This window comes from Bilifractor sp. LCP19S3_H10 (assembly GCF_052119185.1).
Lineage (GTDB): Bacteria > Bacillota > Clostridia > Lachnospirales > Lachnospiraceae > Bilifractor.
Genome location: NZ_JBQKFT010000008.1, coordinates 1 through 115,343, shown reverse-complemented (window position 1 = coordinate 115,343; position 115,343 = coordinate 1). Strand labels below are relative to the sequence as shown.

Here is a 115,343-nt window from a genome sequence, read left to right as displayed (position 1 = left end):
AGTAGCAGAGAATCAGATGAATAAAGAGCAATTTGAAACAACAGACGAAACAGAAGACGTCGATAGTGAAAGCGTACCGCTGACGTTTTCTTTACAAGAGGGGATTGATCGGACATATTTTGTTGATCCATTCAATGAGATCAAGGAATTAAACCTATCTGATGAAACGGTAGAAAAACTTCGGAAGGAAATTGGTACATATGAATACAAGACAATAAAGAATTGGTCACCATGGTATGCCATTTCTGTAGCTTCGGATATTGTTCCGGAAAATGGTTATAAGATCGTTTATTTATCATCAAATTATGATGCAGGATATGAACTGAAAGTTTTTGACAACTCACAGAAATATGAGTGTAAACCAATCACGCAAGATGCTTTGAATGATGCACTGGGAAAATATGGAAATTATCCAGATCCGGATGAAGCATTTGAAAATGCGTACAGCAGTTCAGCCGAATGAGGAGAAAACTATGCGGGAGAAAACAGCGAAGATTCAATGGAAGAGCGTTAAGATCAAAATCGGCATCATTTTGTTTGTTTTTGTGTATCTGGCATCATGCATCCTGCTATCTCCGACGCAGGTACAAGCATCTACAAAAAAACTTGGTGGCGCATTGAGCGGGATGACCTTCGATGATGGATATAAAGAAACATCAAAGATGAAGTTGAGTAATGGTGCACAGGCTGTGGAATGGGTAGTTGGCAGCAGACCGAAAGACATTTCTAAAGCTGGCTGGATTAAATATGTTGTACACAATAAAAAGACAAATAAAGATGTCGATTTATATGTAAGATACGATATCAAAGCAGCATCGAACTATTATGATGGAAATAATAGTCAGATTAACCTTTCAAATGATCCTACGTGGGAATATCATAACCTGATTTATGCCGGGTGCGCATACAATGCGAAAAAAGCGAATACATCAGATAGCTTTGTTCTGAAATCAGCTGATCTGTATTCTGACAGACACAGCGGAACAGTAACGACAGATTCAGAAGGGCATGTGCGGTGGAATACCGCCAGCGAATTAAATGACGCTACTGCCGGACAGATATGGGCAGGAACAGCAAAGCCGATAACCATTGTGTTAAATCGCGATCAAAATGAAGAAGCCAGGACGAATGAGGATGGTGTAATTGATACAACCACAGACGGTTTTAACGATTATAAAGAAGCAGAAACAGAAGATCCTGATGATCAAGACAGTCTGCTGCAAAAAGCCGCTGCAAAACTTTTTAATTTTCTTCTTACCCCAATATGGGTATTAAATAATGCGATTGTGGATTGGCTTACGGTAGGCATATCGGAGGGCTTTCGACTGCATCCAAGACCAGAAAATGGAATTGAAGATCCGAATAATCCGTCTTTTGTTGGAATGGTAGCTACAATGGCCAAACGAAGTCTGCAATCATCGCAAGTATATTATTTCTTTAACGCTTTTCGAATTGTTGCTTTAACATTTCTTGCATTTGATATGATTATTGGACTTTATCTGTGTATGGTAAAACAGGATAGCAACGATGATTCGCCACTGAATATCGTATTTCGTGGGGTAGCAGGGACGGGATTGATTATGCTGATCTATCCTTTGCTGGATCGTGTGATATGGCTGTTTTTCGGACGAAATAGTGGAATGCAGGCGTTTTTTATCCCTGGGAATGGCGTAACCATTGATCCGGATGCACTAAAAAGTCTAACGAATGTAGATTTAAGTGGTCATTTAAATGCAACTGCGGATAATCTGCCGATCATAAATAATTTGTTTATGATCGTGTTGCAGGTATCTCTTATCTTGACTCTCTTGCGATTGTATTTGGAAATTATTGAACGATGGCTACTTTGTAACCTGATGTATATTATGGCTCCTCTTGCCATGGCTATGTTGCCCTCCAAGAGCACCTCTGGTATTACGTCAAAGTTTATTCGATCCTTCATTGCCGAGTGCCTGATCATGGTATTTAACACCTGGTTGGTTCAGTTGGCAATCATCATGTTAAACAATTATTCCTCAGATGCGAATCCCTGGAAGAATCTTAATGATGGATATGGCGGAAACCTTGTATATATTCTTGTTGTGATTGGAATTCTTCTTGCAGCAACCAAAATCGACGATTATCTGAATAACATGGGTCTTTCTGCACTGAAAACGGGAATGGGTCTTGCATCTGCTGTTATGGGTGCAGTTGGATCAACAGTAGCTATTACTCGTGCAGGTGCAGGCCTTGCGAAAGCTGGATGGAGTGCGGGGAAAGCCGCTGTCAGCATGACAACAGGTAAGGCATTGTATGCAACAACAGGAACTGGAAAAGGGCCGAATATTCTTTCTTCTATGACAAGATCCGGTCATAAGGTGGATAAAGCAATGAATAATGTCGGACGAGCAGAACCGAAAAACAATGCAATTGTTTTTGGAGAAGCAAAGCGTGGTCTGACACCGGAGGAATATCAACGCAGAGGCGGCAAAAGCCATGTTCTTACTGGGCGGACCGCTGCGGACTTTCTTGCTAAAACAACTGGTAATGAAAAAGGACAAAAGTGGAAGTGGGATAAAGGCACAACCTATAATCCTGTCACAGGAGAAGGCCATGCGGTTGGTATCGTTGGTGGAAAGAAAGTTTCCGGAAATATTTCCAAACGGCCCGGTCAGGACGCAGTTGATATTGGTGGAGGATTATTCCTGAGACAGGATAATGGAGATAAGCATATTGGCGGTGAGTTGGATAAGGGTATGTATAAAGGAGAGGTTCGTCAGATTGGAACATATAATAATATGAATTCGAATCTTTCTAAGGAGGAGAAGGCAGCGCTTAAACAAGAGAGTGAGCAAACATCAATACCGAATTACAATGAAACTCATTATAATGCACTGAATCAGGATAATCTGAGAGCCATAGGAGCTGAAAATGCTACTCATGTGAGGAGTGAAGGAAATGGAGAGATTAGCCTTTTCCATTATGATAAAGACGGAAACGAAGTGGTTGATGCCGGATTATCCTATTCTCCAGAAACATATGGTAATACAGAACCTCTGAAATATCAGAAACAAACAGAAGATCATAATATCGGAGATCCTGTAAAGATTAATGGAAATACAGTATATGGTTTAGTTAATGGCGAAAACGGTGAGCAAAAGCTTAATAATTCAGAGGAAGGCTTACAGGAAGCTGCATATAACCTTGCAGAAAAGCTGAATCAGGATGATAAGACAAATAGCTGGAAAGCCATATATGGAAAAGACGATTCTGGCAAGTATCTGGTAGAGAATGAAAAGAAAGGTGAACAATACAAGATTCAGAAACCAATTGGTACATACCAAAAGGGAACTTCGGTAATGGAAATTAAAAATCCAGGTGATAATGAGTCTTCTGCAAAGGGACAATATATTCGTATTCAGCATAGTCAGATGCGGGATTCTAAAAATCATGGATCATTTTCAGAAGATACAAACAAATCAGCAAGATCGATTACGACACCAAGAACTGAACCGAGTTCTTCTGCGAGTCCATTGCCGACACAAGGTCAAACACTGAATAGTTCTTCTATTCCAAAGCCAACGCCGGCAAATTCGCCAATATCAATTCCGACCAATAATGCTGCTTCTCAAACACCTGCAAATAGTTTGCCAAAAACAGCATCTGAATCATCAGGAATGAATGGAACGTCATATCAAGGAAGCAGAGATAGTTATCGTGACGGAAACCGAGGGAAAGAAAAACCCATTAAGTACGATACTGCTGGAAAACCAGTTCCGACGAGTAGAAGCAAAGGAACTAAAAAAATGAAGTGAACTAATATTGTTTTTTGTCAAATTAAATGTATAATATTATTAGATATGTAATATATCATACATGAAAGGAGAAAAAATGATGAACAGCAAAATATGTGCTGCACAGACGAGCGTAAAACGGTCGGCTGATCGTACAATTGATGAATGGAACAATTCAAAAATTGGGAAGATTGCCGGCGGGATTATGATGCTATCTGCTGTGGCAACATCGATGTCCCCGGTTTTTGCATCCGGTGATATTAAGAGCGCATATGTGGATCTCGCAAATACATTTTTTCAGTTGATCCAATCGCTTTTTGGTGTCACTTGTTGCGTGGTTGTTCTGGTATCGTTATTCCTTATGCTGATTGCAACGGATGATCGTGGTGTTCAGTCTGGAATTCACAGAATCAAAATTGCGGTTGCTTGTCTTGTGATTGCTTATCTCGTACCATTCATTATCCAGAAGATTTTGGATGCTCTGAAAGGAAATAATAGTACAACGATCAACAACCTGGATCTTCCGACCTGACTTTTGACTGGGAGAAACATAAAAGGGCAGGGATTCGTCCCTGCCCCATATTTTTATAATTCTTTCATGTGTGATTTTTACCAAGACAAAGTTAAGAAAAACACAACATTTTTGAGGTGTAAAAAATGGCAGACACAAACAATGACCTGGTCTTGCTGACGATGCCGGTGTCAAGCATGTATGGTGCTTCGAGCGGAAAAATATTCGGAATCAGCATGTTTAATGTACTGGAAGCAATCCTTATGACAGGGATTACATTGCTGATTATTACATCAACTCCTCTTACCGGGATGTTAAAAATCATTGCTTCTCTGTTCTACGGAATCCCGATTTTTGCTTTCAATATTGCCGGGATACATCATGAGGATTTTATCCGCTATACCATAGGGCTTGTGAAGAGAAAGCGGAAAGGGTCAAAAAGAAAATTATATACGCCAATAAAATCCGTGATTGAAGATGAAAAGAAACAGAATGAAAAGGTAGCTGAAGTTACAAAGCGCGATGTGAAAGAGTCAATATTATGGCGATTAGCAGAAAAACTGGAACAGTAGATAAAAGTACGCAGGAATGGCTGCCGAAAATGACAGTAAGAAACGGGATGGTCATTTTGGACGACGAAATCGGTGCCAGAAAGTACGTAAAGGTTATCGATGTCAGACCGATTCCATTTTACACCCTGCCGGAAGAAGAGAAGGAACGAATTTATACTGCGTTTAATGAGTGGGTTCGTACTGCGCCGAAAAACTGGGGTATGTGCGCTACAACCATGGAAACAGATATTGAAGGGCTTGTACGCTATATCGAAAATCAGTCGGAAAAAGAAAACAGCGAAAAGGTAAAAGAAGAGATTGATAAATATACAGATTGGATGCGATCGATTTCGAGAAAGCAAACGGTAGACAGAAAAACGTATATTTTCTTCGAATATGAAGCTACAGAAGATGAACAGGCAGAGAGTGAAGAAGAGATTGCTTACTATCTTTCGGACAGAGTAGAGCAATACTCTGTGGTCTTTTCCGGGATGGGCATTGGAATTAACGAGCATAAAGATGATTATGATGAGTTTCTGATGGAGATGCTCTACCGGTATATGAATCGAAAAACATCAAAGAATGTCCCGTTTGCGGACAGACAAGCATTTATGGAGAACGATGCCTGTATCCTTCAAAACTCATATAGTCCAAATGTGGATATCCGAAATTACCTTGCTCCGAGTTATGTTGATGACAGACACGAGCAATATGTAGTGATTGATGGAATTTATTACACCATGTTGTATATGCAACCGCTTACCATGCCTTTGTCCGCTGCTATTGGATGGTTGGATGGTATTACTGCATTTGGCACATCGGTTTCGTTTAGTATTCAGTTCGAAAAGATGTCGCACGATTTTACGCTGAATCGCCTGGAACAATCGGAAAGAATCACAAAAGCCATGATCCGGGATTCCCGTAGTGGGGGGATTCAAGAAGACAGACGACGACGGGCAAACAATATCCAATATGTCACCGATCGTATGAGAAGCGATGAGGATCTATGGAAAACAGTACTGGTTGTTGCACTGTCTGCGAATACTCTGAAAGATTTAATGAGCTTGAAACGGAACTTCATACAGGCCATGCGGCGAGGGCATATCCGAATGATTGAATGTTACAATCGGATGTCAGATGCTTTTTTTATGACGATGCCGATTTCATACCGAAACAGGCCAATATGTTCCTACGCAGAGAATGATTTCCTTACGAGTGCGGTAGCAACCACGTTCTTATTTACAGACTATAACATCAATGATCCGCACGGGGCCGTGCTGGCAATCGATGAAGCAGGTAAACTCGTTCGATTTGATCCATTTAATACGGATGCACGAACTAACGCGAATGGGATTGTTGTCGGTATTTCCGGATCCGGAAAAACATTCGCGATGAACGTTCTTTTGAGACATATGCGATTGATGGGAATGAAAATGCGGTTGATTCTTCCAATCAAGGGCGATATCGACTATCATCGATCCACAGATTCGGTTGATGGGGAGTTCGTATCACTGATGCCTGGATCACAATCTTGTGTCAATATTTTCGAAATCCGATTGCAGGATGACGCAGATGAGAGTCTGATTGCTGGCGGCGCATTTACTCATAAATCTTTACTGGCAGCAAAAATTGAAGAAATCCGTGCATGGCTGGTGCTGCGATCTCGTCAGACGATGAAAATGGACGAGAAAAACATGGTGGATCAGGTCCTTTATGACATGTATGAGGATTACGGAATCACAGAAGACAACGCTTCCGTCAAACGATTTGTAGAATCCGGAAAACCTTTTCCAACATTCTCAGATTTTGACCGATATCTTGCCGAGGTCGAGGAGCTCAAAGTCGTCAGAAACTCTATTCAGATGTTCGTCCACGGCCGATGCAAAAATTTGAACGGACAAACAAATGTTGATCTTAATAACAAATGGATCGCATTTGATGTTGATAAAAATGTGTGTGGCGATATGTTGGCTGAATATTACTTCATTGCAATGAGTATTTGCAATGCAGATGCTCATCGAAGTCGTACAGAATATGTACTTCTGTTTTATGACGAAGTGCAGGAGGTGACAAGAGTTCCGGAAACAGCAGCTTCTATTGATGAACAATACGCGACAATGCGAGGATATGGTTCAGGTGTATGGTGCGCAACGCAACAGGTTGGAAAATTGACACAGATGGATATGGGCGGTGAAGTATCGCATACCATTGTTTCAAATGCGGCAACAAAAATTATCATGCAGACCGATCCATCGGAAGCAAAAGAAGTGAACCGGATGTTTGATCTTTCGCCTGATGAGCTGAAATATGTGACGCAATCGCATAAAGGAAGTGGACTGTTTATCGCAGGTGGCGCTCATTCCCGGATGAAATTCATTGCAACGCAGGATGAATTCTGGACGTTTAATACGGACCCGAAAATGGAAAAAAAGCGTCAGGAATACCTGGGTCTGACAAGACTGGAACAAAGTTGATGATTTGCTTCCGGCGTAGGGCGAATTTTACTATCACGGTGATAGTAAACAAAGAATCACAGAAGAGCGGGGCTAAAAAGGGGGATAAAAGATGTCAGTTTTCCATCAGGTCTACCAACAGACCATATTTGATATTGTCAATCATTTCCAGACAATCACTGTAGAACAAATCATGGAGATTATGCATCCGGAAAACTCAGAAAAGGATTCCAAAATACGATTTGCTCTTTTCCAAATGATAAAAAGCGGACTGATTAAATGCAGCGATGATGGTACGGTCATTAAACTTACAGATCGGACTCCAGTAAGAGATACCTTATTGGATTGTATATGGGTTGCCATGGAATTGGCTTGCGCGAATGATGACGAAGAGGATGTATCGTTGAAAGATAAATTCCAATGCATCACAGCCGCAGCTCCTTTTTCGAGACCATTAAAAATTGTATATGCAAGTCCGGATAATAACAGCGTGTATTATATTGCCGCTATAAAAGAAAACCGGGCAAACGAAGCACATGTATTGCATGAACACCTGCGAAATGCCCTGAATGATTATGATGGTCAGGGAGCAGCAAAGGTAAAAGTAATTATGGTCACCTGGGATCATGAAACCGCACAAGCCATCCCGCCAATGCCTGAATTTGATGTCATGACAGTTGTACTTACCCGCCCATTTGCAAGGGAATTAGATCATAATGTAAAGCCGGACATTGAAGTTTATAAAGTTACGAAGGCTTCGCAATCCATAAAGAAGGAAATTGAAGATAATAAATGATAAGCAAACTAAAAAAAGATGTACAGCAGGTAAATCATTATTTGGAACTACTCGAGGGTAGTGGAACCGAAGAGGAAAAAAACGAGATTTGTTATCGGTTAATTACTCGTATGGAAGAAATGACGGTGGATGCCAGAAACCAATTTCCCGTGCAGGCTTATCAATATACGAGCGATCATACTTGTGAGTTTGAAGATATTGATAAAAATGAAAAGTTTAGTATCTGCTATCACATAGATAATGGGGTACTCCATTTGATGATTCCACGTATGATCGCATGGAAAAGAAGTGATCATAAGCTCGTAAAAGCATATTATGGAAGATTTCGGGAAGAATTTCTTCATATTGTTCGATTATCAAGATTTACCCTTCCAGAGCAGTTTGTTATCTGGTACAGGCATTGCTACAAAGGTAGTCTAAATGGACGCGATGTTCTTGACCATGACAATATTGAAACAAAGATCATGACGGATCTTCTTTGTCGGTGTTTTGGCATGGATGATTCACCAATGCATTGCGAGACATATGTATCCTCCATAGGAAACCGAGAGGATTGCAGCGAAATATTTTTAATCCCAAAAGATAAATTTATGGAATATTACAGGAGAATTAATACCAAATGAGTAGCGGACGAAAGTTCTTTTTGCCGGGGAGCCCTTCAAGAACCATAATGAACCTTGTATTCTATTGTGGTTGCCTGCCGTATCGCTGCCTAAGCCTTTTCAAAGATAATGCAAATACATTCCGCCGTTCTGCGTTAGAACTTGTAAATAATGGATATCTGGAAGAAGTACGCTATAAAGGAGATACGAGAGTAGGTATCCGCACATTGATCCCAACAAAAATGGCAATATCAATGGGAAATTATTCAAAAGAGTTTTTTCAGGGGCAGGAATTTTTTGTAGCTCATGGGACAAACCGAATGCGGACAGATTCAGGCGAAAGACAAACACAATCAGAAATAAAAAGAGAACAGTTGATTCAGAGAAATCTAACAACGTCAGAAGCAGCAGCTTTTTTTGTTTCGACAGCCGGGTATGCAGATGATTGTATATTATCAGACAAGGATATACAGATTCTCCCTGGATTTAAGGCCGGGTATGAAATCTTATCGGATAGCGCAACAATCAGCGTTAATAAAGCGGAGTATTTCAGACCAAACGGACTAAATATTGAACCAAACACATGCGCTTTTTATACGAGCTGGGAATTGAAAATGGGACTTCCGGATGCTCAGGCAAGGGCGTGCAATGGTCGGATTCAGGGAATGATATTCAATGGTGGTCATGTATATTCGGTTTTGAACATGCCAGGAAAGTTTCCTGTTCTGATCCGTGGCAGTGCCGAACTGGATACAAGGCTGACTTTAACAAATGCTATGCAGAAGTTTTGTACGGAGGAGGTGCGGCTGGAAAATCAGTCTACTGTCATTCTTGCTGCAAGACAAGACCTGATCTGGAATTTGCTAAAAGGATCTGATGGAGGACGGGATAAGGTAAAAACATATTATTCGATTGATGAAGGATCTATTTTTCCAAGAGAGTCTTTGTATTTTCCATTATCGAGAGAAGGTGCTATGGCTTTTTCCATGATTCTGACAAGCGGAGGACGCCAGCGATTGATTACTCTTTACGCACATGCTCCGAAGAAGACAAGTGGAAATATTACCTGCGACTATGAAGAGGACAACCTTCATGTTTTATGTTTCCTGATTCCCGATTTATATCGGTTACGAATGTTTACGCAATCTGCTGCTTACTATAAGGATCAAGGATTTGTAATCTACTGTTACTCATTTATGGAACAATTGGTTCTTCGATATATAAAAGCGTATTCGAACATCAAGGTTATTGGGATTCCTGTCGAGCAGGTTTTTGCAGATTTTAAGACTTCTAAGCGAGGATTCTCGGCCATTTATAGCCGAGAAGGTGACAAAAGCATCGTTGGAGAACACGTATGAGAAATTTTTATGAAAAACTCTTGTTTTTGCGTAGGGAGCATAAAAGAGGGCTTATTCGTGGCTGTTTGATCCTGATTGCAGTTGATGTGATGATATCAGCAGAAATATTTGGGGCATCCAGCGAAATTATGGATGGGGAAATGCACGTTAGTTTTTTCGAAAAAATTCTTTCAGCCTTTCAGCATCCACTAGCTATGCTCATTTTGTACTTCATTTTGTTTTCTCTCATGTATTGGGGAATGACAAAACTATGGTATGAAGAGGACACAGATGATGATCCGCGCGAGTTTGCCGAATCTGGAGAGCATGGAACAGCAAGGCAGATGAGTGATACGGAAGCCGAAAACTACTATTTAGTCAAGGATATTGACGATGAGAATACGAAAAATACTATCATCGGATGGCAGAATAAAAATCTGCGGAAAGTTTATACTTTTGATCCGGAATACACTGGATTGAACGAACATATGACAGTATGTGCTACATCTGGTGCCGGCAAAACGAAATCGGTAGTATTTCCTCTGATTTTTCAAATTTTACGCAGAGGAGAATCTTTTGTAGTTACAGATACATCCGGCGAGGCTGCCGAAAATCTTCAGGGGATTTGCAGAAAAAAAGGGTATGAAGTACGGATTATTAATTTCATAGATCCGATTCATTCAGATGGGATTAATCCATTGACGTTATTCGATTATTCCAGAGATCCGGTGCAGACTGCCGAAACAATTGCAAATCTGATTGCTGCGAACTGTGCAGAGGAAAACTATTTCTCACAGGCTACCGAATCTTTTTTATCATTCCTTCTCGTTTATGTGGCAAAGCCCTGGGCAGATAAAAGTGAAGGCGGATGCAGCAATGATAAAAATATGCGTAATCTTCCAGCGCTGTATCAACATGCATTGAAATCTGCCTCTGAATTAAAAAAGCTTCTTAGTACTATCGACCGGCAAAATCCTGCAAGGATTGCAGCAGCGTCTTGGGCAGAGTCGGACAGTAAGCATCAGGAACAGACAAGGATGACAGTGCAGGCATGGATGTCAGCTTTGTCAATCCCATCCGTAGTGGAAATGCTTTCGCATAATGACACCAGCCTTATTGCGCCAGGATTAAAAAAATGCGCTTACTTTATTTCTGTTCCTGCGAATGTCCATAGTATGAACTGGCTGGCGGCAGTGATCTACAGCTGCATGATTGATGCACTGGCAAATGGAGTTGCTTATAGTCAGCCGGGACAGAGACTTCCCGTTCCGGTCAACCTGATTATGGATGAGTTTCCTTCGATTTTCCATATGGTGAACTGGTCCGGCGTATTGAATAACGTACGAAAGAATCGAATCCATATTTCGATGTTTTTTCAATCTCTGCAAGACATTATGCGTACTTATCCATATGAATATCGAACGATTTTCAATGTATCTCATCTAAACATCTTTATGGGAACGAATGACGCAGAAACAGCAAAGTTCTATTCAGATTGGACAGGCGAAGCTACCGCATACACAGAACGTAAAACGACCTTTGCAAGAGGTTTGCTGCAGGCTCCGACTACGGCAGTATCCACGACATCAACGAATGCGCTGACGCCTGATATGATAATGCGGCTTAACGAAAAGCGTAATTCGCATTACGCACTTATCTTTGCGTACGGGCAGCACTACAAGAAAGTATCAACCGTCTACTGGGCGGATCATCCATACTATAAGGAATGTGATTCCGAACCGGTAATCAATCATATACCGCAGTGGAAAATGGACAAAGGGAAGGCGGATATTGAACCTGAACCTCCAGTATTGGATTCAGGGCCAAAAGGTATCCCCGAAGGAAATGATAATCAGCCTGGGCAAAATCATAACCACAACAATCCAGGAGACGACGGACAGGCAGGAAAACCTTATGGGGACGACAATGGAAAGAAACCAAAAACCAGAGACAATACGCCGAAGCATCATTCGCCAATGTCCGGTTTTTGATTTTTGTAATTTAACTCTTATTTATCAGAACACGAAAGGAGTCTAGGTATGAGTGAGCAGGATAAGGTAGGAATGGATATGGCACTGGGAAGCACAGATTCTATGGAGAAGCCCGATAGCGCAGAGGAAACGGTAGAAATGAAGGTGAATGCCGGGGATTCTGATCTTGAACTGGACGAGGCTGTTATTTCAGATGAGGGGGACATGGAAATCAAGGAATCTAAGGACATTGCTCCCGAAGAAATGACAAAATTTAGTAAAAGCGAAATCAAGAAGATGGCAGAAGAAAATGAAAAGGAAATCGAACAGGAGGAACAAGCTGCAGATGCGGCTTCTGTATCTGTCAATGACAACCGCACACTTGATGAAAATGGAGCACAAGTGGTTACCGGCAGCAGACGGAGCATCCGAAAGACATATTCCGCTCCCCGAATTCGTGCGATTGACGGATTGAATGGAACGGAATTCATGGATACCACGGCTATCCTTCGTAAGTATCTTGCGGATTATACCTATGCTGCGAGTTCATTCCATGATGGCCACGGTCTTATTATGAAAGGCACGGTTGCGTCCGTAACCAATAACATGGTACTTCGTAATAAAAAAGGCGAACAGCGCAGAATGCCGATGCTGGTCGTTGCGGATGGGCCTATCGCCGTTTATATTCCGATCAGTAAGTTCACGAGAAGAAGAGTAAATGAGGATGGAACAGCGCAGGAAGATGGACGTAATAATGAGATTAGCGTAATTGCTAACCAGCGTATCGGTTCCGAAGTGGAATATATGGTACAGCGTTTTGATCAGACAAAGCGGATTGCTCTCGCGACCAGGCTTCCTGTTCTCGATCGGAAAGCGACAAGATATTATATGACACCTGTTCGTGGCGGCGGATATATGATAAATGAAGGCGACATTGTAGAGGCGCGAGTCATCTATATGACTGCAAATTATCTTGGTATAGAGGCATTCGGCGTTGAAGCGTCCATTCCGGTAGGCGAGGTTACATGGTCACGAGTGTATAACCTGTATGATTATTACAGGGAGAAGGGCATCAGTAATATGGTCGGAAAAACAGTGCCCGTAAAAGTCATGAAAATTAATCGAAATCCTCTCGAAGTTACATTTTCTGTAAAAAGAGGATCATTCGATGAAAGAGCGCTTTATGTTGGACATCTTCATCCCAGGGATAATGTCAAAGGTACGATCTCCGTTGTGGAAAATGGCCGGATTTTTGCAAAACTGAATGGACTGCCATTTGACTGCCTGTGCAATCTGAACCGTGACTTTTTTAATATTCCTTCTGTGGGAACAACTGTTATGATCAATCTGCATGAAATCAACGTAAAGAAAGACGAGTATGGTGATCCGAAATATGAAATTAACGGTTATATCACGAATATCCTTGGTTGATTTTTTGACAAAATCATAATGTATAAATAATTAAGATATATTATATAGACATCAGAGGAGGGACTTATGGGAAAGAAGCGGATTACAGCGATTGCTGCGGTTCTCATTATTTCCATCACTACATTAAGTGGATGCGGAGACAATATCATATTCAAAAATAAAAACGTTCAGCAGACAAAGTATTCTGTAGCTACGTTGGATACTCTCATGAGTGACCTCTTCTATGTGAAGGATGGAACAAGATTTTACCCAATGCATACGTTTGGCGGGGAGTCTGCGCAATACGCTCCGGATCCGTCTAACGATAACATCCTGCTGTTTGCAAAACAGGAAAAGAATATTCCGGTTTTGTATCAGAATGAAACGGTATGCGTAAAAAGCGGGGATGATTCCGTATACCAAACGCTGCTTGTAGAACGATACAAACCGGTAGGATGGACACTTGGCATCCGCGCAATGACGTATAACGATTCCGGTGATTATTTTACGGCCAGCAAAAATAACCTGAAAGACAAGTCGTCTATGTCAGCGGTCACGGACAAATACATAAACGGGGATAATTTCAATATCCGGACCATTGATGGCAAACGATTTTCCCTTACTAAAGCCGGTACGGTAAATAATCTTACCAAAGGCAAAGATTATACCCTAGGTGTGTTTGTGGGTTCGGAATATGCGGATATGAAAGCTTATGCAGACAGCCATCTCTATGAATCATCAGAAACCTTTAATCTTGATCCATTGGAGCTTACGACGATCGGATATGTGGAATATCAGATGCCGGAGGATGCAAAAAGCGGGCTTTATCTGTTGGGTGACGCCGGCTATTTTCTTTACATTGCAGATCGAAAAGCGAGTGCGAAAGATCTTGAAAGCTATGATCTTACGGAACCGAATTTGTTTGATGGTATTACACATTCCATTGATGATACGTTGAAGAAAACGGAGAATACGAAAAAATTCAGAATCAAAAGCAATGTAAATCAAACCTCTGTACGTCTCTCCTATTCCGAGGACTTTATTCAGGTCGATTCCGCCTATATTCTGACGCCCAATGGCAGGAAGATAGAAATTGATATGAATACGGGTTCAGCAGATATTAATAATCCGGAAGAAGGCGAATATAAGGTTGTAATGTATGGCTATAACACAATGGATGTAGATGTTACGCATTCCGATGACAACGAAGAAGTGAAAGAAGAAGAAGATACAAAACCAACACCAACTCCGACACCCACTCCGACGCCAAGTGCATCTCCAAGTGTGACGCCGAAAGCAGAACCTTCAAAGGAAACACCCATCGAGGCACAAACAGTAACACCGGTGCCGACACAACAGACTTCGCAGAAGGATGTATCCGGTGGGGGCACGGTTCAGCAGATACAACCACAGGTACAACCACAGGTACAACCACAGGTACAGACACAGCAGCCGGTACAAGAACCACAATATACGTACACGCAGCCAAACACAACGGAACAAAACAATGATGAATACTATTACACTCCGGAAGAAGATCCGCTGGAGGAAGGAGAAATTGGTGATACCACACCGGGCTAAGGGAAAAAGAATGATAAAAAAGAAAAAAAGATGCCTTACGCCGATCTTGCTTGTTGCGTTCCTGCTTGCCGGCTGCGGATCAAACGAAACCGATGTGTACCTGAGTAAGGTGCCGGAGGGCATGCAATACGTATATGGATTGAAGTCGAGTGCCTTTTGCATCCCAAGTGAATATGCGGATTTTATCGATGTGAAAACTCCGGATGACATGCTGAATCTTAATGCTGGATATCATCTGGAAACGGATAAGGCAGATGCGTATGTTACACGGGATTATGGAATTTATGGAGAATGTTTCCTGGACGGCACGTATGCAGATGTAGAGAAATTACAGGATGCCATTGAATTAGCTTCTAATATCCGGCTTTCTGATATTTCATCCGTATCTTATTATCACGATTCCTATAGAGATATGTCAAAAGGAATTTATACATGTCATATGGAGGCGTTATACAATACGACGTATTTTTCAGATTTTGACGGATACCTGGCATTGATCGCCAAGGATAGTAAAACGATGGTGTATTATGCCGGGACAAAAGGAGAAGTATCAAAAAATGAAATGTTAGCGGCAAAATCACTTGTGTATAACGAATATGCTTTCCATACAAATAAGGGACAAACGGATAAGCCAAAACGCGATCTTTCTGCAGAAGAGGGCTCAATCGGAGATTATGTAAAAACGGAGGTCTATTATCGGGGACAGACTACAGAAAAAGTGGCAATGGGTTTGAAGCTTGACCGGTTGGAAAAGGCAGATCCGCAGGAGGTGGATTTGTCAGAAACTCCATTAAATGGCAAACGGCTGCCGGAATTAGATAGTGACCATGAATATGTGAGAGCTGTGTTTGACATAGACAGTCAGGGATACGACATCAGTGAAGACGTTCCGGATTTCCGTATAAGGCTCTGCGAGCCTTCAGGAGACGATTTAAAAGATAACCCTTATACATATTGCCTTAATACAGAAAACGGCAAAATAACGCTTCTGTGCGTTGTACAGAGAGAAAAAACCGTAAACTTTGCCGTTGGACTTAACCATGCGGTGATTACGGGTGGGACTATAAAAAAATGAGAGAAGAGGGGAGGGCTGCATATGACCGGACAAAAGCTGAAGATTGTGCTTTCGTCGCTGGAGAAATATACAGGGTATGAGGATGCGTCGGATCCTTATTTTCTTCGAATGGTCAATCGAAATAAAAAAGCCATGAATGGAAGGTATCTTCCACAGACCGGAAGAGATTCGGCAGTGATCGAAATCTTTAATCTGAACCGCACGGGAATGGAAATAGCTGTAAGTGGGATTCACAACCTGGCCCATCATATCATTTTTTGTAAATATGGCAGTGAAAAACATTCCAAGAGTTTTTATCGTTGCATGTTTCAGCTGCTGTCTGTTGCAGTTCGACTCGGATACATCCAGTATCAAAAGGTTTCTTACCTGCCGGAGATAAAGCAGATGGCAATGATAACAGGACCGGTTACTGATGCATACAGCTGCGAAAAAGCAGTCAATGCGGATCTTGTGACATTGGTTGTTGATAATTCAAAGTGTAAGACCGGAACCAGGGATATGTTGCGTGAAAACGGGTTTACTTACAGTCCAGTTGAACAGCTCTGGGAAAAGAACGCATATGCAGACGATGGAAGAGAACTAGAGACAAGATTTAAGAAGATTGAACGCATCCGTGTTAAAAGCTATCCCTTCACAGATCTTGTACATGACCCGATTATAACCGTCAAAGTTGAGGGTAAAACATATGAATATCGAGATTATTTAGCAAAGAACGGCTATCGCTATTCGGGAATTTGGAATAAGAAGATCAGAGCAAAATACTATGTTACGGAGAAGAAAACCGTGGAAAGCCATCGGGGTCTCTTTCTTCGTGAAATGGAGGCTGATAAAAGTGAGCATTGAAATCTTCGGATTCGAGCGGTGGACATTACTTGGCCCGGATATAGAGAACACCAAACAACCGCGTAGACCGTATGTAAAAGTTCTTTTAGGTGAGTCCCGGCAGGCAGCAAATGTCAGAAATATTACCGTAACAATGTATAAGGATGTTTTTGACGGCTTAAGGAATGGAGTGTATACTGCCGCGTTTACGATTACATCAGACAATCGGAGGATCTTTAAAGTGTACTGGAATGGCAGTGAAATTGAATTTCAGTGTAATCCGGAAGAAACAGAAAAAAAGGAAGCTGAAGATCAGAATTCATCGCATTCGCAGGGCGGATCAAATCAGCAAAAGAAGAGCAGACTCGGGAACTTTTAGAGGGAGGTGAAAACATGAGTAAACCTGTAAATATTGTTGTTGATAATAAGATGGCCGAACATTTTCTCAAAGTGGACAGCAGATGCGTATGTTGCGGAGCTGAGGTTCCGGAAGGGTGGATGGTATGTCTGGATTGTATGCAGAATAGTCAGGAAAATGTCACTCACAAGACAGATAATAAAACCAGACGGGATTGTTCAGATGGAAGGTACGAAAATGCGTAATATATATTTTGTGGCGGTGCACGATGGTTTCTTTCTAATTGCTGATTCTAAGGAGGAAATGTTGGATTTGAAAAAGAAATACAGCGATGTATACTTTCGAGGATTTAAAAACCGCGGGGCTGCAGAACGATTCGTTTCAACCATGGCGAAGAACAGATACACCGGTTATCACATTGACGAATAAATGCATAGCATCAGGAAAAGAGAAAGCGTATGGAAAACTTGCTTGATCAAGTTACGGAGAGTGTAAAAATGACGGAATATGCAACCGGAAATATAGGATATCTTATTCTGGCATGTGTTTGTTTTTACCTCTCTTTATTGCTGCTGATTACAGCAAAATCACAAGATATAACATTGGCTGTTTATCGATTGCGAATAAGGAAACAGGAGATTATTCACACTCTTAAGATTCATACAGCAAGAAAAATCAAGAGAACGATAACAAAAGCTGAAATGCGAAAGGAGATTAAAAATGAAAGAGAAAATGAAGAAGATGATGACTGAGGTAGTAACTGTTTTTATAGCAATAGAGATGGGATTGTCCGGATTTGTCGTACCTGCCTTTGCAGATGGAATTAACACCGGGGAATCTTCCGGTACAAGCACGCTCGTCAAGGTAGCAGGCGGACTTCATTCCCTGATGATTATCATGACGATTATTGTAGCGGTAGCCCTGGTTGTTTTCTTTATTTGGTATAAGCATGGAGGGAAAAAACACTGATACATGGAAAACCTGTTTAACACTCTTCTGCTGTTCGGCTTAATCATGTCGGGCGTAGAGGGGATCTTCAGAGGAGGCGTGAAAAGATTTGCAAATGCAGCTGCTTTAATTCTTGCCGTGGTTGCAGCTCCTGTATTTCTGTTGCCGGCAAAAGGATATGTGATTAAGAATAGTAAATTATACGTGTTCCTGTTGCAAAAATTCGGACAGATCCAGTTGCCGATTATTAACATGAATATTGCGAATGCGTTTGTATGCATGTTTGCATTCTGGCTTATCTATATCGTATTTCTTATCATGGTACGGATAATGCTCTCATCCGGAAAAATATTTACCGGCATTGCTGCAGGCAGCGCAATAGATCGTGTTCTCGGGTTCACAGGAGGAGTCGTCGGATACAGCTTCAAAATCATGCTCGGGATCGCAACAGTAGTTGTTTTTTCGTTTCTTCCGATTGTACGCATTGCCTATGGATGGATTCTTACGGTGCCAATCCTTGCATGGATGGCACAACATAATATTATATTGACAATTTTCACATTGATTTTTCATTGATATTTTGCCCGTCCGGAATTTCCGGGCGGGCAAAATGTTGTCATGCCTTCACATTTTTCAATTCGGTCGAAGCCGCGCCCCTTTACGGATCGGGGTAATTGACACGTATTGTGTTCGTTCTGCCAATACGTATTAGTAGAGCTATTAATACGTATTAGTAGAGCCATTAATACGTATTGGCAGGACCATTAATACGTATTAGCAGGGTTATTAATACGTATTAGCGACGTGAATCAAAGTAGCATAATAAGCATAATATGTATGAAAACAGACGAAATAAGTGGCAATAACGACATTTTTATGAGTATCAAAAAACCACACAGAACAACACCAGAATAAGTATCCGTAATTGCGTTAGATACAAGGAAAATTCTGAAAAATGCATCATCAAAAACCACATAAAACCGTTCCAGTGTATTGGGTCGGAACGAGTGGGACGAGTTCTGACACATATACGCTTCCTGCATCGGCTTTTCTTGTTTGATGTAGGCAAGAAAAATGTAGCGTTGCGTCGAATACATGAGCATGTTGCAATGCTTTTCGTTCTCAAGAGCGAAAAAGGCATGCCGTACTTGGGATTGGCACAATGATCATTCTACAAGCGGTTCCTTTTTCCTGCGAAGCACGCATGTTTTTTTGTAATTATTCTCCGGCTCTTATATTTTCGAACTGAAACGTGAAAGATTGTTTAATCTTTCCAGTTATGGGGTGGGTAGTTGCTCGAACAAATGGCAGTGCAAATTCCATATTAGGGTTCAGGTAGTGAACCACCAAAGACGAGCAAGCTCGGCTGAGGTTTTCCGCAGCAGAATGAGAAAAATTCCAATTCAGTGAAATTTTTGGGAAAAGCCCATTGACAAAAAGATAGATCATATATATAATCTACGTAAAGAACAAAGTATATTGGGAGGAGAATATCATGAAGAATTTCAAAAACGGAAATACACAGATAAATATATCCATTCCATCTGCATGGAAAACGCAGCTTGAAAATATTGCTCGGATGGAGTCTGTGGATCGGGGAAGGACAATCACATTTCTTGATCTGATGCGTGAGGCGATTCAGGAGAAATTCCAATTAGAGGATGTTTTAAATGAATGAGAATGTCGGATATCACAATATAGGCCGCTGCACATACCTGACACAGTACCATGTAATCTGGTGTCCGAAATTTCAGTACGGAATATGGGACGATACCCGCAAGAGTCGATTGAAAGAGATCCTGGAGGATGTGTGCCAGACGTATCATTATGAAATCAAAGAGCTGGAAATTGCATCAGACCACATTCACATCTACGTCGATGTCCCCTATACCGTTGCGCCATGTGACGTTGCCCGGACATTGAGAAGCCGATCGGCAGTTCGGATGCTGCACAAGGATCTGGACCTTCGGAAAATCTACCAGTATTACGGAGCTGTTTGGAGTCATGGATATTTCATAACAAGCGAAAAAGAAGTATCAGAAGAAATCATGACTGAATACATCCAGGAAGAAAGCAAATACTGTATAAAGTGAAACTAATGTCAAAAACCGCTATTAATATTGATCCTGCAGGGAGGTGTTTTGTATGTCGAAACAGGAATATTACGAATATCTGGTTAAGAGTCACATTTTCAAATTTATATTGATGGGAATTTTGGCGATTGAGACTCCGATACTATTCTGGGGCTGCTCAAATAATGATAAATATATGCTGTATGGTTTAATCGCCGGAATCCTGGATTATATTGCCCTGAATATGGTATCCCATCAGATCGAAGATTCCGGCTATCCGGAGCTTAAGAAAATGTTCCGGGTTCCGGTTGTTATAATTCTTATTCTGATCGGAATTGTTCTAGTGCCGGCGATCCTGGCAGCGGCACTTTTAAGTGTTGCTTTCGGAGCCATTGGTATGCTCGGTGGTTCTTTTTCCGCATTTGAAGTTTTCACCGTTTTCTTCTTTGCACATCACTCGTAAGTGTAATAAGATAAAAATATCAAATATAATTAGACAAATAGGAGGACATTGGATATGAGAAAAAGATTAATCCATATATTACTGGGAATTTCATTATCGGCGTCTGTACTTGCCGGTTGTGGGACAACAAAAGATTCCAATACAACATCGATATCAACTTCGGCAGCGGCAGTAGCCGAAAGCGGTACGTCGGAATCCAAAAAAGAAGGAAAGACAGAGAATACTTCGGTGAAGAAAGCTGTCGCAGACAGTAAAACGGAAGCTTTATCGGTATCATCTTCTTCGGACAAAAAGAGCAATTCTTCTTCGAAGAGTACGGATCAATCCAAAGAAGAAAAGAAAGATACCACCGCGGTTAAAGCAGAAGAAAGCAAGAAGGCAGAGGAGACCAAAAGTGCTTCTTCCACAAAGAAAACAGAGGAGACTCCTCCGGCAAGCACTACGGCATCCGGTGGTTCGGCTAAAACCAATCAGGCATCCGCTGCCGCACCAACACAAGCTGCGCAGAGTTCTCAGCAGGTGCAGACGAATGCGGCCCAATCGCAGCAGACACAAAACCAGAGCGCAGCGCAGTCACAGCCGGCACAAAAGAAGTGGATTGTAGACAAGCCTGCATGGGATGAAACGGTGGTAGATAAGGCGGCGTATGACGAGCAGGTGCTTGTGCAGGCGGCGTGGGACGAGCCGGTGTATGGGGAACAAGTAATATATCATTGCAATGGATGTGGAGCCGTGTTTTATTCAGCAGCTGAGCTGGACGCACATGGAGAAGCAGAAGTAGAAAAAAATCCGATGAGTGAATGTGGGAATTTTTGGGCCGAATACAAGCAGACGCAGACGGGCACAACGCATCACGATGCCGTATACCAGACGGTGCACCATGAAGCAGTGACGCATGTGGTGCATCATGAAGCAACCGGACATTGGGGATAATGAATGGTAAATGGGAGGATTTTACGATGAGAAGAAATATAAAAGCTATCATGGCGGCAACACTGACTGCAGCAATGCTTCTTTCCACCAGTGCCCCTGTTCTCGCGGATACCGTCGATTCCACTGTCAAGGTGAAAGCGGAGTTCAAAGATGTTGGAGAGAACGCCTATTACTATATGCCGGTCTATTGGGCAAAAGGGAATGGAATCACGGTCGGGACATCCGCAACCACATACGGTCCGAACCAGCCGTGTACCAGAGGACAGATGGCGGCATTTCTGTGGAGACTAAACGGAAGCCCGGAACCGCAAAAGACAAACTACTTTACAGATGTTGCGGATACTTCCGCATATGCAAAAGCGGTTGCGTGGGCGAAGGAAAAGGGTATTACCGTTGGAACATCCGTAACAACGTATAGCCCAAATCAGCCCTGTACCAGAGCACAGATGGCAACCTTCCTGTGGAGATTGAACGGAAGTCCGGAGCCGGAAAAGACAGAATATTTTGAAGACGTTGCGCCAGATTCCAATTTTGCAAAAGCGATTGCCTGGGCAAAGGAAAACGGAATCACAAGCGGAACGACAGCAACTACGTTTACGCCTGGTCGTACCTGCACTCGCGGCGAAATGGCAATGTTTTTGTGGAAACAAAGCGATTCACCGGAAGTACAGATTTCAAAGTGGATTGTAGACAAGCCAGCATGGGACGAAACGGTGGTAGATAAGGAGGCGTATGACGAGCAGGTGCTGGTGAAGGAAGCGTGGGACGAGCCGGTGTATGGGGAACAAGTAATATATCATTGCAATGGATGTGGAGCTGTGTTTTATTCAGCAGCTGAGCTGGACGCACATGGAGAAGCAGAAGTAGAAAAAAATCCGATGAGTGAATGTGGGAATTTTTGGGCCGAATACAAGCAGACGCAGACGGGCACAACGCATCACGATGCCGTATACCAGACGGTACACCATGAAGCGGTGACGCATGTGGTGCATCACGAAGCAACCGGACATTGGGCATAAAGAGAAAGAATAGATGTGCAAGAAACGTTCGACAGAAATGCCGGACGTTTCTTGCAATAAACAGGAAATTCAATTATTATAGACTCGGGTATCACCAAGATGGTAGGCGGTTCGCTCTCTTTTACAAGAGGGCTGTGCACCCTCTTGATTCTTAAGAAGAAGGGAGGGTGAGCACTGATGGTTACATTTCCTGTACTTATACAGTTTTGTATCTTAATTATCGCTATGATTGATCTTATCTATCGGATCATTAATCACAAATAACCGCCCCTGTCCCTACAACTGGAGCGGTTATTTTAAAATAACATTTAGTTGAGGGCGAACCGTCTATCGGTGATGCCCTTTATATTTTTAATATAGCACGCTCTGCATGGACTGTCAAATCAGATAAGTCATGCGTGGAGACTTATCAAAAATAGCTTGACCTCCTCCCACGGTTAAAATCGTGGGATGAATCGCCATATATTTTGTAAGCACTGGTCTCAGATACTTGCAAAGAAAGCGCATACCGAACCGGGAGTTCTTTTCTTAGTTTGTCACAGATATGTATCAATCAACAATTGGCGGATTCTTTCAGCACTAATACCTGTGATTTTCAGATTTTTGATCTCTTGATTGGTTATATTCATTTTTTCAATAAAAATCCTCATGTCGTCCCGAACATCTGCAGGTAGTTCGCACCTTTCCAAAACCAGTTCCGAAGCTATGCGAATGATATCGTTTCTATGTTTTTTAAGGTTTCTGGAGTCAATATGTTCTCCTCGATGGCTTCGATCATTCAAATCAAGCCATGCCTTTGCTTTAAAAGGTATGAGCCAGCTTGGCCTTAAGACAGAAAATCCATCAACGATGTTACGGCCTTTCAGCAGTGCATTATAATAAGAATCATTCAATAAAATAGCTGAAAGACTAGAAACACTATCATCAATATGAATCGGCGTCAGGTCCCCGCCATCTTCCAGAATGTATTTTGTACGGGCAAAAAGTTCAATCATTGTCGGAAAGCCATCGCTAGATGGTTTATCAAATCGATAGAACTGGGGATTGCCTGACGACTTTGCACGGTTTTGATAACCACCATCTCGTATAAATTCCCAGAATCTTTGACCGAATTCATAGGTCAGTGCTTCAACAATAAGAACAACATCCAAATCTCTTGTGGCCCTGAAATCTACATTATAATTTTCAAAAGAGATGTCACATGCAGCTCCTCCAATCAATACATATTGATCCGTGAAATTGCCAAAATAATCTCGAAACTTTTTAATCCCCTTTACCATACATACTCCTCTAGCATTTCGTCTATAGCCATACTGATCCTTGGGTCTTCTTTTGCGTCTTTACTGATACTTAAGGAAACCGTCAACGGATCCACCGCTTTCCCGTCTTCGTAAGAAATCCAATACCCGAGTTCCTGAACGACACACACCGGAACTTCCCCTGACGGTGATATCATGCCGAGTGACAAATCTAATTCTTTAAGATTACTTTTGGTAATCCCAAGGAAGGGATATGGTCCGTCATCCAGCATGGAATAATGTGCCAATGCTGTTTCTCCGGAAAACGGTAGTTTCCTGTCTGGCAATTCTTTTATTGCATAGTTTTTCAGTACCGGATTTCGTAAAACTTCATGAATGTTTTCCCACATATTCTTTTTATTCGTATCTGCGTTAAGCGTTCTTGTCCGGTTATGCAATGAGAGATAGGGAACATTCAAAGCTTCTAATTCATCAAAGCAGCGGGTAACCGACATCTTTGAAACATTTAGTTTTTCGGCGGCTCGGGTCACTGTCACTTTCTGCCATCCTTCATATAGAGAGGTAAGCAGCAATTTCTGAGTTAAGTAGGAAATACATACATAGCCAGGCACGGCTTTTCGTTTAGGTTCATCAAGCAGGATTCCAGCAAAAGGCAGGTAAAGCTGATGCCCTTCCCACACAAAGGGGATGCCTTCATCCAACATAGCATCTCGCATATAGTAATTCATTTCTTTTACATACAACACACATGGCAGTCCCGTATAAAGCTCTAGCTGATGCTGCTGTTTCCGCAAGGTCACTAATGGCGTTTTTTCTTTTGGAGAAGCAAGCAATGCAACATTTTCGCCAATGGTAATTAGATATAATTCATAGCTTCCTTGAATACTGAGTGGAAGCCTTTCTTTGTCCTCATACGGTTTTAAACCTATATCCCGATGGAGGATTTTTTCGATATATTCTTTCATATGCTGCCTCCAATGTTATAATATTTTTAATTGTAACGTATTTTAAGTTACATGTCAAAAAAGTATCTCGATAGGAGATGTTGAATATGATGAATCTCTTTCTACTATCACCGTGATAGTGGGAATTTTTGTGCCGAAAATCAGGCTGATTCGTGTTCACAATTTCGTCACTTTTTATTGCGAATACTTAAAAACAATGTATAATATAATATGATATATCAGATGAATTTACACATAGAAAGGAAGGAGAGCATGAAAAGAAAGAAAGTATGGATGATGCTTCTTTCGATGACCTGTGCAGTATCTACTACATTTGGTATGCCTGGAATTGCACATGCGGATGACACTGCCTTCGGGATTATTGACGATTCCGGAACGATGACATCCACTGTGTCGGAAGAAGATAATGGATCAACACTGCTATCGACTGCCACAACTACGGATAGTACACAGACAGGACAGGAACGGGCTATCCATTTTACGCAGACAGACAAAACAAAGGGTACGGTTCATGTCATGACGGATGCAGAAGACGGTCAAACAGCGGATCTGATTGTAGATTCCAAAGCAGTTGATTCTGCGCCATCCATCAAGACAGGGGATACCATCTATCTCACCGTGGATGCAGCGGACGGTTATGATGGCCATGCAGACAAATTGTCGGTAACCTTTATGGATGGTGAGGAGAAAAAAACGGTAGCTCTTACGCCAACGACAGAAAAAGATCCGGTTCAGAATGCTTATAAATTCACGATGCCGGAAGCAGATGTCAGTATCAGTGCAGATGGCTCAGATGTATTTACGAAAAAAGTCGTATCATACCCAATCCAGGTCAGTAACTTCCAAAACTGTACAGCATCCGTGACAAATGCCGATCATGCATCAGTCACAGCATCGGAAGTGGGCAAAACCGTAAATGTTCTGGTAAATCCTTCCGAAGGCTATGTTCTGAATGGAGATATTTCGATCCGGAAAGCAGACGGATCAAATCTGACGGTAACTTCATCGGCAGCGGACAATGGCGGAAAACTTTATAGTTTCACCATGCCGGATAGCAGCGTTACGATTGACGGTACGGGTATCGCACAAATTACGCACCAGAGACTCAACGTAAGCGGCACAACAAATGGAATCGTGACCATCAACGGAACAGAGAAAAATGGAAGTTCAGATGTACTCACCTATGGGGATACGGTTACTGCTGTTGTACAGCCACTACTCGGATACGAGATCAAGAATGTCACAGCTGTGACTGCCGGTGGGAAGACCGTCAGAAGTGCAGACGGAAAGACGATAGGAGAGGCAGGGAGCGGAAACGCGTTTGTATTTACCATGCCTGCCGATACCGTAACCATCACTGCTGAATTTGAAGAGGCCAAAAATGTATCCAGTACCAATCGGCTTACAGTAAGCGCCTTTGACGCAAAACAGGGAACACTGAAGGTCAATGGAACGGAATCCAATGACCGTACGGTGTATGTATCCAAGGGATCTACAGTAACCTTGAAACCGTCGGCAAATGCAGGATATCGGATCGGCGGAATAGAGGTTGCCACAAGCTCGGATTTCCAAAGTGGAAAGCTGGATGTGGCTGCAAATGCAGACGGAACCTATACGTTCCAGATGCCGCAAACGGATACGGCGGTTTTTGTTCGGCCTTCGTTTGTGGAGGATAATTCCAGATCCACCACGAGCATATCTGTGGATCAGGCAATGGAAAACGGAACCATCCGCATAAGTGTAAAAGAAGCAGATGGAAATCGAAATGTTGATCTGAAACCCGGTACGACCTACAGCCTTCCCTACGGCTCGGAGATCACGATCACGGCCATGCCGGACGCAGGATATAAATTCCGCTCTCTTTCTGTAAATGGTGAAGATCAAAAAGCAAACCAGCCTTTAATTACTTTGAGCCAGGATAAATACGCCAACGGTCTTTCTATACTTGCAAAGTTCGATGAAGTTCCGGAGGATAAGAGCCGCAACCCGCTTACCATTGAAGGCCTTTCGGAAAATGTAGCGGATGGGGATGGCACTCATACGGTAACAATGGGAAGCGCTGTTGTTAATGACATCCGCAAAGAAGATGGTACAACAACCGATTACTATCAGGCGGGCAGCACGGTACGTTTCCGTGTTTATCCAGAAAATGACTGGTGTCTCCCGGAAGTAACTCTGACGGATCTTTCCGGAAATACCATAAACACCGGTGATGAAAAAGATCCGAAACCACTTGCGGCAGAGAAAACCGCTCAGACAAGTACCTATACAGACTACTCGTTCGTGATGCCGGAAATGCCGGTAAAAGTAAAAGTCAACTTTACCAAGAAACAAGCGGTCGTTGTAAAAGCGGGTGGCGGGAAGATCACCGTTAACGGTTTGACTGCCAATCCGGATTCCAATGGAAATCTGACTTTCGCAGGCATCATTCCCGGAACCGAGGTGACTGTGAATGTGTCGGACGATGCCGACCATTCGCATCTGTACCGCGAGATGTCCTTTGCCGGGATTTCCGGAGCAGAAAGTATCAAGGATAAATCCTATACCTTTACCATGCCGAAGAATGAAGTAAATGTAACCGCTTCGTTTGACGATGTACAGCAGGTATCGGTCAAGACGGATGGAACCGGAAAAGGAAATCTCTCCTATGAGGTACTTGCGAAGGGCGAAACACAGTGGAAAAAGGTGGATGCGTTAAAAGTGAAGGCGGGAGATAAAGTAAAAATCACCGCCGTTCCCTCAGAGGGAAGTTTCTTCGGAAATCTTACCGCTGCTGTTTCCGGAACATCGGATGAGAAAAACCCGTTTACCGCAGAAAAGAAAGACAATACGATCTCTTTTACAGTACCAGAACAGAGTATGAGCGTGAACGGTGTGTTCAACCGGAGCCAGACGGCGGAAGTTACTGCCACCAAAGAAGTCATAGACGCATATGGCAGTGATTTTACGGGAAAAGATGAAGAAGTAGAAGGCGGTGTATCGTATAAGAGTGTTCCGGTCGTTGGTGCGGAATATAAACTGATTGCGGACGAGGATTTTTACGAGAATGGCAATCTCGTCAAAGCGGGTACAGAATTAGAAACCCTGACCACGGATAAAACCGGTAAAGCGATATCCACGAGTAAGTTTACGGGTAAAGCACATCTGACAGAAGCCAAACTTCCATCGGATGAAACGTCAAAATCGAAACCGATAGATCTGAGTTTTGTGGATGGATACGCGTCCGCGTCGTATGACTATCCGGCCGATACGTGCAGTATCCGGATTACGGCGGATGATGATGCTCAGAATGGTCAGAAGGTCAATCTGATTGCAGCGACAGACATATCCATAGCCGGAGGAACCACCATAAAGAAGGGGGACATCGTTGCATCCACAACCCTGATCAAGAACAAGGCATCCTTCCATATGCTGCCGGACACCCGGTATGGACGATACGCGGTGCAGATCGTGCCTGCGGATGGAACCTTTGCCGAGAACAGCACGATTCTTGTTCCAGAAGGAAAAGATGTCACGGCGTCAGCAGATGGATTTGATGTAAAAGTGATTACCGAACACCAGAAGACAACGATTGGCGTGACCGATCCGGATGGAAAGCAGGTTTCCGGCGCCAAAATGGAGATTCTGAACAGCAGCGGAAGAACAGTGGCTTCCTTTACCTCCGGAAACGAAGCATATTCGATTGAGCGGCTGGTGCCGGGAGATTATACTCTGCATACGGTCAATACCGCACCTGGATATATCAGTGCAGGAAAACCGGATGTAGAATTCACCATTGGCAGTAACGATCAGACGAAAGACGTGTCCATCACCGAAAAGCAGAACGAAGCTACGTTCTCTGTTACGGACAAGGAAGACGGCGCGGTGACAAAGGGAGCTGTTCTGAATCTGTTCCGGATCGACGGCGATTCCCGCACGCTTGTAGGAACTTTTGGAGACGCAGGCGATTTGTCTGCACAGGAAACGATCAAGGGACTTCCGGCCGGGATGTACTGCCTTGTGGAAAAAACAACACCGCAGGGTTATCAGAAGGCAGCGGATTCAAGCATATTTGTGGTGGATGAAACAACTCCATCGTATACCATGACGATTTCTTCGGAACGGACCTACGGCGTGTTGGATCTTACCGTTCTTTCCCAGGTCAACCGCGATCCGGTAAGCGGAGCGGTATATGCGCTCTATAAAGACGGAAAGGCAATCGTAACACTGGAGACCGGCACAGACGGAAAGGCAACTACATCCGCAAACAAAGAAAAATGGGTTCCGATTGGAGATTATGCCGATGGCATATTCCAGGGATCGTATAATTATCAGCTTCAGGAAATCAAGGCTCCCAAAGGGTATGTAAAATCAGAAAAAACATATGATATCAAGTTTGCGTACCTGAACGATACGATCTCACCGGTAAAGATTTCCGCAACCCTTCCCAACACCGTATCCGGAGGAGAAATACAGAAAACCGTCGCGGTAAAGAAAACCGGAACAACGACGTCCGGAACCGGAAACAGCGGAACAAATGGAAGCAGCACGATCCTTTCGAAGAACGGCAAAGGAGGGACAGCGCAGACGGGAGATACGAATACTGCTGCCGTTTACGGTTCCCTTGCCGCAGCCGCCGCGGTTAGTGCACTTGCCGCTTCCAAAAAGAAAAAGAAGAAAAAGAACTGAATTTTTTACGGCCAAATCTACTATATAATAATATCAGACATATCGTATATTGTGCAGCCTGTGGGACTCCTGAAGCCAAACTATCACCGTGATAGCGGCATGAAAGGGGCCCACGGGAAATCAAAATGGTTAAAAATCCGACCATGCGGGTTTTTAATATAACACTTCAACATCATTCTTAAGAAGGAGGAGAACAAATGAGTAAACTCAAAAACAGGGTGATTGCCTTTACCCTGTCTGTACTCACCGCATTGTCTACTGTAGCGGGAAGCCTGCCTGCATACGCGGACACAATACCGGAAAGTCCGGCAGCGGTCGGTGATTCTTTGGAAGAAGTCACCAAGGAAAGTACAGAAGCCGTAATCAACCTTCGGGTTGATTCCATGGGCGGCTCCCTCATTGTCAATGAAGGACAGACGGATGAGCAGACCATTACCGTTGACGAAAACGGGAAGACCGTGATCCGGGACGCGAATGGTTACGAAACCGTTGCTTCTGTGACAGAGGAACAGCCTTATGACCTGATTCTCAAAGAAGAACCGGGAACTACGGTAAATGTAAAGGCGGTCAGCAATGACGGTTATCAGGTATCTCTGTATGCCGTATCTACAGACAGTGGAGCACAGGACGTGGGATTCACCCCATGCCAGACCTTCACGTATGATGTAGTGGCAGACGGAACAAAAACAATCGAGGCGGATTTCCAAAAGGCAGAAGAGGAAACCTCTTCAGAAAGTCAGGATGCCTCCGAAACCACGGAAGCCGCAGAATCGGACATGGATTTTTCCTCTGCAAGACTTCTGGTCGGAACACCCAGTGAAACAGTCGTAGCTGCGGACAATGACAAGATCCTGTCTTCGTATGACGGGGTTTATCTGATCCAGTATGCTTCTGAAAAGGATGCAAAGGCTGCTTACGAAAAATATAAAGAATCTGCGGATTTCGTAGATGTCGATACTGCCGAGATCGAGGCGGCGGATGACGCGGATATCAAGGATGTGTCCACGGAAGAAATGACGGAGGACGCAAACCCGATCGCTTCTCTTGCACAGGCAGTACCGGAAGCGGAAAGCAAGGCGTCTTCCGAGGATATGGAGAACAACATCATTGCCGTGATTGATACCGGCGCCTCCGTTGGCGGAAACGTGATCGACGCGGTTTCCATGCTTGGCGAGGATGCCGGCGATGACAACGGACACGGTACAGAGATGGTCAAATACATCACTGCCGAAAATCCGGATGCAAAAATTCTTTCCATTAAGGCACTTGATAAAAACGGAAAAGGAACCCCTTCTTCTGTATATGCCGCGATCAAGTACGCAATGGAGCGAAAAGCCGGAATCATCAATCTTTCTCTTTCCGGTGTGAAGAAAAGCGAAAATTCCGCCATCGCGGACATCATCAACGAAGCGGCAGATGCGGGCATTTCCGTGGTTGGCGCAGCCGGCAATGACAATGCGGATGCAAAGTACATGATTCCCGGATCTATCCGTAAAGCACACATTATCGGTGCCTGCTTTAAAGAAGGCGTGAAACGCGCGAACTCTAACTATGGAGATACTGTAGACTTCTATGTGACAGCGGATTCCACTTCCGAGGCAGCGGCACGCTTTACAGGACTGATTTCAAAGGGCATCCTGGAGCCGGACAATAAAACCTTCTTTTATTCCTGTGATGTTCAGAACCTGAACAAGAAATCTGACGCGGAAATTGAAAAGGATCTTGAAAAATACGCAGACAGTTCTTCGGATCTTTCCACCGCAGGGACGACGGTTAATCCGGCAGGAAGTGTTGCGGCACGCAGGGCTTACGAAAATAAATCTTCGAAAAAGACCCTGACCGATTTATACAAAAAAACGGATGGGAAACCGCTTACGGCGGAGGAATTTGTAAACAGCATTAACTCTCATCTGAAGGATTATAAAAACATCAAATATAGTATTTACGATCAGGGAGCGATTCGTTCCAAAACACAATGTGGAGGTTTTGTCGGACTGGCACTTACCGATGCCGGCGCAGATCCTCTTGGAACAGGAAGAAACTTCCCTTCAGATATAGCAATCGCGACAAATTATCTTTCTTATTATAAGAAAAACAACATCCATGTCGAATTGTACTGGACGAAAAAGGCACTTCTTGCGTCCAAGCCGACCAAAGGCGATATCATCGTGGAGCTGCCGAGATATACATCCGGCGGACTTTGGAATTATCCGAACGGAGACATATACGATGCATTCGGAAACGTCGGAGATGGACATATCGGGATCTACTGGGGCGATACTCCCGGCGATGACAAGTTCCTTCACTGCATTCATGCCGCAGGAAATGGCAAGGATGCTTTCATCAATGGCAATGGCACCTATTTGTCCTACGCCATCTACGAAGCGAGCGAAGACTGGTATGAGAAAAACAACAACAGTACCCCTCCGCAGTCGCAGTGGAGCAAAAGTGACAAGATCGATATTCCAGCCATTATCGGAACCGGCGGCGTGATTGAATCCAAGGTTACGCCGAAGTCGGATTCCTGCTACTTCCTGATTCGCTGGGGCGAAGGCGGAGATACTCCGGCATCTGACCCTGGAAGTCTTTTGATCCAGAAAAATCTGGAAAACGGCGCAACAGCAACCGGCGGCCTGTCGTTAAACGGCGCGCAGTTCTCGGTACAGTACTGGCCGGAAATCCTGACCAGAGCGCAGCTGCAGCAGCAGAACTACAAAAATGCCAAGAATACCTGGACCTTTAAAACAGATACCTATGGTAGTCGAGATGGTTACATTAAATTTGGAGATCCTAAGTATTGTACATCAAAACCAAACGAACCGGAAAAGGATTCGCAGGGGAAATATAAGTACCATGAAGGAACTTATTACATTAAAGAAATTTCTGCTCCTTCCGGGTACGTGGCACCGAAGGAAGGTCTTGTGGCGCATGTGGAAAAACAGGACGACGGGACAGTAAAGTGGACCTACGTCGATGACTCCACCAACATCCGCAACACCATCAAGGTAAATCGTTCTACGGCTTCTGTAGGACAGACACCGGATCAAACAGAAACAACCTGGGAGATCTGGGAGCCGGCTGGAAAAGGCGGCATCGAGTTCAAGAAGACCGACGCGGAAACCTCCAGCAGCAAGGCGCAGGGAGACGGAAGTCTTGCCGGAGCGAAGATCGGGGTTTACTACCTCGGGGACGAAGACATTACCTGCTTCGCGGGAGGACCGGACGGTACGGCCGGAACCGAAGGCGGTGCGCACACCGTCAAAAAAGGCGGCCTGTGTATGACGCTCACCACGGATCAGGACGGATACGCAAATACCGGCTTTAACCTGATGAAAGGCAAGTATCAGCTTCGTGAGATTACCCCGAGCGAAGGATATCACAACAACAATAAAGACGCGGACGGCACCATCCGCACCTTCCTTGATGGAAGCAGTCAGGACCTCTGGGAGCCGATTGTGGAAATCACGGATAATGATGATTACGAAAAGAACGGAAACAAGTATGTCAATAAAGATGTGGACGGACACTCGCTGATGGCCGGAAACGACAACTCCCTTCCGGAGCTTGTCATCCGTGGCGGCGTATCCCTCCAGAAAATCAATGACGAACTGCACACAAATAAGAACCAGGGCGATGAGACACTGAAAAACGCGAAGATCGCCGTGGTCAATGCCTCCGAGAATCCGGTATACATCCAGAATACCGGCGCGAAGGGTGTCACCTATAACGGCGCGGATACCAGGGGACAGGGCGGATTAATTCCTTCCATCGGATATTCCGGCACAAAGCTCTCCCGTGATGAAGTTATTGCGAAAGAGAAGGCATCCGGCGCAAGAGTTCTGACCCTTACCACGGACGAGAACGGATTCGTCACCACCAACGCGAGAGATCTGCCCTACGGCACCTACTACATGTATGAAGAGCAGCCCTCAACCGGCTACCATCTGAATACGGACTGGTGCGTGCGCTTCGAGATCCGTCACGAAGGTGTGATCACGAAGTTCGAGAAGAACATCGGAGACGCGGATGTGAAAGCAGATACCAATCCGGAGGCGGGAGCGGCGCTTACACAGAAACCGATCCGGTTCGATATCAAGTGGCGCAAGGTGGACGAGGACGGAAAGCCGATGGGCTCCATTCCGTTTGCCATTGAGCAGCTGAAGACCGACGGAGAAGGAAACCTGCTGGATGAGGACGGCAACCGCGTGACCGATCCCGACAAGGCGGCGGTCCTGGAGTGGCATGTCGCGGTAACAAACAAATACGGCGAATATTCTACGAAATGGTACACCAGACGGGACGACCAGGGGAACTTCCTCGATGCCAATGGCAGCATCGTAACGGATGAAGCACAGGCCAGAGTCCAGAAGGAATACTGGAACACAAACGGCAAGGTCAACGAATACGATCATGACTACAGCCTTGGCATGTACGAGGGAACGCATACCTTTACCTATAAGGGCGTTACACAATCTACCGATGCCGACAACATTGTCTTCTTTGGAGACAGCACGGAAGGACATTCGTACAGCGCGGTTCCGGGTGAGGTACATACCTCGAATAACCACGGCGCACTGCCTTACGGAACCTACCGGATTGTCGAGCTTCAGAAGGACGCGCAAAACGATTCCTCCAACCGGGGACGCGACCTGATCAGCTCCTCCGTATTCACCCTGCATTCCGGAGACAATACGGAAATTGATCTTGGAACCTATTCCAACGTCAGTCCGCATCTGACTTCGGAAGCATTAGAGACAACATCCAAGACCCATACCGTACCCGTAGGCAAAAATGTTGAGATCAAGGATCGCATCGCCTACAGCAACGTGCACGAGTACAAGGATGATGTGAACAAAACCGAAAAGAACGATTACTACATTCTTTCCACGGTTGTGGATTATGATGATCCTACGCATATTATCGGCACAAACTACAACATGGATAAGAACGGCAAAGGCGATGTTGCGGGACTGGAAGCCAACGGCAGCTACGTTCTCGGCAAGTTCTTCGGAAAACTTTACACGAAGGACGAACTGAATACCCTTCTGTATCATTTCCAGCCGAAAGCAACGACCGGCCAGAGCAGCAACCTGGTACACGGAACCATTGACGATCTTGTTTATAAGATCGACACAACAGACCTTGAAGGAAAGCGGCTTCTTGTACAGGATTATCTGTTCAAGAGACTGCCGAGCGGACAGATCGTCTGCGAAGCGGTTCACACAAAGCTGACCATGAGCCAGTACTTCCCGAGCGACAAGGAAGACGAATACTTTGAGGAAACTACGGTTAAGGACCAGCTGGTACTGCAGTCCCTGTTTGTACCGAAGCTTTCCACAAGAGCGTTTGACGGACTTTCCTATGACCGCACCGGAACAAAGAACGCTTATGATTCCATTTATGACCGCGTGAAAGTCTATAACCTTGCGGCGGATGACGACTATGCGGTAAAGATGGCCGTCGTGGACAAGAATGCCCTGACGGAAGCGGTGAAAAACAAAGCGACAGATCTGACAATCGTTGACGCGGATGGAAGAGACGAAAACTCTACTTATATTAAGGTGGGAGAGAAGTACGTTCTTTACCAGAGCGCGGGAGGCAGCACAAAACTTCCTTCCAAATATATCGTAAGCCAGAGTTCTTCCAATAATAAGAGTTCTTCCCTGCATTTCAAGGTGAACTCCAACGATGACGAAGAAAACATTGGCCTCGACAATCCGAAGATCAAGGCAAAGGATTCCTTTGACCGGATTTACGCCTATGACGGAAGTCTGAACGATACGGTACACACTGCGGTTGACAGTGAAGCCTTCACCGGAAATCAGAGTGTCGTTGTCATTGAGCAGCTGTACCGGGCAGATTCCCAGGGCCGTCCGATCTCCGGATCGATGCCGATTGTGACCCATATGGATATCGACGATGAGGATCAGACAATCCGTTATCCGGATATCACGTCTGACGCGGCGGATATCAACACCGGCGATGACGTCGGCAACACGCTTGACCGTTCCAACACAAACGTTGTTACCAAAGACGGCTTCGCAAACGGAAAGAAACAGCAGACAACAACAGCAACAGATACCATCAAGATCACCAACCTCGCCTTCGGTGACACGGAAAACCATGAAACCTGGGCGGGAAGCAACGTAAAGAAGACGTATACCTATGAGGATTCGCACGGCAGACGCATCGAAGTCAATGCGGAGCCTACGGATTACTACGAGTACACCCTGACGGGCCTTCCGGTATTCCAGAAAGACTGGATCGCCGCCAAAGACCTGACATGGAACGGCAGGGATTACAAGGTCGGAGACCTCGTAGCAAAAGAGGGAGATCCGGTTCCGGTAAGCAGCGCTTCCAGAGTTCAGATCCATTTCACAATCAACAACGTGGGTGAGATCACGGACGCATACTACATGCTTCCGGAGAGACTGGGAGACCTCTGGTCCGACTCGGACTATGACACAGTAACACGGGGACTTAGGGAATCCTGGGAGAAACCTTCCACCGGAGTCAGGGGCGAAACCTTAAATTCCGACGATATTTCCTATGATCCGGAGACCCGCACGCTGACCTGCAGGCTGTCCTATACATTTGATTCCACGGATATGGCGGACGCGAGCATCGTATGCTTCGCAAAGCTGAACCATGACGCCTATCACGCAATCAACAACGGAGACTTCGGCATCACCGATCTTGCCGGGGACAACGAAGTAGACGTGCACGACATCATCACCGATGAGAACCAGGACGTACACTTCCCTGATATCCATACGACCGCCAATGATGGCTACACCATGGATAACGTGGGAACAGTAACCGTAAAGTCCACCTCACCGGACGGCGGTACTTATACACAGGACCTTGATCAGAGTAAGAACCTCGGAACCATCGTCGATACGGTGGAACTGAACAATCTCGTTCCGGGAAGAACCTACACGGTAAAGGGCATCCTGATGGATCAGGATACCGAGAAGGTATTCCTTGTGAACGGAAAACCGGTAACGCAGGAAACGACATTCACGGTTTCGGATGTTGACGAGGATGGAAACGTCACGATCAGCGGAACGACGACCGGAGCGGACGGAAAAGAAGTATCCCTCGTAAAGGGAACGGTCAACACCGACCGCAAAGACGCCGGAAACCCGAAAGCGCAGTATGTCATCAACAGCGTAGACGCGGAGAAACACGAAGTAGACGGAAGCGTTGACCTGATCTTCTACTTTGACACCACAGCGCTTGAGAACAAGACCGTGGTTGCTTTTGAGGATCTGTGGCACAACGGCATCAACGTGATCAGCCACAGGGATATCACGGACAAGAGCCAGACGGTACACTATCCGGAGATCCGTACCAAGGCGATTGATCAGAAGACCGGCGGCCATGTGGGAACCGAGGCAAAAGACGATACGATTGTCGATACCGTTTCCTATTGGAATCTGGTAAAAGGCAGAGAGTATACCGTCAAAGGCAGACTGGTCTACAAGGAAGATGTTTACAGCTTCGATAACGAAGGCAATCAGGGTAAGAAGCTTCACAGCAAGGGAGACACGGTTGTAGACAGTGCCGGAAAGCAGGTAACAGCGGAGCGCACCTTTACGGCGGGCGAAACCGAGACCGGCATCACCGCTCTTCCAAGGAAAGACGGAAACTCTTATGACGGAACGGTAGACATTACCTTCCAGTTAAATATGGCGGATATCGAGAACGTGACAACTGTTGCGTACGAGTATCTCTTCCATAACGGTGTGAATGTTACCAGTCATGAGGACATCACGGATGAAGGCCAGTCGGAGCATTATCCGATGGTACGGACTTCTGCCGCTGACGGATACACTCCCGACGAGGTCGGAACCGTAACGAAGTATTCGGATACCTATCCGCAGAATGCGGAAAGCCAGAAAAACATGGGAACCATTACGGACCGTGTAAAACTCTGGAACCTGCTGCCGGATATGACCTACACCATTGACGGCGTTCTGATGGACAAGGATACCGGAAAGGAACTGATGACCAGTGACGGACAGAAGATCACCGCTTCCGCAGCCTTTACGGTTGAGAAGAACGGATCGACTTATATCCTGTCCACCACGAACGACGAAGCAAGCGAAGTAACGGCCTATGACAAAGAGAACAACCGGGTAGACGGATGGGTAGATCTCGTATTTACCTTCGATACCACGGATCTTGAAGACAAGACCACCGTCGCTTTCGAGACACTGAAACATAACGACATTGACGTAAGCAGACATACGGACATTGATGACCTTGGAGAAACGGTACATTATCCGAAGATCCGTACCAGTGCCTTTGATCTGACCTACACGGATCATGACGGATACGAGAGTACAAAAGATCATGTCGGAACCGTTGACAGCAAGGCTGTCTTCAAGGATATCGTAAACTTCCGCAATCTCGTGATTGGAAAGACCTATACCCTGAATGGAAGTCTTATGAACCAGAAATCCGGATCGGCAATCACAGGACCGGACGGAAAGGAAATCAGTGCTTCCACAACCTTCAAGGTTCAGGCCTATGATAAGGATGGAAAGGCGATTGAGCCGACCTCTTATACGTATACCGACGGAGAGATCGCATCCGTAAAGCTTCTGAACGAGGACGGAACGGAATATGACGGTTATACCATCGACAAGGATCAGGATGCACAGAACCATGAGGTAAACGGAACCGTAACCCTTACCTTTGACCTGGATTCTTCTGTATTGAAAGGACAGACCGTCGTAGCATTTGAAAAACTGTACTACAACAACATTAACATCACCAGCCACGCGGATCTTACCGATAAAGAGCAGTCCGTGCATTATCCGGATCTGCACACGATGGCCGCCGATCAGGAGACCGGGGACCATGCGGGCAGTATCTTTGGCGCACTGATCAACGGTGTAAGAAAGCTCTTTGGTGACAAGGATGCGGACGGAAATGGAATCACCGATGATCGTCAGGCAAATATTGTAGATACGGTGAAACTCGAAAACCTTGTACCCGGAAACAGCTACGTGGTAGCCGGTGAGCTGCACTACGGATCGGATTATACCGACGCCGACGGCCAGTCCCATAAGAAGGGCGATGTGGTCATAATCGACGGTAAGAAGATCACACAGTCCACCACGATCACGGTTTCCGAGAACGGCATCAAAGATGCCAACGGCAACAAGACAACCGTAACAAATTACGACGCGGACAAACAGCAGGTAGACGGAACAGTTGACCTGACCTTCAGCTTTGATTCGTCAAAAGTGAAGGGCTCCACACAGGTTGTTTACGAGCGGATGTATCATACGGCTGACTTTACGGCAGACACGAAGATTGACGATATCCCCAAAGATGAGAACGGCAATCCGAAGGCTCCGGTCATCACGCATGAGAATCCGGATGATAAAGACCAGAGTGTGAACGAGGTCGATATCCATACCACACTGGTTGACACGAAGACAGGCGACAAGGTTGGAGCGGTGCCGAACGATTCCATCGGCGGAACATCCACCCTTACCGATACCGTCAACATGGAGAAACTGGTCAAAGGCTATGAGTACAAGGCAGAAGGCGTGCTTGTGGATATGACCAACTCCGATTTTGAAAACGGAAAGATCCTTTACCTCACAGTCAGTGGAGAAGAAACCACGGATGTGACAAAGGCGCTTACCGTAACGAAGAGCTTTACGGCGGAAGCAGAAAAACAGACGATCACCCTTGACTTCAGCATCCAGAACAAGGATGTGCAGGGCAAGGCAGTCACGGTATTCGAAAACCTCTACCATAACGGAAAGAAGATCACTTCTCATCCCGCAAAGAACGAGACGAACGGAACGATCGACTGGGATAAGGAAGAGTTTAAGAACCAGAGCGTCTACTATCCGACCGGAAAGACCAACGCAACCGACGACACGACCAGCACGCATACTTCCCTCGCGGGAAAGACGGAAATCACCGATAAGGTATACTTCGACACCCTGCTCCTGGACAAGGATTACGAAGTAAACGGACACCTGGTTTACCAGTCCGATTTCACGGACAAAAACGGAAAGACACACAAGGCCGGCGAGACCATTGAAGGCGTGACAGATTCCGCAAAACTGAACTTTACGCTCGGGAAAGATGGAAAGGTTGTGCTTCCGAAGGATGAAGAGATCAGCGATGTAAAGGTAACGGAGCAGTTCGACGGTACAAAGACCGTAAGCGGCTATGTGAACCTGCACTTCAGCGTGGATACGAGCCTACTGGAAGGAGCGACAACCGTAGCTTTCGAGGATGTGAGCCACAACAACGTAACGGTATTCGTTCATGAGGATCTGAACGACACGCCGCAGTTCACAAGGATTCCGGCGCTTCATACCAACGCATCCGTGGAGGATCTGGATGAGGCAGCGGTTTACGACAAGGATGGAAAATGCAAGGACATCATCATCACGGATACCGTAAGCTACAAGAACCTGTGGACACCGGAAATGCTGAAAGAACTTCATGAGAAGGGATTAAACGTCACCACAGACGGCTATGTGGTTCCGACCGCACAGAACCCGGTTTATGACATCAATGAAAACGGAGTCTACACGATCCGCGGAACGCTGATGGATAAGAAGACCGGCAAGGCACTTGTAAACAAGAACGGAGAAACCTATACATCCTATGTCACCTTCACACCGGAGAAGTCCGATGGAGAAGTGGACGTAACCTTCACCCTGAACGGAGACGACTTCGCAAAGGATGAGAACGGATACACGGCACTGGAAGGAAAAACTCTTGTTGTCTTTGAAGATCTCTATCAGGCGGATGGTCAGAAGAATATCGATGATAAGACGAACCACATTGGGGAGCATCACGATATCGACGACCACGAGCAGGATATCCGGCTTCCAAAGGGCAGAACGCATGCCATTGACAGTCAGGATGCGAAGGAAATTTCAAAGACGGATGACGCAATCACCGGAATTCTGACAGAGCATGAGGGTGAGCTGACCACAACCGGACATGAAGTGGATGCGGCGGATACCGTAACCATTACGGACCGCGTGGCATACAGCAAGCTGCATGGCGGCGTAGAATACACGCTTACCGGCGAACTGCACGACAAGGCAACCGGAGAAGTCCTGAAGGATGACGATGGAAAGGAAATCACAGCGACAACGACCTTCACACCGGAGGGCGATTTCGATGATGAAGTATCCGGATATGTGGATCTGACCTTTACCTTCCCGGGTACGACGCTGGCAGGAAAGACCGCCGTTGCGTTTGAAACATGCACCAGAGAAGGAAAGGACATCTTTGTTCACCATGATCTGAAAGATCAGGCAGAGACCGTTTACTTCCCGGAGCTTCACACCAACGCAAGCGACCTTCTGACCGGCATCAACGAAGGAAACGCAGGAAAGACCTCTTACGTGATTGATAAGATCTCGTATAAGAACCTGGAAAAGGGCAAGACCTATACCGTAAAAGGTGTCCTGCATCAGAAGAGCAATGGCGAAGAGCTGGCCAATACGGAAGTACAGGGTAAGTTTATCGCCGGCGAAGACGGGCAGATCATCACGAAGGACGGAACGCTGCATACCACAGTGGAAGAACTTCGGAAGAATCTGAAAGACGGCAAGGATCTGTACAGCAAGACAGACGCAAAGACACTGAACGATGAACCGGATGAAAGTGCGGCGGAGAAGAAGGCAGACGAGGCCGTAAAGAAAGCGGATGCCTTCGAAGCGGCATCAAATACTGTAACTGCAACCGAAACGAAAAATCAGGAGAATGAAACACAGAGCGTTTCGAGTACGTCAGGTACATCGGAAAAGGCTGAGCCCGTGATTGACACAAAGGCACTTGAAGACAAGACAAAGGAAATCCTGAATACCTATTCTGCGAAGAAGGCAGTCGCAGGAAAAGACGTCAAGGTTGGCGTCTATCGTGCAACCGCAAACAACTGGGACGGCAGCAAGTGGGGATTCGTAAGAGTCCTGGATGCGGATGGAAAGGTTCTGGCCGCTTCCGATGTCAGCGGTGATGAGAACGTATACATCAGTGCTGCACAGGGACAGACCATTGAATTCTTCAATGTCGTCGTTCGGAAAGTAAAAGAACCGACAAAGGACGAGGGAACCATCCTGACGAAGACCGAGAACGCGGATGCTGTCATCAAGGCAGACGAAGCAAAGGTAAGCAAGGTGACCGATGCCCTGATTGCGGAAGCAAAAGCAGAATTGGTAAAGGAAGCCGAGGCGAAAGCGGCAGAAGCCGAGAAGGAGGCACAGAAGAAAGCCGAAGAGGAGAAGGCGAAAGCGGAAGCAGAGAAGGCAGCCAGTGAGAAGGCTGCGGAAGCAGCAGATTCTGACCGTGTGGACGGATATGTTTACATGCTGATTCCGGTAGATTCCACAAAGCTTGCTGGTGATACCGTTGTCGCTTTTGAATCGCTGATGGCAAAGAATGACAAGGGTGAGTACAAACAGATCGCGCATCATGAAGACATCAATGATGAAGATCAGTCGGTACATTATCCGAAGATCCAGACAGAAGCGAAAGTCAATGGTGCGAAATCTGTAACCGGAAGCAAGAATACAACGGTTGTAGATACCATCTCTTACAAGAACCTTACTCCTGGACGTGAATATACCGCAAAGGGAACGCTCATGAATAAGGCAACCGGAAAGAGCATTGGTGTAGCTTCTGAGGCGAAATTCAAACCGGAGAAAGCGGATGGAACCGTACAGGTAACCTTTACCTTCGATTCCAGCAATATCCAGGGCGATCTCGTTGTATTTGAGGAACTTGTCACAAAGAATCCGGATACGAAAGAAGATGTCCGGGTGGCCGAGCACAAGGATCTGAATGATGAGGCGCAGACTGTTACCATCGTGCCGCCGGCAGCAACCGGAACGCCGACCGGAGACAAACCGGTATGGCCGTACGCGGCAGGTGCCGGAGCAGCTGTCGCGGTTATCGCCGCAGCCGTGCTTAGCGGACGCAAAAAACGGAAAAATCCGGAAGATAAGAACAATGGCCAGATGAAGTAAGCAGCCGGTCGTTTTCACAAAGACTCTGCATTAAAAGGGAGCGGGAGACAACCGTTTTCCGCTCCTGATATAAGTGTAATTATCTTATATAAATCATATATCATTCTATAAGGAGATGAAAAATATGAAAAAGAGAATGTTGGCAATGAGACTTGGGTTATTTTTTGCGGCGGCTTCGGTTACCGGAGGCACCGTAGCAGCCGGGGCACTTCCAACAATGGCTGCGCAGACGCATTTCACCCGTCCCCAGAATGTCAGAGTGGAATACATTGATCAGGACAGCGGGACGGTTCTGGAGTACGCAGCCCTGACCGGCGAACATAAAACCCGCGTGGACTATTCCACCGCTTCTGTGATCCGCCGTCTTTCCACCAACTACAACCTCGTGAAGGACGGTTTCCCGTCAGAGGCAATGTATGATGATGATTCCTTCCAGGATCAGCTTTATACGGTTACCTTTTCACACAAGCAGAATGCTCTTCCTGCCGATATGACAACAAAGACGGTAAAGCGGACCATCCACTTCATTATGGCAGATGTTTCTACGGAAAAGCCGGAGGTGGTACAGGAAAAGGTATTTACAAGAAATGGTTATCAGGACGCGGTAACGAAGGATATTGTAACCACTTCCTTCTCACCGGAAGCACAGGAGTTCCCGGAATATGCCATCCCGGAAGAGTCCGGTTACAAGGCATTTGTAAATGGAAAAGAAGCGACAAAGATTGATCCGGAGCTTGTTACCGCACAGAGCAGAGATTCGGATATCTATGTATTCTATTCCAAGAATCCCCAGCAGTATGCGACCGTATCCATTGTGGACGATTCGACAGGGGAAACAGACGCACAGCGGACCACTCTTGCAAGTATTACCGTGACGGGAACGGAAAACACCCTCTTCCCGGATATTGCGGATACTGTAGGCGTAACAAAACTGGCAGAGCTTCAGAGAAAAGGCTATGACGTAGTATCAAACGATTATGGCAAGGCATCAAGTCATACGTTTGATAACGACACGACATCGAATCAGAATATCGTGATTCATGTTACTCCCCATATTGAAAAAATTACCGCTGAAAATCCGAAGACCGTGAATGACCAGAGAAACGAAGCCGGAGACAAATATCCGGAAGGACTCGGGAAGGAAAGTCTGTCTGCGAGCGTTACCCGAACCATAAAGTACATCTATGATGATGCGACACCGGATAAGAACGATGACAATGAGAAAGCAGCCGATGATGTTACGGAAACCCTGGCGTTCACACGCACAGCAAACGTAAATAAAGTCACCGGTGAAGTCACCTACAGCGATTGGACCGGAGACAAGACCGGATTTTCCGAGGTAAAGAGTCCGGAGATCAAGGGATATTCCGCATCACCGGAAAAAATTGATGCGGAGGAGATCAAGGATGCCGGATCGGCAGCAGACACCACACAGTACGTCACTTATATCCCGAAGATCCAGAAGGCGGTTATCCGCTATGTCGGCAAAGATGGAAAGGTTCTTGCCGATGACGCAGCTGACACCGTGGAAGGAAAGACGAAGGAGGCCATTTCCTACTCCACCAAGGATCGGATCAAGAGCTTTACCGACAAGGGATACAAGCTCGTTGAAGATAAGTTCCCGACCGATGAGAAAGATCTTGTCTTTGATGACGACGATACCGTAGACCAGACTTATGATGTCGTGCTTGAGCCGGTTGTAGAGACGATTACAAGTAAGACTGCAAAGACCGAAGAAGACCAGATGAATCCGAATGGGGATAAGTATCCGGCCGGACTCTCCGAGAAGGATCTGACAAAGGAAATCAAACGAACGATTCATTTTGTGGATAAGGACGGAAAGCCGATGCAGCGCAAAGACGCGAACGGCAAGCTGATTCAGATGCCGGATCAGGTAGAAACGGTCACCTACACCAGAGAGGCAACTGTAGACCATACAACTGGTACGGTTACTTACAGCGATTGGAAGAGTGAGGACCCGGTACTCAAGGCTGTCAAAGCGCCGCAGATTGAAGGCTACAAAGCGGATAAGGAATCCATCGGAGCGGTAGAGACAAAGGCAGACACAAAGGATATCGAAGAGAAGATTACCTATACCGCTACCGCAGACACCAAGACCACAAATACAGCCGATAACGGAAAAGGAACAGCAGCGAACGGCACCGGAAGTGCGACAGGAACTACAGGAACTACAGGAACCACAGGTACTGCTTCCGGAAAGAACACCGGCACAACCACGATCTCGCAGAGCGGTAAGGGCGGCGTTGCACAGACCGGTGACGTATCCAGCGTTCCGTACATTTTCGGAGGACTTGGATCAATCTTCACAGCAATCGGAGCATTCTTCAGAAGAAAAAAGAGACAGTAATGCTTTTCTGAATAAACAAAACGGAATTTTGTTTCCGCAGTCGGACATGACCCGGCTGCGGGAATGAAACGCCGACAAGGTAAGGAGACAGATGTTGGAAGAGAAAAAGCAGAACAAACCGAAGATGACATGGCAAAGGAAACTTATTTTGATCATTTCCTTTTGTGTCCTGGCTTTTTGTGCTTACAAGCTGATTCCGAAGCTCATGGAATACGGAAAATCCAGAGAAACGTATGAGCACATCCGGGAGGATGTCGTAAAAAAACCGGAAAAACCGGAAAAACCCGCTGCAGATTCGGAAACAGAGACGGTATCAGAAGTCCCGGACGATTCCTTTAAAATCGACTGGGAAAAGTTCAAAGGGGAAAATGTAGTCGCATGGCTGCAGCTGGACGATATCGGGTATCCCGTTATGCAGGGGAAAGACAATGAACAGTACCTCCATACCCTTCCGGATGGAACTTATAACTACGGGGGGAGCATTTTCCTGGAGGCAAAAAACAAGAGCGATTTTACGGATCAGAATTCAATTATATACGGGCACAACATGGCGGACGGATCGATGTTCGGAAAGTTTCGTTCGAGATACGGAGACGCGAAATACAAGGATCATACCTTTGACTTGTATCTGCCGGACGGAACCAGACATACCTATACCTTTTTCGCTGTTGTTCTGACAACGGGTGGATCGGATGTCTACACCTACCGCTTTGGATCGGAAGATCAGTTTCTCACTTACCAAACGACAGAACAGGAGATGTCTCTTTACAAAAATTCCGCAAAACCAGACCCGAAAGCGCATCTTGTGTCATTGTCCACCTGCAACGGATACGAAGGCACGAATAACAGACTCGTGATCCAGGGAATCCAAACAGGCGTGAAAAAGACACAGGATGCGGCATCGTGGTGGAAACCGGATACAAATGTTTCGGACACAGAACAGGAATTAGCAGAAGAGATGTCTTCTGATATAGGAGGGTAACTATTTGAAAAATCGAGTTGTAAAAGCGATGTTGTATGTCTTGACAACAGCCGCAATCGGTATGGCGGTTCCAGCTGTGGCAAAGCCGGTACTGGCATTTGATATCCCGGACAGTTCGATCAGTGATGAAGAGGAAGTCCCGCAGGAAGCAGCACCCGTTGCCGATCCGGTTACAACACCTGCAGCACCTTCTGCACCTGCCACTGCGCCGTCATCATCGTCTCAGACGCAGGCAGCAGCAGGCCCGGTTATACCATCCTCGGTAATATATGAGGAAGAGGAAACCGTGCAGCCGACACAGGCACCGCAGGCTGCACAGCCGACAAATCCTGCACAGCCAACGAATCCTGCACAGCCAACACAGGCTGCTTCAGAAAAGGAGAAAAAAACAGCCGATAACACGAATACCCAGCCCGCCTTAAAATCCGGTGTGGAGAGTGAAAACGCAAATGCCGGTGGGGATGTCAAGGCAGATACGACAGGGGATAAAAAGGTTGATGAGACTCCTGCTCCGGTCGTAAAACCGGGAACCGGATCGAGAGTGATTGTCGATCCAGGGACGATTCAAGACAATCATTTCTGGCAGATTGGCAAACGGCCTCTTTTCGCCAAGCATGAATTAAATGTTTATGAAGAGAAAAAAGAGGATGCCAAGGTCGTAGGAACCGCTTCGTTGATGAATTTGCTTTATCAGATTCGCGATGAAAATGACGGATGGCTGTACGTGGAATCCGGAAATGTGCGTGGATTTATTAAGAGTGCGGATGTTTTCTCCGGAAAGAGAGCGAAACGCATTGCCTACCACATCCTTGAGAAAAAGGGCTTGAAGACAGACGAACAAAAGTCCAAGTATGACTGGTCCGAACGATTTGCGAAGGCAGCCGTAGATCCTACGGAAAACAAAGCATTCGCATATTATCGTGCGACAACAAACCGCGTGGTAGTAAAAAAGAAATATGCAGTACCAAAAGCAACGGATTATATCAACATCCGTGAGGGCAAATCCGAGAAGGCAAGAGCTGTCGGAAAACTTACGGTCGATGGGTTCGCCTATGTCCTGGATGAGACCGATCCGGATTGGCTTTATATCGAGTCCGGAGACGTGCGCGGATATGTAAGCCGCAGCGTCGTAGATATGAGTGACGGCGTACAGAAAGCAGTAAAAGAAAAAGGTGAGGATGCTTATAAAAAAGCGGAATCTTTGGTAGATCAGAAAGACAATAAGGCATTTTTCGCCTCTCTGAAAACCGTAAAATCCGGAAGGCCGGATGGACAGATTGGACAGTCACTGGTTGATTATGCATCGAATTATGTCGGAAATCCGTATGTCTGGGGCGGCACAAGCCTGACGGATGGTGCGGATTGCTCCGGTTTCGTGCAGTCCATCTATCGTCAGTATGGCATTAATCTTCCGAGGGTTGCTGCCGATCAGGCACAAGCAGGGACCGCTATCCCGATCAAGGATGCCATGCCGGGTGATCTGGTATTCTACAGCAGTGCAGATGAGGGGATCTATCACGTGATGATTTATGCCGGGGATGGAAAAACCGTAGAGTCCTATAATTCTAATCTAGGGATTATTCACGGAACATATGATACATCAAAAGGACTGGACTATGCGGTGCGTGTGCTCGATCAGACGAAAGATCCGCTGATTGTCAGTGACGGAGAAGCCGAAGAGATCACTCCACAGGCCGATTGCGGTGGTATCTGCACTTACGAGAAGTGGAATACCAACTGGGTATCCGGTACGCTTCAGAAGGCGCTCTACGATCTCTACGAGAACTATGACGATCAGGGATTTGGAAAGATCGGAGACCGATATGTCATAGCCTGCACGTCCACCTTCGGGAGAGTGGGAGATCTGATCGACTTCCAGCTTGAAGATGGAACGATTGTGAAAACTGTAATGGGCGATGCGAAAAACCAGTCCGATGCGGGATGCAACCTGTATGGGCATCACGAAGGCAGGAATGTACTGGAGTTCATTGTAAACGGTGATATGTGGTACAACACGAATCATGCGAATCCTGGTACAGCGGGTTGTTACCCGTCCTTTGGACAGAAGGTTGTAAAAGCAATCAATTACGGAAATATTCTTGGGTAATATTTCTTCTGGTACACAGACGGAAAGGACACTCTGCGGAAAACTCATATTTTGAGGGCTTTCGCAGAGTGTTTTTTACAAACTTAAACGGAGGATCAGAGATGGAGCGAAAAGAAATCACGATTTCCATGGATGCAAAGGTGTACGAAGAATTTGCAAAATTATGTGATAAAGCAGGGATCAGTATGCAGACAGCGTTCCTTTGGTTTGCCGGTATGGCGCTGGCAAAGAACGAAATTCCAATCGATCCATCTGATCTGACAATAAAGGAAGATTTTGAGCATTGCAAAGGCTTCGGGAAAGACAGATCTGTCAAGGCATATAAGTTTGAGGAATACAATTGAGGAGAAAGGGATGGATTATAATATAAGCTTTTTCAGCAAATGGAAGAGGCACTGTATATCAGAAGAAGTAGGAGAGTTTTTCCTTCAGGAGTCCGTGAAAATTCTGGAAGGATACCACGGAAAGATTCTTTCTTCTGCTTACGGGTCAAATTACCTTCATCTGGTGATTTCGGTTCCGGATGATATCGATATCAACAAAATGACATCAGGTCTGACCGATCAGCTGGAGACGAAGCTGCGGAGAGATCCAAAGCTTGGAAATAGAAATTATTATTTTGGGGAGCCATTCTCGTGGGGAGAATGTCATGTGACTGCGATTCCGGTATCAAAACCGGAGAAATGAGGAGGAAAAATGGCTGACAGTGCGAAAACCCAAAAAAGGAAAGAGAAAAAGCCTTCTTTTGTCGATGGGGTACAGAAGGAATGGAAAAAAATATCCTGGCTGCCAAAAGAAAGAGCAGGCAGACAGACAGCAGTGGTACTGATCATATCCGCATTGCTTGCAGTACTCATGACGTTGATCGACAGTGGAGCGCTGGCCTTGGTAGATGTAATAATGAGATGAGGGTATTCGGAAAATGTTTGATTCAGTAAAAAATACGCTTCGCGTAAAGGAAGTACAAAAAAAACTGTTTTTTGATTTGTTAATCTTGATTATTGTCCGGGCAGTATCACAACTTCCGCTGCCAGGTATACATACAGATTTTTTCAAAAGCTATTTTGCCGGAAATGACGCATACAGTTTTCTGAATGCTTTCACCGGCGGCGGTTTTGAAAATTTTTCCATTTTTGCGTTATCGATAACTCCGTATATCACAGCTACCATCATTGTGCAGCTGCTTACGATTGCGATTCCTTCTCTCGAAGAGATCAGCAGAGATGGAGAAGAAGGAAGAAAGAAACTGGAAAAGATTTCCAGATGGCTGACAGTGGCGCTTTCCCTTTTCGAAAGTACAGCTATGTGTATTGGTTTTCGCAACCAGCTGATGATTGATTTCAATATTATAAATGTGATTATGACGGTATCGGTTTTGACGGCTGGATCCTGTACGCTGATGTGGCTTGGAAATCAGATTGATGAGAAGGGTCTTGGAAACGGTATATCCATCATTCTCTTGTACAACATTCTTTCCCGTGTTCCGCAGGATATGATTACTCTGTATGACAATTTCGTTAAGGGAAAGACGATTGCGAAGGCAGCAGTAACATGGGCTGTTATTTTTGGAGTCATCATCGGTATTACCGTTCTCACCACCGTTTTAAATGGAGCAGAAAGAAGAATCCCCGTGCAGTATTCTCAGAAAATGGTTGGAAGACGAATGGTAGGCGGACAGGGTTCTGAAATCCCGCTCAAGGTCAATACGGGTGGTGTTATTCCTGTGATTTTTGCTTCCTCCATTATGTCTTTCCCCGGTATTATTGTTGCGTTCATTGGAAAAAGGCCGGGTGGATGGGCCGGAACGATTTTGGATATGTTATCTTCGAATAATTGGTTCCGTCCTTCAGACTGGTTTTTGACAATAGGATTGGGACTTTATATCGTTCTCGTCGTTTTCTTTGCTTATTTTTATACTTCAATCACCTTTAATCCGATGGAAATAGCAGATAATTTGAAAAAGTCAGGAGGTATGATTCCTGGAATCCGCCCCGGAAAACCAACCGAAGATTATCTGAATCGTATCCTGAAATACATCATCTTTATCGGAGCGATCGGCCTTGTCATCGTATGTGCGATCCCGTTTGTGATTAATGGTTTGTCTGGTGCGAATGTGTCATTCGGCGGCACCTCTCTGATTATTATTGTATCTGTCATTTTGGAGACAATCGGACAGACGGAAGCGCTGACAGCGGATAAAAAATACAAAGGATTTCTGCTTGGTTGAGAAAGGACCAATATGTTGAAAATGATTATTACAGTCCTGTTGATTGCTATTTCGATGATACTGATCGCTCTTGTCATGATGCAGGATTCACAAAACAAAGGACTCGGAGCCATCGGTGGAATGGCGTCTCATACAGACACTTATTGGGGGAAGAACAAGGGAAGATCAAAAGAAGGACGATTAAAGAAAGCAACGGTAGTTTGTGTAGTACTGCTGATTGCATTAACAGTTTTGTTAAATGCCGGGATCTGGAATCATGTCAATAATAACAGCGCATCCAATTCTGTCATTACTCAGTCATCGAGCATAGAAAATGAGTAAAGGGAGAGGAAGCAGTGGATAATCGTAGACAGGTCGTAGTTGATGTGTGGGGAAAAATCGCTATGTTTACCCCACCGGAAAGCAAAATTGAACGGGTAAGCTATTGTGTGCCTACACCTTCTGCCTGCAGAGGAGTACTCTGCAGTATTTATCTTAAGCCTATAGAATTTTATTACGAAATCAAGAAGATTGAGGTCATGAAGCCGATCAAGATGATCGAAATCAAGACAAATGAATCAAAGACCAAAATTGAATTGAAAGAGCCGCATCCGATTTATCTTACAATGGGAAAAATGAAAGATCCTATAGGCATGGGTATACGGACTGGTCAGGGTACGCAGCGCGGTAATGTGTATTTGAAAGATGTGTATTATCGGATTACAGCTGATATTGTTAAAAGAACGGATGCTCCGGATCGAATTGATATTGATCATCTGTATCAACAGTTTGACAAACGGATCAAAAAAGGAAAATGTTTTCGGCAACCTTTTTTGGGAACGCACGAATGTATGGCGTTTTTTAAGATGCCAGATCCCTACGTGACTCCAATAAAAGAAAGCAGAGATTTTGGCTACATGCTCTATGACGTCTTCGACATTACAAGGAACGAAAAACTGGATACTTCTGAGAATGGAAATGTAGACAAGATCGTAAGCCCTTCGTTTTATCACGCTGTCATGCGGGACGGCACGATTCATGTACCCGGCTGGGAAAGCTCCGACATAAGGAGGTTAATCTGATGCTGCAGGATATTTACAATTACGGAATCAGGCACAATATCAAACAAAAGCCGAATACAGCCCTGAAACAGATTGCAGGATACATCTGCATTGATGAAGACGGCGAGTTTGAGTCAATCGAAGAAAATGGTCTCGAAAAAATCGCGTGCCCAGATATCGGAACGGAAAAACAAGGCCTTGGGGCTAATGCTATTGTTGATAAGGCTGCGACTATTGTTCCTCCGGAAGATATCGTACAGACATCGAAAGCTCATAAAGCCTGGCTGTCAATTATGAGAGAATGTTGCGACGCAGTACCAGAATTTCGTGCCTTAAAATTATATCTGGAAACCTTGGAAAGTGACGTGAATGTCCGCAAAAAACTCGAAGATGCATTAAGCAATCACGCACTTATTAAGATCAACAATGATGGCAGTTTAACCGGCGAAAAACTTCTAACGTTCAAAATAGAAGGCGAATCTATCGTTGAAACCGGATACTGGGAAACCTGGTTGGCAGGTCATATTAAAAAATATTCTGACAAGCAGGGAAAATCCAGTAATGGTTGCAAGATGATATCAGCTATTACCGGACAGCCGGTCACAATTTCTGAAGAATCTAAACCCAAGGTCAAAGGCGGGGTCCTCGGAAAAGGCGCAACGCTTACCGTTTCATACGATAAAATTTTTCAAGGAAGATCGTCCTTTGATTCCTATGGGCTGGAGAGGGGCCAGAATTCGGCAATTGGCGATGCAGAATCTATCGTAATTTCTGATACACTGAATTTTCTTGCAAATAAAGATAACCATCATAGTTCAAACCAATTTGGAATTTTCTATTGGTACTCCGATGACACAGTACCGGATTTGATCGGAGAAACTGTGTATTTACCACAGGGTAAGGCAGAACAGAAATATGAAGATATGATTGCAAACACTCCGAACCTGACTACATTATACGAATCTATATTAAAAGGGGTTTTGCCTGAGCCTTATCCGTTTGATGCCCACTTTAAAGTATTCAAAGCGACTAACTCACAAGAACGATACAGCACACGAGAAATTTTTTCTGGCGCATATGGAGATTTGAGGAACGGAATTGACCAGTGGTATCGGGATACGGAAATAAAAATCTGGGAGATGCCTGATAAACAGCACTGGAAATGTAGTGCAATGTCAATCCGAAATATATACAGTTTGCTGTTTGGTCTGCTTGACAGAGACCAGACGTCAAATGGGCAAGTTGAAGAGAGCAAGTTTGAATATGGACAGTCTATGCTTGATTTGCTTCATTCTGTTTTCTTTGAAAATCAGATTCCGGAAATTTTTTATCACAGGGCAATCAAGAAGGGATACTCCGGTCTTTTGCTTGGCAAAAAAATAAACCCGGTAATTATTCAGGTAATCAAAGTTTATAAGATAAGAGAACAAGGCGGGATGAAAATAATGGATGATTTGTCAGTTATGGGAAAAGAGTCGCAGGCTTATTCTTGCGGCCGTTTGTTTGCAGTATACGGAAAAATCCAGCAGGTAGCTTCCAATTACGGGCAGATTGGAAATGATGTGTGTTCCAGATATATCGGAATGATGTTCAAGCACCCGGATGAGGCTTTTGTGGAAATGGCAAAATTATCATTTGTGCATATGAGAAAAATCGATGAAAAAAAGAAAAAAGAATTTACCTGTAAAATTGCAGAAATCACTGCAAATATTGGGATGAAATTTCCTCAGAAGTTCACCAAAACAGAGCAGGCAGAATTTCTTCTGGGCTACTATAGAAATATGAATATATTTGCTGAAGAAAATGCCATAAGGCAGAAGAAGAAACAGACAAACGATTCAGAAATCAAAAGTGCATAACTTAATTGATTAAGGAGGTTTGACTAAAAAACTGGCGGTGCAAACTCCATCTGAACTACAACTCAGATGGTGAGGTTCACTATATAGGGAGAACAAAAATATGGCATTAAAAAACAGATATGAAATTCTTTCTCTCGTTCAGGCAACGATGTGCAATCCGAACGGAGACCCGGATATGGATAATCGTCCGAGAATTGATGACGAGACAGGCAGGGCATATATGACAGACGTTTCTATTAAAAGCCGTATCCGCGGATATGTAGATGGAACAAAACATAACGAAAAAGACAGCAACGGCAATGGGCTGGATATTCTGATCCGTCATGGCGAAAGTCTCAATCGTGACATTGCAGAAGCAGTGCTCAACAATGTTGATGGTGGAAAGATAAAAGATTTAAAAAAATTTAAAAACACTACTGCGGGCGTAAAAGAAGCAAGAGATTTTATCCTGAAGAAGTATTGGGATGCACGCGTATTCGGCGGAGTGCTTTCAACCGGGCTCAATGCCGGCCAGATTAACGGTCCCGTACAGTTTGCATTTTCAGAGTCCATAGACCCTGTTACGCCTGAAATTGTGGGAATTACAAGAAAAGCATTCTCAGTGCCACAGGGCGAAAAAGATGCAGTATTTGGAACTCTCCATGAATATGATGATTGGGCAGCAAAGCTCCCCGATGAAAAAAAGAAGGGAATGGGCAATAAAAAGATTGTTCCCTATGCGCTGTTCCCTATTAAGGCATGTGTCAGTGCAGGTTTGGCACGAAATACCGGCATGACAGATGAAGACTTTCAACTGCTGATTGAAGCGTGGGCACGGATGTACGATTACAACATTTCTGCATCTAAAATGGGAATGTCGGTACTTCTTCCGATTTTTGTGTTTAAGCATATTGGAACGCAAAATCCTGAAACAAACAGCAAACAGAATGCAAACGAGGCGCTTCTCGGATGTGCACCGGCATACCAGATTTTTGAGTTGCTCGACGCGAAGAAAAAAGAGAATGTTGAAATACTGAGAAGCTATCTTGACTATGAAGTGGTTTTTCATAAGTCAATGATTCCAAATGGTGTTATTGTGGGAATTGCTGATTATTCCGGTAAAATCAACTGGGATATAGATTGGGATAGTTGGAATAGTAAGTACAGTTGGATTAAGGTGGATTGATGATCTTGTGCGAGAACCAGATGCTAACACAAATTTCCCGGGAGGTTCGCGCAAGCAAAATGCAAAATTACAAGAAAAAAATCGCCCTTTCGTAATAATGGCGGCAATAATATCATAAGCTCTTGTAATAACTCAACAATATTGCTAACAGGTATTTGTGCAATATTGCTGAAGCCCCTCGTAGAGGGGCATGTATTGAAATCGCAGGGATATGTTACCGGGGATCTTATGATCCGAAGCCCCTCGTAGAGGGGCATGTATTGAAATCTCAAGAACAGCTTTGGCTAATATTCCAACGAACGGAAGCCCCTCGTAGAGGGGCATGTATTGAAATAAGGTTCTTAATTTTTGCTTGTTGACACTTGCGGAAGCCCCTCGTAGAGGGGCATGTATTGAAATAGCCTTTCGCATACGCTTTTGTCTTCCTCAGATGGGAAGCCCCTCGTAGAGGGGCATGTATTGAAATATTGATATCAAGGGTGACATTTATCAATGGACGCATGAAGCCCCTCGTAGAGGGGCATGTATTGAAATTCTGCTCTGCCCTGGTTCACTACAGTAATACCGAAGCCCCTCGTAGAGGGGCATGTATTGAAATCTCAACTTTTGAGAAAGGAGCAAGCCGGCGGAGCGAAGCCCCTCGTAGAGAGGCATGTATTGAAATTAACTCCATGTTTTTCACATTGGCTGCGTTAAAGAAGCCCCTCGTAGAGGGGCATGTATTGAAAAATTATGACATATTATGCACGTAAAGACAAAAATGGAAAACCAGAGTCTCTGGAACATCATACATTGCTTGTTGCAAAGAAATCCTCCGAATATGCGGAAGCCTTCGGGTGTGGCAAAATCGGCGAGCTATGCGGATATCTGCATGATTGTGGAAAACATACCTATAAGTTCCAAGAGGTTCTTTTTGGCAACAGAACAAAGGTGGATCACTCTATCGTGGCCGCCATATTAATTTTTAATAACTTCCCTGAAATACCCCAAAGTGCAAGAGAAATTCTTGCAGGAGTTTGTGCCGCACATCATTCTGGTCTTCGGTGCAAAAGCTATGATTATAGACTTCCGAATGATTACAATTCTCGTGTTGCGTTGTTGGTGAAGGATGATGCTGGATACGAAGAAAAAGAAAATGCACTATCCAGTGAAAAAGAATATGCGGATATCGTAGAGTACGAAAATACATTTATTGAAGGTTTGAAGCATTCTATGGCATATAAGCGGTTAATAAAAGTATTACGTCGATTCGTCGATAACGACGAATGTTTGTCTGACAGCATCGCAATTAATGCCTCGCGAATGTTTTTTGCACGGATGCTTCTTTCTTGCTTAGTAGATGCAGACTATTCTTCTGCAGCTTCGTGGGATGAACCAGCTTATTTTAAAAACTCCGAATTGCAGCCATTGTCAGAACCACTCATAGATGAGATGCTGAATCATCTGGAATCTTATCGGAACGAAATTATTCGTGGTTCAGATCAGACAGCCCAAATGAATATCCTGCGCGGCATTGTCTATCGAGATGCTTATGACGCCGGTAAGAGACCCGGATGTGGTTTTCGAACAATGACAGCGCCAACCGGAACTGCGAAGACATTGGCAATTATGAAGTATGCGCTAGAAAAAGCAAAGGTTGAACATCACAAACGTATTTTTGTTATACTTCCTTTTCTATCTATTATTACTCAAAATGCGGATGAATATAAGAAGATATTTGGCGACGACATTGTACTAGAAGATGACAGTCGGACGGAATATACCGATCAAACCAGAGCGTATTCAGATCGATGGTCTGCTCCAATCATTGTCACAACAACAGTAAAATTCTTTTCGACTTTATTTGCATCAAGAAGTACAGAACTTCGTCGTCTTCATCAGGTGGCGGATTCGGTAGTCGTATTTGATGAATGCCAGTCTCTCCCGTCTTCTGTCCTCGATTGTACTATATATATTCTTCAGCAGCTTGCAAAGAATTATCATACAGATATCTTGCTTTCAACCGCGACACTTCCCTCTTACAATTATCGAAATCAAATTTCGTGGCAAAGAGAGGAAATTATCAAAAATGTAAAAAAGCTGTATGAAGATTATCACATAGCCAAAAAGACAGATATTGAGTTTGCTCCAGGGGATAAAAAATACAGCGCAAAAGACCTAGTAAACGTATTTTCGGGTAATAATCAGGCGGTATTCATCTTCAATACAACGAAAAAAGCAAAGGAGATGTATGATGAACTGATCCGTGTACACGGACAGAAGAATTGTCGGCTACTCACGTCTGCTCTTTGTTCAGATCACAAACGGGATCTGATTACGTGGACAAAGCAAAGATTAAAATCAAAGAATCCAGAGCCATGTTATTTATCCAGTACGCAAAGTATAGAGGCGGGTGTAGATGTGAGTTTTCCATGTGGAGCCAGAGAATATGCGCCTTTTCCATCTGTTGCGCAATCAGCAGGAAGAATTAACAGAAATGGGGAGGGCAACGGATATCTGCTTGTTTTTCGACATAAAAATCATAGCAAATATGATTATCCTGGAGCAGACTATATGACGGCCAGTGATCAGACATTGCATATGGCGGAGAAGAAACGGAAAAAGGGAAGCTTTTTATCTACAGATTCGCTCGATGACATGGATCAGTATTATAAAAGACTTTACCGGTCGGAAGCTGCGAAAAAAGACAGGCGCGAACTTACCGAAGCAATCCTGGAGGAAAATTATCATGAAACAGAAGATTACTATTCGATTATAGAAGACAAAGGACAGCTCAACATCATTGTTCCTTACAAGGACAACGAGAAAAGTATAAAGACGTATAATACTATTGCTGCCGAGCTTCGGGAAGCGGATTATGGAATCACAAAGAGTCAAATGAAGCGCGCATCTGGAATTACAGTTTCAGTATATACAAATCACTTCACACAGATAAGTGCTTGTTGCCAGCAGTTATATTTTATGACAAATGCTGGTTTGCAGGCCACTAATTGGTATCTTTTGGAAAATTTGCAATACTATACAGAACACGGACTGGATGTGACTGATGTTGATGATGTTAACCTGTCTTGCAATTCTCTTAAATGAAATATATAATGTGTGTACGGAGTGTGTGTATAACAAATGGGAGGAAATAATATGACAAATACTTTAACCAAAACTAAGGTTTTCCAAAACGGTAATAGTCAGGCAATCCGAATTCCACAAGACATGAGAACAGATAAGAAAGAGTACTATATTCACAAGGTTGGTGATACCTACATTGCTTTTCCGACGGATGACGCATGGGCTACAGTGCGGGAAGTCATTGGCACTTTTCCTTCGGATTTTCTCGATACCAGAGACCAGCCTTCACCGGTAGACATTCCGGAAAGAGAGGACTTTTAATGTATCTTTTGGATACCAATATCTGTATCTATTTCATGAAAAATAAATATCCGGATTTAACAAAGCGGCTTATGGAACATGACCCTTCGGAGTTGATGATTTCATCTGTAACTGTCTTTGAGTTGGAATATGGTGTTGCCAAAAGTCATTGGGGAGAAAAGAACCATCAAAAAATGCTTCTGTTTCTGGCTCCATTTACAATCGTCCCCTTTGATGGAAACGATGCAGTTACAGCAGGAAGAATCAGAGGCTTTTTAGCACAAGCAGGGACACCAATCGGACCATATGATGTAATGATTGCAGGACAGGGCCTTGGTAGAAATCTGACTGTCATCACTCATAATGTGAAGGAGTTCAGCAGAGTTCCGGATCTCAAGATTGAGGATTGGATTGAGGAAGCTAAATGACTGATATAGAGCAGCGGGAAGCTGCACGGCAATTTGTAAATAAGTGGCGCGGAAAGGGAAATGAAGACGAGGATGGTCGGTCCTACTGGATCGATCTCCTTCAGAATGTTCTTGGTATGGAAAATGTGACAGACCGCGTGGACTTTGAAAAGAAAGTATATGTAGATGGCAATAAAAAGCGGATTGACGCTTATATTCCAGAGACAAGAGTGATTATAGAGCAGAAGAGTCTGGGTAAAGCACTGGATCAGAAGATTCACAATTCCGGGGACATAGATCTCACTCCGTATGAGCAAGCCAAGCGGTATAATGATAATCTTTCTTTCGATGAGAGAGCACGGTGGATTATTACGTGTAACTTCGCCCAGATCTGGATATATGACATGAATCAGGCAAATTCGAAAAAATTTGAGCCACTGAAGATAGAACTGCCGGATCTGCAAACGAAATTTCCGCTCCTGGACTTTCTGGTTAAAAAAGATGTTAAACAGCTGTCCCGCGAGATGGAGATTTCCATTAAGGCCGGTGATATCGTTGGTCTGCTTTATGACGCTTTCGTAAAGCAATATGGTATACCGGAAATAGCACCTAAGAACGAAAGCGACGATGAAAAGAAGAAGCGGGAGCATAAACTGCGCAGTCTGAATGCGCTCTGCGTCCGGCTTGTATTCTGCCTGTACGCCGAGGATGCCGGTATTTTCGGACGCAGGAATATGTTTCACGACTATATGGAGCATTATTCTGTCCGCGAGAGTCGGCGGGCTCTGATCGAACTGTTCAAGGTGCTGGACACGCCAGTGCCGGAACGGGATGAATACTTGGAAGAAGATTTGGCTGAGTTCCCATATGTGAACGGCGGACTTTTTGCGGATGAGTCGATTGAAATCCCACAGTTTAACGAGGAAATCCGAACGCTACTTTTGAAGAATGCGTCTGAGAATTTCAACTGGAGTGATATATCGCCAACCATCTTCGGAGCTGTTTTTGAATCAACACTGAATCCGGAGACACGACGTGCCGGCGGCATGCATTACACATCCATCGAGAACATTCACAAGGTGATTGATCCGCTTTTTTTAGATGACCTGAAAGGTGAGCTTTCGGACATCGAGAAGATCCAGGTTAAGAACACAAGGAACCGGAAACTGCATCAGTTTCAGGACAAACTGTCCTCCCTTCAGTTCCTTGACCCCGCTGCCGGTAGCGGAAATTTTTTGACGGAAACTTATCTGAGCCTGCGCCGTCTGGAGAATCAGATTATCCGTGACCTGACCGGCGGACAGATGGTTTTCGGTGAGGTGATCGATCCTATTAAAGTATCTATAACACAGTTCCATGGCATTGAGATCAATGACTTCGCAGTGACGGTCGCAAAGACCGCACTCTGGATTGCAGAGAGCCAGATGATGAAGGAGACAGAAAGCATCATCGTACAGCAGCTGGAGTTCCTTCCATTAACGACGAATGCGAATATTGTTGAGGAAAACGCGCTGCGGATAGACTGGAAAGATGTGGTTCCGGCAGAAAGGCTGAACTATCTTATGGGAAATCCTCCCTTTGTAGGTTACAGTCTCCAAAGTAAATCACAAAAAAATGACATTCTTTCTGTCTATCTAGATGATAATGGCAATACTTATAAGACGGCTGGAAAAATAGACTATGTTGCGGGATGGTATTTTAAAGCGGCACAACTGATGCAAAATACAAATATTAAGGCTTCTTTTGTTTCCACGAATTCGATCACGCAAGGAGAACAGGTTTCAGCCATCTGGAAACCGCTCTATGAAAGATTTAATATTCATATTGATTTCGGATGGAGAACTTTTGTGTGGGACAGCGAAGCAAATGACAAGGCGCATGTTCACGTGGTTATTGTTGGGTTTAGTAGCGCACCGTCTGATCATAAGAAATGGATATTTGAGAAAGAGAATCGGCGTGAAGTACAGAATATTAATCCGTATTTATTAGATGCACCAGATGTATTTGTTGAGAGCCGGTCAACTCCTCTTTGCGACGTTCCTGAAATGATTTATGGTAATAAGCCAACGGACGGAGGTTTTTTATTTCTCTCCCCGGATGAAAGACAAGAAGCCATTAAAAAAGAGCCCTGGATAGAAAAATACATTCATCAGATCTATGGAGCCACAGAGTACATAAACAACAAAAAACGATATTGCCTATGGCTTGTTGGCGCTTCACCAGCAGATATTGCAAAGTCAAAATTTATTACTTCAAGAGTGCAAGAAGTACGAAACTTTCGCCTTAATAGTTCCAAAGCTGCAACGCAAAAAAGTGCTGATACTCCAACTCTATTTCAGGAAGTACGTCAGCCAGATACAGAATACATTATAGTACCTCGGCATTCTTCACAGGTGAGAAGATATATTCCGTTTGGATTTGTCTCCCCAGAGATTATTGTGAATGATGCTGTACAGATAATTCCAAATGCGTCTCTCTATGAGTTTGGAGTTTTAACATCGAATGTTCATATGTCATGGGTAAGAGCTGTATGCGGCAGAATAAAGAGCGATTATAGGTATTCTAAAGACATTGTGTATAACAACTTTCCGTGGCCTAACTCAACCGATGAACAGAAGAAAGAAATAAGCCAGACTGCACAATTAATACTTGATGCAAGAAATTTGTTTCCGGACAGCAGTTTATCAGACCTTTATAATCCTTTATATATGCCGCCGGAACTGCGGAAGGCTCACACGTCAAATGATATTGCAGTCATGAAAGCATATGGTTTCAGCACCAAAATGTCAGAAGCAGACTGTGTGTCAGAGCTGATGAAGATGTATCAGCAGCTGACTTGTGGCGAAGCATGATCTTCAACATGATAGCCGGGAATCCCCGGTCATTCGATGATTGGAGTAGTTCAGCAGACCTAAATGTTCTGCTTGAGATTTCCATGTAAACATGTATAATAAAATCATACATATGTATTTTCTTTAATTGCTATGATTAATTGCTATGAGTCGATGAGCCAAGTGCTTGTCGGCTCTTTTTTTTTACATTACTGCGTTCGCAGTAAGGAATCACAGCATCCAAAAAGCTGTTTTGAATAAATTCCCCATTTTTATTGTGCGAAAAGGCAACCGGTTTATTCCCGGTGCTGCTAACTGAAACCGCACTTAACAATAGATACAGGAAGACAGAAACAGAGCATACAAGGCTCTGTTTTTTTTATGCGAAAGGAGAAAATCATGTTCTATAAGTATGACACAATACTCAGAAAAGGCCGTCCGGCCTTGGTAAAAGAAGCTTCAGAGTACAAGGCCAATAGTGAAATTATGAAGGACCCGAATGAGGTTCTTGATATTTGCACGAACGTCCTGAATCTTCATAAAAAAACAGAGGAATTTGCTTATACTCTCTGTTTAAACACACGTCTTAAGCTTATGGGTTACTTTGAAGTATCGAGAGGAACGGCAGAGGCTTCTCTGGTAGATCCCAAAATCATCTTTCAGAAGGCACTTTTGATAGGTGCATCAAGAATCATTTTTGTCCATAATCACCCATCTGGCGATCCACATCCATCAAAGGAAGATGTGGACATCACCAAAAAAATAGTGAATGGAGCACGAATTCTAAATCTTCCACTTCTCGATCATATGATCATCGGAGGATCTGAAAGCAATTATCCGGAATGGTACTCAATCAAAGCCTCCATGCCGGAATTATGGAAAGAAACGGAAAAATAAGTCAGCCAACTGGCGGGAAAGGAAAAAAATGAAAAATTATAACGAAGCAGATAAGGCTGCTCCGGCAGCGGCAGAAAGAAAATGGACACCGGTAAAACTGATCGCTCGCGGTGAAACAATCACTGCTGAAATTTTATCGGCCGTCAAGGCACAGACTGTTCCAAATGATAGAAGCGGAAAGGGCGAGGATTCGTACTGGAAAATCCGATATTTTGCAGACCGGGAGTCGGCAGAGAAAATTCTGAAAATCGTCTCGCGTCTTGATTTGCGTGTACAGAGGATCTATCCATCTGTTACACAGGGAGAAGCTAGAATCATTTTGTACGATAAGTACATTATTGCATTTGCGGATAATATGGAACTGTTCCCTGACGGAGCATGGAAGAGCACAAAAACGGATGAGGAATTCATCCTGGCATTATTCTGGCATCCCTATGAATATGCATATAAGTTCGGGGATATCGTCAGAAGAAAGCTATTTCTCAGTTCAGATGAATGGGAGGATTGGAGGCTGCTGTTTGAAAGGCCTTCATGCAGGCAGATGCCGGGAGGTAGCCTATGAAATCCTGGTGGCCAGTGGAAATAGAAAGAGAATATCCAAGCAAAAAAGTCAAAGTATCTATTCTGCCACCGATGGAAGCAGAGGAAAAACCTTCGGAAGTGGTAGTACAGGCATTTGGCCTTTTTTTGTTAACAAGATGGTATCCCACGCAAAAGGATGCCGAGAGAGTTCGAAAGTTTTACTTGAGTAAATTTTGAAAGAAGAAAGGAAAGAAATATGTATTATTGGAATGATCTGGATAATCAGGGAAGCTGCAAAGAGTATAGGAAACGAAAGATGGTAGGAGCATTTGATACAAGAAGTACTGGCGCCGTTATCCATGGGATAGTGGAAGAAGCCTTTGTAAAATATAAAACAGGGCAACTAACGGAAACGGAGATGGAAGCATTCTTTAAGAAGGAAATGGAGGAGAAAGCAGCTTCTCTGATTTTTTGTGCGGAAACATTCGCACAGAAATACGAAAATGAGATCGGAGCGTTGAAGAGATACCTGAAAGATTTTCCGGAGCAGGATATGCTTCCCGCAGAAGCAAAGTCGATTGATATCTTCGGTCAGATGGTTAAGGTGAATCCGACCGCTATCAGAATCAAAAATAAAAGTGACATAGAAGTTATCAAGGTTTTTGATCGTGAACCGGATATTTCCGAACGTGGTCGATCCATCGATACCAAGGCGGCATCTTCAAAAAAACTGTTCGCATTCCTAAAATATGGACAGGATCTTTTGGAGAGCGGGAAAAACGGTATAATTACCGCTACTTTTATTTACCTTCGCGGTAAAGACGAAAAAAATGATGATAAATTTATCAAAATGAGACGTTCCTATGACGGCGGACTTCCTCTGAAAATTCATGACAAGAAGATTGTCTCCATGACATATCTCATGTCTAAGAATGCAGAGGGGGAATGTGTTCCCTCTGAGGCAGACGAAGCCTTCAGAGAATCGTTTGAAGAATGGTTTTCAGGATCTGAAAAAGGTTCCTGCGAAAAATGTCCGGAGAACAAAAGCTGCAATTATAAGAAGGCGACAGCTCCCACAGTCCTTAAATTTCCGGCAAAAAGAGCAAGAATAGCGCCTACCGAAGAGCAGAAGAAGGTTATCCGCACAACCAGTGGTATAACCCGAGTCGTGGCCGCTGCCGGCAGCGGAAAGACTTTTTCCATTGTGAGGAATGTCCTTCATCTTCTGGAAAAAGATAGAGCGCAGAGTATTGTTGTGGTGGCTTATAACCGGGACGCCGCAGAAGAAATCAAGAAGCGACTTATCCGGGAAAACAACCGGATGAGAAAACCAAGGAGGGACGTTGAGAAAGTCAATGTCAATACATTTGACGGACTGTTCTTCAACGTGATTCGAACCGGCTATAAGGATTTGGGGTTCACAGAAAAACCGGAGATCATTGAAAAAAACGATGCCGCTGCCGTGGCTGGAGAAGTGGCGGCGGAACATCCGATTTCCGGTATGAACTACCGGATCTTCAGCGATCCGAAGCTTCCGAGCGTTACAAAAACGCTTGTCGATGCGTTTGACATCATAAAGCGTAACGATCTCAGCATGGATGATTTTGGCATTCTGAGGGATACGCTAAAGTCACATAAAAACGCCTATATTATCGATGAGGAAGCCGGGGATGAGCCTTACAAGGAGATAATGAGACTTTATAGTCTCTACAATGATAAGCTGTTTGAAATGAACAGATTGGAATACGCGGATCTTCCGAAATATGTAACAAAGCTTTGGACCATGTACCCAAACTGTTTTGATATCTATGGATTCAAACATTTCATTGTAGATGAATCCCAGGACATCGACCGGCGGGAGCTTGAGATCCTGAAGCTGATGCTTACTCCGACAACAAAGAAGGGAAAAAAGAAATCCCTTCTGGTGGTTGGCGATGACCGGCAGTCAATCTACCGATTCAAAGGTGCAGATCCAACCATACTTTTGAACCTGGAGAAGGAGATGGGGTCAAAGGTAAAAACTTTGACGCTCTCACAGAATATGAGATCTCAGCCGGGGATTGTCAAAATTGGCGATCGGACGATCGCAAGAAATTCTGAGCAAGTGGAAATGAAAATTATTTCTTCCAGACAGGGAGATTTTCTGCCAATTGTACAGGGATTTCACGACAAAGAAAGCCAGTACGAGTACATTGCCGACCAGATAATCGCTCTGCAGAAAGAGGGATACGCCCTTTCCGATATGGCGTTCCTTGCCATCAAGAGATCTATTCTTGATGGAATGGAAGCAGTATTGGCACAAAAGGGCATACTCTCAAACCGGATGTATCCGGAAAAAATCAATGATAATCCACGAGTACGGGCAGCTTTTTCACTCTGGCGTGCTTTTGAAAATCCGGATAATAAAAGGAGTATCCGGTTATTCCTTGAGGCAAAGTACGATGGAGAACTGTACGAGAAAGCCTCTCCGGAGGCCGTAGCAGTGCTTGTAGACAAGTACCAAAAGAAATACCGTATGTTGCGCAAGTTGCCCTCAAAACGGAAGGCTGGTGCCTTTATGGGGGAGTTGAAGCGGCTGAATACAAAAGATGAATTATATAAAGACTTTGTAAGCCGGCTCTTTGATTATTCCTCTAAGGGCTGGGATATACTGTCCAGTCATCTTGAAAATTTGGTCCTCTATGGTGGGGAAGATACCTACCGGAAGAAAAAGAACTATGACGGACTTGTACTTAATACAGTATTTTCTTTTAAGGGATTGGAAAAGCCAATCATTTTCCTATGCCTGGATGATTTCGACCAGAAGGGGATGAGTCCGGCAGATTTGGAAGAAAGAAACAGATTAAAGTATGTGGGAATAACAAGGGCAAAGGACATCCTCTATGTAACAGGCAAATATATTGCCTATGGGGACAAGAAAAGCCCTCATATCAATGCTTTCCTCTCTGATGCGTATGAGGATCTTGGGAAGACCTGGGATGCAGATGTGGAAAGAAATGTATCTGAAGCATAAAAATGTGAGCGTTTCGCGCGGGAGGGAGGTTAAATATACTTCCGCGTGAAACATGAAATTTATTTATTTAAACTCTACTTGATATTGTTATTTATTTAATTACGTATTATAATAAAATCATCAGAAGTTGTGATAAAACGATTAGAAATCAGGAGGGTAGAACATGATTAAGATCATCAAAGGAAGACGTTACGATACGGAAAAAGCAAAAGCCGTTGCACACGATGAGCGCTGTTCCGGCAGCTTCTCTGACTGGTCAGAGACGTTATACCGCAAGCAGACGGGCGAATATTTTCTCTATGGAGAGGGCGGTCCGATGACAAAATACGCGCAGGCGACCGGAGACAATTCATGGAGCGGCGGAGAACAGATCATTCCGTTATCTTTTGAATCTGCTCAGGAGTGGGCAGAAGAACATCTGGACGGAGAGGAATACGAAAAATTATTCGGTATCGTTGAGGAAGATAATCCGGGAACGAAATCATCGATCACAATTCGCCTCACGGATGCGGCGATCGCAAAACTCAGCGATCTGGCAGCGGCCGGCGAAACGACAAAATCAAATGTTATCGAAAAACTGATTCTTGGCAGATGAAAAGGGACCAAATCTTCCGCTTGAGATTTCCGAATAACCATGTATAATAAAATCATAAATATGTTTTTTTAAAGAAGTGAGTCGATGAGCCAAGTGCTTGTCGGCTCTTTTTTTTGTATTACTGCCTATGCAGTACGGAATAACAGCTGCCGGAAATATCCAAAAGCTGATTTGAATAAATTCTTATTTTTATCGTGCATAAGAAGGATCTGGCATATTTATATATGCTTACCGGGAATGCACTTAATATAGATACAGAGATAAGACAGAGCGTCAAATTGCTCTGTCTTTTTGGTGAAAATGGAAAGGAGACTCAATGGAAATTGCTTATTGGGAAATTGAGAAAGCAAGAAAACTTACAACTAATGAAATCAAAAATCAAATATGGATGTGGTGCGTGTGCAGACAACCTATTCCCGGATGTCTGAGGCTGAATGGAAGACGAATCAGCTTATGGAGAAAGGCCGCGAGAACTGGGACGAAGATGATTGGGAGTCTTACTCGTATATACAGGAAGCGGAAGCTGAAGAAGCTGCTGATCAGGAGTACCTGGACAACTATTCTGTCTACTACTGACCAAGTGTTTTACAGTACCCAAGTCAGGATAGGAGGAAAAAGCATGAAATTATATCATGCAACATACACAGAAAGCGTCCCTTCAATTATGGCGAATGGTCTGCGCCCATGCAGTAGACATAATTGGGACGGCGGTTATGACCTTGAAGGCAAGGTATTTCTCGCCTTTGATCCGGCAGTAGCGGAAGACTATCTGACGGCCGCCAATACATATGACGGGTCACCAATAAGTATTCTCGAAATTGATTCGAAGAATATCAATATCGACAAAATCGGATATGATTGGAACAACCGTTGCGAGTCGGAAGCCGATATTAATTCTATAGCTTATGCAGGTGTCATCAGAAAATTCCGCATCATGCAGGAAGATGACCTTATGGCCATCACACAACCTGTACAGTTCGCAGATCTGGGACACGGAGATGATGACGCGCAGCGTATCTACTGGATCATTGCCGATGTTTTCGACGAGCAGGTCGCGAGTAAAATCGAATAAAGCGCAGGAGATCTATCATGAAGCATAATTATAATTATCCAATCATAGTAGGAAAAGGTTTTAAAAAGCGTGCAGTATGTGGAATCTCACACTTTGGTAGCAAGTGTATGTGCATAGTTAGAGAAAATGATGCAGTCGAAACGTGCATATGCTTTACTGATGATGACAGCATACGCCATATGATTGATGCATTGGAAATACTGTTGGAAACAAAGAAATAACGGACTACGCCCAGGATGTTCATACCACATTCGGAAGCGACGAGGCATGGGAACCGAAGTCAGAGTAATTGAATGATTCAAAAAAAGGAGGAAACGTATATGAATTACTATCAAGGTGGAACCTGTTATCATGAGAACGATGATAACACGGTTTCGGTAATGAGCGGAGGCGAGGTTATAGAAACCTTCGAGTCCTCCGGGTGCATCTACAATGATCTGGGGTGTTGTCAGGGCTGCCCGGAATGTTATTTAGATGCTCTGCATCGTTACGACGAGGATTAAATGGTCGAAATATGCATATTCTAACGCTTGAGATTTTTAAGGAATAATGTATAATAAGACTATACATATGTAAGAATTTTTAAGAGTCGATGAGCAGACGCTCGTCGGCTCTTTTTTTGTTGAAAACTACTGCCTATCGCAGTACGGAATACAGCTACCGTAAAGCTGATTTGAATATATTTTACATTATAATGTGCTGATGCACTTAACATATATGGGAATAGAAAGAAGATTGACAGGGCATAGGCTGCTCTGTTTTTTTTGAAAGGAGGAGCAACAATGATTGCTCGGTGGGAAATTGAAAAGGCGAGGAAACTCACCACTAACCAGATTAAAAATTTTATCTGGGGGGAAATTACGTGCGGAACGCCGGTACCTGGATGTATCAGCGTGGACGCGCTGCGGTACGTCCTGAGAGAAAGAGGAGAAGATGATTGTGGATACCACGATACCTGAAAGAAAAGAGGAATAAGGGATGGCGAAAATATATGTAAAGACTCTGAAACAAATTGAAGAGGAATCTAAAGGTTCTTTCGTACGTAGCAATGCCGGGCTTAACAAGATGTGTACGGACTGTTTTGCGAGATGCCCCGGTATAACGGATCAGAGTTACACCGGATGTGTACATCACATCAGCGAAGAGCTTCTTGACTTTAAGAAAAAGTGGAGGAGTTATCAGGTGTGCAAGGGTAACACAGATAAAGCAGTACGGTGTCATCTTGAAAATCCTGATAATCCAGGATTTGAGACAAAATTTGACCGTGCATTAAAGGCAGAGTACAAGTCGCATTATCAGGCTGTACTTGCCTACTGCAGGCTGTGTGGATGTAATACCTACACAGGATATCTGGATGTTACGAAATATCAAAGTATATTCCGTGATATGTTTTTCTGATTTTTTTAAGGTTCAGGCATAGTGCCTGTTACATACCGCGGCTTTAGAGATACCCCGGAATCATTTTTGAGGGTATCAAGAAACTGATAAGGAATTGTAGAGAGAAAGACAGGCGCTGAAAGTCTGTCTTTTTTTGGAGGAAATTATGAGAAATTACGCCGAGAGTTCGCTATATCAGCAGCTCACCTATGATACGTATAGGGATCTGAAGGGCCCCTATTCAGAAGAGGCTTTACAGGAAGCCTTTTCAATCTTGCAGGAGATTGAAAAGAAAAAGTATTTCGATGAAAACTGCAATATCAGGGGATTAGAGGAAAAAATATCGGAGATCCTTCCGAACCGGTGCACCTATATGGATGCTTCCTCCCTTGTCATGAATGCTATGAAGGCGTTCAAAGACAGTAAAAAGGACACCCCTTTTGGAGATACCGAAGTAACATTCCCTTCTTATCTTGAGACAGCAGAAATCCGTGAATTATCCGGTGACGTTCATCCAAGGGCAATCTACAAGATTGCGAATAAGAAAGTTGAGGATGAGGAAACCGAATGGATGGAAAAAAATGATATTTCCCCGGAACCGGATGATTCCGGATCGGTAGGTGTAAAACTTCTCTTTCATGGTTCTCCTGCGGATACCTGGGTATCAATCATCACAGATGCCCGGTTGGATGCCACAAAAGGGAAAGGACCTTATGGAATGAAAAGCCGGTCTTTTGGATCCATTGAAGATGAATATGGAGTAGAACAAGGTAACTATTACTCAGATGACCTGAAAACGGCTATGTCCTATGGCGCAACGGGATATGAACAGCAGTCCATTGTAGGAGTATTTGCCGTCCCGGTAGGAAAAATGTGTGAGGTAGCCCTCATTTCCCCTACCCGCTATGATGGTTCTTCCTGTAGTGAAACAACTGTTTATACGGAAACCCATCTGAAAGAGATGGGCTGTGACAGCCTTAAAGCCAGAAAAGAAATTGTAGCAAGAAGAGGGGTTCTTAAATACCTTCTTCTGATTTGATATGGAGGAATAAATGATGGATAAAAAAACAAAAGAGAAACTTGCGGCATTCCCGCCGCATGTAGCAGGGGATGAGTTAAAAAGAGCCGCAATAGAGACCTACGTGAACAATAAGAATTCAGGAAATATTCTTGCATATCTCGATAAGCAGGAGGACTGGTTCGTAATATCGAAATATGATATCCGTGAGCTGGTCAACGGGATTAATAGTCCCGCTGCAAGAATGTTTCTTGATCCTTATCATGGATCATGGATCAATCTGACCCGTGATGGCAGATGGGGACACGCAAAGATCTCCTATTACTTTACGGGAAGTACGGATGGTTATTATTTAAAAAACATCCCTTTGTACGGACCGGAAGATACAAAGGCTGAGTTGCTGAAAGCGATATCTGCAGATTCAAATAACATTCTCCCTGCCATTTCAAGATGGCAGGATCGGCAGACCGACAATCATAGCAGGCAGGATCCTACACACCTATCGTATGATGACTGTGTAAAGCAGTGGCAGGCAGAATATGAAGCGGAGAAAAATCTGGAAACGGAATGTTTCGCGCTGATTAAGCCATATCCGAAGGCCTTTAAAAAATTTGCCAGGAAGAAAACGGAGGAAAACCGGTATCCGAAACTTCTTGTCTACAATAGAGGCAAAAAACAGTACGTGTATTGCACACACTGTAAGAAGTTTTATGATAACAAGGGGGATCGGATAAACCTTCAATATGCGGAAAACAAGGCCTGCAGCCACTGTCATACGGTTGGCTCAGTGATATCCGGAAAAGGAGCGGCCAAGGGCCTGTTTTACACGAATGTCGGGTATCTGCAAAAGATTCCCGGTAACAGGGGCATCATCCTCAGACAGTTTTACAGCTATTATTCATATGAATTGACAGATATAAAATCGGGTATTGCCGAAACCTTCGAAATGGAGGAAGAACGAAGGTATTTTCTCTTTTTTGAAGGACAGAAGGTCGTCAAAACACATGATTTTGCTTATAAGAAGGATACCAACTGGTATGGAAACCCCTATGGAGATCCGTACTGGCATTATATTCGTAAACGAGACTGGGTGTATAATACGCATCTTTATCTTGGAAATTATAAGCAGGTCGTGAAGAATACCCCATTTAAATATTGTGGGGTTGATGTTTTTGCGGAAAAATTGAAATCCGGGTCGTGCGATGTTCACGATTACCTCAGATATTACAGTAAAAAGAAATATCTGGAGTATCTCGTTAAGATGGGATTGACGTGGCTTGTCAGCGACATCATAAGGAATCCCATCAGCTGTACAAGGATTTTTAATGAGAAGGGCAAAAATGCCAAAGAGATTCTGCAGCTGCCCGGAGATCTTCTCAAAGAGGCAATCAGCGGAAATTACAGCTACAGTCAAATTGAAGCAGAAAAGAGAAAGCGGATGCTTGCTGCTATGGCAGCGGGTGTGAATGCTGCGACTGCAGAAGATGCAAAAAAGTACGAGAAATGGAAAAGACTTGGACTTGAGATTGAAAATTTCCGATTGCTGTTTCCAAAGATGCATCCGGATAAATTATTCCGGTATCTCCTGAAACAGCAGGAGAAGATCTGTTTCAATACGGATCTTACTTTGAGCTTTCAGGAAACGAAGCAGTATTATCAGGACTATCTTTCAATGGCAGCGGAAGTAGGTGAAAATCTTGAGGATGAGTATTACATCCTCCCACCGGATCTTCACAAGGCGCACGAGCGTGTAAATAAAATTGTAGAAGAGAATAGAAAAATAGACCGTAAGAAATGGGATGAGGAAATGAACCGGATGATTGCTTCACAGCTTGAGAAAAACAAGCTTGTGAAACAGTTCGTAAATATGCGGATGTTTGGCCTGTTCTTCCACGTGCCGAAAACCGCCCAGGAATTCCGCGAAGAAGGTTCTCTTATGCATAACTGCGTAGGAGGCAATCATTATATAACTGCGCAGGCAGAGGGAGAAAGCCTGATCCTTTTCATCCGAAAAGAATCCGAACCGGACAAACCGTTCTGCACTTTTGAATGGAAGGATGGAAAAGTTAATCAGGTGTTCATGCGGCGGAATACGCCGATCTCGGGAACAACAAAAACATTTGTTGATCTCGTGGAAAAGAAAATTCAGAAATATCAGGCGAAAGAAGCCAAAAAGAAGGCCGGCAAAAGACGTGCAGCCTCGAAGGTAGCTTATGCATAATAAGCTGCTTTTTTTGTACAAAAAAGGAGAAAGCCATGGATAACAACAAGATGTTTATGAAAGTGCCTCAGTCTGTAGATGAACTGGAAGGGATTGTAGAAGAAAAGAAGGTCGCGGACGAGCAGCCAAAGACTGTTGGAAAAAAGGAAAAAAAATCGGTTGTTCTTTCCGAATTTGTGAAAAGCAAGATCCGGGAAGTCAAAAAACCGGAGCCTTTTGTTCCTCCGGCTGATCCGGAAGAATGTATCCGGCTTGCCGTTGAAAAACTCGGCAAAGAGATGCAGGATACCGTGAACCGTATTAACGAGGCGGTTCAAAAAAAAGAAGAGAAGGATGACAGCCAGCTGAACAGGGCTTTTCGCGGATATACAAACGATCAGATTGATGAGCAGCTCAAGAATCAGAGCAAGGCATTGGATGAGAGTTGTATTTCAAAACTGATCACGATGTGTCAGAAAGATGCCGAATTCTCGGCATTGGTTATAAACCCTGTAAAAAAATACAACAAATGCCGGAAACTGATCTGGGAAAGAGTAAAGGCGATATTGATTCCGGGTGATCAGGTTGCCTGCATTGATAATGATGTTGTCTATGAATGGGCAGCGGATTACTACAGGGAGGATGCTATGAAAGAAGCAGAGGAGGAATACAAAGCTGCCTGTGAAAAAGCAAAAAATACTGCCATTCAGCAGGAAAAGCGAAAAAAGACCGAGGAACGGAAAAAGAAGGAGGAAGAAAGAAAAGCCCGCAAGGCAAAAAAAGAAAAGCAGGAAAAAATGCAGATGTCGCTATTCGGTCCAGATAGTCCGGAGACCACTCCGAGAAGTGATCCTTCTCCTGCTCGAAAAGAAGAGGATCTTCCGATAACAGATGATGATTCCGAAAACATTCCTGGTGAGTCTTCTGAAATCGAAGACGGGCCGGCAAATAACCGGATTGATTCAATGGATGGTTCACCAAAGGAAGAGACGTCAGAAAAGGATCACGAGGACGATTTCGAAGATGTTGCTGGAAATGCTTCCGAACACTCATCAGAAGGAGACGAAGATGAGTCAGAAGATCCGGAAGAATCGCAGGCAGCGGACGATCATCTGGAAGGTTTTGAAGACCCTGAGCAGCCTGAACCTGAGAAGAAGCCGAAAAATACAACGGTAACTATCAATGCTGATGACGAGGATGAACAGATGTCCATCCTGAGCTGGCTTGAAGGTAATTAAGGGGGTGGCTGTATGTGTTACGCAAAGATCTATGGAAAAGAATTTAACGGGGAGCTGAGCGCGGTTAAGCGCTCTGCCAGCCGGTACGCAAATTCCTGCTGCCGGAAAAGCGACACTCTGAAAATTTATGATCATCGGTATCCGTACGGTCACATCACGCATGTGTATGTGCGTGACAACACCATCTATGGTGCAACGTACAAGGCAGGAAAATGGAGATTAGTCTTCAAAAGATAGGATAAGGAGATCAATATGGGATATAAAGATTTATTTAGAAAGTACAAGGCGTTATTGTTTTGTTACATTAGAACGACTGGAGCCAATCCGTATACCTCACAAATATGCGAATTAGCAGCTGTTAAATTTCTGATCTCAAATGGGAAAATGGTAAACGGCGGACAGATGGACAGACTGATCCGCCTGAATCCTGGAGTCATGATGGCCCAGAAATTTGAAAAGTATCTTGGATTTACTTCACAACAGTTAACGAAAGAAGGAGAATCCGAACTGGAAGTCTGCAACGAGTTTTACCATATGTTGACGGACGGAGAGGAAAAAGATGACAAGGGACGGATCGTTACCAAAAACACCCTTGTAATTGCCCATCACGGACAACTAACATTTGAATTTGTTAATCAGATGTTGGTTCGTTATGGTTATTTCGGTTTTATGAGAAATCATGACCTTCTCGATACCATGACGGTACTCCGGGACCGCCGTGCGGGAGCGGGAAACCTTATTGACGCATTCCATGAATATGGAATGGAAGATAAACCGGAGGAAACCAAAACAGAGGCCGGAAAGATTGCTCTCAAAGGAATGGATGAGGTAAAGCATCTGGCTTACGTAACGCTAAAAATGGATCAGGAAAGACCCGATCTGTACAAATATATAAATGTATTCGGAGTAAAACCGAATGCAAAAAAGCCGATGGATCGGTTCCCACACGTCGTATACAGGGAACAGACTCCATGCGAGAGTATCCGGGCAGAGAATGATATTTTACCTATGAAAAAAATCGGTTAATTGCAACAAGGCAGAGAATCCAAGGAAATTTCCCATAGGGTTCTCTGCCGTTTTTGTGTTAAAATAAAGGATAAGAAGGTTGTATGGAAGGGAGGGTTTCAAAATGGCAAATGATATTGAAAAAATGGTAAATCAATTTGTGAAAAATTTGAATCCTAAATGCGTATATCTCTTTGGCTCAACAGCTTCTGGAACAGATACAAGTGACAGTGACTATGATTTTTACATTGTTGTTGAGAATTCTCAAACAGATATTCTCTCATCAACAAGAGATGCATATCGTTCTGTTCGTGGTCTTAGAACGAGACCTGTAGACATCATTGTAAATACAGAAGATCATTTCGAAAAAAGAAAACAAGGACCTACTCTGGAAAAAGAAGTCTTTGAGAAGGGAGTGCTGATGTATGTCCGGTCAACTACCCACAACCTAAATGTCATGGGTAGTTGACGGATGGACAGGTTTGTAGTTCTAAAAAGCTTTTTTGATTCTGCAATCCTCTCTTGTGTCAGAAATTCAAGTGGGGATTCTCCAACGTATTTTTTAAGGATTGCAGCGCTTGCAAGGTTCATACCCTGCACCAATTGCTTCGTCTCTTGTAGAAAACTCGACTTTATTGGCATCTGACATCCGACTCACACTGGAGCAGTCCGGCCTATGAAATTTCATTGTATTTGAATTGCCGATATAGGCGGAAGTGGTATTGTTTGTGTTCTGCGGCTGCTGTACGGTTTGGGTAGGAACCGGCTGTGCCTGCGTAGTGTTCGTGTTTTCCGTATTCTGAGAAGCAGAACCCCCGGTGTATTCCGGTCCGGAACTGTCTCCGGTCGCATAATCAATCGTGATACCTGGCTGCACGTTATAGCAGTACACACAGAACAGGATGCCGGCGCCGTTATCTTCGACCGACTTCGCTTCCATCAGCACTCCAGAGGCAAGCAGATTGCTGCCTTCAAACATCGGTGTGACGCGGTACAAGACGTGGTTCCCAGTTTCCTTCACATAGTCAGCAACCATGTTCTCAAAAGGCTCCATGCCCTCCACATTCATATATCTGGTGCCGGTGATCAGGTTTTTTTCATTGGCATTTTCCGCTGTGAGCTGATATCCGATGAGATGGCATCGATTATAGAGGTAGTTTCCGTCAATGCCTGCGTATTTCACCGTATGCCATCCGGTCGGCTTCACGGACCCGATATCGCCACGCTTCTCGGTGGGCATCAGATCTTGTCCAATGCAGGAGACGGCAGCGGTACATCTGCCCAGCGAATCCAGCTCCCCGTATGTTTCGTAAGAAGTTGTGGTTAGATCCGCGTCGGAAAAATACGGAACGTTGTTGTTTACGGTTACATAGGGTGATCCGGAATATGCCGGGATACTGGATAAATCGAACGATGTTTGGACTGATGCCTGTGTAGGCACTGGTTCTTCCGTAGGTACTTCAGTAGGTGCTTCCGTAGGTGTATTCGTTGGTGATGCCGTCTGTGTAGGAGCAGGCGTTAGGGATGTTTTATTTTCAGATGATGAATTAACTGTTATTTGATTGAAAACTGAACTTGTTGAAACAGAAACAGAAGAAGAGCTGCTGTCACTGTTACAACTTCCTATTGCCAACACAAGAAGGCAGATAAGAACAAGCGGAATCAAAATAGCCGAACAACATCCTCTCTTTTTCTTATTGTTTTTCATATCTTACCATTCCCCCTATGGACATATTTCTGCAAAGTGATTTTATCATGAGAATATCCGGGAAAATCTTCCTGGGATATCATTTCGTACTCAGCAAGCGGAAGATTGAAAAAGAGATCCGCCGGATAGCGCCGATTCCAATAAAAAAGATAAAGAGTGCTGATCCGATCCTTATAGGGAATCAGGTTGCGATCTTCCACAAAGCAAAAGTCATCCTCGCCGGCCTTTTGTAAAAAATCCTCATCCACGTGCGCATCGGGAAAGAGCGTCGCGGAATAAGCATCAATCCAGAGGGTATGATTTCCAACCAGATTTTTTATTTTTTCAGTCAGCACACGATCCCGGCTGAGACGGCGATGATTAAACATCATCCCGCCACGATCTTCAATAACTGTAATTACAATCATTTCTTATCTACCTCATATTTGAAAAGTTCCGTCTACATTCGAAATATACTATATTTTCTATTATACAAAATATAACTCAGAAAAAGTAAAAAAGATGTTTCCCTGATCCGAAATATAAGATATACTAAAATTATAACTGAAGTTACCTTTCTAGCTGCAGCAATAATAAGTATCGCGGCTTCATCAGTTAACATCGTTTATCGCAATCGCGGAATTTTCTCCAAAGATAATAATCTTATAGTATTAATTCGGAGGTATCTTATATGTGCCCGTCTATGCAGTTTGCTGCGTCAGATGCAGTAGTCTTTTGCATCCCATCTTCCTATTTGTTTGTAATGCCGGAAGGCTATGGTTTTTTGCGCCACGATCCGTTTGCCGAGTGCTCAAATGATGATATATACGTACCACAGACATTAATTCGGAAATACCGGATGCACACGGGCGATGTTTTGAACGGATTTGCACGTCGTTTTTCTGACAAAAATACTGCCCTGACCTTTGTCAATCAGATTAACGGAATGAAACCGGAAGAGACTGCCCATATTAAAAAATTTGAAAACTTGACGCCGATTTTCCCAATGCAGCGTATTCGCATGGAGTATGCCGGATGCTCTGTTTCCATGCGGATGTTGGATTTGATGAGCCCTATAGGGAAGGGTCAGCGAGGCCTTGTCGTATCCCCGCCCAAAGCAGGGAAAACAACATTGCTGAAACAGATCGCATTATCAGTAAAACAATTTGATCCGGATATCGAACTTTTCATTTTGTTAATTGACGAAAGGCCAGAAGAAGTAACTGACATTCGAGAGACCATCACAGGAGAACGTGTTCAGGTATTGTCCTCTCCTTTTGATGAAACAGCAGAGCATCATTGTCGTATTGCTGAATTCACATTAAACCGTGCAAAACGCCTAGTAGAATATGGAAAGGATGTTGTTCTTCTAGTCGATTCACTCACAAGACTGGCACGAGCATATAATCAGGTTATCATACCCAGTGGACGTACACTTTCCGGAGGAATTGACCCTGCGGCTTTATATATGCCGAAAAAATTCTTCGGTGCAGCACGTAATGTACGAGAGGGAGGAAGTCTTACTATCTTGGCAACCGCACTTATTGATACAGGCAGTAAGATGGATGATGTTATATTCGAAGAGTTCAAGGGAACCGGAAACATGGAACTGATGCTCAGCCGTACCATGCAGGAGAAGCGGATCTTTCCCGCCATAGACCTTACGCATTCGGGTACGCGTCGGGAAGATCTGCTTCTTTCGGAAAAAGAGTTGGTTGCCGAAAGAAAGCTCAGAAAGATGAGAGATAGCGGATATTCCTTTTTTGGGAAAACACAAAGCAATCAGGAACTTTTACAAAATATATGGCGAGAAAGCCCGCGGTTTTAACCGTGGGAGGAAGCCAAAATTGTATTGTTATTTTCCAATGAGAGCATTTTGTGCTTCGGCAAGCATTTTCCGAAGATCTGCTTCAGATGCAGCCAAAGTCTCGCATCTTTTCTCGGTTGCTTTTGCGTCTGCCAGGCGGGTTTCATACAACTCCTTTGTATGAACGAGAGTTGTTTGTAATTCCTTTATCTGATATCGAAGGCTCTGCACTTCAACTTTTAAGGATGCCTCGGATTCTTTAAGTGACTGGTAGCCTTCCAGTTTACCGCTCAGATCTGCGATCTGGTTGTTCAGCACGGTGTTTATATGTTGCTGATCCCGTATTGCGGCTTTTGCGGACTCCATCTGTTCTATGGCAGCTTTTCTCCGTTCCTCGGCCTCGTTTAACCTAGTTGTCGCATGATCCCTGTCTAATTCAATGTCTCTCTTATCCTTTTCCAACTGTTCAATTTTGGTCTGAAGGGCGTCTATGGTCTTGTCTTTCCGGTCAAGAGAAGATGCGAATTGCTCACGTGCCCGGCCCTCTGCATCGTTTCCAATCTCAATGCTTCTCAGATATGACGACATGATACTCTTTATGGATTTTTCAAACTCCTCAATCTCTGTTGCGCGTCCGGGAACAATGGCTTTCGCCTTATCCATTTCAACAACTTGCATGATATGATCAAATCCCTGCGCCTGGCTCATTCCATTCTCTTCACAGAATCTGCGAAATGCATCCGCTGTTTCCTGATTCACACGGAAATTTGTCTGTTTGATTTCCCCCATTATTTGTGCCTCCTCCTACAATAAGGTTGTGGGTAACAGAATACCTGGCAACCAGTCAGGATCTGCTCCCCCTTCATTGCTAAAGCTGTAGAATGGTATGGCATGGATCTGACGGATTCCTCCTTGGGCCAGACACAAGTTGTCTGCGTCCGTACGATAGCCTGTCAGCCAGCCATCCTCATTCTCAGCCGTTCGGTTTATGCAGGTTGAACCGATGTTTATAAGTTTCATCGCGTTCGTGTGATACCCCAGGAGATTGAACCGGCAGTGAGAAAACTGGCCATCCAATGCACATCTTAAGTTTGGAGGTATCAGTTATGTTGAACGCAGTAGGTATTGATGTATCAAAAGGCAGAAGCACGGTCGCTGTCCTGCAGCCAGGCGGTGTCATGATTCATAAGCCTTTTGACGTGTCCCACAAGTCCTCAGATCTTCGTGATCTCGCCCGCTATCTCGGCTCACTCAATGGTGAAACGAGAGTCGTAATGGAGAGTACAGGGCGTTATCACGAGCCGATCCGTAATGCTCTGTCAAAAGCAGGTCTCTTTGTCTCAACGGTAAATCCACACCTGATCCGAAACTACGGAAACAACACGCTCCGCAAGGTCAAGACCGATCCCGCCGATGCTAAAAAAATTGCCCGCTACACCCTTGACAACTGGGCGTCCCTGCGTGAGTATTCAGTCATGGATACTACGCGTACAGAACTGAAAACCCTCAATTCACAGTTTGCCTTCTTCATGAAGCAGAAAACGGCTGCCAAGACCAACCTGATTACCCTTCTTGACATGACCTATCCTGGCGTAAATAAGCTCTTTACAAGCCCTGTGCGCCCTGATGGGAGCGAGAAATGGGTCGACTATGCCAATTCCTTCTGGCATGTAGACTGCGTCCTGGATTCCGGCCCGAAGGTGTTCACGGAACGTTATCAAAACTTCTGTAAACATCACGGTTATGATTACCAGCCTGCCCGTCCGGAAAAGCTTTACGCCCAGGCAAAGGAGCTGGTTCCGACTGTTCCAAAGGATCCGGTCTACAAAGAGATGATCCGGGACAGTATCTCCCAGCTGAACCTTATGTCAAAGCATGTCGAAGAACTCCGCCGGAAGATGGATGAACTCGCATCCTCGCTCCCGGAGTATCAGACCGTTCGTTCCATGTATGGCGTAGGTCCAAGTCTCGGCCCGCAGATCATGGCCGAGATCGGAGACATCAGCCGATTCAACCATCGGGAAGCGTTGACGGCTTACGCCGGCGTGGATCCCGGAAAGAATGATTCCGGTGAAGTCGTTCACAAGAGTGGTCACGCATCGAAATGCGGCTCTGCACGGCTTCGGAAAGCGTTGTTCCAGGTTATGGAGGCGATGCTCCAGCTCGGCCCCCGCGATGACGATCCGGTCAGTCAGTTCCTGTTCAAGAAGAAAGCCGAAGGAAAACCATATCTCGTATATATGACCGCTGGAGCGAACAAGTTCCTCCGTGTCTACTACGGTAAAGTAAAGGAGTGCATCCGCAATCTTCCTGCCTCTGATTCAGAGGACTGAGTTAATGCTATCCATAGTGCAGATCTGAGGCCGTCTGAATGAATACGGCCAGGTTTCTTATGCCCATTTTCACCCTCCACGATTTTCTTTATTTACTGCTTGACTTTTTATTAGCAGGCTATCTCAGGAATCGAAGTTATGTGCTTTCTATCTTCTTCTCCTTAGAGTAACGCGCGGATATTCTGCTGTCAAGAAGATGTGTTATTCGTATGTTATACATTGTTATTGTTATACATAACATTCTAACATATATCAAATCTTACCGACAAGTCAGACAACGCTATTTTTACTTAAATTTGGTGAAAAAAAAGAAAATACGAGCAAAAAAATGGCCTGTTTTGGTCTGACGCACGCATTAGCGGTTTTAATATTTGACCAGACAAGTAGTTTATTCGTTATCTGATTTGCTTTTTATACAAAAAATCAGACGTGTTAATCACAAAGAGTTGACATTTTATGGCTTTTGGATTTAATAAATAGTATAATATTATATTATACATACAAATTATTTATATATAGGTGGTACGTTGAAAAACAGCAGAGAGAAAGCCAAGAAAAAAATAACTGACGCAATAAAAGAGGTAAAAAATGAAGCAGAAGGTATCAAAAACTCCCCCGGCGCTAAAAAAATAGATGCAAAATTTAAAAAAGCCGGAAAGAAAAGCAACGGTAGACTCATTGTCGTAACCATTGGCGCACTTGTTGTTTTTCCGATTGCCATCATTTCCTGTCGGTCGAAATTCAATCACAACCTGTTTAATGCGGACTTCCAGACCAGCAGTTCAAAATCCGCAAGAGAAACAGAAGATGGGGAAGGAATCTTAAGTGCGAGCAGGGACGAAACATTTTCAGAGCAGCCACTTACTTCATCTACTATCACCATGATAGCGGACGATCCGATAAAAAAACCGACCCTCACAGTTACATATCTGCACACTAAAAACGGCAACTGCACGTTCGCAAAATCAGGTGATGATACCATGCTGATCGATACGGGAATGCAGGAAGATTATGACTACATCATGGCATATCTGGCCTCTGAGAATATTTCTGTGCTGGATTATCTGGTCTTGACCGGTCCATCTGAGGATGTATGTGGAAATGCAGATGATATTATTAATCAGCTGTCTGTAAAAACACTGATTACGCTGAAGTATACGGACGCAAAATCCGATCTTTATAAACTTGCGTTAAAAGCAGCCAGACAGAAGCGAACCAACCTTTCTTTTGCTTCAAGGGGAGAGCAGTATGCGTTTGGGGAAAGTACCCTGTCGGTTCTTGCTCCGGAGGATAACATCAATCGCTCGGAAGACGAAACGATGATTTTTTCTCTTGGAACAAATGAGAAATCCTTTCTATTTGCCGGAAATGCTTCTTCTGATGAATTTGTCACTGCATTATCATGGGCAAATCAGCAGGGCTATGATTTGAAAACAGATGTCTTGTACAGCAGCGATCACGGATCCGACAGCGGTTATTCTGAAAAATTTTATGCGGAAGCCAATCCGAAATACGTTGTGATTGATCAGAGTGCAGATGAAAAGCAGATCAGTACCGACATGATTACAAATGTACAAAATGCCGGAGGAACCATTTATCGGATGGATAAACTTCCTGACTCACAAAACCTGATCTGTAAAACAGATGGTGCAAAGATCGAAATTGTTAATTGGAGGAAATAGAATTATGGGTAAAGCGAAATTCATATCACAGATTGCAATCATCGCCATCTCAGGCATTTCAATATTCAGCGGATGCGGATCACCAGCAGCGTCCAAAAGTGAGAGCAATGTGGATCTTTCTGTAAAACCAGAGTCGAGCATTGAATCATCCTCTTCGTTGGAGGAGGAATCGGTATATTCTGCAATTGTTGACAGTTCATCCGGTCCGGATAAATCGATTGCGGTAAAAAAACCTGAATCAACAAAGGCTCATGAGGATGAGAAAACGACTCCCGCACCGAAACCAACAAAGACAGCATCGAATGCGGAAGTAGACAAGGAAATGACCTCGCCTACACCTACCGTGACGAAAGCTGCAGAAACTATTGAAAGAAATGAATCTGCAGAACCAAATTCGGCTGTCACGCAGCAGAACACTGCAGCAGTAGGTGACGATGTGCCACAAAATGTGAAAGCGGCAAATCAGATCATGGAGTCCAATCCATATTATTCACAAGAAGATTTAATTAATGCCCTTGTAGAAGAAGGATATACTAAAGATGATGCAGTATATGCTTCGGAAAACTGCGACTATATGTGGGTGAATGTATGGGATGGTTCGGTGAGCGCAACATCTGAGTGATATAATTTTGTGTGGCGCCCCGGCAGATAGTCGAGGATTCTTGACCTCCCCCTCTGACAATTGTGACGAACAACATCAAAGAGTTCGAGTGCGTACCAGAATTAAAATTAGAAAATTGGATTTGAGTATTGCTCTTGAAATGTTCATAGAATAATGTATAATAAAATTATAGATGTGTTATAAAATAATTTGAGTCGATGAGTTATTCATCGGCTCTTTTTTTGTATAAAAATTATCAGGTATAACCTGTTTGAAATAGATGTTACTATAGTTGACCCCATGGGCCGTTACGACAGCGATATGCTGTGATCTGGCCCGATGGAGGGGCCGTACTATGAATAAACGTAGGATGATAATAAGAAAGATTATAATGGAAGCCGTAGAAGGTATAGTGGCTTATATTGTCTTACTAGGATGTGTTTTGTACTTCATCATGTACTCCAAAACACATATTACCGATAATCTCTGTTTGATTATCGGTGTTTTAACATTCTTAGATTCTACTTTTTCATTTTCAACGATGATTGATTTAATGAAAAAGTATCGTCGGGAATCAAAAAGAAAAAGGAGGGTTAGAGATGATTATGTTCAACGGCGTAAAAAGCCGGTTTAACTCAGATGAATCAATTATTCACGAAATTTAATAAATACGTTCAAATCATTTCATCGAAAGGGGATTGTGTAATGAGTAATCTTTATATGCTTATTTTCAATATTTATTATTTAATAGTAGCCGTAATTAATATCGGTTTTACAATGGCGCTCATAATCTCATTAATAAGGTACAAATTCGAAGATACTGCCAAGCCTATTGGCATAATCTTTTTTTCGATTCTTGTTGGCGCAATTTTAATTGCGCTGACGCTGTATATAAGCGCGGTATTCGGTATAAAACTTGATTCTGGAATTCAAGCTATTCTTGCCCTTCCGATCGCATTTGCAATCGTAAGTGGAGTGCTTTTACATCAGGAAAAGCATGATCAATAAAATCTATATGGAGTTAAGGGCAGAGTTTTTTCTCTGCCCTTTTTTATAGGAGAAAAATGATATGAAAAATTTAAATTTTGATGTGGACGTACATATGTTATACACATCATACTTCGTAAATCTCAGTGGTATTGGTGATCCCGATACCAAGGAATATCTGCGATTAAAGTATGATTGCTGCGAAGAAGATGATGAAATCGAAGTGTTAGGAGAAGATATTCAAAACTGGAAACTGGATATTCCAAGTGAAGCCGTAGACTGGAATTTTCCGATCACTGACAGAAAAGAAGCCGTATTAAGCTCTTTACTGCGGACAGCTCCGGGATATCTTGTCATGGCGTATGGATGCCGATGGGACGGCTCAAGCGGTTATTACATAGCCGCAACACGAGAGGAATGCTTCCTTCGAGACTATGATACGCAGATTGTGCCGTGTAAAGTCTCAAGAGGGAAAAAAGTGTTGATCTGTCGTGAATCATCGCATGATGTTCCGATGGGATCTTCTACAATTATTGTCGCATTATCAAAAAAAGAACTTGATTACATTGGCCCATATTGGAAATATGGCAGCGGTGAAAGAATCGCGCATATTGCCAGGAAATATGCAGAGGAAGACTGATGGAATACAGAAGAAGAAAGGAATAACGAATCCCTGGTAAACCAGGGTTCTGACGAGATTAGTATGGGATAATCGTCAGGCAAAATGTAGACAAGTGGCTGTGCCTAATTAAGCACTTAATAATGCATCCAAGCCGATTTCCACATTATCCACGCAACGGATTCGTAGCGTGGTGTTATGAAAAAATACAAAGTATGCTGGCTTTCTGCCGGCATAAGCAGCTTCGTGGCAGGATACCTTGCGGGGGATGTTGACGAGTTTATCTATATTGACATCGCAGATCAACATCCGGACAGCGTGCGTTTCATTCATGACTGTGAAAAATTCCTGAAGAAGAAAATTACGTTTCTTCGATCAGAAAGGTTTGCATCCGTGGAAGATGTCATACGCAAGTATCGTTGTGTGAATACACCATATGGAGCTCCCTGTACTGGGATGCTGAAAAAGGCTGTCCGGAAAAAATGGGAAAACCAACATCCGGAGTACGACCTGACCTATGTATGGGGAATGGATGTGACAGAAAAAAGGAGAGCCAAAAGTATTATTAAGAACTTTCCTGAATTTAAACACCAATTCCCCCTGATTGACAAAGGTTTTACAAAGCAGGATGCTCATGCGTTTGCAGACCGCCTCGGCCTGCGCCGTCCTGTTATGTATGACATGGGCTATCAAAACAATAATTGTATAGGCTGTGTAAAGGGCGGCATGGGATACTGGAATAAAATCCGGCAAGACTTTCCGGAAGTATTTCAGAAGAGAGCACTACTGGAAAGAGAAGTTGGAAACAGCTGTATAAACGGTGTGTTCCTTGACGAGCTGGACCCGAAAGCCGGTAGAATGGAGCAGGAAATTTCGCAGGACTGCGGAATCATCTGCTATCTAAGCTATCTGGAAAAAGAGAAATAAATGTTTATTGCCCACAGACATTTTGTCCGTGGGCTTTCGTATGGAGGAATAATCATGAGATTAATCAAAAGATATGTTTTAGAATTCGCAAACGATCAGATCAATACTTATAAAAAAATTATGAAGGATCAGGAACCAGATATAAAAAAATTGTGGCAGAAAAAGATTGATGAAACTTCTCACATTAAAAGGATCTGCCAAGCTGGTATGATTACGAATTATGAGGCTATGAAGTCGATCATCGAAATTAATGATCGACAAATAGTTCTTAAAAAGAAAGTTGTGGAACCAATAACGTTCTATGTTGCAGAGTGCGGTGAATTTCACAGCAAAGGATATTACCGTGAAAATATTAAAAGCCTGGATGAAGCAATGCGGGTTTATCAGGGAATAGATGTTAACCGGATGCACAGCATCCCGGAAATAGGATTCATGTTAAAAGAGGGTAGTATATATGACGATCTTCCGTGTCCCCTTATAAGAGGGCACAAAATCGATGAAACATATTTAACAATACCAGCATTTAAAACAAATGAATTTGTACAGAAGGCTGCGAAAGAATGCCGAGAAAAATATTGTTATCCTTCCTCTGCGCAGACCTTCGGCTGAACTCGCACGGAACCGGAAAAAATATTAAACATTCATATTATTAAATAACAGATGATTCGGATAAAGATGATCCGGAGAAAAAATAGGGAATCTAATTATTATGCCCGAAAAGACGGGCAGAAAGGATGCAAGATGATAATTCAGGAATGCAAGATTCCAACGAAATCCAAAGTTGACGATCAACCGGATGTGATTGCAAGAGCCTTGGACAACATTAACATTAAATGGTGCCAGGAAGACCTTGAAGGCATTCTGGAAAATGCCGCCATTCCAGTAACACAGGAGAACCTGGAACGTCTGTGTAAACAAATCACAGATGAATTTAAGGCAATCCTGTTCGAAGATATAACAGAACGCCTTCAGTTTATCGCCATCAATATGAGAACAAAAGAAATGAGAACAAAAGAAAAAAAAGGTCCGTACACTCGCGCATGGAAAGTCTACGGAAGAGAGGGACAGCAGCAGCGCGAGTCCTTTCGCGAGTCACATACTTATAATTTCAGTAACAAGTATGAAGGAACCCGTATAATAACCGTTTTAAATTCGGATAAAACGGGAACGAATCAGTATTCCATTGTCAAAATCACTCGCAACACACGCCGAGAGTGCGCAAGCGAGCTTGACGGCCAGCTCACAGACGGAATTTTTGAGAATTCCGATGTGGGCAAAGTGGAAGAGATTGATCTCGATTATCATAGTGATTCTACTAAGCAGGAGGAAAATAAATGGTAATACGGACATTTTATAAGGATAGATACAATCCCCAAAAAACTTGGGAGGTTGTTAAAATGGAAGGCGCATATTATTTGCGCCAGTACATTTGTGGTCATAAGTGGCGCAGAGGGCTTCGTTGTGCGAAGTCTTATATCAGGGAAATTGGTATATTCGAATTTGAAAAAATCAATTCTTGCCAGAGAGGTTGAGCAATGTACCCGTGTGATATATGTGAAGAAAGTGACTGTCTACTCTGTACCTTTGGAAATCCGTGCTTAGGATGCAAAGACTATGATGGGATCAGAGACTTTTGCACATCTAATGGAGGATGTGGCTCGGCTCATGATAAGGACACGTCCGAAAGTTAGGGAAAAAGCGTTATGGGAGAGGATAGCAATAGCTGCTACCATATTTCTTGCTATAATGTTCGAAAGGTGATAGAGTGAAAATAGGAGTGAAAAATGGGAAAGGGAAAAGATTTGACAGAAAAAATGCTGGAGGAATACAATGACGTGTTCGCAGACATTGTGAATGGCATTGTTTTTGAAGGCAGACCCGTAATCCGGCCGGAGGAACTTCAAAACACAAAACTGGAGTCGATGTACCGCTCTATCGGCAGCGGTAGCATCCGAAGCCAGGAACGGGACGTGGCTAAAATATGGAAGAAAAATGGCATTCGGATCGCTCTGTGCGGGTTGGAAAACCAGACAAAGATTGATAAGTATATGCCGCTGCGTGTAATGGGTTACGAAGGCGCTTCCTATCGGGATATGCTGAAAAATGGCGATATAGATGTCTTTCCTGTCGTCACACTGGTATTATACTTTGGAGATGAGCATTGGCAATCGCCAAAGAGCATAAAGGAACTTCTTGCAGACAAGCCCTACCCGATAGAGATGACCCCATATCTTAATGATGCTAGGGCGAACATCTGCGAGGTGGCATTTTTGTCAGAAAAAGAAATCAATCGTTTTCACGGGGATTTTCGAATTGTCGCGAATTTCTTTGCAGGCAAACGAAAAGATCCTGATTATACACCAGGCGATGAACAGGTTATCGAACATGTAGAAGATGTCCTGTGGCTTCTCACAGAAGTAACCGGCGATGATAGATACCATGACATATGTTATGAAAAAAATTTTCAGGAGGTGCATACGATGTGTGATGTAGCTCAGAGATTAGAGGACAGAGGGAGAGCTTCCGGGTTACAGGAAGGAATAAGAGAAGGCAAGAAAGAAGGAATAAAAGAAGGCGGATTGATTATGCTGTATCGTCTGGCTTCTGATTGTATATTAACCGTAGATCAGGCAGTGACAGCGGCGCAACCGTATGGTATAAAAGATGCGGAGGATTTTCGCAACAGAGCATTAGTAGCCGGCTTTCATTTAAAATGAGATATCACAAAGGAGCGGAGAAATCTGCTCCTTTTTTTTGCACTAATCTTTACAAAGTGCCATCAAAAATATATAATATATTTATACATATGTAAGTTGTTTGGATTTCTCCTTTCTTCTGAGTCGATGAGCGGATGCTGATCGGCTCTTTTTTTAAGGAAAAATTCAACGGAATACCAGTCCCGTAAGACTGATTTGAATAAAGTTACGATAAGTGATGATGTAAGTAATGATGTTTGTTCTATCCGTAATTACGGATAAGGAAAGGAGTCGAAATGAAAATTGTATTAGGATTGGTGGAAGGAAGACATGAAATGCCTGTTGAAGATTATGTCCTCCATTCAGTTGAGGATGTCACTGACATCCAGGGAATCCGCAAGGCAGTATGTGCTTCCTTGGTGGATAAGTTAGGGACTGATATTCGTGTAACCGAATACGGTCCGAGCCTCAATGGGATCGAGGAGGATGCGGCACATTACGAGTGCAGCACAGAGCTTCACCTGTATATCACCGGCCTCACGGTAGTGGCATTAGAAGTTGTTCGGTTCTGTGCCATGAACGGAATTCCGCTTGTCGCATATCACTATAATTGTGAAAGCGGATCTTATTATCCGCAACGTATTATTTAATAAGGAGGCATATGCCCGTGATCAGCACAAAAAGTGAAGAAGAAAAGGCTCTGAAAAAGATAAAAACTATTGTCGGAAGTCTCGGTGAGAACAGTTACCTCGCCGCTGCTTTCGAAGGCTGCTTTGATGTGGCCGAGGATAATATCAAAAACGATTCTCTCTGCAGTTTGAAACAGGTTGCGGAGAAAGAGGCAAAAGATAAAGAATATTTTAAAAAAATTGCTAATAGATTAAGCAAAGAAGCTGAATTGGAGAAAATGGAGATTAATGTTTTAAAAAAACAAATCTTCAATTCCGCTGAGCTAGATTGTCTTTTGACTTGTATCCAGGATTGCAAAGATTCGTGGACAGAGAGACAAAAGACAAGCGAAAAAAAATTGTCGAACTTGCAGAGGAGCCGGAATGCGATGCATTTGCCCAGCAAGTATCGGTAAATCGGGAATCCAAAAGAGTGCTTGAGCACTTAACGGCTCTCGAAGAAAAAGTCAGAGCCGTTATACAGTCATTATAATATTGGAAATTATATTGAACAGAGCAAATTATTTTGCTCTGTTATTTTTTTAATGAAAGGGAAAATCATGAAAGAGAAAAGTAAAAATCATATCTACCATTTGACATTCATTGGCTTTGATTCCTGGGATCGGCCGGTATATGAAGATCAGAACATGAAATTATGGAAAGATGTTGATCCAATGTCAGATAGAAATCCAAAACTTTGTTCTGCCCTCAACAACAATATTGACGGCGAACCGGATATAGAAATGAGAGATGGAGACGTTCGTTTTTACCCCGAACGCGTCACGTGGGATTGGACGCGGAAAAATAATATATCTGATCTGTTTGAAAAGGTGGATCAGATTGATCTCAGGAGTATCCCTGGTAAGGTGTTGCTCGGTTACCACAGGCTCTACTTTAGAGCTAAACATTGGAACAGCACTTTTATCAGCAACGATGAGTGTAAATTCCCCTTAGATGAAGAGGAATATACAGACGTTATGGAATTGAAAAGGGCCATCTGTATTTTCTGGCCCCGTGGCGTCAATTGGAAGATGGAAGAGGATATGCGTTCTTTCAGGAGCGAAGACAAAAAGAGATTTATTCTTCGTGTAAAAGATAATCCTGATATTTATCTGCTTTTTGATTTGCGATTCGGTAATGCGGATTACCCCATTCGCATATATGTATATCGGAATATTAATAGTGATGAGCCGGAGAAAGACGAACATTATACCTCTTCCACGGCAAGAGACTACGGCCCGGGAAATCCTTGGGATGCACCCGGGATGAGTATAAAAGACTTCATTTGAAGGAAAGGAGAACAGATCAATGATTACTGGCACTACCGAAACTACCGAAAGTCAAATTGAGCAGGAAAATATTGCATTTTCCGAAAAAATCATCCGTGAAATCGCAGTCGATGATCTGACTCCAATAGGAGTCATGGGGAGTGACCTAAGCGATAATATAAAGCTCTTTATCAATGACAGACACCTGGATGTAAAAAAAGATATTCATCAGATCCAGGAAGCTCTCGGAAAAAATCTGATTATTCGCGAAAAGACGGAAGGAGTCTGTATCCGAACATCCTTGACGCCATGTGACAGTGATGCACAAACAAATGATATGTGTAATCTATGTCCAAATTTTTTTCAGTTCTACTACATGGCAGATTTATCCTATATGGACTTTCAGACACTGCAGAAAACCTATGCGGAAAATCTTTCCAATGGACGTACTAGGGCTGCACAAAAGGAGCTTCAGAAAATCAAAGATCTTTTGCGTAGAAGGTTAACGCCAGAGTTGGATGAATTAGACCGGGAAATAGCGCGTAAGGGAAAAGATCATGTAATTATACGCAATCCATCACTGCGTATAATTATCGATAATGAATCCGCAATCAGGGAAGAAATTGCTCTATGGATGGAGAAACACTAGTCGGGTGAAAGGAAGAAAATAATGAGTAGATCAGTAATACAAGAAAAAACTTTTCATATTACAGATAGTAAGAATGACAAGAGATCCAATATCCTGCGTGTAGAAATTTACTACTCACAGGGAGGTATCAATTACTTCAATTTTACAAACGAACCAAGAGGGTATTATTTTTCTGTATGTCCGGAGAAAGTTGAAAATGGTCTGCGATCATTTTCATCATCCAATGCCGGTGCAAAAATATGCATCTTGGAAGTTAAAAGAAAAACAAAAAAAGAAGATCATGTCGCACAATCCATGTGGGCATGGTGTATGGAAACATATATGATTCCGTGGGCCAAGAAATATGGCTATGCGTATGAGGAAATTGAAGCCTGAATTTTATTTTAAAATAAGGAGGTCAAAATTATGGCTATTTCTTTATCTACGTCTGATTTGTTCATCGGAGCAACATCAGAAAGAAATACAAAGGATCTGCTCACGAGAGAGAGTGAGTATGAAGGTATCCGGGGATATTTGTTTTTCCGAAAAAATTTAGAAAAAGGGTATGCATCTCTCTATAACGCAGATGTAATCCGTCATGTTCTTAATAAAATGCATCTTCTTCTGGAAGATGCATGGGAAATAGCTTCCTTTAATACGTGTAAGGAAGTACGCATACTTCCAATTACGGAAGCGCTCTCTGGATCTACTATGGGAGACGAAGAAAATCTCTATATCATAACGAATATAGAGCATTTTAAAGGAGCTTCCACTGCTTTTTTCCGGACGGTTTTGAAAAAATTTGCAGACGAACACAACACGCGAGAAATCGCTGTGCTTCCTTCTTCCATAGACGAAATGCTGCTTGTTCCGCATCCGGAAAAAGTAGGAGACAGACATTTATTGAATGATTTGGTTAAAAGCGTAAATAAGGCCGATCTTACTCCAGAAGAATTTCTGAGTGATCAGGCATATTTTGTAAAGTTTTAATATAAAGCAATCACGGGGAAATACATACATGCGTTTCTCCGTGTTGGTTTTATCGGAGTCTGGCAAAAAATTTGCTGGTGAGGAGGATAGTTAATGCAGCACTTCTATGGGATTATTCCTAACGAAAGGAACCCGGAAACGGGTGAGGAGAAATATATGGTAGTATGGGGGACTGTATTCGAGGATTCTTCGATGTGCTATGTTCCGGCATCGCCCATATTTGAAAAAAACATACATTTTGCATTAAACGATACCTTAGATCATTGCATCCAGGAATCGAAAAAAGCTTCTGATGGAAAAAGAGAAATTAGGCTATATAAACGAGTTAGTAACGACCCGAAGTCCGATGATTATTACTCATTTACTATAGACAAAAAAATTTAGATTACTAAAGCGGATATTCGATACGAGTATCCGCTTTTTTGAAAAGGAGAAATTTATGGCATACAAATTTAATAAAGAGGCAGCGGCTCGTAAAAGAGCGGAGCAGGTTAACGAGGGAATCAAAATCATCGAAGAAGAAGTACCACGTTTCTTCCAATCTGAGAAGTGGAAGAATTATCTCTGCTTTGTATCGAAATTTCATAAGTATTCAATAAACAATACAATCCTTATTTTTCATCAGAGACCTGACGCCAGCATGGTTGCTGGTTATCAGAATTGGAAAAAAATGGGCCGTACGGTGAATAAGGGCGAAAAAGGAATCATGATTTTTGTTCCGACTCCGTATAAGGTACATATGCAGGAAAAATTAAAGGATCAGAATGGGAATCCCGTTTTCGATGAAAATGGGGATGAGAAGACGGAGAAAAAGGAAATTAAAAAAATGGCTTTCCGGATTGGCCATGTGTTTGATGTAAAACAAACATCCGGAGATCCGATCCCCCAATTAACCAGTCCGTTAGTTGGAGACGAGGAATTATCCTCAAAATATATTCAACTTGCGGAAAAGATTACACGATGCCCGATCTTTTTTAAAGATAAGGAGCAGGATTTGCACTTTGAAACAGGGGCATTTGGATACTATTCAGTTACGCGGGATTGCATTGTAGTACGGTCAGATCTATCTGAAATGCAGAAACTTAAGACTTTACTACATGAGATAGCGCATAGCTACCTCCATTCAGGTAAAGAGGGAGAGCATAAAGAAAAAGAGCAAAGGGAATGTGAGGCAGAGAGTACGGCCTTCATTCTTTGTAGACATCTCGGAATTGATACAAGCGAATATTCCTTCGGATATCTTGCATCTTGGGCGGAAAATAAAGATGCAAATTTCTTAAAAGGTGTTTTATCCAATATCAGTGCGGTATCTAATACTTTGATTGAGAAGCTTGATCAGGCAATGTACGAGACAAGCGAAAAAAATCAAGACAATGCCGGATAAATATTGACGCCGCATATGATAACATATTATATTGGATGGGAGGTAATATGTCTCAGTGGGACAAATTAATTAGAAGAATTTTGGATCTTAACAATGATTTGCGTTTTACAGAATTGCAAAAAGTTCTTCTTTCCTATGGATATGTTTGCAAGGGACCACGAAAGGGCAGCAGTCATTATACTTTTCGGAAAAATGGGTTTCCAGTAATCACTATTCCAAAGCACGATCCTATTAAAAGAATCTACGTAGAAATGGTACGTGATGCTATCTTGCGGGAGGAAAATGATAATGAAGACTATTGAAGATTATTTGAAATTACCATATAGGCTAGAAATAATAAAGGATCCCTATGAGGGAGGCTATGTAGCATCTTTTCCGGAGTTACCCGGATGCCTAACAACATCTGAAACGTTAGAGGGTATTATAGACAATGCTGAAGATGCAAAAAGAGAATGGCTTTTGGCATCGATCGAAATAGGTAATCCCATTCCAGAACCTGAAACAGAACAACAATATTCCGGACAATATCGTTTGCGAATGCCCAAAAGCTTACATCGCTCTTTGGCAATGCACGCAAAAAGAGAGCATATTAGTTTAAATCAATACTGTATATATCTACTTACAAAATATGACGCCTATGAAGACAGGAAAGATTTGAAATCAAACTCTGCAACCTGATGCAGGATTAACATTACCTAACCTATTAATTGGCTCCCACGGTTTTACCAGTGGGAGTTTTTTTGTTGGTGGAATATAGTGAATACGAGGAAGAGTGCGATATCAATTATGTCGCAAAAGCATATTTTTGCGACATAATATTGCAAAGAACCTATCATACGCGGTATAATAAAATCTAACACAGGTAAACCCGTTTTTTGTGCGAGGATTTTTTATGTCAGACTTTGTTACACGATATGCTTTTGAACAACGAAATCTCGACCGCGAGAAAATCGATGCTATGAAGAAAGATTTTCCTTCCTTATTCGGATTATTTCTTGATCATATGCTTGGCATGAATCGCTCTACAAAAACGGTTTTGTCTTATGCTTATGATCTGAAAATCTTCCTGGTATATCTTGCTCAGGTCTTCGGGGTTACTCAAGATCAAGTAACAATGGAATTTCTTTCTAGTCTTAAGCCCATAGATATTGATAATTTTCTGGCCTTTTCTGCATCCTACCGATCGGAATCCGATGTCGCCTATAATAAACGCCATCCTCAAAAGGCGGATAAAAGGTATCATACAAACTCTGCCGCTGCACAGTCCAAAAAATTGACCGTTCTGCGTCAATTTTACCGCTACCTGCAAAAATACTACAATCTTCCATCCAATCCTGCTGCCCTTGCAGACAGTCCAAAACTTGAGAAAAGCAAAGAAGTTCTAGCACTGGACGATTCTGAGGTATGTGAGGTACTATCAGATGTGGAAAGTGGCGCAAAATTACAAGGAAGACGTTTAGTATTTGCACAAAAGACCCAGCTGCGGGATACCGCTATATTAAAACTGATGCTTGGTACAGGCATCCGTGTAAGCGAACTTGTAGGCATCGATCTTCACCATATAAACTGGGCGAAACATTATATCGAAGTATACCGTAAGGAACGAAAAAATCAGCGCGTATTCATGCCAGAAGATGTGGAATCCGCTCTTATAACATATATAGAAAGTGAACGGAAACCAGCGGATAAAAATGACAAGTCACTTTTTATTTCCCCCAGAACTGGCACCCGCTTAACCGTACGCTCTGTTGAACGCATTGTAAAAAAATATGCAGTTCCGGTCGGCGGTGAACGTATACACGCACATTCCATGCGTTCGACATACGCGACAAATTTGTATCGAAACACACAGGACATCAATCTGGTGGCAGACGCACTCGGACATAATGATCTGGAGACGGTTAAGAAATATACGAAATCGGGAGAAGAAAATCGAGAGCGCGCAGCAAAAGAAGTTAAATATCAAAAATAATGGTCGGAGGAAAAAGATATGGCAGATTTGAAGGATTGGTCATTGCATTATAATGGAAAGTTTTTCTGGGTGCGCGGATATGTGTACCGTAAATATGACGTGAATGACGGAACACCTGTGACAACATCCGCAATTATTCGCGTGGATAAGGATGCGGACGGGCTGGATATTTATACCGGACATTCTTATTACAGATGCGATTATGATCTGCATGCACAGGACCGGAACGACCTTTCTTACGAAAAACTTCTTCCGGGAATCGTAAAATCAAATGCAATACCTGCAGATGTCCGGTCAGCTGCAGCAGAGGAAAGAGACCGCATCGAGCGTGCGAATCGAAAATTTTCGAAAAGTATTAAATGAGGATTGCACTGTGAAATATAACGAAGAAATTGATGTTCTCACTATGGAGAAAATCAATGATCTGCTGACAGAGCTTCCTCAGTACGTGAAAAACTACATCAGCAACCTTGCTGCGGGAAGCAAATCGCGTCGGACGATCCTGAATTATCTCTATGACATTCGCGGGTTCCTGGCGTTTACGGCAAATGCTCAGCATATTGACATCATGAGCCTTTCAGCAGATACGTTGGGCCGCCTGAATAATTTTGATTTTGATGACTACTTTGGCAGCTTCCGCACGGGAAAATCCGAAGGCAAGGCCAGAAAGCTTGCGGCGCTCCGTTCCTTTTATAAATTTCTGAAAGCATATGGTTTTATTGCGCACAATCCGCTCGCGGAGTACAGCATTGAACTGAAACAAAAAAAGGATCCCAGGCGAGATTTACAGTTTATGAATACGGAAGAAGTGAATCAGGTGATGGCCGGGGTGACGACCGGAAGCTCGCTGGCCTCAGAGCACCAGAAGAAATGCAACCGGGAAAATCAGTACCGTGACACTGCCCTCTTCACTCTTATGCTGAACACGGGGATCCGGCTCTCAGAGTGTGTGGGAATCGATCTTACGGATATTCTGTGGAAGGAACATAAGCTTGTGATCCACCGCAAGGGAGGGATTGATGATATCGTCTTCCTGAATGAGAATGCGGAAAGTGCTCTGTGTGATTATATACGCTATGAGCGTCCGGAGGATGCAGACGATCCGGCGCTCTTTCTCTCCAATCAGAAGCGGAGAATCACGCCGAGATCGGTGCAGCGCATCGTGAAGAAATACACGGAATCGGTTGTCCCGGACAAGAATATTCATGTCCATTCGCTTCGGAAAACCTTCGGAGACAACCTCTATCAGGCAACACACGACATCAAGCTGACACAGCAGGCGCTAAATCATTCAGACATAAGTGTTACGGCTGCTCATTACATTACGGATAATGCGGAAAATAAAAAAACAGCAGTTGATATCATTAAGAAAGTATATGGCAAATAAAAATCCCGCAGCCGAGCTACGGGATAATACTGCATTTATTGCTACTTTTGAAATCTGACCGGGCAGATTTCGCAATGCCAGTAAAAAAATTCTCAATGGCAGGGACTGTTGCCTGTATGTGCTGCCCGACCGTTGCCGTTGATATGTGTTGAGATCACAATGAGATACCCCAAAAAAGGCAGGGATTTCTCCCTGCCCCGAAAATGAAATATCACTCTTCCTCATCAAGGCCTAGCTTTTTGAGGACTTCCTCTTCCACGTAAAATTCTGCATCTGGGTCTTCGGCCAATGCTGCTTTCACAATTTCAGGATCACGCCTGAGAGTATCAGACGCGTATTTGATCATCGCCCCGCAATTTTTTACAGCTTCCAGTACAATTTCTCGATTTTTGCAGCGCACATAACCGAATGAATCCAATTCCCATGGTGTATTAGGATATATGGAGAAATCTTCTGACACAGAAATCGAATCATAATCATCGCCGGCAAGCTTATACAGCACTTCTGGATTACCTTTCACTGCCATCATTACAAGTCCAGGATCATGTTTTTGAAAAGAAAAACCGAGAAGAATTGCATCTGGGTCTGTCTCAAGTGCAAGCCTGAGAAGCTTTGTCGATTTTCTCAGTCCTTTACTCAAAAAAGAGTAAGCGCTTCCATTTTGACGAACAGCGATTTCTGCAATTTCTTTATTAAAGCGAAGTCTTTTTGATGCGTATTGAAGTGTCATACCATCCCCTTGTACTGCAGCTTTCATTACGTCATAATCATCCCAAAATTTACTCACATGATAAACGTTTAGGGGGTCGAGTTTTACTGCAGCCAGAGCAATTTTTTTGGTCTCTCGGTCGGCCACAGACAGATGCATAAAGTCAATCTGCTTGAGCTCAAGTTTTTTAATAAGATACTGTACTCTTTGATTTTTCATGATATTTCCTCCTATAGTGATAAGCTGAGTTACATCTATATATATGGACGAAATCGATTTTGATTTTTTATTTTTTCGCCCATATAGATTTCACACATATCATATATGGTCGATTTTTTGCAAAATAATTTTGTGTGTACAGAAATTTAAAATTATTTTTGTCAATAATAGAAAAAGCCCATTCTTTTCAGAATGGGCTTCCATATCATGCTACTGTCGATGCTGAGAAATCCTCCTTGTCAAGGTTGAGAGCTGCATTCAATTCGTTAAGTCTTGCGAGTTTTTCAGCAAGCTCTTGCTCCTGTGGGAAGCCTTTTCTTACATCTTCTTTTGCTTTCGCAAGCTGCTCTTCGCTGCGTTTCAGAAGCTCTGAGACACGGCAAATATGCTCGCTAATATTGCCAATCGTATGGAGAATACGCTTGATCGTGTCCTCGTAACCGACAGCCATGGAGACGCTGTAAGTCATGCGATTGTGAATAAAAATTGTCCGTCCGCTGCCCCAATTATCATATTCATAACTGAAATCAAACGGTCCGAAATGTGCAATAACTTTTTTCCCCGGTTTGCCCTGCATTGATTTAACAACGGCAGCGATAGCCTTTCCGGCTTCTTTCTTATCGTTATATTTGACACCGCTGACGATCATACTGAAAGGTTTGGCCTGTAAATGATCGGCATCGCCCTTATCCATTTCCAGACACTGAATTGCTTCGCTCTTTTTCTCAATATCAGCCGGTAAGCGTGATGCAATATCACTTTCCAACCGATACTTCTCAGAGCGGAAATTAGCCTGCAGTACTTTGAGTTTTGCAACTTCAACGTCAAGCTGCATTTTTTCTTTAATGCGGGGATCTCCGGTGCAGAGCGATTTGACCTCTGCATAACTCAGGGACGCCTCATCGACGTCATCACAACTTCTCACCGCAGAATGACTGGTCATGATCTGGGAAATAAATCTCTGTTTGTTTTCCAAGGTCTGCCACATATAAGCATCAAAAGTTGCCTTTGTGACGTATCTGAAAACCAAAACACGGCAGTTAAGATTTCCCTGCCGGATAATCCTGCCTTCCTGTTGCTCCAGATCCGCCGGTTTCCATGGCGCATCCAGATGATGCAGAGCAATCAGTCTGTCCTGGATGTTCGTTCCGCATCCGAGTTTTGAAGTAGATCCGAAAAGAATCCGGACCTCACCGGATCGCACTTTCCCGAAAAGTTCTTTCTTCTGCACCTCCGTTTTTGCTTCATGAATAAAGTGAATTTCTTCTCTGGGAATCCCCATATTAACGAGTTTCTCGCGCGCATCATCGTAGACATTGAATTTATTATCTCCGCGAGGAGTTGATAAATCACAGAATACAAGCTGCGTGGATTTATCCTTCTCCGTCATCTTCCACAGCTTGTAGACGTTCTTACAACAAGCGTTTACTTTACTATCTGGATCGTCAGGTACAAATTCCCCTTCCGCTGCCACAAGACGCTGATCAAGAGCACATTTACGGCCGTCAGAAGTAACCTTCAGCATGTTGTCCTCAGTTGCATCCACACCGCCACTATGGATCTTGTCAGCCCTTTCGGATAGAGACTGTACATAATCCTTCTGGTAATCGGATGCTTCCAGCTGGACATTGACATACTTGGTTTCGGGAAGCTGCAAATTCATTTGATCCTGTGTCCGGATATCCGCAACCTCGCGGAAGATAGACATCAATTCCGGAAGATTGTAAAATCTTGAGAATCGTGTCTTCGCCCGGTAGCCGGTGCCTTCCGGTGCAAGCTCAATGGAGGTTACGGTTTCTCCGAACTGTGCTGCCCATGCATCAAAGAAGTCCAGTCCTAACGCCTTTAAATGGTCGTACTGAAGGTATCTCTGCATGGTGAACAGTTCTGCCATCGTGTTGCTTACAGGCGTTCCGGTGGCGAAAATAACGTGCCCTCCGATGCTGTCAAGGTACTGCGTTTTTAAAAACAGATCGGTGGATTTTTTCGCATCCGTCTGAGAGACCCCGGAAACATTATTCATCTTTGTGAAAAGATAGAGGTTTTTGTAATAATGAGCCTCGTCAACAAAGAGGCGGTCTACCCCAAGGCTTTCAAACGTCACAACATCGTCCTGCTTGATATCGCTGAGACGATCTATTTTCGCCTGAACCTGTGCCTTACATCTCTCCAGCTGCTTCACGGAAAACGACCGGGAGCCACTGTTTACCTGCTCTTCTTCGATCGCTGCTACAATTTTTGTCATTTCCTCTTCGAGCATCATATTCTGACGCTCTTTGCTAAGGGGGATACGCTCAAACTGCGAGTGACCGATTATGACAGCATCGTAATCTCCCATGGCGATCTGTGATACAAACCGTTTCCTTCTGGCCGGTTCAAAATCACGTTTTTTCGCAATCAGAATATTGGCCATGGGATAGAGTTTTAAAAAGTCACTGCCCCACTGCTCCGTCAGATGATTCGGAACAACGAAGAGTGATTTATGGCAGAAGCCAAGCCTTTTGGACTCCATTGCGCCTGCTGTCATGGCCCATGTTTTTCCTGCGCCTACGCAGTAGGCGATCAGAGAATTTGCATGGCTCATCAGGATACGGGCAACCGCATCTTTCTGATGCGGCCTGAGTTTAATATCCGGATTCATCGTATCGAATTTCAAATACGATCCATCGAACTCTCTTGGCCGGAAACTGTTAAAGGTATCATTATACTTTCTGGTAAGATTCTGCCTCCTTTCATAGTCCTGGAAGATCCAGTCCTTGAACTTGTCTTTCAAAACCTGCTGCTTTTGCTGTGCCAGCATGGTTTTTTCTTTGTTGATAACAGATTTCGTTTTTCCATCATCACCCTCGATTCGATCATATATTTTTGTATCTCTCAAATTGAGGGCGTCCTCAATAAGCCGAAGGGCAGGCGCATCCTTGGTTCCGTAATCCATCGTAGATTTAGAATCATTATCCAAGTAATGCCTGTTTCCAGTGATTGCCCATGCGCCGGTTGCTTTGGAGTATTCCGTCTTGATCTTTGTCCAGTATGGCGGGTCAAGCAGCATTTGGATGAATTCATCAATATATTTCGGATCAATCCATGTACTGCCTAGCCTTACTTCGATTTCGGTAGCGTCAAGGTCCTTTGGAAGAACCTTTTCAAGATATTCCACGTTGACGGTGTACTTTTGGTCTGTTTCAGAAAATTCTTTCGCGGTTTTTAATTTCTCTCTGATGTTGCCTGAGAGATATTCGTCCGCTGCCAAAAGTTCCTTTGTGACAGGATCTTCAAATACCTGTCCTTTAAGACTCTGAAGGAGTTCTTTCTGCTCTTTGCCTGTCAGCTCTACCATATAGGACATATTCACTTTACCGTATTTGCCCATAGATAATGCAAGCGCATCGGTTGCGCTATCCACATGGGCTGGCGGCTCTGCTTTTCGGATCGTTCTCTTTGTAAAAACGTCCGATTTTCCTATGACGTTTCCATCATCATCAAGGATCTCCAATGCGTTGATCAGATGATAACTGGAATCATCCTGCATGGCTCTTCGATTTGTCAGAGAAGTGATATACCCATATTCATTTACGAATTCTTCGTATCTCTTGTTCAGCAACTTCTGCTGATCCAAAATGAAATGATCAGCTTCGTTTGAAAGCTCCATGGCAAGGAGTTTGTCAAGAATCGTACGGATTTCAACCATCTTTTTAATACGGGTTTCTTTTGCCTCGTTACATTCAACGGGCATCATAACCGCGTTTTCACGGTAATAAAGTTTCCCGTCTACTATGCTGTAGGCATAATTCCGACAATCCGGATCTGCCGGTATAGACGCTTTCTCTTCTTCCGCAACATCTGTCACATGAATGATGTTTTCCGGAAGATCGTTCAGCTCCATATCCAGCTCTTCCTTAAGAGATTCTCCGCCTGTTACAGTTTGCTTCTCTCCATATGGCCCGGAGATCATTTTCAAGTTTCCGCATATATGCATGGGAATACCATTCTGGATAAATGCGTTATTGATTCGATACTCTCCTATCTGTCCCAGTGATACCCATGGAATTTCTCGACCATCACCTCTCTGAATGAAACGTTTCTGGAAGAAGAGAATATCCGACACAACTTCAGTGCCGGCACTTTTGAATGCCGTATTGGGCAAACGAATTGCCATGATGAGATCCGCTCTTTCTGCCAGATAGCAGCGGAAGGAGCTGTTTTCCTTATCCATGGTTCCGGAACTTGTGATGAAGGCAATAATGCCACCAGGCTGTACAAGATCCAGGGATTTTGCAAAAAAATAATCATGGATCAGAAAGTGATATTTATCATATCTGCTATCTGCTATCTGAAAGTTCCCGAATGGGACATTTCCGATAGCCGCAGAAAAGAAGTTATCGGGATAACTGGTTTTTTCAAATCCGGTCACCTGAATCTTCTCTTTCTGATACAGTTGTTTACTTATTTCTCCGCTTATCGTATCCAGTTCCGTTGCGTAGAAGCGAAAATCTGCATTTTCCGGTGCGTTTCCGATGAATCGTCCGGTTCCACAGGACGGCTCCAGAATATTGCCGCCTTTTATCCCCATCTTCCGAAGAGCTTTCCATATAAAACGAATAATAAAATCCGGAGTATAGAAAGCCGTAAGGGTTGACTTTCTGGCGGAATCATATTCCTCCTTTGTGAGAAGGCTTTTCAGTTCTTCCCGCTTGGTTGCATTCTCCGATGTTCTTTCGTCGAATACCTGAGACAGTCCGCCCCAGCCGCAATATGCAGAAAGGATTTTTTGTTCTTCAGAATCCGCCAGACGATGTTCGGATTGAAGTTTTTTCAGGCAGCGGATTGCCAGAACATTTCGCTTATAAAGCTCTGAACCTGTTAATTTCGTTTCAGGAATAATTTCCTGATGAAAGTTGATTCGCTCAGGTTCAGGCGATGGTTCCGTGCTTTCGATAATTTGAGGCTCTTCTGAAGCTTTCGCCTCAAATATTTCTGCTGCATTTACTGTTCTTGTTTCTTTTTTGATTTTCACGGGTACGGACACTTCATTGTCAGTACCACCAAGAAAATCAAAGATAGACAATTGCCCATTAATTTGTCTCATGAGATTTCCTCCTAAAAAAAGAGACTGTCACATGATGTAAAAAATCATCGTGATAGTCTCTTCCACAATTATTTGTTCGACCTGATCAGGGTCAAGCTTCCATCTATATAGATAAGCATGACGGACATGCTTGAATAAAGAAAATATATATCATTCAGTCTTACGGGACTGTTTTACCGCTGAAACCTCCAAAAAAAAGAGCCGATGAATTGACTCATCGACTCAAGGAAAGGAGCTTCCAGATAATCACAAATATATAATTATATTATACAGATTAATAGAAATGATGTAAACCCACGAATGTGAGATATTTGAGGGTTATCATCAGCTTATCGAAGAAGAAATTTCAGCGTCTTACTTCACAAAGATATTCGCTAAACTGTCATAGCCAAATCAAACCATTGCCCCCTCCACTTTTCTTAAACATCACTTACGTACTTCCCCGATACAAAACCCCCACTACGTATTGAAAAATAATATAAGAAAATCCTCCATTCCTCTTTGATAACATCATTATCTTGAATATAAAATACCCTACCACAAAATCAGAAAAAAATAAAAAAGCAAAAAAAGACAAAATAAAGAGAAAAAAAATCCTAAAATAAAAATCCACGGAATAGCAAAATCTACACAACGAAATTATCAAAGAAAAAGAGAATAGCTGGCGCCAATAGCCCCTATTTATCTATAGTAATCCATCCGGAGGCAATCTTTCAGTACTTTCCCACGCGGAAACAAGAGGATATTCTCACAAAGAAAAAGCCGCGTCGTTTGATATGATATGACAGTTTAGCGAATAAGTATGTAAAGATTTGACACTCCCCCTACCTTCAGGCATGGGGAGTGTCAAACTCGTACTCGTTATACCTTGGCTGAGCTTGCTCGACTGGTGTCATTCACTGATCTTCTCTGCTCACCAACTCTAAACAAGTTTCTGCTCCTTCGTACATCCTGTTTTCTTCCTCAGCATCCGCCGAATCGATCTGGTTAAGCCATCCAAACAAATTCTTGCTGTTCATATGTGCAGAAAGCCGTTCTGCACCTGATAATGACGGATCTTCTGCCCTCCTGCGACATTCGCATGCCGTTTCAAAAATTTCTTTGTATATTTTCTCTTTCTGCTGCTGATTGTACATTATCTCCATTTCCCTTAAATCTCAAAGAAGTAGTTGACACAATATTTTTCCGGCCCGATCTGAATCCTAATTTTATGATATCTGAAGATTGCAATAGGTCCGACTTTGTCCTCAAAAAATGCAATCTCTGCTTTCCTGGTATTAAACAGGGCCAAGACAAATTGATCAAATTCTTTTTTCTGAAGGAATCTTACATGGACATAAATAATCTTATTTTCTTCCATTTCTAACTGAACGTCATCGCAATCATATCCGAACACGTTAATGGTTTCCTTCATTTTAATCAATTCATTTCCATTACTTTGCATAGTTATATCATATTTATATGATTTTATTATATCTTCTGCTTCGGTTAAAAAAAAGAAGCCGCTATCCCACTTGAGAATCCCTTGATTAACCAGTTCGACAATTTCATTCTCCATCTGTATACCTGCTTCTGTACAAGAATAGTCTCGCTTAATGCACGAGAATCAACAGCGAAAGATTTTTAAAACTTGAAATATATATATTGCTATCACCGTGATAGTTCTATGAGACACAATATGCACTGTATAATTATATTATATTGTATTTAAATATTAACATTATATGATAAAATAATCAATAATGATGTCTGTAATACTATCTCATTATTCAGAAAGGATTATATATGCGCAATATACCAGAACTCGCGAAAGATTATCTTGATTCCCTCTCAGGTACTCATTCTGCCCGTACCATAAATGCTTATACCGTGGATTTAAACCGTTTCTTCCGATACATGCAGTCTCAAAAGAAAAATCATGATTCTTCTTTAACTCTTGAAGAATTGGCACAACTAGACGAACAGGACATTGAAGATTACAAATCATATCTCGGTGATCTTGGAAATGGGCGTGCTGCGATAAGGAGAAAACTGCTCGTTTTAAGCGGATATTTTCAATATTACGTAAAAGCCGGATACTTTACCCGCAATCCGGCAGCGGGCGTGATCATTCCTCCCTTAGCGCAAAAAAAAATGCAGCAAAAGCTTTCTCACATGGAAGGTAATTCATATTTGAGCAATGTAGAATTTGGAACGGCTCTCACCAAAAAGCAAAAGCCTTATCACAAATATGAAGAAGACCGGGACCTTGCAATTATCTTCTTACTAATGACAACAGGAATTCACATCAGTGAATGTGCCCGTTTGGATTTCGATGATTTTTATTTCGATGATAACAGTGTTTTTATCACACAACGAAATGGACAGGTCGCCCGCATTATTTACACTGACGAGGCGAAAGCATACCTTATGGCATATGCGTCAATCCGGCCAAACACCGATGATCCTGCTTTTTTCCTGAATCGATTTCGTACCCGGCTTTCTGAACGCTCGATTCAGATTCTTGTAAAAAAATATTCTTCAATCCTTCCGGATCAGGAGATTACTCCGAAACGTTTGAGAGAAACATTTTCTGGGTGGCAATACAAAAAGGATGCAATATCGCGGCTTCCTCAAAACTGAAAAAGCGGTCTGGAACACCAGACCGCAAATCTTTTACCAATAATTAAGATGGGGAAGCTCACAGTTTAGCCGTGGGAAGAGGTCAACGAAAATTCATAGGTATCGTTATCCCCGACCGTAAAATACATTTGCCCCGTACTTCCATCATCCGCTGCTATACTCACTATATTTTGATCATTTTCTTTTCCTAATGTATACGTATTAATATTTGCATGGATATCAAGGTTATAAGCAGCAAAAACGGTTGCTTCGTACATGAATTTCCCTTTGTTGTTGATGCCGAAAGATGATACGTCCTCTTCTTCATCCTCTGTGTTAAGAACCGCCATGTGATTGTCCAGCATATCCTGCATAGCAGCCCACATTACTGTATCGTTATCGGTTGACTGGTTTTGGTCTGCCTCCGGATCGACTGACCCCTCCTTATTAATCTGATTAATAAAGGACTGTACATCACCATCCGTAATATTTTCACTCTTCTCTATGATATGGCTGGCGTCTTCAGCATCTGTACTATATACATTATAGGTGAAGTCATTGTTGTCCTGATACTCATTCAATGTATAAGACGTACCATCGATCACATAAATGATATAATTCCTATCCGTTTTGGGCGTATGATACTTATTCAGAGACTCAATGCTTTTACCATAGAGATCTGTATCATAATCTGTCAGTGCATGATAAGAATTTTCCATCCACATAGGATTTTGAGGAACAGAATCTGTTTGTGAGGATGATTGCAAATAACCATCCATCACACTCGTGGAAACCGGCCCAATGGTATTAACATTTTCCGAAGTCGATATCGGTCCGATTTTTTGTGAACTGCTACTACTGCTGATACTTTCTGTATTCATTGCCTGCCCGCTGCCTGAATCCGTGATTATCATCGTTTCTTTCTTCTGCTTTGGTTCAGGCTTGTTTAGAAGTGAAAATATCATTGCGGACACAATAATTCCTATACCAACTAACCCTAAAATGATAATTTTCTTTTTCTTTGTCATAAAATCCTCTTCCCTTTACATCATAAATATCCCCAACGTGGGAGAATTCCGGAAGGACAATATTTTGATAACCACACGTCCAGATCAGTTGTTTCGATACTTCCTACATTGTCCATCACTTTGCCATTTCCAATATAGATCCCGATATGTCCATATGTTTGTGCATCTGCTCCACCGTTACATTTGCGGAGAGCGATAGCCATACCCGGTTCAAGGTTTTGTCGATTCTTGATTTGTTCACTCGTTAAGGACGGAAGCCGATCATACATGTCACAAGCATTTCCTGTTGGATATCCTTGACCAGCTTTACTATAAACCTGAGCAACCCATTTCGCACAATATCCCATTCCCGGAGACGGGACCTGGCTGCACGCAGCCACAATTGCTTTTCCCGCTTCTGTTGTTTTTTCATATGAATAATCTCCCTTCGCGGCATCTGGAACAACAAACACCGTATATTTAATGCCTGCGCCAGAAGAACAACGCATGTCGATCTGTGATTTGGTATATCCTACCTTTCCATTCATCCAATAAGTTCGTGCTGTACTTCCGCTATCGGCGACTGCTATATTTCCATCCGCTGTAATCCCGATCAAGAGAATAAAATGTCCACAGTTTGTCCAACTGCCGCCGGGCAGACCTGGTACGGATCCTGGCTGTTCGATTGCCATGACAAGATTACCGTTTTGCAATTCCTGATATGCGCTATCAATATCATTTGTCACTTTTGTCTGCACTCCATATGAGGCAGCCGTATATGTACCAACTGTATGGTAAGAACCAGCTCCTGGGCTATACTGCCCGTTATTGATAAATTCTGTCGGCAATATCAATCGTCCTAAAATATAGGAGAGCGCCATAGCGGTTGAACAGTATCCACACCCTGCTTCCGCAATTGTACTACCATCTGAAAAGGTTGCACTTGGTAAATCTGTATGCGACAAATTGTGTGGCGGATCCAGTTCATAGACACCCGAACCCTGATTGATATAGGGAACTTTTGGTACTCCGTTTTCATCTGTTTCCCGATTTCCATAACTGGCTCCTCCACCCAGTGCACTGTCACCGAAAAACGCACGCACTAATGCATCGACATATTTATCTCCGGTAGTTCCGTTAGAAACACTTCCGCTGCCGGCATCGCCGTTTGATACAATTCCTTCTGAATTATCCCCCAGGGCATTTTCTATCATATTATATATGGATTTGTTTGTATTGTTATCATAATGCAGTCCGTCTGCTGTCGAATATCCTTCGCTCGTCATTTTGGAATAAAGATCCATATAATACATGCCAGACGGAAGCCCGGATCTTATTTTTGTATTAAACGGTTCGACACTCTCTGAATTGCTCAGGTTTTTGTAATTTGTTTCAGAGCCGCCGTTATTATGTCCCATGGGTCCCACGGATGCAAAATATACCTCATTCCCGTTTGTAGTTAACAAGTCTTCGTTTGATTTAAGATAATTCAGGTACTTATCTGCATTTGAACTACTATATACATCATTTGCCCCCATGAGAATCACGAGTTTACAGTTACCGTTCTGCAGATAGGTATTGGCCTCAACCATACCGGTTTGTTCGAACCAACTGTATCCCATACCAACTTTTGCGATCCATACTTTATCTCCGTCTTCCACGCGATTTAATTCCTGCCATGCTGAATTATGCAGCGTTGCATATAAGCCAACTGTACGGGAATCTCCAAGTAAAATAACCTTCTTATCAGCAGCATAAACTTTCTGCATCGATCCTATTGGTAAAACAGAACAAATCATGCCAATAATCAGAATGAGAGAGAGAATAAAATAATTTTTAATACCTTTCTTGCGCATTTCTTCAGCCCTCCCATTTTGACAGATTGTATGTCTTATAATCACGGATCAGATTTTCACTATATCCATAGGGACCCGTTCCGTTTCTTCCGGCTATCCATATATTGCACAATGCTCTTGCAAATTCTTCTGCGCTTCCCTGATGATTTCTTGCACTGGCATAAAGCGGCTGACCGATCTGCCAGCATTGCGCATAGAAATAATCACCCACGCTATCAAAATGACAATAAGCCGAGGAACCCTCGTTTGCAGGTGCGCTCGTTCCGGAAGTTGCTCCCGGAATACCACTGCTATACTTCAGTCCACCGAGATTATTATCTTTGATTGCAACATTTGAAAGCTGCTGCGGAAAACCCGATCCCACTTCGTAGTACACCTGTAATGCCAGAATACCCGGATATTTGATACCAAACTGCTTACAATAGTCCTGGTAACACGGCATAACAAGGTCAAGATATTCCTGCTTCGATTTGCAGTTCTGGATATCTGCTATCGTAATATGATGCGTTCCTGCCGAAGATGTCTTTAATTTAGCAAGTGCAGAATCGCCGTTGTCTTTCAACCATTCATACCATTTGGAAGCATTCGAAGCTCTGGTATCTGTCCATGCTCCCCGCTCGAAACTCTGACAATAATATCGTGCCAATGTTGCCGCATCTTCTGTTGAATGGATGAAGGATTCTCCGCTCATATGTGCCTTATTGTTAGACGCAATCCAATCGGATGTGGTATTCTCTATAATCCATTGCAACTGTCCATCACCACTGTCTTTTTCATAACCGTTTTCACTTAGCCAGTTTAGAATTTTGGTCGCAGGCGTCCATTGTGCCAAACCATATCCTCCACTCGTATTTCCTATCTGATCGCCTTCCCAACGTGCAGGATTAAGACCAGATTCCCAATCCCAGTTACCGATGCCTGCCGCTATTGCATTCAACGACCATCCCTCATCCTTTAATTTTCCGTAAATAATAACCGCATTGTTTTGCTTTTCTTCCTCGTCAAGTGACCCGGATTCTTTTACTATCCAGTTATAGCTGTAATTACCGCCACCGGAAGATGAACCCTTATAACGATACGCAATCGTATATGCCACAAAAACCAGAATGATAATAATAAATGCGACCAGAAAGATTGCCAATAAATAGGGAGCGAGAAATAGCACAAGTTTCCGAAACATATCCCGGATTTGATTTATTATTTTTTGAGCACTTCTCCTTACACTTGATCTAACGGCTCTTCCTGTTTTCCTTCCAGCGTTTTTTTCCGTATTACCTGTCAGGCTTTTTTGTTCCGGCCCCATGCGATGTTGTTGAGGTTTTGGGCCCTCCCCTTTGATATTTCGATTCGTTTTACCGAACGAGGATGGATTGCCTTCTGTCCTCCCACTGCCTGATTTTTTTGAAGCGTCCGTTTTTTCAAAACCATTGCCGTTATTTGTACGGATTTCCGATGTCTGCGGACGCTCTGCGGATTGTAAGCCATCCGTTGATGGTGACTTCTCCTTATCCGCTGCGTTTAATTTATTTGTAAACTGCGAATCATTGGACGGCCAAGGAACCTCCGGATTTTGTTCAGCATTTTTCACATTGTCGGAATCTGGAGGTTGAGACTGACCAGAAGAATGTAAGCTATTCGGAGATCCTGAATCTTCAGCACGTTGTTGAGAATTCGGTAATTTCGTTTGTGAGAGTTCCGTATTCGATGCAGAGTTCGAATGATGTGAGAAATTAGAAGGATCCGAGGTTATCGCCGTCTGCTTATCATTTGAAGATTTTGGTGCATTCCACGTCTGCGAATTATCCAGAACCTCGGATTTGTTTTCTAATGGTGATCCTTCCTTAGTTTCTGAAGCATCAGGGGATGGTTCATAGTTTGCGTTGTTTTTTCTACGGTCATCCTCAATTGGAATTTTATCATCGGATTTTTGGGATTCATGAACTTTATCAGCAATATGTTTGCCTGTTCTTGCAACGCCCTGAGCAGTATCAGCCATTATGCCAGCTGACTGTTCTATATCGTTTTGTTCCTGCTCTGTCATTTCTTTGTCATCTGCCATAATGATTAGTCCTATTAAATATCTTATTAAATATTATTTATCACATTTATTTATATATGTAAAAATGCTTAATAAATTATCCCTTCCTTTGAGCTCCGGTCAATGGGAGGGATAGTTGACTCAACGGTTCTGAACATACAAATGATTTCTTTTAGATGCCAATCATATCATCACAGATATCCAGCAAGAAGACTTTGCCTGTAATACCCTTCATGGTTTTCTTCACATATCGAAGAACCTTACATACATTTTCATCATCGGTGGGGTATTTTTCCTCTATCATACTTACGACATCCTGCCGGGATACAAATACGCTGCCATCCGAAGCACGAAATGGAAGTCTGACTCTTTCAAATTCCCCGCCCGCTGTCATATAAGAAATGATGGTACTGAATGCTGGAAGATTAAGAATATCCGAACCGATTTCGCCTGCGTAATTTAATACATCGTATGGAAGCCGACTAATATAATTTAATAAATCAAAACGATTCACATATGGTTCATTTTCAAATCTTGACATAATATATCCTTGATTGCTCATGCGAAAAACAATCTTTCCTTTCTTATAATTAGGGTATTAACCTTAGTCCTGTATCCCGTTTTCTCTTTCATAGCCTTCCTCAAAATCATCCAGTTGATGAAGGTTTTTCATCTGACCTGCTATTTTCATGATGGCCTCAAATAATTCAGGATTTTGTATGCTTTGAGTAATGTATTTTAATTGATTATAATACGCCATCCCTATTCCTATCAAATCCGATGGAGCTTTATGGGAAGCATCATAAGAAATAATATCATATGTACTTTTTATTTTACAAAATTCACGAATTTGACCGTTCTTGACATTGGTTTGCAAGATAAGTGTTTGTGCCATTGCTTTCACTGTCATAAGCAAAAAGGATGGCCACAGTTCTGCATTTTGAATGACAATGACATCTGCGGATTGGGGTAATTCGTCGAGATGATCTGAGGTGCATATCAAAATGTCAACATCATGATTTATAAATGCACCAAGGATATCAGTTACAGCTTTTCTTTTCATATGTTTATTTATAACTGTCAATTTTACAAAGTAAGGACAATAATGTTCAAAGACATCATCGACCGTTTCAATGTCTGTATGAGAGTTACAAATAAGATTTTCGTCCGGACATATGATATAAGCCTGGCCACCTCCCAGAACCGTATTTTGTATCTCTTTCATGGATTCTTTCCAAGAATCTGTAAAGATCGTTTTCGAAGCGTGATCTACCTGTTTCCCATGAAGAGTCATCCAATCGATGTTATTATCGCGGCAAAACATCTTACGGACGTCATCCGGCACGCTACATGAGCTGAGTCCCAAGACATGCACGCCTTTCCTTACCCAATTCCGTACCTGGGGAACTTTCACGATGCCGGGAATTTGTTCATTGTCAAAAATTATTAAAGATAATGCAGGAAAATTCATTTGCAGAATATCTTGTCTTCCAAACAGCAGCTGAATGCTGCCATCTTCTACGCCTTTTTTTATTTTCTTTTGCTCTGATGTATTCAGATATTGCGTATATAATGCTGCAACTATCCCACGTCTGTCAAAATATGGTCTTGTCTTTTCATACAAATATTTTGCCACTCTCACCGTGATAGTGGATATTGCTGCCTGATATGAATTTTCACAGCACATCATAGCCATACTGGTAATGATTGGAATCTTTTCACTCACCTCCGGTCCATCTAAGATAGCGTTTAAGGATCCTTTTTGCATCCTTTCTGAAAAATTATGAATAACCATCTTTTGTTCATCTGTTAATGATGAAGAAAATTCGCTTTTTGTAGCATCGGAAAGGGTACTCTTTTCAAAATTAGCAACCGGACGGTAAAAATCTCTTCTCAGGTCACAGCAAAAATATAGAATATCATCAAATAGAAGTCTGTTTTGTGCCCTTTTTAATTGCTGCATGGTTGACGGATGATGGATTTCGAAGACCGCCTCTCTCTCAGGCAGCAAATGATACCTGTTTTTTATCTGTTCCGGTAGAAAATCATCTTCACATCCCTCAACCGCACGATCTACCAGTTCTCTCAAAATTTGATCTGATATTCCTCTTACGGAAGGGTATTCCGTCTGTATTTTCAAATCTTCCGGATAAATACAGATCCCGGTTGGCGTCGCATAGTAACAATTCTTTGCGAAGTAAACTCTCGTAAGAATCCACACCTTTTTCAGCCACCGGTTTTCTTCCGCTTCTTTTACCAGTTTCAAATCAAACCAAGTGACATGTACCCTTTCCTGACCGACATAGAAGACCGCCTGGTAATACATAACAGTATTCACTGTATTGTCTGGAAAAAAGATCCTGTTTTGAAAATCTTTATATGAATATGACTGTTCTTTTTTTTTCTCCAAATCAACAATATGAGCAAATTCATTCAGATCATCTGAAAAATGAACTCCATATTCACACTTATCCTTGGAAATCTTATTTTTTATGACAACGTGAAAGCTATGCGGATCGAAAGATCCTTCAAGTGCCACATCCTTACCGATAATCTGCTTTGAAAGCACTATACACGGTTCAGTAAAATCCTTATATTGACATGGAAACAGTCTGGTAAGCTGTGCTGAATTCGTGATATTCCAACGGCTTTTCGACAAACATTTTAATGCTCGATCATTCATCGTATTTCCTTATCGATATGTTTGAACGTCTGTAAATATTTTTCCTGCATAGAGATACTCAAATTGACACATATTTCTTTTTACTTTCCAAAGTGACGTATTCCATTCCTCAAATGTCAGTTCTATAGATTTGCTCATGGAAAATTTGGTATCTTTGTTTCCGGCTGCATCCAAATAAAAATTATCGATGGACAATTTTATCGGAGATCGAACTTCTGGATCGCATATACAACTTACATTCATACAGGCAACATATGATTTTTCATTTCTTACAGATGGCTTATATAATTTGGTGATTGGAATGATTATCTGCCTGCATAACTGTTTTCCGGACATTTCTTCTTCGTGCTTCCACAAATCTTCAATTGCCTCTATGTATTTTGCATTACCCGGATACTTCTCAAGGTTTTGTTTCAAATATGTTTCCTGCGCCAACAGAACATTCCTTCCATCCGGATCATTTTTCAGTACATCCGCAGGCGTACGATCTTTTAAATGTCCCATGTTAAATCGAACAGAAAATGCCGGTCTGCTATCCTCTTTAGAAATCATTTGGGGCTGTTTTAATAATCCGCATTTCATATCCATAAAGGATTGAAAAGCATATTTGCTGTTTTCCAGAATACCGATCAATTCCTCGTTCGTTTTCACGTTACATGTAACGGAACCTCTCCCCTGTTCAGTTATTAGAAATCGGAAGTGACTTTTTGGATGATAAATCATAAATGGTGGAATGCCTTCGTCATCACTATTTTGATAGCTGCTGCTTGCAACAGTCAAATGACTTTCTATACCAAATGTTTTTATTCGGTTATCATATTTCCGATACGCTGCATATACCGAATATTTTTGCAGTTCACCACTCAATGCCAATTCCCTCATTCTTTTGAACTATTGATTCTTTGACGCTGAAGATATTCTGTGAATATTTTAATTTTTACTGGAGTCGTGATGTTATTTTCAAACGTATCCTCATCCATTCCGAACATAGAAAGAAGATTTTTATATTCTGGATTTTTTCTAAGTTCTTTCCATATCTGGTTGTTGACAGATTCCTTCATTTGTTTATCTGTACTGTCATCCATATCTTCTTCACGAAGATCTGTTTCTGATTCCGGAATATCAATGATTACTTCTCCCGAATTCGGTTCTTCATCCTCTTCTACTATTTCATTTGTAAAAGCAGAAGCATCAGAACCCTCGGCCAATTTCATATTATCAATTGCGTTTCTGATCTCTCGATAGGTATGTGCGTCTTCAGTAGATCCTTCAACTGTTTCAATGTCCGGCGATTTGCTATATTTTCTTTCTACTGCCGACATTAAAAAACCGTAATAATTTTTTATATTTTCTACCTTGGAAGCATACTGAATTTCATCTTTTATTGCCTGTATATCTTTCCCTGACTTTCTCCAGAGGGTTTTAAAATACTCGATGTTGAACGGATCAAGTTCTTTAATGCCTGATTTTCTCAATGTCTCTTTTACTTCATTATATGCACAGGCTAATTCAATAAGATCCTTCTTTTGTTTCGTTGGTATCCGGTTTTCTTTTTTTATCTTTGAAATTGCGCTGTCAAGATCACTGACACTTACCAATTTCTCAATACTTCTCAGCACATCGGACGGAATATCGGAATTTCCATCAAAGTTACCTGTCTTTGATAATCTTATGATAAACTCCTTGATTTTTCCTCTCGTCCCACGTATATCTTCAAATTCGAAATGTATATCCGATTTCTCGTTTAACTCTTCCATAGCTGGAATCAACACATACTTTTTAAATTCCGTGACCCGATTATATTTTTTATCCTCCGGTTTTGCAATTTTTTCTACAAGTTCGTCCCAGGACACCTTCCGATCAAGAGCGCTTTTTATGTATGGTTTTTCCAAGTTGACAAGAGAAAGAAGACACCTCAATTCATTAAAGCCATATCGAACTTCAAGATAGGGCTTTCCGGTTTTCTCCAATCGGAAAATCTCGGATTTTAACAGTTCATAAATTTTAACTGCATATTTTGTGGTAAAAGTTGCTTCCAGCGCACGATCCAAAATTGTATAGTTCGATACCACATTCTGTATATAGGGAGTCATCTTTTTGTTATAGGTGAGCGAGAAAGTATTATCCTTATACTCCGCATTCGTGACGATTCCAAAGATCTCGAACTCGTCGTCAGGTCCGTTGATAATTATTGTATTACCTACTAATCCCTGTGCTGCTGTTTTTAAGGTACGGCTAAGATTATGCTTGCTATTTATATTAAGAATATAGGCGAGTTCATTTCCATTAATTTCCGCACAAAGCTGATTTCCGTCTTTTCTCAAGTGATCCAGAGAATGATTGATGATAAGATCCTGTTCTCTGGTTGTATTATATTTTGCATGTATAAAGACATTCAGTTTTTTTACTTTTCCCGGTAAAGACAGCTGTATATCGCTCATAATATATATTCCCTACAACTTATAGTATCCACCCAAGCAGTTAACATATTCACATTTTCGTTTTCTGAAGCCAGTATATCACATCTTTCTGGAGATAAAAACTGGAAATCCTCTTTTTTTCGTTAGCTTATCTAAAACACTCATTTTTTCGTTACCTGTGGAGCAAGTTCTATCTGTCGCGGTCGTTTGAATACTCATTTTTTCGTGATCTGACCCGCTCGTAGGATCATCAAGTTACTTATATACTCATATTTTCGTCATCTGGATCACTTTATCTTCAAATTGACTGGATCTGATACTCAAAATTTCGTTAACTGAAATAAATCTCTTCTTTTATAACCCGTCTTCCTCCTCGATATTTCGTTATCGAACCGTATCGCTTACCTTCACAACCCATATTCCTCAAAAATTCGTTATCCGTGGATCATTGCTCGCTGTCTCAGCCTTTTGAATACTCATTTTTTCGTTATCTGACCCGCTCATAGGATCATCAAGTCTCTTGTATACTCATATTTTCGTCATCTGGATCACTTTATCTTCTGATTGACTGGATCTGATACTCAAATTTTCGTTAACTGAAATGAATTTCTTCTTTTATAGTACTTCTTTAGCCTCGATATTTCGTTATCAAACCGTATCACTTACCTTCTCAACCCATATTCCTCAAAAATTCGTTGTCCGTGAATCATTGTTCGCTGTCTTGACCTTTTGAGTACTCATTTTTTCGTTATCTGACACCCTCGTAGGATCATCGAGTCTCTAGTATACTCATATTTTCGTCATCTGGATCACGTTATCTTCTGATTGACTGGATCTGATACTCAAATTTTCGTTAACTGAAATAAACCTCTTCTTTTATGACCCGTCTTCTTCCTCGATATTTCGTTATCAGACCATATAATTTACCTTCACAATCCGTATTCCTCAAAAATTCGTTACCTGTGGATCATTTCTCTCTGTCTCGGCCTTTTGAATACTCATTTTTTCGTTATCTGACACTCTCATAGAATCATCGCATCTCTTTTATACTCAGATTTTCGTTAACTGAAATAAACCTCTTCTTTTATGGCCCGTCTTCCTCCTCGATATTTCGTTATCAGACCATATAATTTACCTTCACAACCCACATTCCTCAAAAATTCGTTATCCGTGGATCATTTCTCTCTGTCTCAGCCTTTTGAATACTCATT

The 115,343-nt window shown here is 43.1% G+C and carries 98 protein-coding genes, 1 pseudogene and 1 CRISPR repeat array (1 of these 100 running past the window's edge); of the genes and pseudogenes, 84 read left to right on the top strand and 15 right to left on the bottom strand.

What is annotated here, in order from left to right; genetic code table 11:
* The 23 genes from ACTQZS_RS08365 to ACTQZS_RS08255 form a co-directional block, all read left to right on the top strand.
* A protein-coding gene (locus ACTQZS_RS08365; RefSeq protein ID WP_441475416.1) for a hypothetical protein crosses the window boundary here: on the top strand, positions 1–463 show its 3' portion. 101 nt of this gene lie to the left of the window's left edge; 463 of the gene's 564 nt are visible here — the last part of the coding sequence; its start codon lies beyond the left edge, outside the window; the stop codon is at positions 461–463.
* Complete coding sequence (locus ACTQZS_RS08360; protein ID WP_441475415.1) at positions 384–3,794, top strand: hypothetical protein; 3,411 nt, start codon at positions 384–386, stop codon at positions 3,792–3,794. The genes ACTQZS_RS08365 and ACTQZS_RS08360 overlap by 80 nt, the downstream gene beginning before the upstream one ends.
* 76 nt (positions 3,795–3,870) lie before the next feature.
* Positions 3,871–4,305 (top strand): hypothetical protein, encoded by a 435-nt coding sequence (locus ACTQZS_RS08355; protein WP_441475414.1) that lies wholly within the window; start codon positions 3,871–3,873, stop codon positions 4,303–4,305.
* Positions 4,306–4,430: 125 nt separating this feature from the next.
* Positions 4,431–4,856, top strand: coding sequence for a hypothetical protein (locus ACTQZS_RS08350; RefSeq protein WP_441475413.1), 426 nt, complete (start codon positions 4,431–4,433; stop codon positions 4,854–4,856).
* A complete protein-coding gene (locus ACTQZS_RS08345) occupies positions 4,826–7,309 on the top strand; it encodes a type IV secretion system DNA-binding domain-containing protein (RefSeq protein WP_441475412.1) in 2,484 nt (827 codons plus the stop codon). The genes ACTQZS_RS08350 and ACTQZS_RS08345 overlap by 31 nt, the downstream gene beginning before the upstream one ends.
* A 91-nt stretch (positions 7,310–7,400) precedes the next feature.
* The gene (locus tag ACTQZS_RS08340) at positions 7,401–8,084 is read left to right on the top strand and encodes a hypothetical protein (RefSeq protein ID WP_441475411.1); all 684 of its coding nucleotides are present in this window, start codon (positions 7,401–7,403) and stop codon (positions 8,082–8,084) included.
* A complete protein-coding gene (locus tag ACTQZS_RS08335; RefSeq protein WP_441475410.1) occupies positions 8,081–8,707 on the top strand; it encodes a DUF6100 family protein in 627 nt (208 codons plus the stop codon). Before ACTQZS_RS08340 ends, ACTQZS_RS08335 begins: the two co-directional genes overlap by 4 nt.
* Positions 8,704–10,044 carry a hypothetical protein gene (locus ACTQZS_RS08330; RefSeq protein ID WP_441475409.1) on the top strand — a complete coding sequence of 447 codons (1,341 nt, stop codon included), beginning with the start codon at positions 8,704–8,706 and terminating at the stop codon, positions 10,042–10,044. The genes ACTQZS_RS08335 and ACTQZS_RS08330 overlap by 4 nt, the downstream gene beginning before the upstream one ends.
* Complete coding sequence (locus ACTQZS_RS08325; protein WP_441475408.1) at positions 10,041–12,014, top strand: type IV secretory system conjugative DNA transfer family protein; 1,974 nt, start codon at positions 10,041–10,043, stop codon at positions 12,012–12,014. The genes ACTQZS_RS08330 and ACTQZS_RS08325 overlap by 4 nt, the downstream gene beginning before the upstream one ends.
* 48 nt (positions 12,015–12,062) lie before the next feature.
* Positions 12,063–13,424, top strand: a complete 1,362-nt coding sequence (locus tag ACTQZS_RS08320) for a hypothetical protein (protein WP_441475407.1) — start codon at positions 12,063–12,065, stop codon at positions 13,422–13,424.
* 66 nt (positions 13,425–13,490) lie between these two features.
* Positions 13,491–14,984, top strand: coding sequence for a hypothetical protein (locus tag ACTQZS_RS08315; RefSeq protein ID WP_441475406.1), 1,494 nt, complete (start codon positions 13,491–13,493; stop codon positions 14,982–14,984).
* A 208-nt stretch (positions 14,985–15,192) separates the two neighbouring features.
* Positions 15,193–16,059: a hypothetical protein gene (locus tag ACTQZS_RS08310; RefSeq protein WP_441475405.1), complete on the top strand. Its 867-nt coding sequence runs from the start codon at positions 15,193–15,195 to the stop codon at positions 16,057–16,059.
* A 21-nt stretch (positions 16,060–16,080) separates the two neighbouring features.
* A complete protein-coding gene (locus tag ACTQZS_RS08305) occupies positions 16,081–16,902 on the top strand; it encodes a hypothetical protein (RefSeq protein ID WP_441475404.1) in 822 nt (273 codons plus the stop codon).
* 372 nt (positions 16,903–17,274) lie between these two features.
* Positions 17,275–17,484 (top strand): hypothetical protein, encoded by a 210-nt coding sequence (locus tag ACTQZS_RS08300; protein ID WP_441475403.1) that lies wholly within the window; start codon positions 17,275–17,277, stop codon positions 17,482–17,484.
* Positions 17,477–17,668, top strand: a complete 192-nt coding sequence (locus ACTQZS_RS08295) for a hypothetical protein (protein WP_441475402.1) — start codon at positions 17,477–17,479, stop codon at positions 17,666–17,668. The genes ACTQZS_RS08300 and ACTQZS_RS08295 overlap by 8 nt, the downstream gene beginning before the upstream one ends.
* Positions 17,669–17,697: 29 nt before the next feature.
* Positions 17,698–17,991: a hypothetical protein gene (locus tag ACTQZS_RS08290; RefSeq protein ID WP_441475401.1), complete on the top strand. Its 294-nt coding sequence runs from the start codon at positions 17,698–17,700 to the stop codon at positions 17,989–17,991.
* Positions 17,960–18,208 (top strand): hypothetical protein, encoded by a 249-nt coding sequence (locus ACTQZS_RS08285; RefSeq protein WP_441475400.1) that lies wholly within the window; start codon positions 17,960–17,962, stop codon positions 18,206–18,208. Before ACTQZS_RS08290 ends, ACTQZS_RS08285 begins: the two co-directional genes overlap by 32 nt.
* Positions 18,209–18,367: 159 nt before the next feature.
* A complete protein-coding gene (locus ACTQZS_RS08280; RefSeq protein WP_441475399.1) occupies positions 18,368–18,763 on the top strand; it encodes a hypothetical protein in 396 nt (131 codons plus the stop codon).
* 919 nt (positions 18,764–19,682) lie between these two features.
* On the top strand, positions 19,683–19,865 hold the full coding sequence (locus ACTQZS_RS08275) for a hypothetical protein (RefSeq protein WP_441475398.1): 183 nt from the start codon (positions 19,683–19,685) through the stop codon (positions 19,863–19,865).
* Positions 19,858–20,280 (top strand): IS200/IS605 family transposase, encoded by a 423-nt coding sequence (tnpA, locus tag ACTQZS_RS08270; protein ID WP_441475397.1) that lies wholly within the window; start codon positions 19,858–19,860, stop codon positions 20,278–20,280. Before ACTQZS_RS08275 ends, tnpA begins: the two co-directional genes overlap by 8 nt.
* A gap of 52 nt (positions 20,281–20,332) precedes the next feature.
* Positions 20,333–20,722: a hypothetical protein gene (locus ACTQZS_RS08265; RefSeq protein ID WP_441475396.1), complete on the top strand. Its 390-nt coding sequence runs from the start codon at positions 20,333–20,335 to the stop codon at positions 20,720–20,722.
* A 54-nt stretch (positions 20,723–20,776) separates the two neighbouring features.
* Positions 20,777–21,655: a hypothetical protein gene (locus ACTQZS_RS08260; RefSeq protein ID WP_441475395.1), complete on the top strand. Its 879-nt coding sequence runs from the start codon at positions 20,777–20,779 to the stop codon at positions 21,653–21,655.
* Between the two features lie 26 nt (positions 21,656–21,681).
* Positions 21,682–22,674 carry an S-layer homology domain-containing protein gene (locus ACTQZS_RS08255; protein ID WP_441475394.1) on the top strand — a complete coding sequence of 331 codons (993 nt, stop codon included), beginning with the start codon at positions 21,682–21,684 and terminating at the stop codon, positions 22,672–22,674.
* A gap of 536 nt (positions 22,675–23,210) precedes the next feature.
* On the opposite strand, the gene ACTQZS_RS08250 is transcribed toward ACTQZS_RS08255, so the two are convergent.
* Together ACTQZS_RS08250 and ACTQZS_RS08245 are read right to left on the bottom strand one after the other, a co-directional pair.
* Entirely contained in the window at positions 23,211–23,954 is a 744-nt protein-coding gene (locus tag ACTQZS_RS08250; RefSeq protein ID WP_441475393.1) for a hypothetical protein, read from the bottom strand.
* Positions 23,948–24,898, bottom strand: a complete 951-nt coding sequence (locus ACTQZS_RS08245; RefSeq protein WP_441475392.1) for a hypothetical protein — start codon at positions 24,896–24,898, stop codon at positions 23,948–23,950. The genes ACTQZS_RS08250 and ACTQZS_RS08245 overlap by 7 nt, the downstream gene beginning before the upstream one ends.
* Before the next feature lie 252 nt (positions 24,899–25,150).
* Here ACTQZS_RS08245 and ACTQZS_RS08240 point away from each other — a divergent pair, with 252 nt between their 5' ends.
* The 34 genes from ACTQZS_RS08240 (at position 25,151) to ACTQZS_RS08075 (ending at position 74,346) form a co-directional block, all read left to right on the top strand.
* Complete coding sequence (locus ACTQZS_RS08240) at positions 25,151–29,566, top strand: MSCRAMM family protein (RefSeq protein WP_441475391.1); 4,416 nt, start codon at positions 25,151–25,153, stop codon at positions 29,564–29,566.
* Positions 29,567–29,763: 197 nt separating this feature from the next.
* The gene (locus ACTQZS_RS08235) at positions 29,764–42,588 is read left to right on the top strand and encodes a VaFE repeat-containing surface-anchored protein (protein ID WP_441475390.1); all 12,825 of its coding nucleotides are present in this window, start codon (positions 29,764–29,766) and stop codon (positions 42,586–42,588) included.
* 124 nt (positions 42,589–42,712) lie between these two features.
* Complete coding sequence (locus ACTQZS_RS08230; RefSeq protein ID WP_441475389.1) at positions 42,713–44,956, top strand: mucin-binding protein; 2,244 nt, start codon at positions 42,713–42,715, stop codon at positions 44,954–44,956.
* 91 nt (positions 44,957–45,047) lie between these two features.
* A complete protein-coding gene (locus ACTQZS_RS08225; protein ID WP_441475388.1) occupies positions 45,048–45,938 on the top strand; it encodes a class B sortase in 891 nt (296 codons plus the stop codon).
* Positions 45,939–45,942: 4 nt separating this feature from the next.
* Positions 45,943–48,045, top strand: coding sequence for an NlpC/P60 family protein (locus ACTQZS_RS08220; protein WP_441475387.1), 2,103 nt, complete (start codon positions 45,943–45,945; stop codon positions 48,043–48,045).
* 101 nt (positions 48,046–48,146) lie between these two features.
* Positions 48,147–48,389, top strand: a complete 243-nt coding sequence (locus ACTQZS_RS08215) for a hypothetical protein (protein WP_441475386.1) — start codon at positions 48,147–48,149, stop codon at positions 48,387–48,389.
* 10 nt (positions 48,390–48,399) lie between these two features.
* Positions 48,400–48,732: a hypothetical protein gene (locus ACTQZS_RS08210; protein WP_441475385.1), complete on the top strand. Its 333-nt coding sequence runs from the start codon at positions 48,400–48,402 to the stop codon at positions 48,730–48,732.
* Positions 48,733–48,741: 9 nt separating this feature from the next.
* Positions 48,742–48,954, top strand: a complete 213-nt coding sequence (gene secE, locus ACTQZS_RS08205; RefSeq protein WP_441475384.1) for a preprotein translocase subunit SecE — start codon at positions 48,742–48,744, stop codon at positions 48,952–48,954.
* 13 nt (positions 48,955–48,967) lie between these two features.
* A complete protein-coding gene (gene secY, locus ACTQZS_RS08200) occupies positions 48,968–50,272 on the top strand; it encodes a preprotein translocase subunit SecY (protein WP_441475383.1) in 1,305 nt (434 codons plus the stop codon).
* 12 nt (positions 50,273–50,284) lie between these two features.
* Entirely contained in the window at positions 50,285–50,593 is a 309-nt protein-coding gene (gene secG / locus ACTQZS_RS08195; protein ID WP_441475382.1) for a preprotein translocase subunit SecG, read from the top strand.
* 14 nt (positions 50,594–50,607) lie between these two features.
* The gene (cas5c, locus tag ACTQZS_RS08190) at positions 50,608–51,333 is read left to right on the top strand and encodes a type I-C CRISPR-associated protein Cas5c (RefSeq protein WP_441475381.1); all 726 of its coding nucleotides are present in this window, start codon (positions 50,608–50,610) and stop codon (positions 51,331–51,333) included.
* The gene (locus ACTQZS_RS08185) at positions 51,333–53,171 is read left to right on the top strand and encodes a type I-C CRISPR-associated protein Cas8c/Csd1 (RefSeq protein WP_441475380.1); all 1,839 of its coding nucleotides are present in this window, start codon (positions 51,333–51,335) and stop codon (positions 53,169–53,171) included. The genes cas5c and ACTQZS_RS08185 overlap by 1 nt, the downstream gene beginning before the upstream one ends.
* Before the next feature lie 100 nt (positions 53,172–53,271).
* Positions 53,272–54,336, top strand: a complete 1,065-nt coding sequence (locus ACTQZS_RS08180) for a CRISPR-associated protein (RefSeq protein ID WP_441475379.1) — start codon at positions 53,272–53,274, stop codon at positions 54,334–54,336.
* A gap of 170 nt (positions 54,337–54,506) precedes the next feature.
* Positions 54,507–55,065: a CRISPR direct-repeat array (repeat unit 32 nt; unit sequence GAAGCCCCTCGTAGAGGGGCATGTATTGAAAT).
* A gap of 3 nt (positions 55,066–55,068) precedes the next feature.
* A complete protein-coding gene (gene cas3 / locus ACTQZS_RS08175; RefSeq protein WP_441475378.1) occupies positions 55,069–57,423 on the top strand; it encodes a CRISPR-associated helicase Cas3' in 2,355 nt (784 codons plus the stop codon).
* 51 nt (positions 57,424–57,474) lie between these two features.
* Complete coding sequence (locus tag ACTQZS_RS08170; RefSeq protein WP_441475377.1) at positions 57,475–57,723, top strand: antitoxin; 249 nt, start codon at positions 57,475–57,477, stop codon at positions 57,721–57,723.
* On the top strand, positions 57,723–58,130 hold the full coding sequence (gene vapC, locus ACTQZS_RS08165) for a type II toxin-antitoxin system tRNA(fMet)-specific endonuclease VapC (RefSeq protein ID WP_441475376.1): 408 nt from the start codon (positions 57,723–57,725) through the stop codon (positions 58,128–58,130). The genes ACTQZS_RS08170 and vapC overlap by 1 nt, the downstream gene beginning before the upstream one ends.
* Entirely contained in the window at positions 58,127–60,961 is a 2,835-nt protein-coding gene (locus tag ACTQZS_RS08160; protein ID WP_441475375.1) for a DNA methyltransferase, read from the top strand. Before vapC ends, ACTQZS_RS08160 begins: the two co-directional genes overlap by 4 nt.
* A gap of 378 nt (positions 60,962–61,339) precedes the next feature.
* Positions 61,340–61,837 (top strand): JAB domain-containing protein, encoded by a 498-nt coding sequence (locus tag ACTQZS_RS08155; RefSeq protein WP_441475374.1) that lies wholly within the window; start codon positions 61,340–61,342, stop codon positions 61,835–61,837.
* Positions 61,838–61,865: 28 nt separating this feature from the next.
* Complete coding sequence (locus tag ACTQZS_RS08150; protein WP_441475373.1) at positions 61,866–62,399, top strand: hypothetical protein; 534 nt, start codon at positions 61,866–61,868, stop codon at positions 62,397–62,399.
* Entirely contained in the window at positions 62,396–62,596 is a 201-nt protein-coding gene (locus ACTQZS_RS08145) for a hypothetical protein (protein ID WP_441475372.1), read from the top strand. The genes ACTQZS_RS08150 and ACTQZS_RS08145 overlap by 4 nt, the downstream gene beginning before the upstream one ends.
* Before the next feature lie 19 nt (positions 62,597–62,615).
* Positions 62,616–65,372 carry a UvrD-helicase domain-containing protein gene (locus tag ACTQZS_RS08140; protein WP_441475371.1) on the top strand — a complete coding sequence of 919 codons (2,757 nt, stop codon included), beginning with the start codon at positions 62,616–62,618 and terminating at the stop codon, positions 65,370–65,372.
* A 163-nt stretch (positions 65,373–65,535) separates the two neighbouring features.
* Positions 65,536–65,967: a hypothetical protein gene (locus ACTQZS_RS08135; RefSeq protein WP_441475370.1), complete on the top strand. Its 432-nt coding sequence runs from the start codon at positions 65,536–65,538 to the stop codon at positions 65,965–65,967.
* A 399-nt stretch (positions 65,968–66,366) separates the two neighbouring features.
* Positions 66,367–66,543, top strand: coding sequence for a hypothetical protein (locus ACTQZS_RS08130; protein WP_441475369.1), 177 nt, complete (start codon positions 66,367–66,369; stop codon positions 66,541–66,543).
* Positions 66,544–66,586: 43 nt separating this feature from the next.
* On the top strand, positions 66,587–67,039 hold the full coding sequence (locus ACTQZS_RS08125) for a hypothetical protein (protein ID WP_441475368.1): 453 nt from the start codon (positions 66,587–66,589) through the stop codon (positions 67,037–67,039).
* Between the two features lie 17 nt (positions 67,040–67,056).
* Complete coding sequence (locus ACTQZS_RS08120; RefSeq protein WP_441475367.1) at positions 67,057–67,260, top strand: hypothetical protein; 204 nt, start codon at positions 67,057–67,059, stop codon at positions 67,258–67,260.
* 99 nt (positions 67,261–67,359) lie between these two features.
* Positions 67,360–67,542, top strand: coding sequence for a hypothetical protein (locus ACTQZS_RS08115; protein ID WP_441475366.1), 183 nt, complete (start codon positions 67,360–67,362; stop codon positions 67,540–67,542).
* A 279-nt stretch (positions 67,543–67,821) separates the two neighbouring features.
* The gene (locus ACTQZS_RS08110; RefSeq protein ID WP_441475365.1) at positions 67,822–67,998 is read left to right on the top strand and encodes a hypothetical protein; all 177 of its coding nucleotides are present in this window, start codon (positions 67,822–67,824) and stop codon (positions 67,996–67,998) included.
* Between the two features lie 19 nt (positions 67,999–68,017).
* A complete protein-coding gene (locus ACTQZS_RS08105) occupies positions 68,018–68,437 on the top strand; it encodes a hypothetical protein (RefSeq protein ID WP_441475364.1) in 420 nt (139 codons plus the stop codon).
* Positions 68,438–68,582: 145 nt separating this feature from the next.
* Entirely contained in the window at positions 68,583–69,455 is an 873-nt protein-coding gene (locus tag ACTQZS_RS08100) for a hypothetical protein (protein WP_441475363.1), read from the top strand.
* A gap of 13 nt (positions 69,456–69,468) precedes the next feature.
* A complete protein-coding gene (locus ACTQZS_RS08095; protein ID WP_441475362.1) occupies positions 69,469–71,655 on the top strand; it encodes a PcfJ domain-containing protein in 2,187 nt (728 codons plus the stop codon).
* 35 nt (positions 71,656–71,690) lie between these two features.
* Positions 71,691–72,872 (top strand): Cas9 inhibitor AcrIIA9 family protein, encoded by a 1,182-nt coding sequence (locus tag ACTQZS_RS08090; RefSeq protein ID WP_441475361.1) that lies wholly within the window; start codon positions 71,691–71,693, stop codon positions 72,870–72,872.
* Positions 72,873–72,884: 12 nt separating this feature from the next.
* The gene (locus ACTQZS_RS08085) at positions 72,885–73,109 is read left to right on the top strand and encodes a hypothetical protein (protein WP_441475360.1); all 225 of its coding nucleotides are present in this window, start codon (positions 72,885–72,887) and stop codon (positions 73,107–73,109) included.
* Positions 73,110–73,124: 15 nt separating this feature from the next.
* Entirely contained in the window at positions 73,125–73,898 is a 774-nt protein-coding gene (locus ACTQZS_RS08080) for an exonuclease domain-containing protein (RefSeq protein ID WP_441475359.1), read from the top strand.
* A 103-nt stretch (positions 73,899–74,001) separates the two neighbouring features.
* The gene (locus ACTQZS_RS08075; protein ID WP_441475358.1) at positions 74,002–74,346 is read left to right on the top strand and encodes a nucleotidyltransferase domain-containing protein; all 345 of its coding nucleotides are present in this window, start codon (positions 74,002–74,004) and stop codon (positions 74,344–74,346) included.
* A 93-nt stretch (positions 74,347–74,439) separates the two neighbouring features.
* Here the strand turns inward: ACTQZS_RS08075 and ACTQZS_RS08070 are convergent, their stop codons facing one another.
* Together ACTQZS_RS08070 and ACTQZS_RS08065 are read right to left on the bottom strand one after the other, a co-directional pair.
* Complete coding sequence (locus ACTQZS_RS08070) at positions 74,440–75,585, bottom strand: DNA/RNA non-specific endonuclease (protein WP_441475357.1); 1,146 nt, start codon at positions 75,583–75,585, stop codon at positions 74,440–74,442.
* Complete coding sequence (locus tag ACTQZS_RS08065) at positions 75,582–75,992, bottom strand: ribonuclease Z (RefSeq protein ID WP_441475356.1); 411 nt, start codon at positions 75,990–75,992, stop codon at positions 75,582–75,584. Before ACTQZS_RS08065 ends, ACTQZS_RS08070 begins: the two co-directional genes overlap by 4 nt.
* 275 nt (positions 75,993–76,267) lie before the next feature.
* Here ACTQZS_RS08065 and rho point away from each other — a divergent pair, with 275 nt between their 5' ends.
* Positions 76,268–77,392 carry a transcription termination factor Rho gene (gene rho / locus ACTQZS_RS08060; protein ID WP_441475436.1) on the top strand — a complete coding sequence of 375 codons (1,125 nt, stop codon included), beginning with the start codon at positions 76,268–76,270 and terminating at the stop codon, positions 77,390–77,392.
* Positions 77,393–77,419: 27 nt separating this feature from the next.
* Here rho and ACTQZS_RS08055 read toward each other — a convergent pair whose 3' ends face one another.
* Entirely contained in the window at positions 77,420–78,160 is a 741-nt protein-coding gene (locus ACTQZS_RS08055; RefSeq protein ID WP_441475355.1) for a hypothetical protein, read from the bottom strand.
* A 317-nt stretch (positions 78,161–78,477) separates the two neighbouring features.
* Here ACTQZS_RS08055 and ACTQZS_RS08050 point away from each other — a divergent pair, with 317 nt between their 5' ends.
* The 24 genes from ACTQZS_RS08050 (at position 78,478) to ACTQZS_RS07935 (ending at position 95,513) form a co-directional block, all read left to right on the top strand.
* Complete coding sequence (locus tag ACTQZS_RS08050) at positions 78,478–79,704, top strand: IS110 family transposase (RefSeq protein ID WP_441475354.1); 1,227 nt, start codon at positions 78,478–78,480, stop codon at positions 79,702–79,704.
* A gap of 527 nt (positions 79,705–80,231) precedes the next feature.
* Positions 80,232–81,386 (top strand): ComEC/Rec2 family competence protein, encoded by a 1,155-nt coding sequence (locus tag ACTQZS_RS08045; protein ID WP_441475353.1) that lies wholly within the window; start codon positions 80,232–80,234, stop codon positions 81,384–81,386.
* A 4-nt stretch (positions 81,387–81,390) separates the two neighbouring features.
* Positions 81,391–82,008 carry a hypothetical protein gene (locus ACTQZS_RS08040; protein WP_441475352.1) on the top strand — a complete coding sequence of 206 codons (618 nt, stop codon included), beginning with the start codon at positions 81,391–81,393 and terminating at the stop codon, positions 82,006–82,008.
* 334 nt (positions 82,009–82,342) lie between these two features.
* Positions 82,343–82,621 carry a hypothetical protein gene (locus ACTQZS_RS08035; RefSeq protein WP_441475351.1) on the top strand — a complete coding sequence of 93 codons (279 nt, stop codon included), beginning with the start codon at positions 82,343–82,345 and terminating at the stop codon, positions 82,619–82,621.
* A gap of 71 nt (positions 82,622–82,692) precedes the next feature.
* The gene (locus ACTQZS_RS08030; protein WP_441475350.1) at positions 82,693–82,995 is read left to right on the top strand and encodes a hypothetical protein; all 303 of its coding nucleotides are present in this window, start codon (positions 82,693–82,695) and stop codon (positions 82,993–82,995) included.
* A 61-nt stretch (positions 82,996–83,056) separates the two neighbouring features.
* Positions 83,057–83,614 carry a hypothetical protein gene (locus tag ACTQZS_RS08025; protein ID WP_441475349.1) on the top strand — a complete coding sequence of 186 codons (558 nt, stop codon included), beginning with the start codon at positions 83,057–83,059 and terminating at the stop codon, positions 83,612–83,614.
* 177 nt (positions 83,615–83,791) lie between these two features.
* Positions 83,792–84,520 carry a phosphoadenosine phosphosulfate reductase gene (locus tag ACTQZS_RS08020; protein WP_441475348.1) on the top strand — a complete coding sequence of 243 codons (729 nt, stop codon included), beginning with the start codon at positions 83,792–83,794 and terminating at the stop codon, positions 84,518–84,520.
* A gap of 54 nt (positions 84,521–84,574) precedes the next feature.
* On the top strand, positions 84,575–85,129 hold the full coding sequence (locus ACTQZS_RS08015; RefSeq protein ID WP_441475347.1) for a hypothetical protein: 555 nt from the start codon (positions 84,575–84,577) through the stop codon (positions 85,127–85,129).
* A gap of 132 nt (positions 85,130–85,261) precedes the next feature.
* Complete coding sequence (locus tag ACTQZS_RS08010; RefSeq protein ID WP_441475346.1) at positions 85,262–85,861, top strand: hypothetical protein; 600 nt, start codon at positions 85,262–85,264, stop codon at positions 85,859–85,861.
* A 273-nt stretch (positions 85,862–86,134) separates the two neighbouring features.
* Positions 86,135–86,281 carry a hypothetical protein gene (locus ACTQZS_RS08005; protein ID WP_441475345.1) on the top strand — a complete coding sequence of 49 codons (147 nt, stop codon included), beginning with the start codon at positions 86,135–86,137 and terminating at the stop codon, positions 86,279–86,281.
* Between the two features lie 209 nt (positions 86,282–86,490).
* Entirely contained in the window at positions 86,491–87,237 is a 747-nt protein-coding gene (locus tag ACTQZS_RS08000) for an Rpn family recombination-promoting nuclease/putative transposase (protein WP_441475344.1), read from the top strand.
* A gap of 275 nt (positions 87,238–87,512) precedes the next feature.
* Positions 87,513–87,866: a hypothetical protein gene (locus ACTQZS_RS07995; protein ID WP_441475343.1), complete on the top strand. Its 354-nt coding sequence runs from the start codon at positions 87,513–87,515 to the stop codon at positions 87,864–87,866.
* A gap of 17 nt (positions 87,867–87,883) precedes the next feature.
* A complete protein-coding gene (locus ACTQZS_RS07990; protein WP_441475342.1) occupies positions 87,884–88,300 on the top strand; it encodes a hypothetical protein in 417 nt (138 codons plus the stop codon).
* 144 nt (positions 88,301–88,444) lie between these two features.
* Positions 88,445–89,173 (top strand): hypothetical protein, encoded by a 729-nt coding sequence (locus ACTQZS_RS07985; RefSeq protein WP_441475341.1) that lies wholly within the window; start codon positions 88,445–88,447, stop codon positions 89,171–89,173.
* A 19-nt stretch (positions 89,174–89,192) separates the two neighbouring features.
* Complete coding sequence (locus tag ACTQZS_RS07980; protein WP_441475340.1) at positions 89,193–89,801, top strand: hypothetical protein; 609 nt, start codon at positions 89,193–89,195, stop codon at positions 89,799–89,801.
* Between the two features lie 21 nt (positions 89,802–89,822).
* The gene (locus ACTQZS_RS07975; protein ID WP_441475339.1) at positions 89,823–90,176 is read left to right on the top strand and encodes a hypothetical protein; all 354 of its coding nucleotides are present in this window, start codon (positions 89,823–89,825) and stop codon (positions 90,174–90,176) included.
* A 30-nt stretch (positions 90,177–90,206) separates the two neighbouring features.
* Positions 90,207–90,770, top strand: a complete 564-nt coding sequence (locus ACTQZS_RS07970) for a DUF5688 family protein (protein WP_441475338.1) — start codon at positions 90,207–90,209, stop codon at positions 90,768–90,770.
* Positions 90,771–90,863: 93 nt separating this feature from the next.
* Entirely contained in the window at positions 90,864–91,154 is a 291-nt protein-coding gene (locus tag ACTQZS_RS07965; RefSeq protein WP_441475337.1) for a hypothetical protein, read from the top strand.
* Positions 91,155–91,209: 55 nt separating this feature from the next.
* Complete coding sequence (locus ACTQZS_RS07960) at positions 91,210–92,154, top strand: ArdC-like ssDNA-binding domain-containing protein (RefSeq protein WP_441475336.1); 945 nt, start codon at positions 91,210–91,212, stop codon at positions 92,152–92,154.
* Between the two features lie 47 nt (positions 92,155–92,201).
* Positions 92,202–92,456, top strand: coding sequence for a type II toxin-antitoxin system HicA family toxin (locus ACTQZS_RS07955; protein WP_441475335.1), 255 nt, complete (start codon positions 92,202–92,204; stop codon positions 92,454–92,456).
* Positions 92,443–92,832: a toxin-antitoxin system HicB family antitoxin gene (locus tag ACTQZS_RS07950; protein ID WP_441475334.1), complete on the top strand. Its 390-nt coding sequence runs from the start codon at positions 92,443–92,445 to the stop codon at positions 92,830–92,832. Before ACTQZS_RS07955 ends, ACTQZS_RS07950 begins: the two co-directional genes overlap by 14 nt.
* A 214-nt stretch (positions 92,833–93,046) precedes the next feature.
* The gene (locus ACTQZS_RS07945) at positions 93,047–94,126 is read left to right on the top strand and encodes a tyrosine-type recombinase/integrase (protein WP_441475333.1); all 1,080 of its coding nucleotides are present in this window, start codon (positions 93,047–93,049) and stop codon (positions 94,124–94,126) included.
* A gap of 18 nt (positions 94,127–94,144) precedes the next feature.
* Entirely contained in the window at positions 94,145–94,489 is a 345-nt protein-coding gene (locus ACTQZS_RS07940) for a hypothetical protein (protein WP_441475332.1), read from the top strand.
* A gap of 10 nt (positions 94,490–94,499) precedes the next feature.
* A complete protein-coding gene (locus ACTQZS_RS07935) occupies positions 94,500–95,513 on the top strand; it encodes a tyrosine-type recombinase/integrase (RefSeq protein ID WP_441475331.1) in 1,014 nt (337 codons plus the stop codon).
* A 211-nt stretch (positions 95,514–95,724) separates the two neighbouring features.
* Here the strand turns inward: ACTQZS_RS07935 and ACTQZS_RS07930 are convergent, their stop codons facing one another.
* The 4 genes and pseudogenes from ACTQZS_RS07930 to ACTQZS_RS07915 all read right to left on the bottom strand — a co-directional run bounded on the left by ACTQZS_RS07930 (position 95,725) and on the right by ACTQZS_RS07915 (position 103,085).
* A complete protein-coding gene (locus ACTQZS_RS07930; protein WP_441475330.1) occupies positions 95,725–96,441 on the bottom strand; it encodes a DUF4116 domain-containing protein in 717 nt (238 codons plus the stop codon).
* A gap of 750 nt (positions 96,442–97,191) precedes the next feature.
* Positions 97,192–99,391 (bottom strand): annotated as a pseudogene (locus tag ACTQZS_RS07925) (DEAD/DEAH box helicase family protein); the annotation flags it as partial.
* A 3,032-nt stretch (positions 99,392–102,423) separates the two neighbouring features.
* Positions 102,424–102,663, bottom strand: coding sequence for a hypothetical protein (locus ACTQZS_RS07920; protein WP_441475329.1), 240 nt, complete (start codon positions 102,661–102,663; stop codon positions 102,424–102,426).
* A gap of 14 nt (positions 102,664–102,677) precedes the next feature.
* Positions 102,678–103,085 (bottom strand): hypothetical protein, encoded by a 408-nt coding sequence (locus tag ACTQZS_RS07915; protein ID WP_441475328.1) that lies wholly within the window; start codon positions 103,083–103,085, stop codon positions 102,678–102,680.
* Between the two features lie 227 nt (positions 103,086–103,312).
* On the opposite strand from ACTQZS_RS07915, the gene ACTQZS_RS07910 reads away from it, so the two are divergent.
* A complete protein-coding gene (locus ACTQZS_RS07910) occupies positions 103,313–104,149 on the top strand; it encodes a tyrosine-type recombinase/integrase (protein WP_441475327.1) in 837 nt (278 codons plus the stop codon).
* 65 nt (positions 104,150–104,214) lie between these two features.
* Here ACTQZS_RS07910 and ACTQZS_RS07905 read toward each other — a convergent pair whose 3' ends face one another.
* The 4 genes from ACTQZS_RS07905 to ACTQZS_RS07890 form a co-directional block, all read right to left on the bottom strand.
* A complete protein-coding gene (locus tag ACTQZS_RS07905) occupies positions 104,215–105,156 on the bottom strand; it encodes a hypothetical protein (RefSeq protein WP_441475326.1) in 942 nt (313 codons plus the stop codon).
* Between the two features lie 20 nt (positions 105,157–105,176).
* Positions 105,177–106,991, bottom strand: coding sequence for a C39 family peptidase (locus tag ACTQZS_RS07900; RefSeq protein ID WP_441475325.1), 1,815 nt, complete (start codon positions 106,989–106,991; stop codon positions 105,177–105,179).
* 4 nt (positions 106,992–106,995) lie between these two features.
* Positions 106,996–109,050, bottom strand: coding sequence for a phage tail tip lysozyme (locus ACTQZS_RS07895; protein WP_441475324.1), 2,055 nt, complete (start codon positions 109,048–109,050; stop codon positions 106,996–106,998).
* 151 nt (positions 109,051–109,201) lie between these two features.
* Positions 109,202–109,570 carry a hypothetical protein gene (locus ACTQZS_RS07890; protein WP_441475323.1) on the bottom strand — a complete coding sequence of 123 codons (369 nt, stop codon included), beginning with the start codon at positions 109,568–109,570 and terminating at the stop codon, positions 109,202–109,204.
* A gap of 960 nt (positions 109,571–110,530) precedes the next feature.
* Here ACTQZS_RS07890 and ACTQZS_RS07885 point away from each other — a divergent pair.
* The gene (locus tag ACTQZS_RS07885; RefSeq protein ID WP_441475435.1) at positions 110,531–110,578 is read left to right on the top strand and encodes a hypothetical protein; all 48 of its coding nucleotides are present in this window, start codon (positions 110,531–110,533) and stop codon (positions 110,576–110,578) included.
* A gap of 1,143 nt (positions 110,579–111,721) precedes the next feature.
* On the opposite strand, the gene ACTQZS_RS07880 is transcribed toward ACTQZS_RS07885, so the two are convergent.
* Both ACTQZS_RS07880 and ACTQZS_RS07875 read right to left on the bottom strand, forming a co-directional pair.
* Positions 111,722–112,579, bottom strand: a complete 858-nt coding sequence (locus tag ACTQZS_RS07880) for a hypothetical protein (protein ID WP_441475322.1) — start codon at positions 112,577–112,579, stop codon at positions 111,722–111,724.
* 11 nt (positions 112,580–112,590) lie between these two features.
* A complete protein-coding gene (locus tag ACTQZS_RS07875; protein WP_441475321.1) occupies positions 112,591–114,153 on the bottom strand; it encodes a RepB family plasmid replication initiator protein in 1,563 nt (520 codons plus the stop codon).
* Positions 114,154–115,343 lie beyond the last annotated feature (1,190 nt).

Bases quoted from the DNA above. Each gene is read 5' to 3' on its own strand.
- ACTQZS_RS08120 (WP_441475367.1), top strand. From the start codon at position 67,057: ATGAAGCATAATTATAATTATCCAATCATAGTAGGAAAAGGTTTTAAA.
- ACTQZS_RS07940 (WP_441475332.1), top strand. From the start codon at position 94,145: ATGGCAGATTTGAAGGATTGGTCATTGCATTATAATGGAAAGTTTTTC.
- ACTQZS_RS08180 (WP_441475379.1), top strand. From the start codon at position 53,272: ATGGCATTAAAAAACAGATATGAAATTCTTTCTCTCGTTCAGGCAACG.
- rho (WP_441475436.1), top strand. From the start codon at position 76,268: ATGCAGTTTGCTGCGTCAGATGCAGTAGTCTTTTGCATCCCATCTTCC.
- ACTQZS_RS08335 (WP_441475410.1), top strand. From the start codon at position 8,081: ATGATAAGCAAACTAAAAAAAGATGTACAGCAGGTAAATCATTATTTG.
- ACTQZS_RS07945 (WP_441475333.1), top strand. From the start codon at position 93,047: ATGTCAGACTTTGTTACACGATATGCTTTTGAACAACGAAATCTCGAC.
- ACTQZS_RS08255 (WP_441475394.1), top strand. From the start codon at position 21,682: ATGAGAAGAAATATAAAAGCTATCATGGCGGCAACACTGACTGCAGCA.
- ACTQZS_RS08090 (WP_441475361.1), top strand. From the start codon at position 71,691: ATGGATAACAACAAGATGTTTATGAAAGTGCCTCAGTCTGTAGATGAA.
- ACTQZS_RS08325 (WP_441475408.1), top strand. From the start codon at position 10,041: ATGAGAAATTTTTATGAAAAACTCTTGTTTTTGCGTAGGGAGCATAAA.
- ACTQZS_RS07975 (WP_441475339.1), top strand. From the start codon at position 89,823: ATGAGTAGATCAGTAATACAAGAAAAAACTTTTCATATTACAGATAGT.
- ACTQZS_RS08350 (WP_441475413.1), top strand. From the start codon at position 4,431: ATGGCAGACACAAACAATGACCTGGTCTTGCTGACGATGCCGGTGTCA.
- ACTQZS_RS07905 (WP_441475326.1), bottom strand. From the start codon at position 105,156: ATGACAAAGAAAAAGAAAATTATCATTTTAGGGTTAGTTGGTATAGGA.
- ACTQZS_RS08025 (WP_441475349.1), top strand. From the start codon at position 83,057: ATGAAAAATTTAAATTTTGATGTGGACGTACATATGTTATACACATCA.
- ACTQZS_RS07955 (WP_441475335.1), top strand. From the start codon at position 92,202: ATGTCTCAGTGGGACAAATTAATTAGAAGAATTTTGGATCTTAACAAT.
- tnpA (WP_441475397.1), top strand. From the start codon at position 19,858: ATGAATGAGAATGTCGGATATCACAATATAGGCCGCTGCACATACCTG.
- ACTQZS_RS08285 (WP_441475400.1), top strand. From the start codon at position 17,960: ATGAAAGAGAAAATGAAGAAGATGATGACTGAGGTAGTAACTGTTTTT.
- ACTQZS_RS08005 (WP_441475345.1), top strand. From the start codon at position 86,135: ATGATGGGATCAGAGACTTTTGCACATCTAATGGAGGATGTGGCTCGG.
- ACTQZS_RS08015 (WP_441475347.1), top strand. From the start codon at position 84,575: ATGAGATTAATCAAAAGATATGTTTTAGAATTCGCAAACGATCAGATC.
- secG (WP_441475382.1), top strand. From the start codon at position 50,285: ATGTTGAAAATGATTATTACAGTCCTGTTGATTGCTATTTCGATGATA.
- ACTQZS_RS07985 (WP_441475341.1), top strand. From the start codon at position 88,445: ATGAAAGAGAAAAGTAAAAATCATATCTACCATTTGACATTCATTGGC.
- ACTQZS_RS08265 (WP_441475396.1), top strand. From the start codon at position 20,333: ATGTCGAAACAGGAATATTACGAATATCTGGTTAAGAGTCACATTTTC.
- ACTQZS_RS08360 (WP_441475415.1), top strand. From the start codon at position 384: ATGATGCACTGGGAAAATATGGAAATTATCCAGATCCGGATGAAGCAT.
- ACTQZS_RS08145 (WP_441475372.1), top strand. From the start codon at position 62,396: ATGAAATCCTGGTGGCCAGTGGAAATAGAAAGAGAATATCCAAGCAAA.
- ACTQZS_RS07895 (WP_441475324.1), bottom strand. From the start codon at position 109,050: ATGGCAGATGACAAAGAAATGACAGAGCAGGAACAAAACGATATAGAA.
- ACTQZS_RS07875 (WP_441475321.1), bottom strand. From the start codon at position 114,153: ATGAGCGATATACAGCTGTCTTTACCGGGAAAAGTAAAAAAACTGAAT.
- secE (WP_441475384.1), top strand. From the start codon at position 48,742: ATGGCTGACAGTGCGAAAACCCAAAAAAGGAAAGAGAAAAAGCCTTCT.
- ACTQZS_RS08355 (WP_441475414.1), top strand. From the start codon at position 3,871: ATGATGAACAGCAAAATATGTGCTGCACAGACGAGCGTAAAACGGTCG.
- ACTQZS_RS08275 (WP_441475398.1), top strand. From the start codon at position 19,683: ATGAAGAATTTCAAAAACGGAAATACACAGATAAATATATCCATTCCA.
- ACTQZS_RS08225 (WP_441475388.1), top strand. From the start codon at position 45,048: ATGTTGGAAGAGAAAAAGCAGAACAAACCGAAGATGACATGGCAAAGG.
- secY (WP_441475383.1), top strand. From the start codon at position 48,968: ATGTTTGATTCAGTAAAAAATACGCTTCGCGTAAAGGAAGTACAAAAA.
- ACTQZS_RS07960 (WP_441475336.1), top strand. From the start codon at position 91,210: ATGGCATACAAATTTAATAAAGAGGCAGCGGCTCGTAAAAGAGCGGAG.
- ACTQZS_RS08140 (WP_441475371.1), top strand. From the start codon at position 62,616: ATGTATTATTGGAATGATCTGGATAATCAGGGAAGCTGCAAAGAGTAT.
- ACTQZS_RS08070 (WP_441475357.1), bottom strand. From the start codon at position 75,585: ATGAAAAACAATAAGAAAAAGAGAGGATGTTGTTCGGCTATTTTGATT.
- ACTQZS_RS08055 (WP_441475355.1), bottom strand. From the start codon at position 78,160: ATGGGGGAAATCAAACAGACAAATTTCCGTGTGAATCAGGAAACAGCG.
- ACTQZS_RS08080 (WP_441475359.1), top strand. From the start codon at position 73,125: ATGGGATATAAAGATTTATTTAGAAAGTACAAGGCGTTATTGTTTTGT.
- cas3 (WP_441475378.1), top strand. From the start codon at position 55,069: ATGACATATTATGCACGTAAAGACAAAAATGGAAAACCAGAGTCTCTG.
- vapC (WP_441475376.1), top strand. From the start codon at position 57,723: ATGTATCTTTTGGATACCAATATCTGTATCTATTTCATGAAAAATAAA.
- ACTQZS_RS08295 (WP_441475402.1), top strand. From the start codon at position 17,477: ATGCGTAATATATATTTTGTGGCGGTGCACGATGGTTTCTTTCTAATT.
- ACTQZS_RS08210 (WP_441475385.1), top strand. From the start codon at position 48,400: ATGGATTATAATATAAGCTTTTTCAGCAAATGGAAGAGGCACTGTATA.
- ACTQZS_RS08040 (WP_441475352.1), top strand. From the start codon at position 81,391: ATGGGTAAAGCGAAATTCATATCACAGATTGCAATCATCGCCATCTCA.
- ACTQZS_RS07890 (WP_441475323.1), bottom strand. From the start codon at position 109,570: ATGTCAAGATTTGAAAATGAACCATATGTGAATCGTTTTGATTTATTA.
- ACTQZS_RS08215 (WP_441475386.1), top strand. From the start codon at position 48,147: ATGGAGCGAAAAGAAATCACGATTTCCATGGATGCAAAGGTGTACGAA.
- ACTQZS_RS08160 (WP_441475375.1), top strand. From the start codon at position 58,127: ATGACTGATATAGAGCAGCGGGAAGCTGCACGGCAATTTGTAAATAAG.
- ACTQZS_RS08250 (WP_441475393.1), bottom strand. From the start codon at position 23,954: ATGGTAAAGGGGATTAAAAAGTTTCGAGATTATTTTGGCAATTTCACG.
- ACTQZS_RS08125 (WP_441475368.1), top strand. From the start codon at position 66,587: ATGAAATTATATCATGCAACATACACAGAAAGCGTCCCTTCAATTATG.
- ACTQZS_RS08035 (WP_441475351.1), top strand. From the start codon at position 82,343: ATGAATAAACGTAGGATGATAATAAGAAAGATTATAATGGAAGCCGTA.
- ACTQZS_RS08310 (WP_441475405.1), top strand. From the start codon at position 15,193: ATGCTGAATCTTAATGCTGGATATCATCTGGAAACGGATAAGGCAGAT.
- ACTQZS_RS08030 (WP_441475350.1), top strand. From the start codon at position 82,693: ATGAGTAATCTTTATATGCTTATTTTCAATATTTATTATTTAATAGTA.
- ACTQZS_RS08095 (WP_441475362.1), top strand. From the start codon at position 69,469: ATGATGGATAAAAAAACAAAAGAGAAACTTGCGGCATTCCCGCCGCAT.
- ACTQZS_RS07900 (WP_441475325.1), bottom strand. From the start codon at position 106,991: ATGCGCAAGAAAGGTATTAAAAATTATTTTATTCTCTCTCTCATTCTG.
- ACTQZS_RS08010 (WP_441475346.1), top strand. From the start codon at position 85,262: ATGATAATTCAGGAATGCAAGATTCCAACGAAATCCAAAGTTGACGAT.
- ACTQZS_RS07910 (WP_441475327.1), top strand. From the start codon at position 103,313: ATGCGCAATATACCAGAACTCGCGAAAGATTATCTTGATTCCCTCTCA.
- ACTQZS_RS07965 (WP_441475337.1), top strand. From the start codon at position 90,864: ATGCAGCACTTCTATGGGATTATTCCTAACGAAAGGAACCCGGAAACG.
- ACTQZS_RS08050 (WP_441475354.1), top strand. From the start codon at position 78,478: ATGTTGAACGCAGTAGGTATTGATGTATCAAAAGGCAGAAGCACGGTC.
- ACTQZS_RS07920 (WP_441475329.1), bottom strand. From the start codon at position 102,663: ATGTACAATCAGCAGCAGAAAGAGAAAATATACAAAGAAATTTTTGAA.
- ACTQZS_RS08155 (WP_441475374.1), top strand. From the start codon at position 61,340: ATGTTCTATAAGTATGACACAATACTCAGAAAAGGCCGTCCGGCCTTG.
- ACTQZS_RS07995 (WP_441475343.1), top strand. From the start codon at position 87,513: ATGAAAATTGTATTAGGATTGGTGGAAGGAAGACATGAAATGCCTGTT.
- ACTQZS_RS08345 (WP_441475412.1), top strand. From the start codon at position 4,826: ATGGCGATTAGCAGAAAAACTGGAACAGTAGATAAAAGTACGCAGGAA.
- ACTQZS_RS08230 (WP_441475389.1), top strand. From the start codon at position 42,713: ATGAAAAAGAGAATGTTGGCAATGAGACTTGGGTTATTTTTTGCGGCG.
- ACTQZS_RS08185 (WP_441475380.1), top strand. From the start codon at position 51,333: ATGCTGCAGGATATTTACAATTACGGAATCAGGCACAATATCAAACAA.
- ACTQZS_RS07970 (WP_441475338.1), top strand. From the start codon at position 90,207: ATGGCTATTTCTTTATCTACGTCTGATTTGTTCATCGGAGCAACATCA.
- ACTQZS_RS07930 (WP_441475330.1), bottom strand. From the start codon at position 96,441: ATGAAAAATCAAAGAGTACAGTATCTTATTAAAAAACTTGAGCTCAAG.
- ACTQZS_RS08100 (WP_441475363.1), top strand. From the start codon at position 68,583: ATGAGAAATTACGCCGAGAGTTCGCTATATCAGCAGCTCACCTATGAT.
- ACTQZS_RS08065 (WP_441475356.1), bottom strand. From the start codon at position 75,992: ATGATTGTAATTACAGTTATTGAAGATCGTGGCGGGATGATGTTTAAT.
- ACTQZS_RS08105 (WP_441475364.1), top strand. From the start codon at position 68,018: ATGGCGAAAATATATGTAAAGACTCTGAAACAAATTGAAGAGGAATCT.
- ACTQZS_RS08075 (WP_441475358.1), top strand. From the start codon at position 74,002: ATGGCAAATGATATTGAAAAAATGGTAAATCAATTTGTGAAAAATTTG.
- ACTQZS_RS08150 (WP_441475373.1), top strand. From the start codon at position 61,866: ATGAAAAATTATAACGAAGCAGATAAGGCTGCTCCGGCAGCGGCAGAA.
- ACTQZS_RS08245 (WP_441475392.1), bottom strand. From the start codon at position 24,898: ATGAAAGAATATATCGAAAAAATCCTCCATCGGGATATAGGTTTAAAA.
- ACTQZS_RS08300 (WP_441475403.1), top strand. From the start codon at position 17,275: ATGAGTAAACCTGTAAATATTGTTGTTGATAATAAGATGGCCGAACAT.
- ACTQZS_RS08110 (WP_441475365.1), top strand. From the start codon at position 67,822: ATGATTGCTCGGTGGGAAATTGAAAAGGCGAGGAAACTCACCACTAAC.
- ACTQZS_RS08305 (WP_441475404.1), top strand. From the start codon at position 16,081: ATGACCGGACAAAAGCTGAAGATTGTGCTTTCGTCGCTGGAGAAATAT.
- ACTQZS_RS08115 (WP_441475366.1), top strand. From the start codon at position 67,360: ATGAATTACTATCAAGGTGGAACCTGTTATCATGAGAACGATGATAAC.
- ACTQZS_RS08320 (WP_441475407.1), top strand. From the start codon at position 12,063: ATGAGTGAGCAGGATAAGGTAGGAATGGATATGGCACTGGGAAGCACA.
- ACTQZS_RS08340 (WP_441475411.1), top strand. From the start codon at position 7,401: ATGTCAGTTTTCCATCAGGTCTACCAACAGACCATATTTGATATTGTC.
- ACTQZS_RS08020 (WP_441475348.1), top strand. From the start codon at position 83,792: ATGAAAAAATACAAAGTATGCTGGCTTTCTGCCGGCATAAGCAGCTTC.
- ACTQZS_RS08085 (WP_441475360.1), top strand. From the start codon at position 72,885: ATGTGTTACGCAAAGATCTATGGAAAAGAATTTAACGGGGAGCTGAGC.
- ACTQZS_RS08315 (WP_441475406.1), top strand. From the start codon at position 13,491: ATGGGAAAGAAGCGGATTACAGCGATTGCTGCGGTTCTCATTATTTCC.
- ACTQZS_RS07980 (WP_441475340.1), top strand. From the start codon at position 89,193: ATGATTACTGGCACTACCGAAACTACCGAAAGTCAAATTGAGCAGGAA.
- ACTQZS_RS08170 (WP_441475377.1), top strand. From the start codon at position 57,475: ATGACAAATACTTTAACCAAAACTAAGGTTTTCCAAAACGGTAATAGT.
- ACTQZS_RS07915 (WP_441475328.1), bottom strand. From the start codon at position 103,085: ATGGAGAATGAAATTGTCGAACTGGTTAATCAAGGGATTCTCAAGTGG.
- ACTQZS_RS08135 (WP_441475370.1), top strand. From the start codon at position 65,536: ATGATTAAGATCATCAAAGGAAGACGTTACGATACGGAAAAAGCAAAA.
- ACTQZS_RS07950 (WP_441475334.1), top strand. From the start codon at position 92,443: ATGAAGACTATTGAAGATTATTTGAAATTACCATATAGGCTAGAAATA.
- ACTQZS_RS08235 (WP_441475390.1), top strand. From the start codon at position 29,764: ATGAGTAAACTCAAAAACAGGGTGATTGCCTTTACCCTGTCTGTACTC.
- ACTQZS_RS08240 (WP_441475391.1), top strand. From the start codon at position 25,151: ATGAAAAGAAAGAAAGTATGGATGATGCTTCTTTCGATGACCTGTGCA.
- ACTQZS_RS08290 (WP_441475401.1), top strand. From the start codon at position 17,698: ATGGAAAACTTGCTTGATCAAGTTACGGAGAGTGTAAAAATGACGGAA.
- ACTQZS_RS08260 (WP_441475395.1), top strand. From the start codon at position 20,777: ATGAGAAAAAGATTAATCCATATATTACTGGGAATTTCATTATCGGCG.
- ACTQZS_RS08330 (WP_441475409.1), top strand. From the start codon at position 8,704: ATGAGTAGCGGACGAAAGTTCTTTTTGCCGGGGAGCCCTTCAAGAACC.